The organism is Pseudomonas sp. TNT2022 ID1044, from assembly GCF_028656895.1.
Lineage (GTDB): Bacteria > Pseudomonadota > Gammaproteobacteria > Pseudomonadales > Pseudomonadaceae > Aquipseudomonas > Aquipseudomonas reinekei.
The window spans coordinates 1-112,070 of the sequence record NZ_JAMDHB010000017.1; the positions used below are offsets into that span (position 1 = coordinate 1).

At 59.3% G+C, this 112,070-nt stretch carries 105 protein-coding genes; 50 read left to right on the forward strand and 55 right to left on the reverse strand.

All coding sequences use genetic code 11. From position 1 onward, the window contains the following. Window positions 1-185: 185 nt before the first annotated feature. Window positions 186-1,154, reverse strand: coding sequence for a LysR family transcriptional regulator (locus tag M5G20_RS19395; RefSeq protein WP_273920370.1), 969 nt, complete (start codon window positions 1,152-1,154; stop codon window positions 186-188). A gap of 272 nt (window positions 1,155-1,426) precedes the next feature. Between M5G20_RS19395 and M5G20_RS19400 the strand changes: the two genes are divergently transcribed. The 4 genes from M5G20_RS19400 (at window position 1,427) to M5G20_RS19415 (ending at window position 6,328) form a co-directional block, all read left to right on the forward strand. Beyond that, entirely contained in the window at window positions 1,427-2,938 is a 1,512-nt protein-coding gene (locus tag M5G20_RS19400; RefSeq protein ID WP_273920371.1) for an efflux transporter outer membrane subunit, read from the forward strand. 133 nt (window positions 2,939-3,071) lie between these two features. Next, a complete protein-coding gene (locus M5G20_RS19405; RefSeq protein WP_273920372.1) occupies window positions 3,072-5,264 on the forward strand; it encodes an FUSC family protein in 2,193 nt (730 codons plus the stop codon). Next, on the forward strand, window positions 5,254-5,454 hold the full coding sequence (locus tag M5G20_RS19410; RefSeq protein WP_075945603.1) for a DUF1656 domain-containing protein: 201 nt from the start codon (window positions 5,254-5,256) through the stop codon (window positions 5,452-5,454). Before M5G20_RS19405 ends, M5G20_RS19410 begins: the two co-directional genes overlap by 11 nt. Window positions 5,455-5,464: 10 nt before the next feature. Beyond that, a complete protein-coding gene (locus tag M5G20_RS19415) occupies window positions 5,465-6,328 on the forward strand; it encodes an efflux RND transporter periplasmic adaptor subunit (RefSeq protein WP_273920373.1) in 864 nt (287 codons plus the stop codon). 65 nt (window positions 6,329-6,393) lie between these two features. On the opposite strand, the gene M5G20_RS19420 is transcribed toward M5G20_RS19415, so the two are convergent. The 16 genes from M5G20_RS19420 to yaaA all read right to left on the reverse strand — a co-directional run bounded on the left by M5G20_RS19420 (window position 6,394) and on the right by yaaA (window position 26,670). Continuing rightward, entirely contained in the window at window positions 6,394-6,792 is a 399-nt protein-coding gene (locus M5G20_RS19420; RefSeq protein WP_273920374.1) for a DUF4440 domain-containing protein, read from the reverse strand. A 140-nt stretch (window positions 6,793-6,932) separates the two neighbouring features. Further along, a complete protein-coding gene (locus tag M5G20_RS19425; protein ID WP_273920376.1) occupies window positions 6,933-7,757 on the reverse strand; it encodes an SDR family oxidoreductase in 825 nt (274 codons plus the stop codon). Between the two features lie 31 nt (window positions 7,758-7,788). Further along, window positions 7,789-8,253 (reverse strand): multidrug transporter, encoded by a 465-nt coding sequence (locus tag M5G20_RS19430; protein ID WP_273920377.1) that lies wholly within the window; start codon window positions 8,251-8,253, stop codon window positions 7,789-7,791. 288 nt (window positions 8,254-8,541) lie between these two features. Then, entirely contained in the window at window positions 8,542-9,993 is a 1,452-nt protein-coding gene (locus M5G20_RS19435; RefSeq protein WP_273920378.1) for a mannose-1-phosphate guanylyltransferase/mannose-6-phosphate isomerase, read from the reverse strand. A gap of 148 nt (window positions 9,994-10,141) precedes the next feature. Further along, the gene (locus M5G20_RS19440; protein ID WP_273920379.1) at window positions 10,142-10,798 is read right to left on the reverse strand and encodes an alginate O-acetyltransferase AlgF; all 657 of its coding nucleotides are present in this window, start codon (window positions 10,796-10,798) and stop codon (window positions 10,142-10,144) included. A 17-nt stretch (window positions 10,799-10,815) separates the two neighbouring features. Beyond that, a complete protein-coding gene (locus tag M5G20_RS19445; protein WP_273920380.1) occupies window positions 10,816-11,991 on the reverse strand; it encodes an alginate O-acetyltransferase in 1,176 nt (391 codons plus the stop codon). A gap of 11 nt (window positions 11,992-12,002) precedes the next feature. Beyond that, window positions 12,003-13,568, reverse strand: coding sequence for an MBOAT family O-acyltransferase (locus M5G20_RS19450; protein ID WP_273920382.1), 1,566 nt, complete (start codon window positions 13,566-13,568; stop codon window positions 12,003-12,005). 149 nt (window positions 13,569-13,717) lie between these two features. After that, window positions 13,718-14,830 (reverse strand): mannuronate-specific alginate lyase, encoded by a 1,113-nt coding sequence (locus M5G20_RS19455; RefSeq protein WP_273920384.1) that lies wholly within the window; start codon window positions 14,828-14,830, stop codon window positions 13,718-13,720. 8 nt (window positions 14,831-14,838) lie between these two features. After that, the gene (locus M5G20_RS19460; RefSeq protein WP_273920385.1) at window positions 14,839-16,290 is read right to left on the reverse strand and encodes an alginate O-acetyltransferase; all 1,452 of its coding nucleotides are present in this window, start codon (window positions 16,288-16,290) and stop codon (window positions 14,839-14,841) included. 10 nt (window positions 16,291-16,300) lie between these two features. Further along, window positions 16,301-17,878: a mannuronan 5-epimerase AlgG gene (gene algG / locus M5G20_RS19465; RefSeq protein ID WP_273920386.1), complete on the reverse strand. Its 1,578-nt coding sequence runs from the start codon at window positions 17,876-17,878 to the stop codon at window positions 16,301-16,303. 26 nt (window positions 17,879-17,904) lie between these two features. Beyond that, a complete protein-coding gene (locus M5G20_RS19470) occupies window positions 17,905-19,386 on the reverse strand; it encodes an alginate export family protein (RefSeq protein ID WP_075945591.1) in 1,482 nt (493 codons plus the stop codon). Then, the gene (algK, locus tag M5G20_RS19475; protein WP_273920387.1) at window positions 19,383-20,894 is read right to left on the reverse strand and encodes an alginate biosynthesis TPR repeat lipoprotein AlgK; all 1,512 of its coding nucleotides are present in this window, start codon (window positions 20,892-20,894) and stop codon (window positions 19,383-19,385) included. Before algK ends, M5G20_RS19470 begins: the two co-directional genes overlap by 4 nt. A 9-nt stretch (window positions 20,895-20,903) precedes the next feature. Then, the gene (locus M5G20_RS19480) at window positions 20,904-22,073 is read right to left on the reverse strand and encodes an alginate biosynthesis protein Alg44 (RefSeq protein WP_150733831.1); all 1,170 of its coding nucleotides are present in this window, start codon (window positions 22,071-22,073) and stop codon (window positions 20,904-20,906) included. Between the two features lie 36 nt (window positions 22,074-22,109). Continuing rightward, window positions 22,110-23,591, reverse strand: a complete 1,482-nt coding sequence (gene alg8, locus M5G20_RS19485) for a mannuronan synthase (RefSeq protein ID WP_443218313.1) — start codon at window positions 23,589-23,591, stop codon at window positions 22,110-22,112. 172 nt (window positions 23,592-23,763) lie between these two features. Then, window positions 23,764-25,080, reverse strand: a complete 1,317-nt coding sequence (locus tag M5G20_RS19490; protein ID WP_150733829.1) for a nucleotide sugar dehydrogenase — start codon at window positions 25,078-25,080, stop codon at window positions 23,764-23,766. Between the two features lie 810 nt (window positions 25,081-25,890). Beyond that, window positions 25,891-26,670, reverse strand: a complete 780-nt coding sequence (gene yaaA / locus M5G20_RS19495) for a peroxide stress protein YaaA (RefSeq protein WP_150733828.1) — start codon at window positions 26,668-26,670, stop codon at window positions 25,891-25,893. A 170-nt stretch (window positions 26,671-26,840) separates the two neighbouring features. Here yaaA and M5G20_RS19500 point away from each other — a divergent pair, with 170 nt between their 5' ends. From M5G20_RS19500 to M5G20_RS19525, 6 genes are all read left to right on the forward strand, one after another. Further along, window positions 26,841-27,965 carry a polysaccharide deacetylase family protein gene (locus M5G20_RS19500; RefSeq protein ID WP_273920389.1) on the forward strand — a complete coding sequence of 375 codons (1,125 nt, stop codon included), beginning with the start codon at window positions 26,841-26,843 and terminating at the stop codon, window positions 27,963-27,965. 334 nt (window positions 27,966-28,299) lie between these two features. Then, a complete protein-coding gene (locus M5G20_RS19505) occupies window positions 28,300-29,694 on the forward strand; it encodes a PhoH family protein (protein WP_075945585.1) in 1,395 nt (464 codons plus the stop codon). A 143-nt stretch (window positions 29,695-29,837) separates the two neighbouring features. Continuing rightward, complete coding sequence (gene moaC / locus M5G20_RS19510) at window positions 29,838-30,311, forward strand: cyclic pyranopterin monophosphate synthase MoaC (RefSeq protein ID WP_008060536.1); 474 nt, start codon at window positions 29,838-29,840, stop codon at window positions 30,309-30,311. Further along, window positions 30,308-30,550 (forward strand): MoaD/ThiS family protein, encoded by a 243-nt coding sequence (locus M5G20_RS19515; protein WP_273920391.1) that lies wholly within the window; start codon window positions 30,308-30,310, stop codon window positions 30,548-30,550. Before moaC ends, M5G20_RS19515 begins: the two co-directional genes overlap by 4 nt. A gap of 3 nt (window positions 30,551-30,553) precedes the next feature. Then, window positions 30,554-31,006: a molybdopterin synthase catalytic subunit MoaE gene (moaE, locus tag M5G20_RS19520; RefSeq protein WP_056853657.1), complete on the forward strand. Its 453-nt coding sequence runs from the start codon at window positions 30,554-30,556 to the stop codon at window positions 31,004-31,006. Window positions 31,007-31,294: 288 nt separating this feature from the next. Then, window positions 31,295-32,071, forward strand: a complete 777-nt coding sequence (locus tag M5G20_RS19525; RefSeq protein WP_212626627.1) for an ABC transporter substrate-binding protein — start codon at window positions 31,295-31,297, stop codon at window positions 32,069-32,071. A gap of 107 nt (window positions 32,072-32,178) precedes the next feature. Here the strand turns inward: M5G20_RS19525 and M5G20_RS19530 are convergent, their stop codons facing one another. From M5G20_RS19530 to M5G20_RS19550, 5 genes are all read right to left on the reverse strand, one after another. Then, on the reverse strand, window positions 32,179-32,820 hold the full coding sequence (locus M5G20_RS19530) for a helix-turn-helix transcriptional regulator (RefSeq protein WP_273920392.1): 642 nt from the start codon (window positions 32,818-32,820) through the stop codon (window positions 32,179-32,181). A gap of 91 nt (window positions 32,821-32,911) precedes the next feature. Then, window positions 32,912-34,039 carry an NAD(P)/FAD-dependent oxidoreductase gene (locus M5G20_RS19535; protein WP_273920393.1) on the reverse strand — a complete coding sequence of 376 codons (1,128 nt, stop codon included), beginning with the start codon at window positions 34,037-34,039 and terminating at the stop codon, window positions 32,912-32,914. A gap of 74 nt (window positions 34,040-34,113) precedes the next feature. Further along, window positions 34,114-35,058 carry an ornithine cyclodeaminase family protein gene (locus tag M5G20_RS19540; protein WP_273920394.1) on the reverse strand — a complete coding sequence of 315 codons (945 nt, stop codon included), beginning with the start codon at window positions 35,056-35,058 and terminating at the stop codon, window positions 34,114-34,116. Window positions 35,059-35,194: 136 nt separating this feature from the next. Continuing rightward, entirely contained in the window at window positions 35,195-36,682 is a 1,488-nt protein-coding gene (rhlB, locus tag M5G20_RS19545; protein ID WP_273920395.1) for an ATP-dependent RNA helicase RhlB, read from the reverse strand. Between the two features lie 109 nt (window positions 36,683-36,791). Beyond that, complete coding sequence (locus M5G20_RS19550) at window positions 36,792-37,448, reverse strand: alpha/beta hydrolase (protein ID WP_273920396.1); 657 nt, start codon at window positions 37,446-37,448, stop codon at window positions 36,792-36,794. 467 nt (window positions 37,449-37,915) lie between these two features. Between M5G20_RS19550 and M5G20_RS19555 the strand changes: the two genes are divergently transcribed. From M5G20_RS19555 to M5G20_RS19570, 4 genes are all read left to right on the forward strand, one after another. After that, window positions 37,916-38,947 (forward strand): amino acid ABC transporter substrate-binding protein, encoded by a 1,032-nt coding sequence (locus tag M5G20_RS19555; RefSeq protein ID WP_273920398.1) that lies wholly within the window; start codon window positions 37,916-37,918, stop codon window positions 38,945-38,947. Between the two features lie 65 nt (window positions 38,948-39,012). Beyond that, complete coding sequence (locus M5G20_RS19560) at window positions 39,013-40,194, forward strand: amino acid ABC transporter permease (protein WP_273920399.1); 1,182 nt, start codon at window positions 39,013-39,015, stop codon at window positions 40,192-40,194. A 10-nt stretch (window positions 40,195-40,204) separates the two neighbouring features. Continuing rightward, window positions 40,205-41,302 (forward strand): amino acid ABC transporter permease, encoded by a 1,098-nt coding sequence (locus tag M5G20_RS19565; protein WP_273920400.1) that lies wholly within the window; start codon window positions 40,205-40,207, stop codon window positions 41,300-41,302. 28 nt (window positions 41,303-41,330) lie between these two features. Then, on the forward strand, window positions 41,331-42,095 hold the full coding sequence (locus M5G20_RS19570; RefSeq protein WP_003178331.1) for an amino acid ABC transporter ATP-binding protein: 765 nt from the start codon (window positions 41,331-41,333) through the stop codon (window positions 42,093-42,095). A 66-nt stretch (window positions 42,096-42,161) separates the two neighbouring features. Here M5G20_RS19570 and M5G20_RS19575 read toward each other — a convergent pair whose 3' ends face one another. Together M5G20_RS19575 and M5G20_RS19580 are read right to left on the reverse strand one after the other, a co-directional pair. Continuing rightward, window positions 42,162-42,647: a type II toxin-antitoxin system MqsA family antitoxin gene (locus tag M5G20_RS19575; protein ID WP_212626633.1), complete on the reverse strand. Its 486-nt coding sequence runs from the start codon at window positions 42,645-42,647 to the stop codon at window positions 42,162-42,164. After that, complete coding sequence (locus tag M5G20_RS19580; RefSeq protein ID WP_273920404.1) at window positions 42,644-42,955, reverse strand: type II toxin-antitoxin system MqsR family toxin; 312 nt, start codon at window positions 42,953-42,955, stop codon at window positions 42,644-42,646. Before M5G20_RS19580 ends, M5G20_RS19575 begins: the two co-directional genes overlap by 4 nt. A gap of 166 nt (window positions 42,956-43,121) precedes the next feature. On the opposite strand from M5G20_RS19580, the gene M5G20_RS19585 reads away from it, so the two are divergent. The 5 genes from M5G20_RS19585 (at window position 43,122) to M5G20_RS19605 (ending at window position 47,035) form a co-directional block, all read left to right on the forward strand. Next, window positions 43,122-43,781 carry a FadR/GntR family transcriptional regulator gene (locus M5G20_RS19585; protein WP_273920405.1) on the forward strand — a complete coding sequence of 220 codons (660 nt, stop codon included), beginning with the start codon at window positions 43,122-43,124 and terminating at the stop codon, window positions 43,779-43,781. Next, complete coding sequence (locus M5G20_RS19590) at window positions 43,771-45,078, forward strand: CynX/NimT family MFS transporter (protein ID WP_273920406.1); 1,308 nt, start codon at window positions 43,771-43,773, stop codon at window positions 45,076-45,078. Before M5G20_RS19585 ends, M5G20_RS19590 begins: the two co-directional genes overlap by 11 nt. A gap of 128 nt (window positions 45,079-45,206) precedes the next feature. After that, complete coding sequence (locus M5G20_RS19595; protein WP_273920408.1) at window positions 45,207-45,677, forward strand: nuclear transport factor 2 family protein; 471 nt, start codon at window positions 45,207-45,209, stop codon at window positions 45,675-45,677. Window positions 45,678-45,717: 40 nt separating this feature from the next. Beyond that, complete coding sequence (locus M5G20_RS19600; RefSeq protein WP_273920410.1) at window positions 45,718-46,011, forward strand: GIY-YIG nuclease family protein; 294 nt, start codon at window positions 45,718-45,720, stop codon at window positions 46,009-46,011. Between the two features lie 88 nt (window positions 46,012-46,099). Next, window positions 46,100-47,035 (forward strand): glutathione S-transferase family protein, encoded by a 936-nt coding sequence (locus tag M5G20_RS19605; RefSeq protein WP_273920411.1) that lies wholly within the window; start codon window positions 46,100-46,102, stop codon window positions 47,033-47,035. Window positions 47,036-47,100: 65 nt separating this feature from the next. Here the strand turns inward: M5G20_RS19605 and M5G20_RS19610 are convergent, their stop codons facing one another. Continuing rightward, the gene (locus M5G20_RS19610; RefSeq protein WP_212626638.1) at window positions 47,101-47,451 is read right to left on the reverse strand and encodes a glutaredoxin family protein; all 351 of its coding nucleotides are present in this window, start codon (window positions 47,449-47,451) and stop codon (window positions 47,101-47,103) included. Beyond that, on the reverse strand, window positions 47,451-48,455 hold the full coding sequence (gene yejK, locus M5G20_RS19615) for a nucleoid-associated protein YejK (protein ID WP_075945565.1): 1,005 nt from the start codon (window positions 48,453-48,455) through the stop codon (window positions 47,451-47,453). The genes M5G20_RS19610 and yejK overlap by 1 nt, the downstream gene beginning before the upstream one ends. 395 nt (window positions 48,456-48,850) lie before the next feature. Here yejK and M5G20_RS19620 point away from each other — a divergent pair, with 395 nt between their 5' ends. Next, window positions 48,851-49,132 carry an HU family DNA-binding protein gene (locus tag M5G20_RS19620; RefSeq protein WP_007905514.1) on the forward strand — a complete coding sequence of 94 codons (282 nt, stop codon included), beginning with the start codon at window positions 48,851-48,853 and terminating at the stop codon, window positions 49,130-49,132. Window positions 49,133-49,315: 183 nt separating this feature from the next. Here the strand turns inward: M5G20_RS19620 and rlmF are convergent, their stop codons facing one another. The 5 genes from rlmF to M5G20_RS19645 form a co-directional block, all read right to left on the reverse strand. After that, window positions 49,316-50,341 carry a 23S rRNA (adenine(1618)-N(6))-methyltransferase RlmF gene (gene rlmF, locus M5G20_RS19625; RefSeq protein WP_273920414.1) on the reverse strand — a complete coding sequence of 342 codons (1,026 nt, stop codon included), beginning with the start codon at window positions 50,339-50,341 and terminating at the stop codon, window positions 49,316-49,318. Window positions 50,342-50,559: 218 nt separating this feature from the next. After that, complete coding sequence (locus tag M5G20_RS19630; protein ID WP_273920415.1) at window positions 50,560-53,406, reverse strand: valine--tRNA ligase; 2,847 nt, start codon at window positions 53,404-53,406, stop codon at window positions 50,560-50,562. A 167-nt stretch (window positions 53,407-53,573) separates the two neighbouring features. Further along, on the reverse strand, window positions 53,574-54,890 hold the full coding sequence (locus M5G20_RS19635) for an MFS transporter (RefSeq protein WP_273920416.1): 1,317 nt from the start codon (window positions 54,888-54,890) through the stop codon (window positions 53,574-53,576). A 240-nt stretch (window positions 54,891-55,130) separates the two neighbouring features. Beyond that, window positions 55,131-56,375 (reverse strand): transporter associated domain-containing protein, encoded by a 1,245-nt coding sequence (locus M5G20_RS19640; RefSeq protein ID WP_273920417.1) that lies wholly within the window; start codon window positions 56,373-56,375, stop codon window positions 55,131-55,133. A gap of 12 nt (window positions 56,376-56,387) precedes the next feature. Then, window positions 56,388-57,200 carry a cytochrome C assembly family protein gene (locus M5G20_RS19645; RefSeq protein WP_212626640.1) on the reverse strand — a complete coding sequence of 271 codons (813 nt, stop codon included), beginning with the start codon at window positions 57,198-57,200 and terminating at the stop codon, window positions 56,388-56,390. 210 nt (window positions 57,201-57,410) lie between these two features. On the opposite strand from M5G20_RS19645, the gene ffh reads away from it, so the two are divergent. From ffh to rplS, 5 genes are all read left to right on the forward strand, one after another. Then, window positions 57,411-58,787, forward strand: coding sequence for a signal recognition particle protein (ffh, locus tag M5G20_RS19650; protein WP_075945558.1), 1,377 nt, complete (start codon window positions 57,411-57,413; stop codon window positions 58,785-58,787). Between the two features lie 250 nt (window positions 58,788-59,037). Next, window positions 59,038-59,289 carry a 30S ribosomal protein S16 gene (rpsP, locus tag M5G20_RS19655; protein WP_003198088.1) on the forward strand — a complete coding sequence of 84 codons (252 nt, stop codon included), beginning with the start codon at window positions 59,038-59,040 and terminating at the stop codon, window positions 59,287-59,289. A 5-nt stretch (window positions 59,290-59,294) separates the two neighbouring features. Beyond that, window positions 59,295-59,831 carry a ribosome maturation factor RimM gene (rimM, locus tag M5G20_RS19660; RefSeq protein WP_034149001.1) on the forward strand — a complete coding sequence of 179 codons (537 nt, stop codon included), beginning with the start codon at window positions 59,295-59,297 and terminating at the stop codon, window positions 59,829-59,831. Between the two features lie 2 nt (window positions 59,832-59,833). Further along, window positions 59,834-60,586 carry a tRNA (guanosine(37)-N1)-methyltransferase TrmD gene (trmD, locus tag M5G20_RS19665; RefSeq protein WP_150733803.1) on the forward strand — a complete coding sequence of 251 codons (753 nt, stop codon included), beginning with the start codon at window positions 59,834-59,836 and terminating at the stop codon, window positions 60,584-60,586. A gap of 45 nt (window positions 60,587-60,631) precedes the next feature. After that, on the forward strand, window positions 60,632-60,982 hold the full coding sequence (rplS, locus tag M5G20_RS19670) for a 50S ribosomal protein L19 (RefSeq protein WP_003175895.1): 351 nt from the start codon (window positions 60,632-60,634) through the stop codon (window positions 60,980-60,982). Between the two features lie 58 nt (window positions 60,983-61,040). On the opposite strand, the gene M5G20_RS19675 is transcribed toward rplS, so the two are convergent. Continuing rightward, complete coding sequence (locus M5G20_RS19675; RefSeq protein WP_273920419.1) at window positions 61,041-62,852, reverse strand: cation:proton antiporter; 1,812 nt, start codon at window positions 62,850-62,852, stop codon at window positions 61,041-61,043. Between the two features lie 108 nt (window positions 62,853-62,960). Between M5G20_RS19675 and xerD the strand changes: the two genes are divergently transcribed. The 6 genes from xerD (at window position 62,961) to M5G20_RS19705 (ending at window position 69,701) form a co-directional block, all read left to right on the forward strand. After that, complete coding sequence (gene xerD, locus M5G20_RS19680; protein WP_273920421.1) at window positions 62,961-63,857, forward strand: site-specific tyrosine recombinase XerD; 897 nt, start codon at window positions 62,961-62,963, stop codon at window positions 63,855-63,857. A 255-nt stretch (window positions 63,858-64,112) separates the two neighbouring features. Further along, window positions 64,113-64,844: a DsbC family protein gene (locus M5G20_RS19685; RefSeq protein ID WP_273920422.1), complete on the forward strand. Its 732-nt coding sequence runs from the start codon at window positions 64,113-64,115 to the stop codon at window positions 64,842-64,844. Between the two features lie 134 nt (window positions 64,845-64,978). After that, on the forward strand, window positions 64,979-66,283 hold the full coding sequence (locus M5G20_RS19690) for a homoserine dehydrogenase (RefSeq protein ID WP_150733799.1): 1,305 nt from the start codon (window positions 64,979-64,981) through the stop codon (window positions 66,281-66,283). Between the two features lie 66 nt (window positions 66,284-66,349). Continuing rightward, the gene (gene thrC, locus M5G20_RS19695) at window positions 66,350-67,759 is read left to right on the forward strand and encodes a threonine synthase (RefSeq protein WP_273920423.1); all 1,410 of its coding nucleotides are present in this window, start codon (window positions 66,350-66,352) and stop codon (window positions 67,757-67,759) included. Window positions 67,760-67,880: 121 nt separating this feature from the next. Further along, entirely contained in the window at window positions 67,881-69,251 is a 1,371-nt protein-coding gene (locus M5G20_RS19700; protein ID WP_273920424.1) for a transporter substrate-binding domain-containing protein, read from the forward strand. 162 nt (window positions 69,252-69,413) lie between these two features. Continuing rightward, window positions 69,414-69,701 carry a DUF3509 domain-containing protein gene (locus M5G20_RS19705; RefSeq protein WP_150733796.1) on the forward strand — a complete coding sequence of 96 codons (288 nt, stop codon included), beginning with the start codon at window positions 69,414-69,416 and terminating at the stop codon, window positions 69,699-69,701. Window positions 69,702-69,870: 169 nt separating this feature from the next. Here the strand turns inward: M5G20_RS19705 and M5G20_RS19710 are convergent, their stop codons facing one another. After that, window positions 69,871-70,839 carry a TIGR02285 family protein gene (locus M5G20_RS19710; protein ID WP_273920425.1) on the reverse strand — a complete coding sequence of 323 codons (969 nt, stop codon included), beginning with the start codon at window positions 70,837-70,839 and terminating at the stop codon, window positions 69,871-69,873. Continuing rightward, on the reverse strand, window positions 70,793-71,992 hold the full coding sequence (locus M5G20_RS19715) for a CaiB/BaiF CoA transferase family protein (protein WP_273920426.1): 1,200 nt from the start codon (window positions 71,990-71,992) through the stop codon (window positions 70,793-70,795). Before M5G20_RS19715 ends, M5G20_RS19710 begins: the two co-directional genes overlap by 47 nt. A gap of 147 nt (window positions 71,993-72,139) precedes the next feature. On the opposite strand from M5G20_RS19715, the gene M5G20_RS19720 reads away from it, so the two are divergent. The 3 genes from M5G20_RS19720 to M5G20_RS19730 all read left to right on the forward strand — a co-directional run bounded on the left by M5G20_RS19720 (window position 72,140) and on the right by M5G20_RS19730 (window position 75,822). Further along, window positions 72,140-72,682: a YaeQ family protein gene (locus tag M5G20_RS19720; RefSeq protein ID WP_273920427.1), complete on the forward strand. Its 543-nt coding sequence runs from the start codon at window positions 72,140-72,142 to the stop codon at window positions 72,680-72,682. A 55-nt stretch (window positions 72,683-72,737) separates the two neighbouring features. Further along, on the forward strand, window positions 72,738-74,447 hold the full coding sequence (gene recJ / locus M5G20_RS19725; protein WP_273920428.1) for a single-stranded-DNA-specific exonuclease RecJ: 1,710 nt from the start codon (window positions 72,738-72,740) through the stop codon (window positions 74,445-74,447). Between the two features lie 268 nt (window positions 74,448-74,715). Continuing rightward, entirely contained in the window at window positions 74,716-75,822 is a 1,107-nt protein-coding gene (locus M5G20_RS19730; protein ID WP_273920429.1) for an NADH:flavin oxidoreductase/NADH oxidase, read from the forward strand. 65 nt (window positions 75,823-75,887) lie between these two features. On the opposite strand, the gene glpD is transcribed toward M5G20_RS19730, so the two are convergent. The 4 genes from glpD to M5G20_RS19750 form a co-directional block, all read right to left on the reverse strand. Then, on the reverse strand, window positions 75,888-77,426 hold the full coding sequence (glpD, locus tag M5G20_RS19735; protein ID WP_273920430.1) for a glycerol-3-phosphate dehydrogenase: 1,539 nt from the start codon (window positions 77,424-77,426) through the stop codon (window positions 75,888-75,890). 257 nt (window positions 77,427-77,683) lie between these two features. Then, on the reverse strand, window positions 77,684-78,439 hold the full coding sequence (locus tag M5G20_RS19740) for a DeoR/GlpR family transcriptional regulator (RefSeq protein WP_046042004.1): 756 nt from the start codon (window positions 78,437-78,439) through the stop codon (window positions 77,684-77,686). 95 nt (window positions 78,440-78,534) lie between these two features. Further along, complete coding sequence (gene glpK / locus M5G20_RS19745; protein ID WP_273920433.1) at window positions 78,535-80,040, reverse strand: glycerol kinase GlpK; 1,506 nt, start codon at window positions 80,038-80,040, stop codon at window positions 78,535-78,537. A 75-nt stretch (window positions 80,041-80,115) separates the two neighbouring features. Further along, window positions 80,116-80,967, reverse strand: a complete 852-nt coding sequence (locus M5G20_RS19750) for an MIP/aquaporin family protein (protein WP_273920434.1) — start codon at window positions 80,965-80,967, stop codon at window positions 80,116-80,118. A gap of 339 nt (window positions 80,968-81,306) precedes the next feature. Between M5G20_RS19750 and ybaK the strand changes: the two genes are divergently transcribed. Continuing rightward, window positions 81,307-81,777 carry a Cys-tRNA(Pro) deacylase gene (gene ybaK / locus M5G20_RS19755; RefSeq protein ID WP_273920435.1) on the forward strand — a complete coding sequence of 157 codons (471 nt, stop codon included), beginning with the start codon at window positions 81,307-81,309 and terminating at the stop codon, window positions 81,775-81,777. Window positions 81,778-81,796: 19 nt separating this feature from the next. Next, entirely contained in the window at window positions 81,797-82,579 is a 783-nt protein-coding gene (locus M5G20_RS19760; protein WP_273920436.1) for a PhzF family phenazine biosynthesis protein, read from the forward strand. Window positions 82,580-82,632: 53 nt separating this feature from the next. On the opposite strand, the gene M5G20_RS19765 is transcribed toward M5G20_RS19760, so the two are convergent. Both M5G20_RS19765 and argF read right to left on the reverse strand, forming a co-directional pair. Continuing rightward, window positions 82,633-83,742: an ABC transporter ATP-binding protein gene (locus tag M5G20_RS19765; RefSeq protein WP_273920438.1), complete on the reverse strand. Its 1,110-nt coding sequence runs from the start codon at window positions 83,740-83,742 to the stop codon at window positions 82,633-82,635. Then, window positions 83,739-84,659: an ornithine carbamoyltransferase gene (gene argF / locus M5G20_RS19770; RefSeq protein WP_273920439.1), complete on the reverse strand. Its 921-nt coding sequence runs from the start codon at window positions 84,657-84,659 to the stop codon at window positions 83,739-83,741. The genes M5G20_RS19765 and argF overlap by 4 nt, the downstream gene beginning before the upstream one ends. Before the next feature lie 408 nt (window positions 84,660-85,067). On the opposite strand from argF, the gene M5G20_RS19775 reads away from it, so the two are divergent. From M5G20_RS19775 to grxD, 3 genes are all read left to right on the forward strand, one after another. After that, the gene (locus tag M5G20_RS19775) at window positions 85,068-85,358 is read left to right on the forward strand and encodes a hypothetical protein (RefSeq protein ID WP_273920440.1); all 291 of its coding nucleotides are present in this window, start codon (window positions 85,068-85,070) and stop codon (window positions 85,356-85,358) included. Between the two features lie 134 nt (window positions 85,359-85,492). Then, window positions 85,493-87,601: a molybdopterin oxidoreductase family protein gene (locus M5G20_RS19780; protein WP_273920441.1), complete on the forward strand. Its 2,109-nt coding sequence runs from the start codon at window positions 85,493-85,495 to the stop codon at window positions 87,599-87,601. Between the two features lie 97 nt (window positions 87,602-87,698). Then, window positions 87,699-88,040, forward strand: a complete 342-nt coding sequence (gene grxD, locus M5G20_RS19785; protein WP_034149018.1) for a Grx4 family monothiol glutaredoxin — start codon at window positions 87,699-87,701, stop codon at window positions 88,038-88,040. Window positions 88,041-88,145: 105 nt separating this feature from the next. Here grxD and bfr read toward each other — a convergent pair whose 3' ends face one another. Together bfr and M5G20_RS19795 are read right to left on the reverse strand one after the other, a co-directional pair. Continuing rightward, a complete protein-coding gene (gene bfr / locus M5G20_RS19790) occupies window positions 88,146-88,622 on the reverse strand; it encodes a bacterioferritin (protein ID WP_273920442.1) in 477 nt (158 codons plus the stop codon). Window positions 88,623-88,822: 200 nt separating this feature from the next. Next, window positions 88,823-89,041 (reverse strand): bacterioferritin-associated ferredoxin, encoded by a 219-nt coding sequence (locus M5G20_RS19795; protein WP_075945535.1) that lies wholly within the window; start codon window positions 89,039-89,041, stop codon window positions 88,823-88,825. Between the two features lie 303 nt (window positions 89,042-89,344). On the opposite strand from M5G20_RS19795, the gene M5G20_RS19800 reads away from it, so the two are divergent. Then, the gene (locus M5G20_RS19800; RefSeq protein ID WP_007971324.1) at window positions 89,345-89,947 is read left to right on the forward strand and encodes a peroxiredoxin; all 603 of its coding nucleotides are present in this window, start codon (window positions 89,345-89,347) and stop codon (window positions 89,945-89,947) included. 100 nt (window positions 89,948-90,047) lie between these two features. Here the strand turns inward: M5G20_RS19800 and rnt are convergent, their stop codons facing one another. Together rnt and pyrC are read right to left on the reverse strand one after the other, a co-directional pair. Beyond that, a complete protein-coding gene (gene rnt, locus M5G20_RS19805) occupies window positions 90,048-90,725 on the reverse strand; it encodes a ribonuclease T (RefSeq protein WP_150733783.1) in 678 nt (225 codons plus the stop codon). After that, the gene (gene pyrC, locus M5G20_RS19810; RefSeq protein WP_150733782.1) at window positions 90,722-91,768 is read right to left on the reverse strand and encodes a dihydroorotase; all 1,047 of its coding nucleotides are present in this window, start codon (window positions 91,766-91,768) and stop codon (window positions 90,722-90,724) included. The genes rnt and pyrC overlap by 4 nt, the downstream gene beginning before the upstream one ends. Before the next feature lie 159 nt (window positions 91,769-91,927). On the opposite strand from pyrC, the gene M5G20_RS19815 reads away from it, so the two are divergent. Continuing rightward, complete coding sequence (locus M5G20_RS19815; protein WP_273920443.1) at window positions 91,928-92,833, forward strand: flagellar protein MotY; 906 nt, start codon at window positions 91,928-91,930, stop codon at window positions 92,831-92,833. 129 nt (window positions 92,834-92,962) lie between these two features. Beyond that, window positions 92,963-94,180: an argininosuccinate synthase gene (locus M5G20_RS19820; protein WP_020799894.1), complete on the forward strand. Its 1,218-nt coding sequence runs from the start codon at window positions 92,963-92,965 to the stop codon at window positions 94,178-94,180. 151 nt (window positions 94,181-94,331) lie between these two features. Here the strand turns inward: M5G20_RS19820 and M5G20_RS19825 are convergent, their stop codons facing one another. Continuing rightward, the gene (locus M5G20_RS19825) at window positions 94,332-94,976 is read right to left on the reverse strand and encodes a hypothetical protein (RefSeq protein ID WP_273920444.1); all 645 of its coding nucleotides are present in this window, start codon (window positions 94,974-94,976) and stop codon (window positions 94,332-94,334) included. Window positions 94,977-95,532: 556 nt separating this feature from the next. On the opposite strand from M5G20_RS19825, the gene M5G20_RS19830 reads away from it, so the two are divergent. Further along, window positions 95,533-96,159 carry a response regulator transcription factor gene (locus M5G20_RS19830; protein ID WP_075945531.1) on the forward strand — a complete coding sequence of 209 codons (627 nt, stop codon included), beginning with the start codon at window positions 95,533-95,535 and terminating at the stop codon, window positions 96,157-96,159. Between the two features lie 87 nt (window positions 96,160-96,246). On the opposite strand, the gene M5G20_RS19835 is transcribed toward M5G20_RS19830, so the two are convergent. From M5G20_RS19835 to metG, 8 genes are all read right to left on the reverse strand, one after another. Then, window positions 96,247-96,426, reverse strand: a complete 180-nt coding sequence (locus M5G20_RS19835; protein WP_075945530.1) for a PA3496 family putative envelope integrity protein — start codon at window positions 96,424-96,426, stop codon at window positions 96,247-96,249. A 106-nt stretch (window positions 96,427-96,532) separates the two neighbouring features. Continuing rightward, on the reverse strand, window positions 96,533-97,171 hold the full coding sequence (nth, locus tag M5G20_RS19840) for an endonuclease III (protein ID WP_056853596.1): 639 nt from the start codon (window positions 97,169-97,171) through the stop codon (window positions 96,533-96,535). A 25-nt stretch (window positions 97,172-97,196) separates the two neighbouring features. Beyond that, complete coding sequence (locus M5G20_RS19845; protein WP_273920445.1) at window positions 97,197-97,784, reverse strand: Rnf-Nqr domain containing protein; 588 nt, start codon at window positions 97,782-97,784, stop codon at window positions 97,197-97,199. Continuing rightward, the gene (locus M5G20_RS19850; RefSeq protein ID WP_273920446.1) at window positions 97,777-98,388 is read right to left on the reverse strand and encodes an RnfABCDGE type electron transport complex subunit G; all 612 of its coding nucleotides are present in this window, start codon (window positions 98,386-98,388) and stop codon (window positions 97,777-97,779) included. Before M5G20_RS19850 ends, M5G20_RS19845 begins: the two co-directional genes overlap by 8 nt. Further along, window positions 98,385-99,371 (reverse strand): RnfABCDGE type electron transport complex subunit D, encoded by a 987-nt coding sequence (locus M5G20_RS19855; RefSeq protein WP_273920447.1) that lies wholly within the window; start codon window positions 99,369-99,371, stop codon window positions 98,385-98,387. Before M5G20_RS19855 ends, M5G20_RS19850 begins: the two co-directional genes overlap by 4 nt. Continuing rightward, the gene (rsxB, locus tag M5G20_RS19860; RefSeq protein WP_273920448.1) at window positions 99,358-100,380 is read right to left on the reverse strand and encodes an electron transport complex subunit RsxB; all 1,023 of its coding nucleotides are present in this window, start codon (window positions 100,378-100,380) and stop codon (window positions 99,358-99,360) included. The genes M5G20_RS19855 and rsxB overlap by 14 nt, the downstream gene beginning before the upstream one ends. After that, window positions 100,377-100,946: an Rnf-Nqr domain containing protein gene (locus tag M5G20_RS19865; protein WP_273920449.1), complete on the reverse strand. Its 570-nt coding sequence runs from the start codon at window positions 100,944-100,946 to the stop codon at window positions 100,377-100,379. The genes rsxB and M5G20_RS19865 overlap by 4 nt, the downstream gene beginning before the upstream one ends. A gap of 122 nt (window positions 100,947-101,068) precedes the next feature. After that, the gene (gene metG / locus M5G20_RS19870; RefSeq protein WP_273920450.1) at window positions 101,069-103,120 is read right to left on the reverse strand and encodes a methionine--tRNA ligase; all 2,052 of its coding nucleotides are present in this window, start codon (window positions 103,118-103,120) and stop codon (window positions 101,069-101,071) included. Window positions 103,121-103,272: 152 nt separating this feature from the next. Between metG and apbC the strand changes: the two genes are divergently transcribed. After that, window positions 103,273-104,367, forward strand: coding sequence for an iron-sulfur cluster carrier protein ApbC (gene apbC / locus M5G20_RS19875; RefSeq protein ID WP_212626660.1), 1,095 nt, complete (start codon window positions 103,273-103,275; stop codon window positions 104,365-104,367). Window positions 104,368-104,496: 129 nt separating this feature from the next. Here apbC and M5G20_RS19880 read toward each other — a convergent pair whose 3' ends face one another. Then, window positions 104,497-105,255 carry an SDR family oxidoreductase gene (locus M5G20_RS19880; protein WP_273920451.1) on the reverse strand — a complete coding sequence of 253 codons (759 nt, stop codon included), beginning with the start codon at window positions 105,253-105,255 and terminating at the stop codon, window positions 104,497-104,499. A gap of 165 nt (window positions 105,256-105,420) precedes the next feature. Between M5G20_RS19880 and M5G20_RS19885 the strand changes: the two genes are divergently transcribed. From M5G20_RS19885 to groL, 4 genes are all read left to right on the forward strand, one after another. After that, window positions 105,421-106,152 carry a HugZ family pyridoxamine 5'-phosphate oxidase gene (locus M5G20_RS19885; RefSeq protein WP_273920452.1) on the forward strand — a complete coding sequence of 244 codons (732 nt, stop codon included), beginning with the start codon at window positions 105,421-105,423 and terminating at the stop codon, window positions 106,150-106,152. A 66-nt stretch (window positions 106,153-106,218) separates the two neighbouring features. Continuing rightward, entirely contained in the window at window positions 106,219-106,695 is a 477-nt protein-coding gene (locus M5G20_RS19890) for an FxsA family protein (protein WP_075945519.1), read from the forward strand. Between the two features lie 248 nt (window positions 106,696-106,943). Beyond that, the gene (locus tag M5G20_RS19895; RefSeq protein ID WP_075945518.1) at window positions 106,944-107,237 is read left to right on the forward strand and encodes a co-chaperone GroES; all 294 of its coding nucleotides are present in this window, start codon (window positions 106,944-106,946) and stop codon (window positions 107,235-107,237) included. A 49-nt stretch (window positions 107,238-107,286) separates the two neighbouring features. Further along, window positions 107,287-108,933 (forward strand): chaperonin GroEL, encoded by a 1,647-nt coding sequence (groL, locus tag M5G20_RS19900; protein ID WP_273920454.1) that lies wholly within the window; start codon window positions 107,287-107,289, stop codon window positions 108,931-108,933. A 119-nt stretch (window positions 108,934-109,052) separates the two neighbouring features. Here the strand turns inward: groL and M5G20_RS19905 are convergent, their stop codons facing one another. Then, complete coding sequence (locus M5G20_RS19905) at window positions 109,053-109,796, reverse strand: phosphatase PAP2 family protein (protein ID WP_273920455.1); 744 nt, start codon at window positions 109,794-109,796, stop codon at window positions 109,053-109,055. A gap of 219 nt (window positions 109,797-110,015) precedes the next feature. On the opposite strand from M5G20_RS19905, the gene colR reads away from it, so the two are divergent. Together colR and M5G20_RS19915 are read left to right on the forward strand one after the other, a co-directional pair. Beyond that, the gene (gene colR / locus M5G20_RS19910; protein WP_075945515.1) at window positions 110,016-110,699 is read left to right on the forward strand and encodes a two-component system response regulator ColR; all 684 of its coding nucleotides are present in this window, start codon (window positions 110,016-110,018) and stop codon (window positions 110,697-110,699) included. Then, window positions 110,689-111,972, forward strand: coding sequence for a sensor histidine kinase (locus M5G20_RS19915; protein ID WP_273920456.1), 1,284 nt, complete (start codon window positions 110,689-110,691; stop codon window positions 111,970-111,972). Before colR ends, M5G20_RS19915 begins: the two co-directional genes overlap by 11 nt. The last annotated feature ends 98 nt before the right edge of the window (window positions 111,973-112,070 follow it).

The following is a 112,070-nucleotide window of genomic DNA, read 5'->3' on the forward strand; positions in this document are numbered from 1 at the left end:
CCTGAGCGCACCTCAACCCCCTGTGGGAGCTGGCTTGCCAGCGATGGCGGCCTTTCAGCTGACCCGTTTCCTGGCAGATGCCCCCAATCACTGCGGGCGAGCTTGCTCGCGAAAGCTGTCTGTCTGTTGTCGGGATATTGAAGGTGAAAACGCATCGCGAGCAGGCTCGTTCCTAGAGGAGAGCGTCAATTCGCCACCCGAACCCCACCCAGACTCCCGCTCAATTCATACGTCGCCAACTCCGCCTGATGCGCCGCCAACAACTCCGGCAGCGACCCGCGCAAATACTCCACCCAAGTCTTGATCTTCGCATCGAGATATTGCCGCGACGGGTAGATGGCGTACAGGTTCAGTTCCTGGGACCGGTAGGTGGGCATCACACGCACCAGCGTGCCGTCGCGCAAGCCGTCGATGGCGGCGTACAGTGGCAAAACGCCAACGCCCATGCCGCTGGTGATCGCGGTTTTCATGGCGTCGGCGGAGTTCACCAGGAACGGCGAGCTGTTGATGGTGACCATCTCCTGGCCATCCGGGCCGTCGAAGGCCCATTTCTCCAGGGGAATGACCGGGCTTACCAGGCGCAGGCAGGCGTGGTTGAGCAGGTCGCTGGGTTTCTGGGCGCAGCCGTTGGCTTTGACGTAGGCCGGCGAGGCGCAAACGATGCTGTAGGTGATGCCCAGGCGCTGGGAGACGAAGCCTGAGTCCGGCAGTTCGCTGGCGAGCACGATGGAGACGTCGTAGCCCTCGTCGAGCAGGTCCGGCACGCGGTTGGCCATGGTCAGGTCGAAGGTGACGTCCGGGTGAGTCTTGCGATAGCGGGCGATGGCGTCGATCACGAAGTGCTGGCCGATGCCGGTCATCGTGTGGACTTTCAACTGCCCGGCCGGGCGCGCGTGGGCGTCGCTGGCTTCGGCTTCCGCTTCTTCGACGTAGGCCAGGATCTGCTCGCAACGCAGCAAGTAACGCTTGCCGGCTTCAGTCAGGGCGATGCGGCGGGTCGTTCGGTTGAGCAGACGGGTTTGCAGGTGGGCTTCCAGGTTGGAGACCGCGCGCGAGACGTTGGCCGTGGTGGTGTCCAGTTGTACCGCAGCGGCGGTGAAGCTGCCGGCCTCGGCCACGCAACTGAAGGCGCGCATGTTTTGCAATGTGTCCATGGGGTGCACTCGGGTTCGATGGCAAATTGTGACACGAAGTTTCAGGGGCAGAGACCCCGACTTACGGATTATCTCGTTAACGGTAACAAAGATTCACAGGATTCCCAGCTTATCGCCATCAAAGCCCCCCCATAGAATTGCGCGGACTGTAGGAGCCGGCTTGCTGGCGATAGCGTCGCTGCGGTCACCCAGAGTTACCGAGATGCCTGCATCGCCAGCAAGCCGGCTCCTACGAGATCTCGTTTTTCCCCTCTTTTCAGGAAATCGCAGCAGTGCCGCGTCGCATCAGCAGAGCGCTTCAGCCGCTCAGTGTTTTGGCTTTAACCCTGGCAATCAGCGGCTGCATCGGAACCCGAGGTATTGCCCCGCAGGGCAAGGCGCTGGAGGCCAATTCACTGGTCACCGACGAAGCTATCCACAGCGCCGCTCAGGATGCGCATTGGCCCACCGCACAATGGTGGCAGGCTTATGGCGATCCGCAACTGAACCACTGGATCGACCTCGCCGTGCAAGGCAGCCCGACCCTGGCCATGGCCGCTGCGCGGGTGCGTCAGGCCAAATCGATGGCCGGCGTCGCCGAAGCAGCCGAGTCGCTGCAGATCAACGGCGAGTCGACCCTCAAACGCCACAACTGGCCCACCGATCCGTTCTACGGCCCCGGTGATCTGGCCAACAGCACCACGTGGGACAACAACGCGGCGCTGGGCCTGAGCTATGCCCTCGACCTCTGGGGGCGCGAAAGCAACGCCACCGAGCGCGCCGTGGACGTGGCCCACATGACGGTCGCCGAGGCGCGCCAGGCCCAGCTCGAATTGCAGAACAACATCGTGCGCGTCTACATCGAGCTGTCGTTGCACTACGCGAATCGGGACATCGTCGAAGCGACCTTGAAGCAGCAACAGCAAATTCTCGAGCTGGCGCAGAAACGTTTGAGCGGCGGCATCGGCACCCATTTCGAAGTCAGCCAGGCCGAAACCCCATTGCCGGAAACCCACCGGCAGATCGATGCGCTGGACGAAGAGATTGCCCTGAGTCGCAATCAACTGGCGGCGCTCGCCGGCAAAGGTCCGGGCGAGGGTACGTCGTTGCAGCGACCCACACTGTCATTGGGCGCGGCCCTGAAGCTGCCCTCGGCGTTGCCGGCGCAGTTGCTCGGTCAACGTCCGGATGTGGTCGCCAGTCGCTGGCAGGTAGCCGCGCAGGCGCGGGGCATCGATGTCGCTCACGCCGGTTTTTATCCCAATGTCGATCTGGTCGGCAGCCTCGGTTACATGGCCACCGGCGGTGGGGCTTTGGAGTTTTTGACCGGCAAGAAACTCAACTACAACGTCGGCCCGGCGATTTCCTTGCCGATCTTCGATGGCGGGCGTTTGCGCGCGCAGCTGGGTGAAGCTTCGGCGGGGTATGACATTGCGGTGGCGCACTACAACCAGACCCTGATCAATGCGCTGAAAAACATCTCTGATCAGTTGATCCGTCGCGAGTCGATGGACAAGCAGCAGGCTTTCGCCGCCGAGTCGGTCGCCACCGCGCAGAAGACCTACGACATCGCGATGATCGCCTATCAACGCGGGCTCACCGATTACCTCAACGTGCTCAACGCGCAGACCTTGCTGTTCAAACAGCAGCACGTGCAGCAGCAGGTGCAGGCCGCGCGTTTGAGTGCCCATGCCGGGCTGGTGACGGCGTTGGGCGGTGGGCTTGGGGCGGGTAGCGATGTGCCGAAAGACAGCCAGACCGCCGCGCCTGAAACTCCGGCCCTGCTTAAAAATTTCTCGAATTGAACACACAACCTGTAGGAGCGAGCCTGCTCGCGAAAGCGCTGTGTCAGGCGTCATCAACATTGACTGACAGCCCCTCCTCGCGAGCAGGCTCGCTCCCACAGGTTCCCCGCCCGATTGAATTGAGCAGGATTAAATGACTCCCTTGCCCGCACCTTTGCGCTGGCTGTATTCCCTGGAATGGCGTCGGGGTTTCTTTGATTGGGCACGCAGCGATGGCGTGACCTGGGTGTACATCTTCAAGGTGTTGATCGCGGCGTTCCTCACGCTTTGGCTGGCCATGCGCCTGGAATTGCCACAACCGCGTACGGCGATGATCACCGTGTTCATCGTCATGCAGCCGCAAAGCGGCCAGGTGTTCGCCAAGAGTTTTTATCGTTTTCTCGGCACCCTGGCGGGGTCGGCGGTGATGGTGGCGCTGATTGCCTTGTTTGCGCAGAACACCGAACTGTTTCTCGGCTCGCTGGCGATCTGGGTCGGCATTTGCACCGCCGGTGCGGCCCGCTGCCGCAACTTTCGCGCTTATGGTTTTGTGCTGGCCGGGTACACCGCGGCGATGGTCGGATTGCCCGCATTGGCGCACCCGGAGGGGGCATTCATGGCGGCGGTCTGGCGGGTGCTGGAAATTTCCCTGGGGATTGTCTGCTCGACCCTGATCAGTGCGGCGATCCTGCCGCAAACCGCCAGCGCCGCCATGCGCAATGCCTTGTATCAGCGCTTCGGTGTGTTCGCCCTGTTCGTCACCGATGGCTTGCGTGGCCGCAGTCAACGCGAGGCGTTCGAGGCCGGCAACGTGCGATTCATCGCCGAGGCTGTCGGCCTGGAAGGACTGCGCAGCGTCACTGTGTTCGAAGACCCGCACATGCGTCGACGCAATGGCCGACTCAGCCGCCTGAACAGTGAATTCATGGGCATCACCACGCGTTTCAATGCCCTGCATCAGTTGCTCGAGCGCTTGCGCAGCCACGATACGGATCACGCCGTCGCGGCAATCAAACCAGGCTTGCAAGACCTCGCCGAATTACTCGACGGCTTCAGTGGCCGCGCGCTGACCAGCGCCGACGCGGCACGCCTGGTCACGGCGCTGAATACTTACAAGGCGGGATTACCGGCGCGGGTGCGCAGCCTGCGGGCGACTTTTCAGGAGAGCGAACCGAGCGACGACGAACTGCTGGACTTCCATACCGCCTACGAACTGCTCTATCGCTTCGTCGATGACTTGCACAGTTATGCACAGACCCACGCGTCCCTGGCCGATCACAGTCATGAACGCGAGCGCTGGGACGAGCCGTTTACGCCGCAGACCAACTGGCTGGTGTCGGCGGCATCGGGCATTCGCGCGGCGTTTATCCTGGTGGTGTTGGGCAGTTACTGGGTGGCCACGGCGTGGCCGAGCGGGGCGACCATGACCCTGATCGCCGCCGCCACCGTGGGCTTGTCCGCTGCCACGCCGAACCCCAAGCGCATGGCCTTTCAGATGGCCTGCGGCACGCTGTTGGGGGCGCTGATCGGCTTCGTCGAGATGTTCTTCATCTTCCCCTGGATCGACGGCTTTCCATTGTTGTGCGTGATGCTCGCGCCGGTCATCGTGCTCGGTTCGTTCCTTGCATCGCGACCGCAATATGCCGGGGTCGGTCTGGGCTTGCTGATTTTTTTCAGCACCGGCTCGGTGCCGGACAACCTCACCGTCTACAACCCCTACACCTTCATCAACGACTACATCGCCATGGTGCTCGGCATGCTGGTGTGTGCGGCGGCGGGGGCGATCATTCTGCCGCCCAACAGTCGCTGGCTGTGGCGCCGGCTGGAGCAGGATCTGCGTGGCCAGGTGGTGTACGCCATCAGCGGCAGACTCAAAGGGCTGGCGTCGAGTTTCGAAAGCCGCACCCGCGACCTCGTGCACCAGGCCTACGGTTTCGCGGCGGGGCAGCCGCAGGTGCAGCGCAGTCTGCTGCGCTGGATGTTCGTGGTGCTGGAAGTCGGTCACGCGATCATCGAGTTGCGCAAGGAACAGGCGATCCTGCCGGTGCATCCGGCCTACGCCGAATCCCAACCGTGGCGGCAGGCGATCCGCGTGATGGGGCGCGCGCTGGTGCGGCTGTTCCTGCAACCGAACGCGAGCAACCTCGAACGCGCACTGATCGCCGTCGACCACGCGATCAGCCGTGTGCAGTCCACCGACGAACCGTTTGCCCCGCACTTCGACACCTCGGCGTTGCGCCGGGTGAAGAGCTACCTGCACTTCATCCGCACGTCACTGCTCGACCCGCAATCGCCACTGGCTGTCCACTCGATTGCCAAGCCTCAAGGACTTGAACATGCCTCGTGAAATCGCCTTCCACGGCGTGTACATGCCGACCATGACCCTGATGTTTTTGATTGCAGCGGTGGTGGCCTGGGCGCTGGACCGCTTTCTCTCCGGGTTCGACCTGTACCGCTTCTTCTGGCATCCGGCGTTGCTGCGCCTGAGTTTGTTTACCTGTCTGTTCGGCGCCCTGGCGCTGACTGTCTACCTCTGAGATTGCCCTGATGAAAAAGTTTTTCAGCCTGCTCGCGACCTTGCTGGTACTGGCCCTTGCGATATGGATCGGCCGGACCTTGTGGGTGCATTACATGGAAACCCCATGGACCCGCGACGGCCGGGTGCGCGCCGATATCATTAACGTCGCCGCCGACGTCACCGGCGAAGTGGTGAACGTGCCGGTGCGCGACAACCAGTTGGTGAAGAAGGGCGACCTGCTGATGCAAATCGACCCGGAACACTATCGGCTGGCGGTCAAACAGGCGCAGTCCCTGGTGGCGTCCCGCAAAGCCACCTGGGAGATGCGCAAGGTCAACGCCCATCGTCGCGCCGACATGGACAACCTGGTGATCTCCCGTGAGAACCGCGACGATGCCAGCAACCTCGCCGACTCGGCCCTCGCCGATTACCAACAGGCCCAAGCGCAACTGGAGGCCGCCGAACTCAACCTCAAACGCACCGAGGTCCGGGCAGCGGTGGACGGTTACGTGACCAACCTCAACGTTCATCGCGGTGACTACGCACGCATCGGCGAAGCGAAGATGGCCGTGATCGACATGCATTCGTTCTGGGTCTACGGCTTCTTCGAAGAAACCAAACTGCCCCACGTGCGTGTGGGCGATCAGGCCGACATGCAATTGATGAGCGGCGAAGTACTCAAGGGCCACGTGGAAAGTATTTCGCGGGGCATCTACGACCGCGATAACCCGCAAAGCCGTGAACTGATCGCCGATGTAAATCCGACCTTCAACTGGGTGCGCCTGGCGCAGCGGGTGCCGGTGCGGATTCACATCGATGAAGTGCCGGAGGGGGTACTGTTGGCGGCGGGGATTACGTGTACGGTGGTGGTGAGTCCTGCGGCAGGCGAATAACGCCGAGACAGGAACGATCTTGTGGCGAGGGCGCTTGCTCCCTCACCACAAAAAAAGCGATTGCGTCAGCCTTGGCAAAACGTCTCCTGCAAATGCCGCCACAGCACCTTGCCATCCGCCTGTTTTTCGAACACCACGGTCGAGCGGCGATCGGAGTGCAGGCCGGTGGCATCGGTTTGCTGCTCGCGATAACTGACGGTTGCCCCGTCTTCGTGCAAGGCAATGCCTTGCAACTCACTGAGTTCGATGCGGAAGCCGAGTTTCTTGCCGCCCGCCAGTGTGAACAATTCGTTCAGCGCAGCAAAATCCAGCACCCGCCCCAGCGGCGAGACCATGGAAAAGTGCGGGGAGAAACGCGTCAGTAGTAGCTCGAGCTCGGCGGCGTCGCGCGCTTCGGCCAGCCATTGTTCGATGGCGACGTGGGCCTGGATCACTTCGTCGAAGTATTCGGTGTAGTCGGTCATGTCAGTAATTCACCTAAAGAGTTGCAATGTCTGTTCTGACGCCATCGCGGGCAAGCCCGCTCCCACAAGGTCGTGCGCAAACTCTGAAATAGCGCTCATCCTGTGGGAGCTGGCTTGCCAGCGATGCGGGCGACTCGGTCTCAGAGTTGCCCTCGCAACCCGAACCGCTTCATCAGTCCTGATTCGAGCAAGCCCTTGGGCAACAACCCCGCCAGCAATGGCAACGCCCGGCTGCCATTGCCCAGGCGAATCAGGCGCGGCGGCTTGCTTTGCTGCACAGCCTTGAGCAATCCGGCGGAAAACTCGCTGGCCGGGGTCGGGTTGTCCTGAGAGGCTTTGGCCCTGGCGCGAATGCCTTCGCGCAACGGGAACCACGGCGATTGTTCGCTGATCAGTTGCTCGGCTTCGTGGCCGGCATTCTTGGCGAAACTGGAGGCGATGGCCCCCGGCTGGACTTCCATCACCCGCACACCGAACGGCGCCAGCTCCATGCGCAGGGCATCGCTCAAGGCATGCACGGCGGCCTTGGACGCGCAGTAGGCACCGGCGAACGGCGTGACCAGAACACCGGACACACTGCCGATGTTCACCACCAGCCCTTTGGTCCGGCGTAGCACGGGAAACATTGCGCGCGTGACACCAACGATGGCGAACACATTGGTTTCGAACTGGCGCTGCATGGCCGGTACGCCACCATCGAGCAGGGGGCCCATGGCACCATAACCCGCGTTGTTGATCAGCACGTCGAGGCCGCCGCGTTCCTGGTTGATCCGCGCGCTCAACTGCTCAAGCGCAACGCCGTCGTTGACGTCCAGTTGCACGGCGACAAAACCCGCAGCGCTGAGCTGGGCGACATCTTCGGCCTTGCGCGCACTGGCCCAGACCTCATAGCCGGCCGCCTTGAACGCATCGGCGAGGGCGCGGCCGATGCCGCTGGAACAACCGGTAATCAACGCAACGGGCATGGCGCGGTCCTTGTGCAAAAAAGGGGGGAGATCAGTCGGAGAAACTACCCTGCAACCGCTCGGCGCGAAACTCCAGGGTTTCCGGGCGGTAGCCGGGGCGAAGGGGGGGCAGCGGCAAACAGTCTTCCCAGTTGCCGCCGGCCTGCAATTCGCCGGGGCCGCGATAACGCGGGGCGGTGTATTGATTGTCGGCCAGGTTGACCGTGTCGCCCGGTGCATAAGCGGCGACCCGCCAGCGCAGTTCGATCAAGGGGACGTCGTTGCCGTTGTTCATGGTCAGTTGCAGCGGCCGATCGGCAGGGCAATGCTGCGGCGCATAGCTGATGCGCAGCTCCAGACGTTGCAGCTGCTTGAGTTCGCGGTGGTCCATCCAGATGACCCAGGTGGCAACGATGCCCAGCCCCACGGCGGCGGCCATGGACACGGGCAAGGCTTTGGCTGGATAGCGCAGGAGCAGGATCAGCCAGGTAATGACCAGCAGGATGCCGATGAACATGACGTGAAAACCTCGGAAGCTGAGAAGAGCATCCTACCTAAGCGTAGGGGAGGTTGCGATGGGCGAGATTTGGCGGTGACTGTACTGACCTCATCGCGGGCAAGCCCGCTCCCACAGTGATTGGCGTCGAATACGTAACCTGTGAACAACCGATAACCTTGTGCGAGCGGGCTTGCCCGCGATGAGGCCGGCCGAGGCAACACAAAAACCGGACAAAAAAAGCCCCCGGTCAACCCGCTGCGGATAGGGAACGCAGCGGGCTGATCGGGGGCTTAAGGTAACGGATGCTTATTGCGCGATGGTTTTCACCGACACGCCGCGCTCAACCGGGGTCGAACGACCGTAGATATCTTCAAAACGCTCGATGTCGTCTTCACCCAGATAGCTGCCCGATTGCACTTCGATGATCTCCAGTGGAATCTTGCCCGGGTTGCGCAGGCGGTGGACCGAGGCAATCGGAATGTAGGTCGACTGGTTTTCGGTCAGCAGGAACACGTTTTCATCGCAAGTCACTTCGGCGGTGCCGCTGACCACGATCCAGTGCTCGGCACGGTGGTGGTGCATCTGCAGCGACAGGCAGGCGCCCGGTTTGACCGAGATGTGCTTAACCTGGAAACGGCCGCCCATGTCCACCGAATCGTAGGAGCCCCACGGACGATAGACTTCGCAATGGTTCTGGGTTTCCGTGCGGCCCAGTTCGTTGAGGGTGTTGACCATCTGCTTCACGCCTTGGACCTTGTCCTTGTGGGCGATCATCATGGCGTCCTTGGTCTCGACGACGACGATGTTTTCCAGGCCGATCACCGACACCAGTTTGCCGTTGCCGTGGATCATGCAGTTCTTGCTGTCCTGAATGACCACATCGCCTTTAGTGACGTTGCCGTTGGCGTCTTTTTCATTCACTTCCCACAGCGACGACCAGCAACCGACATCGCTCCAGCCAGCGGTCAGCGGAACGACGCAGGCGCGCTGGGTTTTTTCCATCACCGAGTAGTCGATGGAATTGTCCGGGCAGCAGGCGAAGGTCGCTTCGTCGAAGGTCACGCTGTCGGCGTCCTGGGCACTGCGCTCGAGGGTCAGCAGGCAGGTGTCGTAGATGTCCGGATCGTGCTTTTTCAGCTCTTCGAGGAAGCGGCTGGCGCGGAACAGGAACATGCCGCTGTTCCAGAAATAACCGCCGGACTGGACGAACTCGGTGGCGCGTTTCACGTCGGGTTTTTCGACGAAGTGCGAAACACGGCTGACGCCTTCAGGCAGCAGCGAGTCGTTGGTCGACTTGATGTAGCCGTAGCCGGTTTCCGGTTTGGTGGCCGGTACGCCGAACAGCACCATTTCGCCGTTTTCCGCTGCCACGGTGGCCAGGGCCAGGGCGCGTTGCAGGGCTTTCTGGTCGTCCAGTACGTGGTCGGCCGGCAGCACCAGCATCAGTTCGTCACGACCTTCATTGACCAGCATCATCGCGGTCAGGGCCACGGCCGGCGCGGTGTTGCGGCCGAAGGGTTCCATCAGGATGCGCTGGGTCTCCAGATTGCGGACGGTCAGTTGCTCGTTGACGATGAAACGGTGGTCTTTGTTGCAGACCACGATCGGCGCGTCCATGCCTTCGAACACCAGGCGCTCCAGGGTTTGCTGGAACAGCGTGTGTTCGCCGGTCAGGGCCAGGAATTGTTTAGGGAACTGCTTACGCGAAAGCGGCCAAAGACGTGAGCCACTACCACCTGACAAGATCACCGGAATCATATTGTTACTCCTTGCAAATCGTTTGGTTAGGCCTTTGTGGGAGCTAGCCTGCTAGCGATGGCATCACCTCGGTACAGCGTAAAACCGAGTGGCCTGCATCGCCGGCAGGCCGGCTCCCACAGAGAGCCGGGGCAGTTCGGGAAATTAATTAGCGCGTCGATACCGGGCGTTTTACCCAGACTGGCGACAGGTTGCTGCCGTTGCCGGTGACGTACAGCACCGCGGCTTCACCGCGTTCCAGGGCGACCGGTTTCACGTCGCCGACTTTCGTTGTGCCATCGTATAGCGCCAGGCTGACTTTGACCGGGTTGATTTCACGTTCGCCACGACCTTTGGGCGCAACGTTCGGCACGACGTCGGTCTTGCCATCGGCGGTTTTCAGGGTCAGCGGCTTGTCGCTGAGGTTCTGCACGCGCACCAGGGATTTCTGCTTGTTCTTGAACGGTGGCTCTTCGATCAGTTGCGGCGCGCCGCTGGCGTTGTTGACCAGGGTGTAATAGTGGTCGCCGGCCAGTTTCACCGGCAGGGTCTGGCTGCCGACCTTGGCGCTGTAGTCGCCGCCCGGCATGAAGCTGAAGTCACTGCTGGACAGTGGCGCGACGTCGCTCAGGCTGGTGCTGCCGACGGTGGCGCTGACTTCGGCGTTGCTGGCGTTGTAGATGCGCACGAAGGACGAGCCTTTCGGTGCGGTCGGGCCGTACAGCGCGGCGTCGCTCCCGGCGAAGGCCTGCATGGAAAGCGCGGTCATGCCGGCAACCAGAGCAAAAGTCTTGGCGAGACGACGAGGAGTTGTCTTGAAAGTCATGGTAGTACCTCTCTCTTTCAGTTTTGCGCCCGGTCGGGCGTCTCGGATTTAGTGTTTACGGCTACGTTTTGTTGGCGGGCGCCGGCTTGTTTAAGCTCTGCGACCCACTGCGGGTCGGCGTCACCGATTTCGTTATTCACAGGCAGATATCGTTCAGGAAACTCCCAGATCAGCACTTGTGGCGGGCTGTTCTTGAAAGCGTCGCTCTTGAGGTAGCTGAGCATCGGCAGAATCGGGCCGTGGCCGTCTTCGGCGTAATTGACCACGTCGCTGTTCAGCGCTTGCTTGAGTGCACCGACGAAGTTCCAGTTGGGGTTGGCGCTGTAGCTGGTGCCGATCAGGGCCACCGGCACTTCGGTGTTGGCGAACAGGGCGTCGTCATCGGCCGGCTGATCTTCAGCCGCGACCGTGTTGCGCTTCTGCAAAGGTTCTTGCTTGGGCATCAGGTTTTCGAACAGCGGGTCCAGTGGCAGGAACAGTCGCAGGTCGCCCTTATGCGTAACCGTTTGCCCAGGCTCGGTGACGAAGCGCTGGGGTTCGCCGCTCAGCGGGTACTTGTCGGCAATGGTCTTGGCCAGACGGCTGGCTGCGATCTCGGCACCTTGCGGCGTCCAGTGGGTGTCGGTACGCAGGAACACCTGCTGACCGTTCTGCTTGGCCTGTTCCAACGGGCCGAGCAGGTCAGGGGCGAGGATGCGATCGGCAGCCAGACGCTTGTGGAAATCCTGGTAGAGATTGGCGTGGATGCTGGCCGGTTTGACTTCTCCCAGATGCTCCGGATACAGACGCACCTTGGCGGGTACCACGGCCATGACCAGTTTCACGCCTTTCTCTTTGAGGGTCTGGCGCACGCCTTCGACCAGCGCGTAGTTGCCTTGCAGGTTCAGCTCTGCGTTGACGGTCGGGTGGAATTCTTCATCGCTGTACAACCACTGGTCGCGGCCGAGCACAACGCCCGGACGACCTTCGTTGAACAGTTTGAAATCCAGCGCCGCCCAGAGGTTGGTACCCAGGCGCTTGATCGGAAACTCTTCGTCGTAGTGAGTTTCCACAGCCTTGGTCCAGCGGCCGTTGAGCACCGTCGCATCGGCGTTGGTGCTGAAGCCCATGAAGCTGCGAACCGACCACAGGCCGAGGCCGAGCAGCGTCACCAGGAACAGTGCGATGTAGAAAATGCGTAATGAGCGGGTCATGGTCAGATCCCTCAGAACTGGAAGTAAAGGAACGGCGAGAAGCTTTGCGCCGAGAGTTTGAGAATCGAGGCGATGAACAGCAGCAGCACCAGCGCACGCATGGCGTAACGGGACCAGTCAGCGGTCCAGTAGGCCGGTTGCACCTGGGCGTCGACGCCGACGGTGTAGCCAGGCTGATGGATGCTCGTCGGGTTATCCCCAGGCGCGGCTTTGATCAGGCCCGGTTCACTGGCAGCAGGGCCATCGCTGTCGACGTTCACCGCAGGTTGGGTCTTGGCTGGCGGCTGGTTGCTGTAGAAGTCGCGCAGACCGAAGAACGCCAGGGTCACGTAGGCCACCACCAACGTTGCGATCTGCAGGCCGGTGAGGCTGGCCTGGTTGAGTTCCGACAGCGACCATTCGCCGAAGCTGAACATCGCGCCATACATGCGTCCGGCGACGTGCAGGTTTTCTGCGCGGAAGATCACCCAGCCCATCACCACCAGCAGGAAGGTGAAGGCCCAACGCAGCACGTTGAAACTGCGTGGCGCGGTATTCAGGCCGATGGCTTTTTCAATCGCCAGCCACATGCCGTGCCAGGCGCCCCAGACGATGTAGGTGATGTTCGCACCGTGCCACAGCCCCCCGAGCAGCATGGTCAGGAACAGGTTGCGATAGGTGGTCAGCGTGCCTTTACGGTTACCGCCGAGGGTGATGTACAGATAGTCACGCAACCAGGTCGACAGGCTGATGTGCCAGCGGCGCCAGAACTCGGTGATCGACTGGCTGATGTACGGCTGCTTGAAGTTTTCCATGAAGCGGAAACCCATCATCAAGCCCAGGCCGATGGCCATGTCGCTGTAACCGGAGAAGTCGAAGTACAACTGCGCGGTGTAGGCCAGCGCACCCAGCCAGGCATCGCCCGTGGTCGGGTTTTGCAGGGCGAAGCAATGGTCGGCAACCACCGCGAGAGTGTCAGCGATGAAAACTTTCTTGATGAAACCCTGCATGAACCGCGTGCAGCCCTCGGAGAATTTGTCGAGGGTGTGGGTGCGGTTGTTGAACTGGTCGGCCAGGTCGCGGAAACGCAATACGGGACCGGCAATCAGGTGTGGGAAGATCGCCACGAACGCCGCGAAGTCGATCAGGTTGCGGGTCGCCGGGGTATCGCCACGGTAGACGTCGATGATGTAGCTGATGGACTCGAAAATGTAGAACGAGATACCGATCGGCAACAGCACGTGGGTCAGGATGAAGGGCTCCAGGCCCACCGACGTCATCATCGCGTTGATGCTGTCGACGCCGAAATTGGCGTACTTGAAGTAGCCGAGGATGCACAGGTCCACCGCCACGCCGAGCAGCAGCCAGCGCTGCGCCGGTTTGGTCCGGACACCGGCGGCACCGACTTTCAGGCCGATCCAGTAGTTCCACAGGGTGACCGCTGCGAACAGCGCCAAAAAGTCCACACGCCACCAGGCGTAGAACACGTAGCTGGCAATCAGCAGCAGTAAATTGCGATAGCGTTGCCCGCTCAGGTAGTACAAGCCGAGAAAGATCGGCAAGAACAAAAACAGGAACACGTTGGACGAAAATACCATCCCGATCTCTCCTTGTTTGAACCAACAGTCAAGGGCCAACGGCCCCCCCAAACCCCCCACGAAAATCGGGGGGCTAACTCACAAATCTCACCTTCGACACCGACCCTGTAGGAGCTGGCTTGCCAGCTCCTACAGGGGGATGCGTTGTTCTAGGAACCCTTGCCCTTTTCATTGGCCGGATCATAGACCTTGGTCAAGTCGCCGCCGAGGCGGAAAGTCTTGAACGGTTGCATGTCATGCTTCTTCTCCAGCACATCCGGGGTGCAGGTGTAGAGCGAGCAGAACGGTTCGAGCCAGGCGAATTTCGAGTCGACCTTGAGGTCGGTCATGTCCTGTTTCTTGCCGTTTTTTTCCTCGAATTCGTCCGGGTCTTTCACCCCGGCGAGTACGCGATCACCCAGGCGTTTCAGCGCGCCGTTGTTTTCCTGGCGCAGATCCACACCGTTGACCTGGGCGAAACTGGCGATCATCGCCAGCGGCGGCAGGGCGTAGTTGTGATAGGCGAGGGCGCGTTGCTGGCGCTTGAGTTCGTTCGGCAGGTAGCCATCGGCGTCGACCTGATTGGCGCCGACCTTGAATTCCTTCACCGCCCAGTCGAACAGGTCGCGGCGGTTGGTGGCGACGGAAGTCGCCATCACCGACCAGGCGGCCCAGTACGAGTGGTTGTTGGTTTTTTCCAGCGGCAGGTTGTCCCAGTCGCTGACCACCTGGTCGGCCATCTTGCTGAACCAGGCTTCGATCAGCTGCGACTCTTGCTGATGGTTGGCCAGCGGATGAGAGTCGGAAAACTTCAGGCGAATGTACGAGGACGCCATGCTGCCCAACGCCCATTTGCGCATGGACTTGCCGGTATGGTTGAAGTCCTTGGACATCAACGCATCGGCCTTGGCCCACGCCGTCAGCCAATCGAGCGTGCACTCCAGTTGTTCCGGGCGACCGTCACGCATGAACTGCATGACGCGCTTGCTGGTGCCGCGCTCGATCCTGGTGATGTCGGCGGTGCTGTCGCGGAAGGCTTTTTCCGATTCCACGTTCAGGGTCGAACGGGCCTTGTCCGAGCCTTCGTACTTGCTGCGAAATTGCAGCGAGCCGGTGTACGGCGTCGGCATCGCATCGCAGCCTTCACTCTTGTCGCCGGTTTTGACTTTCTCGATCGGCGCAAAGTAACCCTGTGGCGGGCGCAGTGGCGCCGCAGCCTGGGTCGCCCCGGCGAACATCGCCAGGCTCAAAAGCGTCAGTGTTGCAAGTTTCGGATTTCGCATAGCAGACCTCATTGCCCGGCTGAAGCGGTACGTTGCTCAGCGTTCGGGAATACGTTGCGTTTGCAGATTTTCGCTTCGACTTTCTGTGGCGCGGCATCCGTTTTCTCAGGACCCTGGATTTCGACGGCCAGCAGATTCTGCGAGGCCCAGTCTTCGTCCGTGCGCAACTCGAAGGCGAAACGTCCGTCAGTGTCGGAGGTTTCCGGTTTGTCGATCTTGATGTCCTCGTGGCGACCGTTCATGTACCAGAGGGTGGCTTGCAGGGTTTTCACCGACGTGTCGGCGAAGCGGATGTCGACCTGGTGACTGCCGTTACGCAGGTCGAGGTTTTTGCTGTTGACCATCAATTCGTTTTTGCCCGGCTTCAGGGTGGTGCTCCCGGACATCTGTGCAGCTTTGCCTTCGCAACCGTTGTCCAGCAGCGCCATCATCTGGCGGTAGATGGTTTCCTGGTCGAGGCGATAGAGCGGCGAGAATTCCCAGATGAGAATCTTCGGCGGGTTCTTCTGGAACTCGTCGCTGCCCAGGTACTGCAGCATCGAACCTTCCAGGCCACCGCCGGGGAACGCCACGTTGAGAATGTCGGCGCCGATGGCCTCCTGGAGGAAACCGGCGAAGTTGTAGTTCTTGCCACTGTGGCTGGTGCCGACCAGGGTGATCTGCGGATTGCCGGAATCGCCGAACAGATCGCCATCGCCTGCTTCGCCTTTGGGCTCGGTGGTGAATTGATCCATGTACTGGATCGCGTAGCTGGTGCCACAAAGTTGACCGGCCATGTTGTGCAATGTTCCGGTCTTGCCCATGCGACCTGACTTATGGGTCTCGAATTCACGCTTGGGAATGTCGGCGAAGGCCGGAATCTGCTTGACCTTTTCGGCGACGATTTTCGCTGTGCGCTGGGCGCCGTACGGGGTCCAGTGCTGGTCGCCACGGAAGTAGAAATCGTGGGCGGGCAGGGTATCGGGCAGTTGTTCGTTGGTCAGCGGCGACAGGTCCGGCACTACGTAGCCCATCTGCGCGAAACGGCCGAGCATGGTCTTGTAGTTTCTCAGGGCCTTGTCGAAATCGAAGCTGGCTTTCTCGGCAGGGTTGAGCTTGTTGCGGTTCACCAGGCCACGGGTCGGCTGATACACCACAACCAGTTCCACGCCTTTGCTCTTGAACGCATCGTGCAGTTGCTTCATGCGTTTGTAGCCGGCGGGGGTGGTGTCGAATTCGGTGCGCAAGTCTTCCTGCGTACGGAACAGCCAGTCGCCCTGGGCCTGCACCAGCGTGGTGAAGTTCTGCTGATAACGCGTGGTGTAGTTCTTCGCGTCGTGAGCCGCCGGACACAGGCTGCAGCAGGGTTCGGCGCTGAATTTTGGCGCTTGCACTTCATCGGCGCGAACACCACCGCTGGCTGCGAGAATGCCAGCGGTCAGGGCCGACAGGCTGAGTAATTTGATCAAGTGTGGGTGCATAAAATTATCCTCAGTCCTGCATTTCGGTCTGACGTTCGACAGGGTCGATCAGCACGGCTTTCTGCTGGCGTACCAGCAGGTCGAGAATTTCATCCTGGCGCTCGCCGAGAATCCCCGAGAAGCTGATGCCACTGGATTTGGTGGGTGCGAGCAGGGACACGCGATACAACTCGACGCTCAACGGCGAGTCGATGGACAGCGGGCCGCTGCCGTTGGCCGCCAGTTCACCGCCCACCACGATCAGCGACACCTGGGCGTCGAACGGGTCGAGCTTGATGTCACGGTCGGTGTTGGTCAGGTCTTTGATGTGGCCGTAGACGCCGGTCAAGCCGTTGGCCATGGCGATGTTTTCGTAGAGGCGAATGTTCACGCTGTTACGAATGCGGATGCCGTGGCGACGGTTGTTGACCACTTTGTTGCCCCACAGCAAGTTGTCGGCACTCTCGTAGAGGGTGATGCCGTCGGTGTGGTTCTGGTAGATCTCGTTGTGGGCAATGATGTTGTTGACGCTGTTACGGTCAATCACCAGGCCCGACAACTTGTTGTCGTAGCTGCGGTTGTTGAAGATGAAGCTGTCGTTGACCTCACGGGAAATAATGATCCCGTGCTTCTTTTTGGTTCCGTACACCGTGTTGTCGGCGATGATCAGACCGTGGGAACGGTCGTGGGGGTCGATGCCGTAGACGATGTTGTCTTTGTAGGTGTTGCCCTTGACCACGAAGTTGCTGGTTTCGTAGCAGTAGAAGCCGTACCACATGTCCGAGAACTCGGAGCCGACGATCCAGCCGGTCGGCTCGGAGCGCTTGAGCACCTTGGCCATGTTTGGCGTGTACTGGGAAATACTCACGCCGTAGGACTTACTGTTGGCGTAACCGAAACTGGCCATTTTGCTGTTGGCGATGTAGGTCTCTGTGCCACCCCATGCCAGCAGGAACGGGCGGAATTCCTTGGGCGATCTGAACGTCGCCGGGCCGTTGTCCTTCTCCCGCCAACCAGTGATCCTGGTATCGCGCACAAACAGCTGACCGTCGTTGACCATGAACGAACCGGCTTCCTCTGAAAGACGTAACTCCTGGGTCTGCTTGTCGATTTCGAGGATGCCATGACGGCCGACCACAATCGGCAATCTGGCCAGGAACACCCCCGGCGAAGTTTCGCTGAAGTACTGCTTGGGCAGTTTCTTCGCCAGGTCCTTGAGGTTCATGTAGCCATCATCGATGAAGATCGCCTGGGGGATGCCGTGCTGACGCACCACCCATTCGGCCATCTTGTTGTCGCCGCCGATGAAGTCCTTCAGGGCGTCTTCCTGCATCATCCGGCGCACGCTGATTTTGCCGGCCTTGCTGCGCACGACTTTTGCGGCGATGGCTTCGGCGGTGTAGCCGGACACGTCCGGCAGTTTCGGCGTGGCCAGTTCCAGCGGCGCAGTCGGTGCGCTGCTGACGGTGTAGGTCTTGGCCTGTTGCAGTTCCTTGGCAACGGTCGCCGGCTTTGCAACCGGCTCCACATTGGCGAAGGCCGTCGCACTGGCCAGCAGCATCGCGCCGGCCAACAGGCTGATCGAGCCTTTTCGGGCTGGATGATTCATCTGGGAGACTCCCTTCGCAATGTGCATCAGAAGCGCCAGATCACGTCGATGAACGCGCGGTGCATGTACGAGTCGACTTCCTTGCCGTACGCATCACCCGGCTTGAACACGCCGCCACGCAAGCGCACCAGCGCCGAAGGCTCGTCGATCGCCTGGCTCATCGATGCCGGCAGCAGGCCTTGCTTGAAGTACTTGGTGACCACCAGGTCCATCTCCTGGCCGAGGTCTTTTTCACCATCGTTCAGTGGCAGGGAGGTGCTGGAAAGGATCGCGCCGGTAACGTCGTCGGTGTTGTTCTGCACCGCGTCGATACCGTTGCTGCCGACCGGTTTGTTGCCGTCGACGCGCCAGAATTTGTGGTAGATCAGGCTGGCGTCGTATTCGTCGTTGAGCATCCACGAACCGAACAGCGTGGCCGATTGCATGTTGTTCATTTCGCCACGGAACGCTTCGCCGAAACGGTGCACGCGCGAGCGGGTGCCGGTGTAGTTCGAGCGGTTGCTTTCCAGGCCGTTCTGTTCGTAATCCTCGCTGGCGCGGGCGTAGGCTGCGCCCACTTGCCATTGCGGATCGAGGCGCAGGCGCACACCGAGGTCAGTGGCCCAACCGTCGACATCGCCGCTGCGCTTGGCTTGTGCGGGTGCGGTGCCATCGGCGTTCAGCGGGTTGACCGTGTCGCGGTCGCCGCTCATGCCGGTGATGCTGCCCCAGTAGTTGACGGTGTTGGTGTTGCGCCAGTTGTACGCATCGCTGTCGGCGGTAAGGCCGAGCCAGCTGATGTCGCCGTTCTGTTTTTTGTCCAGCGAATCACGCGCCACGCCGGGTTCTGCGTAGTCGAGTTTGCCGTCGTCGTGAGTGTGATGGCCGCGAATGCCGACCCAGTTGCCCGGGGTCCACTGGTACGCTGCATCGGCGTAGGCGTGCAGGCGATCCTTGTCCTCGGGCGCCAGCTCTTTGAGGTCAGTGCGGTACTCGCTGAAGCGTTCGGCGATACCGACGTTGGCGCGCAGCAGGGTGGTGTCGAAGGTCCAGTTCAGGGCTTCGATGTTGGTGTCGCGCCACTGGCCGTCGTCGTTGCGCAGGCGTTGGCGACCGAACTTGAGGATCTCGCCCGGGTAAGGCGTGAAGCCGCTGTAGCCGACCCAGAACTCGCGCATGGCCAGGTAGTTTTTCTTGGTTTCGCGGTCGCCGTTGTCGGTGTTCTCGGCACCATCGGATTGTTGCAGGGTGTCGGTCTCGATGATGTCAGTGGACGTCACTGCCTGACCCATGGCGTAGGCGCTCCACGCGCCGCTTTCGCCATAGACCCACGGACGCAGGTCGAGGCCGAGGCCATTGACGTCGCCGCCGCCCTGGGTGCCGAGGTCACGGTCGTCTTCGGACTGGCCGGTGATTTTCACGTCCAGGCCGTAGTTCTTGGTTTCAGTCATCGCCGCGAGTGTCGGGCAAGACCAGATCAGCGCGAAGGTGAGGCCGATACCGGCCTTCATGAATGGATTCAATTTCATAGGGATTCCTCGCCATCTTCTTCTTGCAGGGCATGCAGTGGCAGCGTGTTCTGGCTCAAGTTGCCGCGAGCGGCCTGTTCCTGTTTCAACAGGCGTTGGGCCTCGGCCAGCTGCGCAGGTGGCAGTTGGGCTTCGAGTGTTTGTGCAAGCTCGGTGGCCTGCGGGGTGTTCTGGGTCTTGGCCAGTTGGCTGAAGACGTATGCATTGAGCGGGCCAGGCTTGGTGCCTTTGCCTTGGGAGAACAATTGGGCGATGGCAAAGTCGGCGCTGTTCTGGCCGTTGCGCGCAGCGGTCAGCAAGTGGTCGAGCGCTTTTTGCGGATAGACCTTGCCCAGGTAGCCACGGCGGTAGATCTGGCCGAGGTAGTAGTCGGCGGCCACTTCACGGCCGACGGCTTTCTGGAAATGTTCTTCGGCGACCTTCGCATCTGCCGGAACCATCTTCCCTTCGTAGTACAGCTTGCCCAGCAACAGCTCGGCACGTGACTGGTCGGCGGCGCGGCCGTTGTCCAGGTACTTCATCATCTGATCGACATCGCCCAGTTCGGGGAAGTCGTAGAGCAGTTGCGCCAGGGTGACCCACGACGCCGGGTAACCCGGGGCGATAGGTTCGAGCAGCGACTGCGCGGTTTTCTCATCGGGTGTGCCGAGGGCCGAATCGGCCAGGACACGGGCGACGCTGTCCACACGCTGAGCGGACACAGTGCCGCGTGCATGGCCAGCCTGCATCTGCTTGATCAGCTCGGCCTGTTGTTCAGGCTGGGCTTTCTTCTGGTAGACCGTGGCCAGTTCGACGTAGCAAATATCGGTGGTGTTGATCGCGGCTTTGCAGATCTTTTCCACGTCATCCAAATGCTGATCGTAGGTACCCTGGGTGCGATACAACAGCACCTGTGCCAGGCCCGCTTCCGGCTTGCCTTCGGCGCGCCATTGGCTGATCTGCTGCTGGGCATTCACGTCAGGGAAGCTGTGCGGGTATTGCAGGTACAGCATCGCCAACGGGATCAAGGTATTGCTTTCGCCAGCGGCGGCGGCTTTCTTGAGCAGGGTTTCGGCTTCGTGTTGCTCGGCTTCGGTGGAGCCAGGCTTGGCCACCAGCAAGCGGCCGAGTCGCGCCTGGGCACGCGGTGAAACGCTGGCGGCGGCGCGGTAAGTCGCCTCGGCCTGTTTCATCTGCGCCGGGTCACGACTGTCCACTTGAATGTCGGCCAGACCGACCTGGGCTTCGCTGTAACCCAGGTCCGCCAATTGCTGATAGTTCGCCGCAGCGGTGGCGGTGTCGCCACGCTTGAGCGCTTCGTTGGCCAGGCGTTGGTCGGGCAGGCCGGCGCAACCGGCCAGGCTGACTGCCAAAGCCAGCGAGCACACCATATGACCCCGGTAGGAGCTGGCTTGCCGGCGATCCGCTTGACGCGGTTTTTCAGTAACACCGCAGTGATCCAATCGCTGGCAAGCCAGCTCCCACAGGGATCGCGGCGTTCTGAGAAGACTGATGATGGTCACAGGCATGTCCTCCGCTTAAAGACCAGCGGCCATGGCTTTGTCGATCAGCCAGTTCAGGTTCGGACCGCGGTCGCTGTTCACTTCAACCGGGCGGCCGGCGAGGGTGCTGTCCAGGGCTTCGTCAGGCTGGATCAGGACGCGGATGTCGGAAGACAGGTCGGCGCTTTTCAGGCTGGTGCTGCTGACGATCTTGCCGGTGCGGGTCTTGTCTTCACCGGCGATCTGGAAGCGCACGGCAGTGCCTGGCAGCACGTCACCGAACTGGCGATAGGAGAAGCGGGCTTCAACGTTGGCTTCGGTGTTACGCGGGACCAGTTGGAAGATCACGTCGCCCTTGCTGGCGTACTGACCGTTGGCGACCATTTGCTGGGCCACGGTGCAATCGCATGGCGAAGTCAGGGTGCCGGTCATTTGCTTGCCGAACAGTTCTTCAACCTTGGCCGGCGACAACTGGTCGTCTTCCAGATGGCCCTTGAGTACGTCGAGCATGCTGGTGCTAAAGGTCGCCAGCGGTGCACCTTTGGCGGCCACGCCGTCGGATTTCACCAGGCTCTGCACAGTACCGTCGCGAGGCATGGTGATGTTCACGCCCGGCACGCTGACCAGGCCAGCCTGGGCGTGGCTGACGAAATACATGCCGTACACCGACTTGAAGATGAAACCGAAGGCGGCCAGGCCAACGATGAAAATACCGATGCTGAAGGTCACGGCTTTCATGCGGCCGAACGCGCTCATGCCGTGGCCGCCGTCCTTGTTCTTGCGCGCCTTGGTGAAGTTATCGCGCTGCAGCGTGGCCAACATTTCGCCAATGCTGACGATGTCGCCGGCCAGGTGCGAAGTGATCAGGTGGCGCAGGGTCGAGATGTCCTGGGGTTCCAGGTTCTGGAACTGGCAACCGGCGCGGCCGGTCTGGCGATCGAAGGAGCGCACCTGCAATTCGACGTCCATGGCCAGGCCAAGGTTGTCGATCACGAATTGCAGACGGGCCTTGTACACATCGCCCACTTTGAGCGGCAACTGCCCGGCGTTGAACGCCAGGCCACCGGCGGACAGGTCGATCACCCGCGCTTCGACTGGCGTGCGGTCGGGGCCGAAGAAACGCAGCTTGGCCGGGATTTTCACTCGGGCGTGTTGGCGCTGTGCTTCGGATTCATGGACTACGTTGGCGTTGACGGCGGTATTCATAGGGGCGATTTCCTTGTTAATTCAATAAGGGGGCGGTCAGACCATCATCAGCAGCACGGCGACAAAAATGCTGCCGGCGGAGAAGGTCATGGTCCGAGACGACCAGGTGTTGAACCAACGTTGAAAGCTGGCGAGATCACGGGTCAGGGAAGTGGGCTGGCGAGTCCAGGACTGTTGGTCGAGGCGGAAGAACACGTAGATCTTCACCAGCGCACCGACGATCTGGTTGTAATAGAGAATCGCCGGGTAGGCCGGGCCGATCCGGTGACCGGAGCAGGACAGCAGCAGGGTCAGGATCAGGCGGGTGATGCCGATCCACAGCAGGTACACCAGGATGAACGCGGTGCCGTACTTGAAGCTGGCAATGATTGCTACGGTCAGGCCCAGCAGCGACGTCCACATCGATACGCGCTGATCGAACAGCACCACCGAGGTGAAGGCGCCGAGGCGCTTGATCCCCAGGCCCAGGGCGCGGGAGTTCTGCCGCAGGTTGTTGCCGTACCAGCGGAACATCAGTTTGCGGCTGGCCTTGATGAAGCTCTTCTCGGGCGGGTGCTCCACGGTGTGGATCGCCGCGTCCGGCACGTAGAACGTGTCGTAGCCCAGGCGCATCAGGCTGAACCAGCTCGACTTGTCGTCACCGGTCAGGAACTTGAAGCGGCCCAGTCGCCAGTGTTGCAGCGAGTCGCTTTCCACGTCGGCGATGAACTCCGGGTTGGTCACCACGGAGGCGCGGAATACCGACATGCGTCCGGTCATGGTCAGCACGCGCTTGGACAGGGCCATCGAGCACATGTTGATGTGACGCTGGGCGAAACGCAGCTTGTGCCATTCGCTCATGATGTAGCCGCCGCGTACTTCGCAGAACTCGTTGGTGGTCAGGCCGCCGACGTTGCCGAACAGCTGGAACCACGGCACGGTCTTGCGCACGACACCTTCGGCGAGCACGGTATCGCCATCGATCACCGCAACGACTGCACGGTCATCCGGCAGGTGACGGGAGATGGCGCGGAAACCGTAGGCCAGGCCATCGCGCTTGCCGGTGCCGGGAATGCGCACGAAGTCGAGTTTCACGTGCGCTGGCGGGTTCATCCGCTTCCACAGGCTTTTCACCAGCAACTCATCGGACATTTCCACGATGGAGCAGACCACGGTGGTTGGCAGGCCGCATTCCATCGCTTCGCGAATGACCGAGCTGTAGACCTGTGCGGTGGTCAGGGCGTCGATACGGAAACTGGTGACCATCAGGAACACGTGGGACGGGTCCGCCGCTTTGCCCAGCTTGCGCACTTTGCGCCGCAGGTGCGGGTAGACCACGTACAGAAACAGCATGCCGCGCAGGAAGTGCGTGGCACCCATCGAGTAGCGCCAGATACCGACGATACCGATCAGGAAAATGAAGTCCTTCGACTCGGAGTCGAACGTGGACGCAGGCAACGCCATGGCGATGCCCATCAGTAAACTTAGATAAAACAGCCAACCGGCGGCCTGGAGTAGGCCGTGCTTTAGCCTGTGCATAATCGGAATCCTAAAGTCAGTTGAAAGCCTCGCGCCCCTCTGTAGGAGCCGGCTTGCCGGCGATGGCGATCTCAGGAGCGCCATCGCTGGCAAGCCAGCTCCTACAGGTTTGCGGTGATCCTGTGGGAGCCGGCTTGCCGGCGATCAGCGCGAAGCGCTTACAACCTGCCGGTTACCAGCAAATGCCTTCAGTCCGGCCCGATACGCTGGTGGCCTTGGACATGAAGCCGACCAGGTCGATCACTTGCTTGCCGTGAGGAACGTTCTGCACCAGGGCGCGGAATTTCTCGTCACGGTTGCCGAGGATGATCACGTCGGAGTTGTTGATCACGTCGTCGAAGTCAGCGTTGAGCAACGATGAAACGTGAGGGATCTTCGACTCGATGTAGTCCTTGTTCGCGCCGTGGACACGGGCGTACTCGACGTTGCTGTCGTAGATGCGCAGGTCGAAACCTTTACCGATCAGCATTTCCGCCAGATCAACCAGCGGGCTCTCGCGCAGGTCGTCGGTACCGGCCTTGAAGCTCAGGCCCAGCAGGGCGACTTTGCGTTTGTCGTGGCTTTCGACGATGTCGAAGGCGTTCTGCACCTGGGACTCGTTACTGCGCATCAGCGAGTTGAGCAGCGGCGCTTCCACGTCCAGGGAACCTGCGCGGTAGGTCAGGGCACGCACGTCTTTGGGCAGGCAGGAGCCACCGAATGCGAAACCTGGGCGCATGTAGTACTGGGACAGGTTCAGGGTCTTGTCCTGGCAGACCACGTCCATCACTTCACGGCCGTCGACGCCGACAGCCTTGGCGATGTTGCCGATCTCGTTGGCGAAGGTCACCTTGGTGGCGTGCCATACGTTGCAGGTGTACTTGATCATTTCGGCAACGGCGATGTCCTTGCGGATGATCGGCGCGTCGAGTTCTTCGTACAGCGATTGCAGAACGTCACCCGAAGCCTTGTCGAACTCACCGATCACGGTCATTGGCGGCAGGTCGTAGTCGGCGATGGCGGTGCTTTCGCGCAGGAACTCAGGGTTTACGGCAACGCCGAAATCGACGCCGGCCTTCTTGCCGGAGCAATCTTCGAGAATCGGGATGACAACGTTTGCGACCGTCCCCGGCAGCACGGTGCTGCGAACCACGATGGTGTGGCGAGTGGATTTGTCACGCAGGACAAAACCGATTTCGCGGCACACGGCTTCGATGTAGTTCAGTTCCAGGTCGCCGTTCTTCTTGCTCGGCGTACCGACGCAGATCATCGACAGGTCAGTGTCGCGAATCGCCTCGGCGAAGTTGGTGGTGCCACGCAGGCGACCGGTCTGGATACCTTGCGCCAGAAGTTCACCCAGGCCTGGTTCAACGATGGGCGATTTGCCGGCGTTGATCATATCGATCTTGTCTTTGGCAACATCGACGCCAACGACGTCATGGCCCCGTGCAGACAGGCAACCGGCACATACTGCGCCAACGTAACCCAAACCAAATATGCTGATGCGCATCGCAATTACCTCTGTGTTTTATCAAGCCATTACATGGCCGGAGTTAATGGTGTTCAGCGGTCATAGTGCACTCGGAAGTGCGGCTTACAGGCGCGACATTGCCGTGTGCTGGCATATAAGTTCCGAGTGTCTAAATAAGTGCACTCAAGGTGTGCGCAACTAGGCCTTGTTGTTATGACTTGCCCTGTTATGCAGCCAATCCTCTTTTTCAGAGAATGTTCGTGCACTGGTTCTGCGCGCTTGATCTCAGGCGTAAGGCCCGTGGATCAAGCGGTTGGGTGCTCGGGTGAGCACGTTTATAGGGGCGCGGCCATGGCCTTGTAGGGGATAGTATTAATGCGTTATCTCCTGTCCGTTCGATGTTGTCCAAATCAGGGATTAGTTAGCTAAAGTTTGTATTGCAACTTTGCTACATGAATCACTTCTCTGCGTAAGTTATCTCGTACAAGCTCGGCGAGAATCGTTACCGGTGGTATGAGCGGTGCATTTGGACATAGTTCCAGTCCGCCCATCGCCAAATCAGAAATTTTTTGAAATATTGAGGAAGATGGCACTGCTTTCATTTTGATAGCACTTGCCGTTTCGCCCTTTATATATAGGCGGATTGTCGGAAGGGATATTTTTGTGCCACCACTGTTAAAAAAAGTCAGTGCCACTACGTAAAAAAATGATTGAAGTCGAGTGAAACTAAAGTTAGATAAATGATCGATGGTTTTTTGACGCCAATAGAATGGCGATCTGGAGGGGAATTGTCAGACGATCAGCGGGCCGCGCACGAGGGGTTTCTTCCTCATGCGCAGCGCACTTGCATCACTCTGGTGCGTGATCGCGCAGGAACACCAGGCTGTCCGGTTTGGACTGCTCGGCACTGTAGCGATAGCCCTGCACATCAAACGCTTTGAGCGCAGCCGGGTCGTTGATGCGTTCTTCTATAACGAAGCGGCTCATCATGCCCCGAGCCTTTTTCGCGTAGAAGCTGATGATCTTGTACTGACCGTTCTTGAGGTCCTTGAACTCGGTATTGATGATGCGCGCGTTCAGGGCGTTGCGTTTGACCGCCGAGAAATACTCGTTGGACGCGAGGTTGAGCAGCACGTCATCACCCTGATCGGCCAGGGCTTCGTTCAGCCATTCACTGATCCGCGTGCCCCAGAAGGCATAAAGGTCCTTGCCGCGGGCATTGGCCAGTTTGGTGCCCATTTCCAGACGATACGGTTGCATCAGGTCCAGCGGACGCAGCAGGCCGTACAGACCGGACAGCATGCGCAGGTGTTGCTGTGCGTAATCGAAATCGGCTTCGCTGAAGGTTTGCGCATTCAGCCCGGTGTATACGTCGCCCTTGAATGCCAGTAATGCCTGCTTGGCGTTTTCCGGGGTGAAGGCGGGCGTCCAGCTGCCGAAGCGGGCTGCGTTGAGGCCGCCGATTTTGTCAGAGACGTGCATCAACTCGCTGATCTGCGCCGGCGTGAGGTCGCGCAACTGCATGATCAGTTCCTGGGAGTGGTCCAGATACTGCGGCTGGGTGAAGCGCTGCGTCGCCGGCGGTGTTTCGTAGTCGAGGGTCTTGGCGGGGGAAATCACCATCAGCATGAAGTCGTCTCCTTTAATCGTGGCGGCGATTCTAGGGGGTTGTTCCCGATGACTCCAGCTATCAAGGTGATAGGTGATCGGTGGTTTGCCACAATGAGTTCGGCGTGGCTGCGGGAGTTGCGGTCGGATCAGCTATAGTGCCGCGCGGGTTTTGTTATGGAGACATCCCATTGCGCATCGTTTTTCTATTATCGGCCTGGCTTTTGAGCTTCGGTGCCATGGCGGCACCGGGGGACGTGGCCACGCTCGATCGCAGCACCTGGCCGGAACAACTCAGTAACCCGACGCTGTTCGATGTCGCCTCGCGCGCGGAAATCCTCATGTTCGCCCGCGTGCTGCTGGCCAGTGAATCCCTGGACGAACCGGCGCTGGCCCAGCGCTTGGGGCTGCGCACGATCAACATGGAGTCGATCAACCGGGTTCGCCAACGCCTGTGGCAACGCTTGCTGGCCAACTACAACTTCGCCCAGCAGAGCTGCGATCAGGATGCGTCCTTCTGTTTTCTGGTCGAGGACATGCCGACCCTGCGTGAACAGGCCGGCAAATTCCAGATCAGCGAAGACAGCTATTACATCCGCTGGGCCGAACCGAGCCGCCTGTTCCATAGCCAGTATCTGGACGAACAACTGCGCAAGGCTGCGCTGTTCCCGCAGACCAGCAGTGAAGTCGATCGTTTTGGCGACTATGAGCGCAACGGCGAGGCGATGCATGACCGGCTTTTTCTGCTGACCTTCGACAGTGCCGCGAATGCGCTACCGGATAACACGGCCTGGGTCAGCGAGTTCTTGCGCAAGGCAAACATGAGCGGCACGTTCTTCGTGCTCGGCAAGGACATCCAGGCGCGCCTGACGGAGCGCTCGGTGGCCAGCCTGCAGTCGACTTACTCAGCCCAGTGCGTCGGTGTGCAAGGCTGGGAGTTTCGTTCCCACAGCCACTGGCAGGACTGGCAGGATTCAGTGCGGCGCAGCGTCGAGCTGATCAAAGGCAAGCTGCCGGAAAACTATGTGCCGCTGTTTCGCCCCCCCGATGGCCAGCGTCGCTCCGATGCCGAAGGTTTCTTCGAGGCCCAGGGCTTGCAGGTGGCACTATGGGATATCGACGCACAAGACGGTGCCGGCAAACTCAAGGCCAGTCAGAGCGCGCAACGGGTACTGACCCTGATGCTGCTGTGGCGTCATGGTGTGATCGATTTCAATGTGAAGCAGGATGGCGTGAAAACGGCGCTGCCTTGGCTGATGACGCAAACGTCGCAAAGCGGGATCGGTTGGGAGGACTGTCAGAGCGGGTTTCGCTGAAACGACAAAAGCCCGTAAACATTGGGTAAAGGGCGATTTTGGGAGCGAATTCGTTGCAGGTTGATCTCCGACTGTAAACGGGTGATGGCAGTCCGCCAAGTGCTATTGGTCAATCTGCAAAATAAACTTCAAAAAAGCGTCAAAGTGCTTTTTTCTGTCATGTGTTTTGGAGTATTACGAAGACAGACCGCCGAAACCTGCAACACAGGTGGCGTCTCCCAAGACTCCGTTTGTATGCAGTCACTTGAGTCTCCGCAGGTGAGATTCGGCGGCCCTTCGAGGCGCAGCACCGCCAAGGTATTGCGTCGACTGGCTCCCACAAAGGTGACCGAGTATGGATGATCACGGACGTAGCTCTTCTTCCAACCAGCCAATCCTTTATGTACTCGATACCAACGTATTGATTCACGATCCAAACGCACTGCTCAACTTCGAAGAACACCACGTCGCCATCCCGATGACCGTGCTCGAAGAGCTGGACAAGCTCAAGAGCGGCCATCACAGCGTTGCCGCCGAATGCCGTCAGGCCATCCGGCTGATCGACAAGACCCTGGGCGATGCCTCACCCGAGGACGTTGAGCAGGGAGTACCGATCCAGCGGGGCAAGGGCGGGCCGAAAGGTTTGCTGTCAATTCTGATGAGCAAGCGTGCCGAGCCGAACATCATTCTGCCCGAGCACCTGAACGACAACATCATCATCAACCAGTTGATCGACCTGCACGCGCGCGATCCAAAATTGCCCGTCGTGCTGGTGACCAAAGACATCAACATGCGCCTCAAGGCCCGGGCGTGCGGGATCGCGGCCGAGGACTACAGCACCGACCAACTGGTTGACGACGTCTCGTTGCTGCCAAACGGTTACCACAACATGACCGGCTCCTTCTGGGACCGTGTGAGCAAGGTCGAAACCCGTCAGGACCACGGTCGGACCTGGCATCAGGTGCAACTGATCGATAACCTGCCGGCCGTGCACATCAACGAGTTCATTATCGATGAGCAAGGTTTTGTCGGCTGGATCAAGGAGATCGAGGAAGACAAGCTGCTGATTCTGGATCTGCATCAGGAGCCTTTGCTGCACCAGGAGGCCTGGGGCCTTAAGCCGCGGGACATCTATCAGAGCCTGGCGCTGTACGCCTTGCTTGATCCGGATATCCACCTGGTCAACCTGTCCGGTGCCGCCGGTTCCGGTAAAACCATCCTGGCCCTGGCCGCGGCGATTGAGCAGACCATGGTCAGCAAGCGCTATCGCCGGATCATCGCCACCCGCAGCGTGCAGGGCCTGGACCAGGAGATCGGTTTCCTGCCCGGCACCGAAGCGGAAAAAATGGAGCCTTGGCTGGGCGCCATCACCGACAACCTCGAAGCCCTGCACATGGATGACGAAAGCACCCATGGCAGCGTCGACTACATCCTCAGCAAAGTGCCGTTGCAGTTCAAATCCCTCAACTACATTCGAGGCCGCAGCTTCCAGCAAAGTCTGATCCTGATCGATGAATGCCAGAACCTCACGCCGCACCAGATGAAAACCATCATCACCCGTGCGGGCGCCGGTTCCAAAGTGGTGTGCCTGGGCAACCTGGCGCAGATCGACACCCCTTACCTGTCCGCGACCAGCTCCGGGCTGACCTACCTCACTGAACGCTTCAAGGACTTCCCGAACGGGGTGCACATCACCCTGCAAGGGGTGCCACGTTCGATCCTGGCCGAATACGCCGAATCGCATTTGTAATTGCTTCAGACAAAACCGGGCGGCCCAAAAGGCCGCCCGGTTTTTTTATGCCCAACACATAACCCTGAGGTGACCCGATAATCAAACGTGCGGAAAATTGACCCACAGGTTTACAATCGACGCTCCTGATCAGGAGTAACCCCGTGCTGACTCATCTCGATTCCCAAGGTCGCGCCAACATGGTCGACGTCACCGAAAAAGCCGTGACGTTCCGCGAAGCGACGGCCCAAGCGCTGGTGCGCATGCTCCCCGAAACCCTGCAGATGATCGTCAGTGGCGGTCACCCCAAGGGCGATGTGTTTGCCGTGGCGCGTATTGCCGGCATTCAGGCAGCGAAGAAAACCAGTGATTTGATTCCACTGTGCCACCCGTTGATGCTCACGGGTGTGAAGGTCGAACTCAGTGCCGAAGGCGACGACAGCGTGCGCATTGTGGCGCGCTGCAAACTGTCCGGGCAGACCGGCGTCGAGATGGAAGCCCTGACTGCCGCCAGCGTTGCGGCGCTGACCATCTACGACATGTGCAAGGCCGTCGACCGCGGCATGACCATTGAAAGCGTGCGCTTGCTGGAGAAAGTCGGCGGCAAGAGCGGGCATTTCCAGGCGGACCCGTCATGAACATCACTGTGAAATTTTTTGCCCGTTATCGCGAAGCATTGGGCGTGGATTCGGTGAAGGTCGAAGGCAACTTCGCCACGGTGGACGATGTGCGGGTGTTGTTGGCCCAGCGCGATGGCGCCGAGGTGTTGGGCGAGCAGAATCTGATGTGCGCGCGCAATGAAGACCTGTGCCAACTCGACGAACCGGTCAGCGACGGCGACGAAGTGGCGTTTTTTCCGACCGTGACCGGGGGCTGAACCATGGCCATTCGCGTGCAGTCCACGGCGTTCGACCCGGGTGCCGAAGTCAATGCCATGCACGACGCCAACGTCGGCGTCGGCGCGGTGGTGAGTTTTGTTGGCTACGTGCGCGACTTCAATGACGGACTCGATGTCGCCGGGATGTTTCTCGAGCACTATCCGGGCATGACCGAAAAAGCCCTCGGCAAGATCGCCCTCGAAGCTGAGCAACGCTGGCCGTTGCTCAAGCTGCAAGTGTTGCACCGCATTGGCGCCCTGGAGCCGGGTGAGCCGATCGTCTTCGTTGGCGCCGCCAGTGCCCATCGCCAGGCAGCATTCGATGCCTGCGCCTTTGTCATGGACTACCTGAAAACCCGCGCCCCGTTCTGGAAGAAAGAAAACACCAGCGACGGCCCGCGTTGGGTGGAAGGGCGTGACAGCGATCATGCAGCGGCGGATCGCTGGAAGCAGTAATTGCTGCGGCGTTCTTTAGTCAGCCATCGCCAGCAGGCTAGCTCCCACAGGTGTTGTGTACATCGCAACGCCTTGTGGGAGCCAGCCTGCTGGCGATGGCGTCATCTGCACCACTAAAAATCTTGGTGATTCCCCACCCGACCATCGGCCGGCACGGGAACGATTTGCCCGATTGACGATTAATACATAAAAGTCCAGTATGGAATTATAAGTACAAAAAAGGCTTTCCCCCGTTCCAGCTCTTTCTTCTGTCTTGCCAAACCAACAACAACCCGCGAGAGAACGAACATGAAGAAGTTTCCCCTCATCACCGGTCTGGCCCTGAGCCTGTTGGCGTGCAGCTCTGTTTTTGCCGCCGAGAAAACCCTGCGCATCGGTATCGAAGCGGCGTATCCACCATTTGCCTCGAAAACCGATAAAGGTGAAATCGTTGGTTTCGACTACGACATCGGCAACGCCCTGTGCGCGCAGATGCAGGTCAAGTGTGTGTGGGTCGAAGGTGAGTTCGACGGTCTGATTCCTTCCTTGAAGGTGAAGAAAATCGACATGGCGCTGTCGTCCATGACCATCAACGAAGACCGCAAGAAGTCGGTGGATTTCACCCACAAGTACTACTTCACTTCCTCGCGACTGGTGATGAAGGAAGGCGCGGTCGTGGATGACCAGTACGCCAGCCTCAAGGGCAAGACGATTGGCGTGCAGCGCGCCACCACCACTGACCGTTATGCCACCGAGGTGTTCGAGCCCAAGGGCATCAACGTCAAGCGTTACGGCAACAACGAAGAAATCTACATGGACTTGGCGGCCGGTCGGCTCGATGCGATTTTTGCCGACACCATTCCGCTCAATGACTTCCTGTCGATGCCGCGGGGCAAGGGCTATGCGTTTGTCGGGCCGGAGCTGAAGGACCCGAAATACGTGGGCGAGGGTGCCGGGATTGCGGTGCGCAAGGGGAATGCGGAATTGGTCAGCCAGTTGAACACGGCCATCGATAGCATTCGGGCGAATGGCGAGTATCAGAAGATTTCCGAGAAGTACTTTAAGTCGGATATCTACGGCGATTGATCGACCGCCATCGCTAGCAGGCTAGCTCCCACAGGTTTTGTTTACACCACAAATCCATGTGGGAGCCAGCCTGCTGGCGATGGGGCCAGATCAGGCCCTGCAAGTCTTCAGCCCTTCAACTCCTTCAAATGCTTGTACACCGTCGCCCGGCCCATGTTCAGCACGTTGGCCACGTAGTTCGAGGCGCTTTTTCCCTTGAACGCGCCTTCGGCGTGCAACGCCAGTACCAGTTCACGCTTGTGATCGCGGGTCAGCAGATTCAGGCTCAGTTGGCGCTCGCGCAGCCAGGCATGCAGGAAAGTGTTGATCCGTTCCTGCCAGTCATCGCGAAACAGTGAGTCCGGTTGCGGAATCAGTTTGCTCGGCGACAGGAACAGGTCCAGCGCGGCCTTGGCATTTTCGAACAGCGAAATGTTCAGGTTGATGCACAGCACGGCCAGCGGAAGACCTTCGCTGTCGCGTAACACCGTGCTCAGGCTGCGAATCTTCTGACCATCCCAATTCAACTTTTCGTACGGCCCGATGTTTCGTTCGCTGACGTCGTCGCTGAGCATGTCTTCCAGCGCCGAGTCGTCGCCGATTTCCCGTTTCGACAGGTTGTTGGCGATGTAGTCGACCTTCTGCGTGCGCAAGTCATGCAGCACGACCTCGGCGTGAGGAAAGAACAACGTGGCGATGGCATCGGCGATCGCCCGGAAGTTATCCAGGGGTGTGTCGATCAGGGGTGGATCTATTTCGGGGGCGTTCATGCGTTGGGGCTCCGGGCAGCATCAGCGCCCCGAAAAACGGGGCTCTGAAAGTGTGCCGCAATCGTGGCGGCGCGTCACCTGAGGACGAAGATCAGCCCAGGCGGGCAGGGGAGAGCATCTTGGCGCTCAAACCGAAGCGGGTGAGTTGCTCGGGCAGCGCTTCACCGCGTACCAGCGCCGCGCTGGCCTGACCCATGGCCGGCGAGGTCTGGATGCCGTAGCCACCCTGTGCCGCGACCCAGAACAGCCCTGGCACCTGTGGATCGAAACCGGACAGCAAGTCGCCGTCGCTGACGAAGCTGCGCAGGCCGGCCCAGGTGCGGGTCGGGCGGCGGATGGTCAGGGTCGTGGCCTCTTCGATCTGGTAAATGCCCATGGCGATGTCCAGCTCTTCGGGCTGCACGTCGTGGGGTTCCACCGGGTCGGCGTTGGCCGGCGAGCCGAGGAACATCCCGGCATCGGGTTTCATGTAGAAGGATTCGTCGAGGCTGACCAGCATTGGCCAATGATGAATGTCCACGCCTTCGGGACCGGCGAAGATGAACGCCGCGCGACGCTTGGGTTGCAGTCCCAGCGGCCGGGCTCCGGCCATTTCGCCGATCTTGTCGGCCCAGGCGCCAGCCGCGTTGATGATGATCGGCGCACTGAAGGTTCCGGTGCTGCTCTGTACCTGCCAGACACCTTCGCCGTCACGGCTGAGGCTCTGTACTTCGCAGTCGGTGTGCACTTCGCTTTTGTTGCGACGGATACCGCGCAGGTAGCCTTGATGCAGGGCGTCGGTGTCGATGTCGCTGGCGGTCGGGTCGTAAATTGCGCCGTGGACTTTTTCCCGGCGCAGGATTGGCAGGCGCGCACAGGCTTCTTCGGCGCTGAGCAATTGCATCTCCGGGACCGTCGCTTGGGCGCTCAGGTATTGATTGTTCAATTCGGCCGCATCACCGGTGAAGTCCACGGTCATTTCGCCGCGTGGCGTCAGCAGCGGGTGCTCGCAGAAGCCGCTGGGCGGGGCGTCGAAAAAGTCACGGCTGGCCTGGGTCAAGGCACGAACCTGCGGGGTGCCGTAGGCGGCGGTAAACAGTGCGGCGGAACGTCCGGTGGAGTGGTAGGCCGGATGGGATTCACGTTCGAGTACCACCACGCGTCCGTGCTGCGACAGCCAGAAACCGGTGGAAGCGCCGGCGATCCCGCCGCCGATGATGATGAAGTCTGCCTGGCTCATGAGAATCTCCTGTTATCGGTTATCCCTGTAGGAGCCGGCTCGCTGGCAAGCCAGCTCCTACAGGTTTCGTATTGTTAGGGCAGCAGGCGATAGATGGCATTGGCCAGCGCGATGTCTTCCAGGCCCAGGCCGATCGAGCGGAAGAACACATGGCGGTCGTACGCGGGGCGCTGGACTTTGTCGCTGAGCAGATCCGCCAGGTCACCCACGATCGTGCTCTTGTCCCAGCCATGCTGCTCGCCGGCGATCAGCATTTCACCGGCCGAACCCGGGGTGGTCAGGCGATAGTCGCAGAACACCTGCATGTCATTGAGGCTCTGCGGCGGCACTTCGTGGGCGCGAGGGGCGTTGGTGCTGATCGAGGTGATCAGCGCCGGTTTGTTCAGGCTTGACGGGTCGATGACCGGACCGGCCGAGGAGGTGCAGAGCATGATCACATCTGCATCCTGGATGGCGGCTTCGCGGCTGTCGACGATGTTCAGGCGTGGCTCGATGCTTTTCAGCAGGTTCACGGTTTGTGCATCGTCACTCAGGCTTGGGGAATACAGGCTGATACGTTCCCAATTGCGCAGGGATTTCACGTAATGCAGGTGCGCTTGAGCAACCTTGCCGCTGCCGATGATCGCCAGGTGCGTTGCGTTCATGGGCGCAAGTGCATCGACCGCCACAACGGTCGTCGCGGCGGTGCGCGCGGTGGTCAGTTCGCCGGCATCACACAGCAGCAATGGCTGGCCGGTCTGCATCGACATCAGCAGCGTCCACGCAGTCACCAGCGGCCCCTGTTCGCGCACGATGTACGGCGACGTCTTGACCCCGTAGACACCGTCCTGCGCCAGCACGCCCAAATAGTTGATGAAGTCGCCCGCGCCCTGCGGGAATTCCACCAACTGCTGCGCCGGTTGCACGGCATGTCCGGCAGCCAGGTCGCGAAACAGTTTGCGCAGGATCTGCGGCACATCAACCTGCGCCAGCAGTTCGCGGGCCTGGGCTTGGTTAATCACATGAGGCGTACTGGGCATGGTCGGCTCCGGATGCGGAAATAAACTAATTTGTCTATTATGGACTTTTAGTTATCGCCGGCAAGCTCCTGTTGAAAAAGCCGGACGAAAAAAAAGCGCAGTCCGTTTCCGGCTGCGCCTTTTTGCAAAGGGTCCGTTACGGACGTTTGCGTTCAACCGCCCGCAACAGATGCGTCGGTGGCGTTTCACAGCTGATTTTCTTGCCCAGCAGCGCCTCGATGGACGGCAGCTGGTAGGAGTCGTCTTCACCGGCAAAGCTGATGGACACACCATCGGCACCGGCGCGCCCGGTACGACCGATGCGGTGCACGTAATCGTCCGGGACTTCAGGCAGGGTGAAGTTGATCACATGGCTGATGCCGTCGATGTGAATACCGCGACCGGCCACGTCGGTGGCGACCAGTACACGGATCTTGCCTTCGCGGAAACCTTCCAGGGTCTTGATGCGCTTGTGTTGCGGCACGTCGCCGGACAGCTGCGCGGCGTTGATGCCGTCGCGCACCAGGCGTTCTTCGATGCGTCGCACTTCATCTTTGCGGTTGGCAAACACGATCACTCGCTCCCAACCGTTGTCGTTGACCAGGTTGTAGAGCAGTTTGTATTTGTCGGCACCGGCCACCGCGTAAATGTGCTGCTCGACGTTTTCGCTGGCCACGTTGGTGACTTCGATTTCGACGATCGCAGGATCGGTGGTCCATTGCTTGGCCAGGTTCATCACGTCTTCGGTGAAGGTCGCGGAGAACAGCAGCGTCTGGCGCTCGGCCTTCGGCGGCGTCTGACGAATGATCTGGCGCACTTGTGGGATGAAGCCCATGTCGAGCATACGGTCGGCTTCGTCGAGCACCATCACTTCGACCATGTCCAGGTGCACATCGCCGCGCTGGTTGAAGTCCAGCAGGCGGCCCGGGGTGGCGACGAGAATGTCGCAGTGGCGGGCTTCGAGGTGCTTGAGTTGCTTGTCGAAGTCCATGCCGCCCACGAACGTCATGACGTTGAGGCCGGTATATTTGGTCAGGTCGGCGGCGTCTTTGGCGATCTGTACCACCAGTTCGCGGGTCGGGGCGATGATCAAAGCCCGCGGCTCACCCATGTAACGCTCTTTCGGCGGCGGGGTTTGCAGCAGCTGAGTGATGATCGAGATCAGGAACGCGGCGGTTTTGCCGGTGCCGGTCTGGGCGCGGCCGATGGCGTCTTTGCCGGCGAGGGTGAAGCCCAGCACCTGCGCCTGGATCGGCGTGCAGTACGGGAAGCCCAGGTCCTGGATGGCGTGCATCAGTTCCGGGGCGAGTTTGAAATCGTGGAAGCGGGTTTTGCCTTCCTGGGGTTCGACGACAAAATCTTCGAGTTTCCAGGGGATGACCGGCGCCTTGGGCTTGGGTTCACGACGCGGTTTGGCAGGTTTCGGTGTTTCGCTATGCGGTTGCTCGGCGGCGGCTGGCGCAACAGGCTGGGCAGCCGCTGGGTTCCGAGGCTCGTGTCTCGGTGCCGCTACAGGGGCGGTCCGGCCAGGCTGATTACCGTCGGTGCGGTGGCTGGGGGTGTGAGACGGAGCGCTGGGGACTGGCGCGAGTTGCTCAGTCTCGCTTTTACCGAACATTTTCTTGAGTGCTTTGAGCACGGTCATCTCATCAATTGGTTAAGGAATGTACGCCGGCCAGTGTAATGCAAGAATCGGGCGCGGCGTAGTGGGATGGATCAAAGGGCTCTTTTAATCAAAAAAAGCAAAAAAGTGCTCAGCGCAAGCGCTCGACAAGCCAGGCACCGATGTCGCGAATCTCTTCGGGTAACACTTCGTGGCCCATTGGGTATTCCTGCCATGTCACGGTGACACCATGGTGCTTCAAATACTCGTAGGCGCTGCGGCCCATCGAGTTCTGCACCACGTCGTCGTACTGGCCATGCAGGCACAGCACCGGAATGCGCTGCTGACTGGCGGATAATTCCAGTTCATCGCTGAAAGTCGGGGCATAGGTGGAGAGGGCAAGTACGCCACCCAATGGCCCCTGCCATTTCAGGAAGGCGGTGTGAAACACCACGGCGCCGCCCTGGGAAAAACCGGCCAGAAAAATGCGCGAGGCGTCTATTCCGGTGGCTCGCTGGTCCTCGATCAACTTGATGATTCTTTGTGCCGACGCTTCCAGCTGTTCACGGTTGATCGCGCGGGCCGGGCTCATGGCCAATATGTCGTACCAGCTCGGCATCTCGTAGCCACCATTAATAGTGACTGCGCAGGTCGGTGCCTGAGGCAGAACGAAGCGCGTGCTCAGCAACGTTTCCTGCAGGGCTTCGGCCACTGGCAGGAAGTCATAGCGATCGGCGCCCAGGCCGTGCAGCCAGATCACGCAGGCGTCTGCGGACTTGACGGGTTCAAGGATCAAGGGCTCGGTCATGGCTGCTCCAATATTGTGCGTGCGCTCCTATTCAGTGCGAGGTCTGGGTGCGCGTCTGGTTGATCAGTTACGAAGATGTCGCAAGGGTACAAGTTTTGCTATTGACCTGTCGCTTAACCGCTTTAGCGACCGGAGTGGTACGGGCTTTGCTATGGGGAAGCGGTGCAACTTATCTCGCGCCCGGCGGTAACACTATCAGTGTACTGCTGACCGCGGGATAGCAAAAATCCGGTGATGGATGTTCGCCAGTGGCCGCTACGGGCTTCGCGAACGTGAAAGGGCTACAGCCCGTTCGGCCGATTGGTGAGAAGTGAGTAGTCCGTTATGTGGATTTTCTCCTACTAGACTCATGGCTACGGTCCTTACGTCGGTTGACCCTCAAAAAAGCCAACACGGGTCGACAACGCCTCAAAAGGGTGCGACTGGACTCACGCTCCGACACAACAAGAGCAAAACTGGAGGTTTGAATGAAGATGTTGAAATCCACCCTGGCCGTCGTAACTGCAGCCGCAGTACTCGGCGTCAGTGGGTTCGCTCAGGCGGGCGCGACCCTGGATGCAGTGCAGAAAAAAGGTTTCGTACAGTGCGGCGTCAGCGATGGCCTGCCTGGTTTCTCGGTTCCAGATGCCACCGGCAAGATCGTCGGTATCGATGCTGACTACTGCCGCGCTGTCGCCGCTGCAGTTTTTGGCGACGCGACCAAGGTCAAGTTCAGCCAGTTGAACGCCAAGGAGCGCTTCACCGCGCTGCAGTCCGGCGAAATCGACATTCTGTCGCGCAACACCACCATGACCAGCTCGCGTGACGCGGGCATGGGTCTGAAATTCCCGGGTTTCATCACCTACTACGACGGCATCGGCTTCCTGGTTAACAGCAAGCTGGGCGTGAAGAGTGCCAAGGAACTGGACGGTGCAACCATCTGCATCCAGGCCGGTACCACCACCGAGCTGAACGTTTCCGACTACTTCCGCGGCAACGGTCTGAAATACACCCCGATCACTTTCGACACCTCCGACGAAAGCGCCAAGTCGCTGGAATCCGGTCGTTGCGACGTGCTGACCTCCGACAAGTCCCAGCTGTTCGCCCAGCGCAGCAAGCTGGCCTCGCCGAAGGACTACATTGTTCTGCCGGAAACCATTTCCAAAGAACCTCTGGGCCCGGTCGTACGTAACGGCGACGACGAGTGGCTGGCGATCGTGCGCTGGACTGGCTACGCCATGCTCAACGCTGAAGAAGCCGGTATCACTTCGAAAAACGTCGAAGCTGAAGCCAAGGCCACCAAGAACCCGGACGTTGCACGTCTGCTGGGTACCGACGGTGAATACGGCAAAGACCTGAAAGTGAAGAAAGACTGGGTCGTACAGATCGTCAAGCAAGTCGGCAACTACGGCGAAGTGTTCGAGAAAAACCTCGGCAAGAACACTCCGCTGGAAATCGACCGCGGGCTGAATGCCTTGTGGAACGCTGGCGGCATTCAATACGCACCACCAGTGCGCTGATGGTTCTATCACCCGGTGGGCCAACCACCGGGTGATGTTCTGTTCCATTATTTCCGGGGCACTTCATGCAAAATTCAATCGGCGCACCAAAGCAGAGGCTCAGCCTCAGCGATCCACGAGTGCGTGCTTGGGTATTCCAGATCATCACGATTATCGGGGTGGTCTCGTTAGGCTGGTTTCTGTTCGACAACACGCAAACCAACCTTCAGCACCGGGGCATTACCTCCGGTTTCGACTTTCTGGAGCGCAGTGCCGGTTTCGGCATCGCTCAACATCTGATCGACTACACCGAAGCGGACAGCTATGCCCGCGTGTTCGTCATCGGTCTGCTCAATACGCTGCTGGTGACCTTCATCGGCGTGATCCTGGCGACGATCCTTGGCTTCATCGTCGGTGTGGCGCGGCTGTCGAAGAACTGGATCATCGCCAAAGTGGCGACGGTGTATGTGGAAGTCTTCCGTAACATTCCGCCGCTGCTGCAGATCCTGTTCTGGTACTTCGCGGTATTCCTGACCATGCCAGGGCCGCGCAACAGCCATAACTTCGGCGACAACTTCTTCGTCAGCAGCCGTGGCTTGAACATGCCGGCCGCGCTGATGGCCGACGGTTTCTGGGCGTTTGCCATCAGCGTCGTGGTGGCCATCATTGCCATCGTGCTGATGTGCCGCTGGGCCAACAAGCGCTTCGAAGCCACCGGCGTGCCGTTCCACAAGTTCTGGGTCGGCCTGGCGATGTTCCTGGTGATCCCGACGCTGTGCGCGCTGATTTTCGGTGCACCGGTGCACTGGGAAAAGCCGGAGCTCAAGGGCTTCAACTTTGTCGGTGGGTGGGTGCTGATCCCGGAACTGCTGGCCTTGACCCTGGCCCTGACCGTGTACACCGCGGCGTTCATCGCCGAAATCGTGCGCTCGGGCATCAAGTCGGTCAGCCACGGCCAGACCGAAGCGGCGCATTCCCTCGGCCTGCGTAACGGTCCGACCCTGCGCAAGGTGATCATCCCGCAAGCCCTGCGCGTGATCATTCCACCGCTGACCAGTCAATACCTGAACCTGGCGAAGAACTCCTCGCTGGCGGCCGGTATCGGTTATCCGGAAATGGTGTCGCTGTTTGCCGGCACGGTGCTGAACCAGACCGGTCAGGCGATCGAGGTGATTGCCATCACCATGAGCGTGTACCTGGCGATCAGTATCAGCATTTCCCTGCTGATGAACTGGTACAACAAGCGCATTGCGCTGATCGAGCGGTAAGGAAAAGCGCATGAGTACTCATACTTTCAAACCTGACATGCCTCCACCGAGCAGCAGCATCGGTATGGTGGCGTGGATGCGCGCGAACATGTTCTCCAGCTGGCTCAACACCCTGCTGACCCTGTTCGCGTTCTACCTGATCTACCTGGTGGTTCCGCCGATCCTGCAGTGGGCGATCATCGACGCCAACTGGGTCGGCACCAGCCAGGCCGACTGCACCAAGGAGGGCGCCTGCTGGGTGTTCATCCAGCAGCGTTTCGGCCAGTTCATGTACGGCTACTATCCGCCGGAAATGCGCTGGCGCGTGGACCTGACCGTGTGGCTGGCGGTCATCGGCGTGGCACCGTTGTTCATCTCGCGCTTCCCGCGTAAAGCGGTGTACGGCCTGAGCTTCCTGGTGCTGTATCCGATCATTGCCTGGTGCCTGCTGCACGGTGGCGTTTTCGGCCTGGCCCAAGTGGCGACCAGCCAGTGGGGCGGCCTGATGCTGACCCTGGTGATCGCTACCGTCGGTATCGCCGGTGCGTTACCGCTGGGGATTGTCCTGGCGCTGGGCCGTCGTTCGAACATGCCGGCGATTCGTGTGGTCTGTGTGACCTTCATCGAATTCTGGCGCGGCGTGCCGTTGATCACGGTGCTGTTCATGTCTTCGGTGATGTTGCCGTTGTTCCTGCCTGAAGGCATGAACTTCGACAAACTGCTGCGGGCACTGATCGGCGTGATTCTGTTCCAGTCGGCCTATGTGGCCGAGGTGGTTCGCGGCGGTCTGCAAGCGATCCCTAAAGGTCAGTACGAAGCGGCCGCGGCGATGGGCCTGGGTTATTGGCGCAGCATGGGCCTGGTGATTCTGCCGCAAGCCTTGAAGCTGGTGATCCCCGGTATCGTCAACACGTTCATTGCACTGTTCAAGGACACCAGTCTGGTGATCATCATCGGCTTGTTCGACCTGCTCAACAGCGTCAAACAAGCGGCTGCCGATCCGAAGTGGCTGGGCATGGCCACCGAAGGCTACGTGTTCGCGGCCCTGGTGTTCTGGATTTTCTGTTTTGGTATGTCGCGCTATTCCATGCATCTGGAACGCAAGCTCGACACTGGCCACAAGCGCTAAGGCGCTACCCAATTTAGGAAGTTTTGTGATGAGCGAAGCAATCAAACAGCCTGTAAGCCCTGAAGGCATTATTCAGATGCAGGGCGTGAACAAGTGGTACGGCCAGTTTCACGTACTCAAGGACATCAACCTCAACGTCAAGCAGGGCGAGCGTATCGTTCTGTGCGGGCCGTCGGGTTCCGGCAAGTCCACCACCATCCGCTGCCTCAATCGTCTGGAAGAGCACCAGCAGGGTCGTATCGTGGTCGACGGCGTGGAACTGACCAACGACCTCAAGCAGATCGAAGCGATCCGTCGCGAAGTCGGCATGGTGTTCCAGCACTTCAACCTGTTCCCGCACCTGACCATCCTGCAGAACTGCACCCTGGCGCCGATGTGGGTACGCAAGATGCCCAAGCGCAAGGCCGAGGAAATCGCCATGCACTACCTGGAACGCGTACGCATTCCGGAACAGGCGCACAAGTACCCGGGGCAGTTGTCCGGCGGTCAGCAACAGCGTGTGGCGATCGCTCGCGCGCTGTGCATGAAACCGAAAATCATGCTGTTCGACGAACCGACGTCCGCCCTCGATCCGGAAATGGTGAAAGAGGTACTGGACACCATGATCGGCCTGGCCGAAGACGGCATGACCATGCTCTGCGTGACCCACGAAATGGGCTTCGCCCGTACCGTGGCCAACCGCGTGATCTTCATGGACAAGGGCGAAATCGTCGAACAGGCTGCGCCGAACGACTTCTTCGACAACCCGCAAAATGATCGGACCAAGCTGTTCTTGAGCCAGATTTTGCATTGATCGACGCTTGGCAGTGAAATAAACCCGGACTGAGTTCCGGGTTTATTTTTACCTGGGTTTTTGTCATCACACCTGTGCTGTTTCCTGTTCCGGGAAGTGCGCGGCCAGCAACCGCCGCAAGTCAGTGCCATCGTTGATCGCGTGTATTTCGGCGAGCAGGTGAGGGTGACGATCCAGCAGGCGCATAAGATTGAACAAGGGTTGAGGCGGTGGAAGCTCGCCGCGTTCGTAGCGGGAAAAAGCGTTGTGACCTCCACCGGATAGCAATTTCACTGCTTCTTTTTGCGTGAGGTGCAATTTGCGGCGGATGCGTTTCATCTCGGCGCCCATCACCTGGAAGCACTCTTCGAGCAATTTATCGCCGGCGTCGGAATATCGTTCGGCGCTGTCAGTATCGTTATCGAAAATGATCTCGCCACAGGCTTTGCATTCCCAACCTGCAATGTCGTGCACCCAACGTGAAACGTTCTTGTAGTCGACAGTCAAACTGCGACGTTCGAAATGTTGCATCGCCTCTTGAGTACCACAGCTCATGCATTGCCGTGTATTCATAGATTCTTCTCCTTGAAAGAGATCACGGGAGGACCGCCGTTGGGGCAGTAGGTGATTTTTATGTACAACTCCAAATCGTGAAATCCAATGTGGTAAACGTCCTGCCAGTTTCGGTGGCTGGTGTAGCAAGTCATGGACTTGTAGAACATCCGGCGATCCAGCGAGCAGATGGCTTGCTGCATATGTTTGAGGTGTAACCCCATGCCCTTGCCCGAGCTCATCGCGCTTCCGGTAAAGGCTTTGGCACCCAGCCTGATGACCTCTTGCTTCACTACCGCCAGCTCGTAATGCGGTGTGTTCTTTTCCATAAGAAACCAAAACCCTGTCCCTGAAATTACCCTTAAAGGGTAATTTTGACTAATCGAAAATCCCGCTCCATTTCCTGCCTTATGACGGTAGGTGGTTGCCGTCCTACATGAAGCTGACTACCATGTCAGAAAATTCATCCTATGATTGGATGAAAGGGCGAATCCTATGTCAGAAATTTCTCCATTAGTTAAACGGTCCCTGGTCGATCAGGCCCTGGACCAGTTGCGCCAGCGCATTACCCAAGGTGTGTGGATGGTCGGCCAGCGCTTGCCCACCGAGCCTGAGCTCTCGGCCGAATTGGGCATTAGTCGCAACACCGTGCGTGAAGCCATGCGCGTGTTGGCGTTTTCCGGATTGATTGAAATCCGCCAGGGTGACGGCAGTTATTTGCGTGCGGTGGTCGATCCGCTGGATACCTTGAAGGCGTTGTCCAGTTGTTCGCGGGAGCAGGCGCGCGAGACCCGGCACATCCTTGAAGTCGAGGCCATCGGCTTGGCGGCCTTGCGCCGTACCGACGAGGATTTGGTGGCGCTACGCGAAGCACTGGGTGTCAGCGGCAGCCACTATCACGGCGACCTCGACACTTATATCGCCTGTGACCTGGTGTTCCACCGTCGCCTGGTGGACGCCGCGCACAACCCGAGGCTCAGCGAGTTGTATCGCTACTTCTCCAGCGTCGTCGGCGCGCAGTTGCGCCACTGCCTGAACATCACTCCCCGACGCCAGGAAGTGTTCGACCTGCACATCGCACTGCTCGATGCCGCCGAACAACGCGACCCGGAGCGGGCCAAAGCCCTGTCGAGGCAGTTGATCAATGAACCTTGAAACCGAGAACACCCTGTCCAGCCAGTACAGCAACATCGCTGAAACCAAGCGAACCGCGGAGCTCGATGCACTGCTGATCGATGCCGAGACCGATGACGAGCAGGTCCAGCAAACTCATCCGGTACTGCGTCGGCCATGGTTGTTGCTGTTGGGCTTGATTCTGGTGGCGCTGAACCTGCGACCGGCGTTGTCGAGCATGGCGCCGATGCTCAGCGACGTGTCGAAGTCCCTCGGTCTGTCGGCCTCCCAGGCCGGTTTGCTGACAACGCTGCCGGTACTTTGCCTCGGCCTGTTCGCGCCGTTGGCGCCGCTGCTGGCGCGTCGCTTCGGTGCCGAGCGGGTAGTACTGGGCATTTTGCTGACCCTTGCTGGCGGAATCATCCTGCGCAGCGCTTTTGGTGAAACCGGTTTGTTTGCCGGCAGCGTGTTGGCCGGTGCCAGCATCGGCGTGATCGGCGTCTTGCTGCCGGGCATCGTCAAGCGTGACTTCCCGAAACAGGCTGGCACCATGACCGGTGTCTACACCATGGCCCTGTGTCTGGGGGCGGCGATGGCGGCGGGGGCGACCGTGCCGTTGAGCGAGCATTTCGACAAGAGCTGGGCCATGGGTCTTGGCTTCTGGGTGATTCCAGCGCTGGTCGCTGCGCTGTTCTGGATGCCGCAAGTGGGGCAAAAGCACGGCGCGCACCATGCCGCCTACCGCGTTCGAGGTTTGCTGCGCGACCCGCTAGCCTGGCAGGTGACCTTGTACATGGGCCTGCAATCGTCGCTGGCCTACATCGTGTTCGGCTGGTTGCCGTCGATCCTCATCGGTCGCGGCCTGACGCCGACCCAGGCCGGTCTGGTGCTGTCCGGTTCAGTGATCGTGCAACTGGTCAGCTCCCTGGCAGCACCGTGGCTGGCCACGCGGGGCAGGGATCAACGCCTGGCCATCGTGATCGTCATGACGCTGACGCTTGGCGGTTTGTTCGGCTGCCTGTATGCACCGATCGAAGGCTTGTGGGGCTGGGCGATTGTGCTGGGGCTGGGCCAGGGCGCAACGTTCAGCCTGGCGTTGACCTTGATCGTATTACGCTCGCGGGACGCCCATGTGGCGGCGAACCTGTCGAGCATGGCCCAAGGTTTCGGTTACACGCTGGCATCCATGGGGCCGTTCGCGGTGGGTATCGTGCATGACTGGACCGGCGGCTGGACGGCCGTGGGCTGGATCTTCGGTGTGATTGGCCTCGGCGCGATCATCGCCGGCCTGGGTGCAGGGCGTTCGCTGTATGTGCAGGTGGTCAGCGAAAAAATCTGAAAGCGTTGAACCACAGCGTATAAGTGGCCCCGGTATTCTTGCGGCAAATGCTGATAGTGTTTGGCACTTTTGCGGACTATCGTGCAAGCAATCCTTCGAAGCCAATTGCAATAACAGGGAGCCTGTCCATGAGTGATGCCCACAGCGCACTGATCACCCAGTTCTACCAAGCCTTCCAGCGGCTGGATGCCGAGGCCATGAGCGCCTGCTACACCGATGATGTGGTGTTCAGTGATCCTGCGTTCGGCGAGCTCCGTGGCCGTGATGCTGGCGACATGTGGCGCATGCTCACCACCCGGGCCAAGGATTTTTCCCTGACCTTCGATAACGTCCGCGCTGACGAGCGTACCGGTGGCGCTCATTGGGTAGCGACCTATCTGTTCAGCCAGACCGGCAACACGGTGATCAACGACGTCCAGGCGCGTTTCGTTTTCCGTGACGGCAAGATTTGCGAGCACCACGACAGTTTTGATTTGTGGAAGTGGTCGCGCCAGGCCCTGGGTTTCAAAGGCTTGCTGCTGGGCTGGACACCCGTGGTGCGCAACGCCGTCCGCGCACAAGCGCTGAAGGGGCTGAAGGCATTCCAGGCCAGTCGCTGATAAGATCGCAGCTTGTTTCCTTTCAAGCCCTGATCGTGACGTGAACAGCCCAAGCGAATCCCCCATCAGCAAACCCTGGTTCGTTTACCTCGTGCGCGCGGCCAATGGTTCGCTCTATTGCGGGATCAGCGACGATCCGGTGCGCCGTTTCGCCAAGCATCAAAGCGGCAAGGGCGCACGGTTTTTTCTGTCCAGCCCGGCCATGGCGCTGGTCTACACCGAAGCCTGCCGTGACAAAAGCGAAGCGTTGCGTCAGGAACGGCTGATCAAAAAACTTCGCAAAAGCGCCAAGGAATGCCTGGTGGCGAGTGCCGCTGCGGCCTTATCAATCTGACTGATGGGTTCCCATCAGGCAGATCTGTAGGCTGCTAAGCGTTTGCACGCTAAGCTGCGGGCTCCTGATCTTTGCGGCGGAGCCGAGCATGTCCGAGTTGATTCTGCATCATTACCCCACGTCGCCCTTTGCGGAAAAGGCGCGGTTGCTGCTGGGTTTCAAAGGGTTGTCCTGGCGTTCGGTAAAGATCTCGCCGGTGATGCCAAAACCCGATCTCACCGCCCTGACCGGTGGCTACCGCAAGACGCCGGTGTTGCAGATCGGCGCGGACATCTATTGCGATACGGCACTGATTGCCCGTCGGCTGGAACAGGAAAAAGCCCTGCCGGCGTTCTTCCCGGAAGGCCAGGAAATGATCGCCGCTTCGTTCGCCACGTGGGCCGACTCGGTGGTGTTCCAGCACGCGGTCAGCCTGGTGTTTCAACCGGAATCGGTCGCCGTTCGCTTCGGCAATTTGCCGCCGGAAGCGATCAAGGCGTTTCTCGCTGACCGCGCCGGATTGTTCAGCGGTGGCAGTGCGACCAAACTGTCCGCCGAGCAGGCCAAGCATCAATGGCCGACAATCATGTCGCGCCTGGAGCAACAGTTGCAGCGTGAGCAGGGCGATTATCTGTTCGGCGAGCCCTCGATTGCCGACTTCGCACTCGCACACCCGATGTGGTTCCTCAAGGCAACGCCCGTGACCTCGCCGCTTGTGGATAACTATCCGGCGGTCTCGGCATGGTTGTCGCGTGTACTGGGTTTCGGCCACGGTGCGCCGAGCGAGATGACTTCTGAAGAAGCGCTGGAGGTTGCACGCAACGCTACGCCGGCGGCATTGCCGGATGAAGTGTTTGAAGATCCGAATGGGTTCAAGGCTGGCCAGAAGGTGATCATTGCCGCGACCGACTATGGCGTCGATCCGGTGGCGGGTGAGTTGTTGTTTGCGGGGAGCGAGGAATTGATCGTGCGCCGCGAAGACGAACGTGGCGGTGTGGTGCATGTGCACTTCCCGCGCTTTGGTTTCCGCATCGAAGCCTGCTGACTCAGGCATTCACCTATGGCGAGGGAGCAAGCTCCCTCGCCATAGCATCGTGTGTATCTGATGGATTACTTCAATGCAGCCAGAATCGCATCCGGGTCATACCCGCGAATCAGTGTTCCGTTCACATCGATGATCGGAATCCCGCCACCACCCAGCGCCTCGTAATCCTTGCGCGCCACGGCATCTTTTTCGATATCGAATTCCTTGTACGGAATGCCTTTCTGATCGAGAAAGCGCCGGGTCAGTTTGCAGTAGCCACACCATTCGGTGGCGTAGAGCACGACGTTGGCCTTGGCCTGGGTCTGCTCGGACACCACTTGCGAGGGGTTGAACACCCGCTCGATCTTGCCCCAGTTCTGATAGACCACCACCACCAGCAGGATCAGCAGGCATTTCTTCAGGACGTTACCGAGCATCAGTTACGTCGCTTGAGCTGGTCAGTCAGCGAGGTCGGCAAGCCTTTGATGATCAGCGTACCGGCTTCTTCGTCATACTCGATCTTCGAGCCCAGCAGGTGTGCCTCGAAACTGATCGACAGGCCTTCGGCACGACCAGTGAAACGACGGAACTGGTTGAGGGTGCGTTTATCGGCCGGAATCTCCGGCGACAGCCCGTAGTCCTTGTTGCGGATGTGGTCATAGAAAGCCTTGGGGCGATCTTCATCGATCAGCCCAGAGAGCTCTTCAAGGCCCATCGGCTCACCCATTTTGGCCTGGCTGCTGGCGTAGTCGACCAGGGTCTTGGTCTTCTCGCGAGCGTCGTCTTCCGGCAAGTCTTCGCTTTCGACGAAGTCGCTGAACGCCTTGAGCAAGGTACGGGTCTCGCCCGGGCCGTCGACGCCTTCCTGGCAACCGATGAAGTCGCGGAAGTATTCCGAGACTTTCTTGCCATTCTTGCCTTTGATAAACGAAATGTACTGCTTGGATTGTTTGTTGTTCTGCCACTCGGACACGTTGATCCGCGCCGCCAGATGCAACTGGCCCAGGTCGAGGTGGCGTGACGGGGTTACATCCAGTTCGTCGGTCACGGCCACGCCTTCGCTGTGGTGCAGCAGGGCGATCGCGAGATAGTCGGTCATGCCTTGTTGATAGTGCGCGAACAGCACGTGCCCACCGACCGAGAGGTTGGATTCTTCCATCAGCTTTTGCAGGTGTTCCACTGCTACGCGGCTGAAGGCGGTGAAGTCCTGAGCGCCGTCGAGATACTCCTTCAACCAGCCGCTGAATGGAAAGGCACCGGACTCCGGATGAAACAGACCCCAGGCCTTGCCTTGCTTGGCGTTGTAGCTTTCATTGAGGTCGGCAAGCATGTTCTCGATGGCTGCGGACTCGGCCAGTTCAGAGTCGCGAGCGTGGAGAACTGCAGGCGTACCGTCGGGTTTTTTGTCGATCAGGTGGACGATGCAATGACGGATCGGCATGGGCTTCTCGGCTGATTGAAGAGAGGAGGGCAGGCTCCCCCGAAAAAGCGCTCAGTGTACCGCAACCGCTGGTTTTGGCGCGGTGCGAAGAGCGATTCCGGGGTGGCCGGTGACGCTTATGCGGTTTTTTCCCGGTTTAAAGCAATAAAGCTGACCAAATGGGTAGCTAGAGGCGGATATTTCCCCGTCTCTGTGCTAGTTTTGCCCGGTCTTGCGCGAAGTCACTGCGTTAAGCCTGCAGTCAGCTTTTGTCAGGTCGAACCAAACCCTGATTTCGGTATCTATAACCCCGATCCCGAGGTTATTCGCCGAGGGTGCCAGATCCAGAAGATCGGGCTCGATGGCTGACATTGCACTCTGCAATCCATATGAATTTGATAGGGAAGGAACACTACATGGCTCTTACTAAAGACCAACTGATCGCCGACATCGCTGAAGCTATCGACGCGCCAAAAACCACCGCGCGTAACGCTCTGGACCAACTGGGCCAAATCGTTGCTGATCAGCTGGAAAACGGCGGCGAAATTACTTTGCCAGGTATCGGCAAGCTGAAAGTGACTGAGCGTCCTGCCCGTACCGGCCGCAACCCTTCGACTGGCGCTGCCATCGAAATCGCTGCCAAGAAAGTGATCAAGCTGGTTGTGGCCAAAGGCCTGACCGACGCTGTTAACAAGTAAGACTTGTTAAAAAAAGCCGTGCGCTGGAGCAATCCGGGCACGGTTTTTTTGTGCCTGCGATTTGCCACGAACACGCTATAACCATTGTGCGAGCCTGCTCGCGATTGCGCTGGATCAGTGTCATTGAATTCGACTGAGACACCGTATTCGCGAGCAGGCTCGCTTCCGCAAGGCTGACTGACTTCAGCTTTTCTGCACCCAACGCTCGCGACGCCAGATCTGCTGCTCGGATTGGGTCTTGAAGGTCCAGGCCACGAAGCGGCTCTGCTTCTGCCCCTGGGACATTTCCACCACTTGGCTTTGCAGCACACCTGCTTTTTTCAGCGCAGTCTGGATGGCCGGCAGGTTCGAGGCTTTCGACACCAGGGTGCTGAACCACAACGCCTGCTGGCTGACCTGCGCACTCTCGGCGATCAGTTGTGTGACGAATCGCGCCTCGCCACCCTCGCACCACAATTCCGCCGCCTGGCCACCAAAGTTCAGCACCGGCAGTTTGCGCTTCGGATCGGCCTTGCCCAGTGCCCGCCATTTGCGCGTGCTGCCCTTGGTCGCTTCCTCCAGCGAGGCGTGGAATGGCGGGTTACACATGGTCAGGTCAAAACGTTCACCGGGTTCGAGCAACCCCAGCAGGATGTGCTTGGGATTGCTCTGCTGGCGCAACTGGATGGCCTTGTTCAGCCCATTGGATTGCACGATGGCTTTGGCGGAGGCCAGGGCTGTGGCGTCGATTTCCGAGCCGAGGAACTGCCAGCGATAGTCGCTATGTCCGATCAGCGGATACACGCAATTCGCGCCCATGCCCACGTCCAGCACCTTAACCGCCGCGCCACGCGGGATCACACCGTCGTTGCCTGCGGCCAGCAGATCGGCCAGGAAGTGCACGTAGTCGGCACGGCCCGGTACCGGTGGGCATAGATAATCGGCCGGAATGTCCCAATGGGCGATGCCATAGAACGACTTCAGTAGCGCGCGGTTGAACACGCGTACCGCGTCCGGGCTGGCGAAGTCGATGCTTTCCTTGCCATACGGGTTGATGATCACGAATTTCGCCAGTTCCGGCGTGGTTTTGATCAGCGCCGGGAAGTCGTAGCGACCTTGATGGCGATTGCGCGGATGCAGGCTGGCCTTCTCGCGCGGTTCCACGGCTTTGGCCGGGGTCGCGGACTCAGGCTTTTTGCGCGCAGGTTTCGGTGTACGGGGGGCGGTCATGGCGGTGGTCGATTCGGGTATGGCTAAAAGTGGCGGGTATTGTCCCACATCCTGTGGGAGCGAGCCTGCTCGCAAATGCGGTTTGTCATTGAGCATTGATGTTGGCTGACACTGCGTCTTCGCGAGCAGGCTCGCTTCCACAGGAGGTCAGGGGGGTGGACAATGTGGCATAAAAAAGGGAGGCCACATGGGCCTCCCTTTTTCATTGCGATTCGCCGTTACAGGCTGGCAATCCGCGCATGCTGCTCGGCCAGCTTGCCCAGCGCCTGTTCGGCTTCGGCCAGTTTGGCGCGTTCTTTCTCGATGACTTCGGCGGGTGCCTTGTCAACGAAACCGGCGTTGGACAGCTTGCCGCCGACGCGTTGTACTTCGCCTTGCAGGCGCTGGATTTCCTTGTCCAGACGCGCCAGCTCGGCACCTTTGTCGATCAGGCCAGCCATGGGCACCAGCACTTCCATCTCGCCAACCAGGGCAGTGGCGGACAGCGGTGCTTCTTCGCCCGCAGCCAGTACGGTGATCGATTCCAGACGCGCCAGCTTCTTCAGCAAGGCTTCGTTCTCGGTCAGGCGACGCTGATCTTCAGTGCTGACATTTTTCAGGAACAACGGCAGCGGTTTGCCCGGCCCGATGTTCATCTCGCCACGGATGTTCCGCGTGCCGAGCATCAGGCCCTTGAGCCATTCGATGTCGTCTTCGGCCGCCTGATCGATGCGTGTTTCGTTGGCCACTGGCCAAGGTTGCAGCATGATCGTCTTGCCCTCGATACCGGCCAGCGGCGCGATGCGCTGCCAGATTTCTTCGGTGATGAACGGCATGAACGGGTGCGCCAGGCGCAGGGCCACTTCCATTACGCGAACCAGCGTGCGACGAGTGCCGCGCTGACGCTCGACCGGCGCGTTTTCATCCCACAGCACAGGTTTGGACAGTTCCAGGTACCAGTCGCAATACTGGTTCCAGATGAACTCGTACAGGGCTTGTGCCGCCAGGTCGAAACGGAACTGATCCAGCTGACGAGTCACTTCGGCTTCGGTGCGTTGCAGCTGCGAAATGATCCAGCGGTCAGCCAGTGACAGCTCAAAGGCCTCGCCGTTCTGGCCGCAGTCTTCGCCCTTGTCCAGCACGTAGCGCGCGGCGTTCCAGATCTTGTTGCAGAAGTTGCGATAGCCTTCAACGCGACCCATGTCGAACTTGATGTCGCGGCCGGTCGACGCCAGCGAGCAGAACGTGAAGCGCAGGGCGTCGGTGCCGTAGCTGGCGATGCCTTCGGCAAACTCTTCGCGGGTCTGCTTCTCGATTTTCTTTGCCAGTTTCGGCTGCATCATGCCGGAGGTGCGTTTCTGCACCAATTCTTCCAGCTCGATGCCGTCGATGATGTCCAGTGGGTCCAGGACGTTGCCCTTGGACTTGGACATCTTCTGGCCCTGGCCATCTCGCACCAGACCGTGAACATACACAGTCTTGAACGGAACCTGCGGCGTGCCGTCTTCGTTTTTCACCAGATGCATGGTGAGCATGATCATCCGGGCAACCCAGAAGAAAATGATATCGAAGCCAGTGACCAGCACGTCGGTGGAGTGGAATTTCTTCAGGAACTCGGTCTGTTCCGGCCAGCCGAGAGTGGAGAATGTCCACAGGCCCGAACTGAACCAGGTGTCGAGAACGTCGTTGTCCTGTTGCAGCGCCACGTCCGGGCCGAGGTTGTGCTTGGCACGCACTTCGGCTTCGTCGCGACCGACATAGACCTTGCCTGACTCGTCGTACCAGGCCGGGATCCGGTGGCCCCACCACAGCTGACGGCTGATGCACCAGTCCTGGATGTCGCGCATCCACGAGAAGTACATGTTTTCGTATTGCTTGGGCACAAACTGGATGCGGCCGTCTTCAACGGCGGCAATCGCAGGCTCGGCCAGCGGTTTGGTGGACACGTACCACTGGTCGGTCAGCCAAGGCTCGATGATGGTGCCTGAGCGATCGCCCTTCGGCACTTTCAGGCCGTGATCGTCGACGCTGACCAACAGGCCCGCAGCTTCGAACGCAGCGACGATCTGCTTGCGCGCTTCGAAGCGGTCAAGGCCGGCGTATTCGGCCGGGATCTTGCCGTCGATGGTTTCGTTCAGCGTACCGTCGAGGTTGAACACCTGGCAGGCCGGCAGGACTGCTGCGTTCTTGTCGAAGATGTTCAGCAGCGGCAGGTTGTGACGCTTGCCGACTTCGTAGTCGTTGAAATCGTGGGCCGGGGTGATTTTCACGCAGCCGGTGCCGAATTCAGGGTCGCAGTAATCGTCGGCGATGATCGGGATGCGGCGGCCAACCAGTGGCAGCTCGACAAATTTGCCGATCAGGGCTTTGTAGCGTTCGTCGTTCGGATTAACCGCGACGGCGGCGTCGCCGAGCATGGTTTCCGGGCGAGTGGTCGCGACGATCAGGAAGTCATTGCCTTCAGCGGTCTTGGCGCCGTCAGCCAGGGGATACTTGAGGTTCCACAGGAAACCTTTCTCATCGTGGTTTTCCACTTCGAGGTCGGAAATCGCCGTGTGCAACTTGGTATCCCAGTTGACCAGGCGCTTGCCTCGGTAGATCAGACCGTCTTCGTGCAGGCGTACAAACGCTTCTTTCACGGCTTCCGAGAGGCCGTCGTCCATGGTGAAGCGCTCACGGCTCCAGTCCACGGACGAGCCGAGGCGACGGATCTGACGGCTGATATTGCCGCCCGACTGGTCTTTCCACTCCCAGACTTTCTCGAGGAATTTTTCTCGGCCCAGATCGTGACGATTCTGGCCCTGGGCTTCCAGTTGACGCTCAACCAGCATTTGCGTCGCGATACCGGCGTGGTCAGTGCCTGGCTGCCACAAGGTGTTGCGACCCTGCATGCGGCGGAAACGGATCAGGGCGTCCATGATCGCGTTGTTGAAGCCATGACCCATGTGCAGGCTGCCGGTGACGTTCGGCGGCGGGATCATGATGGTGTAGGACTCGCCCGCGCCTTGCGGGGCGAAGTAATTCTCTGACTCCCAGGTGTTGTACCAGGAAGTTTCAATGGCGTGCGGCTGGTAGGTCTTATCCATGCGCGGCGGGACCCTATTGGCATTTATTCAGGAAAAGCCGGGAAGTATAGCGGGGATAAGCGGAGGCGCGTAGAGCGAGGTGACAATGGGCGGGGGAAAATTGTGGCAAATTGACCCACAGGGATAGATATCCCTGTGGGAGCGAGCCTGCTCGCCATGGCGATCTATCAGGCGATGCGATTCAAATCGTTATGCCGTGTTTCCTTCAGGCACAGCACCGCAATCAAACTCAGCACCGCCGCACCGGACACGTACCCGCCGACATAACTCAAGCCACCCAGTGCCACCAGTTTCTGCGCGAAGAAGGGCGCCGCGGAGGCCCCGACAATCCCACCCAGGTTGTAGGCGGCGGAGGCGCCGGTATATCGCACATGGGTCGGAAACAGTTCCGGCAGCAGTGCACCCATCGGCGCAAACGTCACGCCCATCAAAAAAAGCTCGATGCACAGGAACAGCGCCACACCCCAGGTCGAGCCCTGGGTCAGCAATGGCTCCATCAGGAAGCCCGACAGAATCGCCAGCACGCCACCGATGATCAGCACCGGTTTGCGTCCGTAGCGGTCACTGGCCCAGGCAGACAGCGGGGTGGCGGCAGCCATGAACAACACGGCAAAGCACAGCAGGCCGAGAAAGGTTTCGCGGCTGTAGCCAAGTGTCGCGACGCCATAACTCAGCGAGAACACGGTCGAGATGTAGAACAGCGCGTAGCACACCACCATGGAGCCAGCCCCCAGCAGCACTGGCATCCAGTATTGGCTGAACAGCTCGACCAGCGGGATCTTCACCCGTTCCTGGCGAGCGACGGCGTTGGCGAAAACCGGTGTTTCGTGAAGCTTGAGGCGCACGTACAGGCCGACCATCACCAGCGCAGCACTGAGCAAGAACGGAATCCGCCAGCCCCACGAACGGAACTGTTCGTCGTCCAGTGCCACGGCCAGCGTGAGAAACAGGCCGTTCGCCGCGAGAAAGCCAATGGACGGGCCGAGTTGCGGGAACATGCCGAACCAGGCGCGCTTGCCCTTCGGCGCGTTCTCCGTGGCCAGCAGCGCCGCGCCGCCCCATTCGCCGCCCAGCCCCAGGCCTTGGCCGAAACGCAGCACGCAGAGCAGGATCGGAGCCCAGGCGCCGATGCTGTCGTAACCGGGCAGCACGCCGATCAGCGTGGTGCATACGCCCATCAGCAGTAGCGAGGCCACGAGGGTGGATTTGCGGCCGATACGGTCGCCAAAGTGGCCAAACAGCGCCGAGCCCAGCGGTCGCGCCAGGAACGCGATGCCGAACGTAAGAAAAGCCGAAAGCATCTGCGCCGTGCCGGACGTCTGTGGAAAGAACACCGGGCCGATCACCAGTGCGGCGGCGGTGGCATAAACGTAGAAGTCGTAGAACTCGATGGCAGTGCCGATGAAGCTTGCGGTAGCCACGCGGGTGGCCGAGTTCGTCGGTTGCGCAGGTGTGGCGTCGTCGTAAGTCGTGCTGGTCGTCATGCGGTTATCCCTGACAGCCATGTGCCCCAGTGGAGCGAATTATTATGGTGGAGAACCCAGGGATGTGGGTGGAGGAACGGTCGCTGTTCGAGGTAGGAACAGTCGTCGGTCTGTTACGGATACGGCTGATGGTCAGGCCGGGACCAGAGAGGTGCGGGTATGCACCGGGTCGGCGAGGCTTGGGTAAGCGCCTGAATTATAGGAAGGTGGCTAACGATTCAACAAGAGGCGAAAACGCGCTTAATTGACGGCGGCCGCGACGGGGGCTGGGCCGGTGTGCCAGATCAGTACCCGGGTGACGCGATTGTCTTCGGTCTCAAGAATTTCCAGGCGATAACGACCAATCTTCAGGCATACCGCGCTGTCTGGAATGGTTTCCAGCGCCTCGGTCACCAGGCCGTTGAGGGTTTTCGGGCCATCGCTGGGCAGGTGCCAGCCGAGGCTCTTGTTGAGGTCGCGAATCGACGCCGCACCATCAATCACCAGGCGGCCATCGGCCTGGGGGTGGATGTGCGGGTTGTTCAGGCTTTGTTGGCTTTCGAACTCGCCGACGATTTCTTCGAGAATGTCTTCCAGGGTCACGATACCGAGCACTTCACCGTACTCGTCGACGACCATGCCCAGGCGGCGCTGCTGTTTGTGGAAGTTCAGCAGTTGCAGTTGCAGCGGGGTGCTTTCAGGTACGAAGTACGGTTCGCGACTGCCCTCCATCAGCGCTTCCAGTGTCAGGCTGCCGTCATCCAGCAGGTGGCCGATTTGCCGGGTGTTGAGGACGGCTTCAACCTGATTGATATCACTGTGAAACACCGGCAGGCGCGTGCGGGTGTTTTTGCGCAGTTGTTCGATGATGTCCTCGATCGGGTCATCGAGGTTGATCCCGTCGACTTCGCTGCGCGGTACCAGAATGTCGTTGACCGTGATGTTGTCCAGCGCATGGATGCCGGGCAGGGGATGTGTACGCTGGACGGCAGGTTCGCGATCGTCGTGCTGGGCTTGTTGTGCTTCGTCTTCGCTCTGTTGTACGACATTGGCTTTGCGGGCGAACGGGCGGATCAGCAGTTGGCTGATGGCATTGAGCAGCCAGGCCGCCGGATAAACGATAGTCAGCGGTACGCGCAGCAAGCTGTTGCCAAAGGCGAGGATTGCATCCGGATGGCGGACGGCGAGGGTGCGCGGCAAATAGTCGGTGAGCACCAGCAGGATGGCGCCCGCGCCCAGGCAGGCGGCCCACGGACCGTTTTCCGCCCAGGTGAAAATTGCCAGCAAGGTGCAAATCACCACCACCAGTGCGCGACACAGGGTGTTGCAAAAGATCAGGCTGTCGAGCGGGAAGTTCAGTCTGGCCAGCGGCTTGTCGCTTGAGCGCGAAGCGATGCGCTTGGCCAGTAAATGTTGATGAGCGGCTTCAATGGCGGAAAACAGTCCCGACCATAAAATCAGCAGGGCCACTACAGCGAGCATCGGCCCTAAGGGCAAGTCGTCCATTAATGCCGCTCGTCAGATGTGCAGGATGTATTCACGGACCAGCTTGCTGCCGAAATACGCCAGCATCAGCAGGCAGAATCCGGCGAGGGTCCAGCGAATGGCCTTGTGTCCGCGCCAGCCGAGGCGGTTGCGGCCCCAGAGCAGTACGCTGAAGACGATCCAGGCCAGACAGGCCAGCAGGGTCTTGTGCACCAGATGCTGTGCGAACAGATTCTCGACGAACAGCCACCCGGAAATCAGTGACATCGACAGCAGGGTCCAACCGGCCCAGAGGAAACCGAAGAGCAGGCTTTCCATGGTTTGCAGCGGCGGGAAGTTCTTGATCAGCCCCGACGGATGCTTGTGCTTGAGCTGATGGTCCTGGACCAGCAGCAGCAGTGACTGGAACACCGCAATGGTGAACATCCCGTAGGCGAGGATCGACAGCAGGATATGGGCAAGAATGCCCGGCTCTTCGTCGATGATTTGCACCGTGCCGGCGGGGGCGAACTGCGCCAGTAGCACTGTCAATGCGCCGAGGGGAAACAACAGAACCAGCAGGTTCTCCACCGGGATGCGCGAGCAGGCCAGCAGGGTCAGGGCGATGACCGCGGCGGCAATCAGGCTGGCGGCACTGAAAAAGTCCAGGCCCAGGCCGATCGGAGTCAGCAGGTGGGTTACCAGACTGGCGCTATGGGCCAGCACCGCAAGCACGCCGAGCGTGACCAGCAGGCGCTTGTTGGCCTTGGCGCAGTTGGCCAGGCGAGTGCCTTGATAGATAGTCGCAGCGGCATATAAACAAGCGGCGGCGAGGGTGGTAAGCAAACTGGGTGACAAGGGGAGCATAAATCCTGTTAGGCAAGCCCGAAAGGCGCTGAGTTTGGCATAGAACCCACACGGCACGAAAGACCAGGCAAGCTGACGGCGAGGTGTCCGCCAGACGCAGTCTTCGCTATAATCCGCGACCTGCCCACGCCGCAGGCTCGCCGAGCACAGTTATAGTCCGGTCCGGGCCGCCATTATCCCGGTCTACACAGGGCCTGAAAGGATCGCGCAATGTTTGAAAACTTAACCGACCGTCTCTCGCAGACGCTGCGCCATGTCACCGGCAAAGCCAAGCTGACCGAAGACAACATCAAAGATACCCTGCGCGAAGTGCGCATGGCGCTGCTCGAAGCCGACGTCGCCCTGCCGGTGGTCAAGGACTTCGTCAATTCGGTCAAGGAGCGCGCTGTCGGCACCGAGGTGTCGCGCAGCCTGACGCCGGGCCAGGCCTTTGTGAAAATCGTCCAGGCCGAACTCGAAAGCCTGATGGGCGCAGCCAACGAAGATTTGAACCTGAGCGCCGTGCCGCCAGCGGTCATCCTGATGGCCGGTTTGCAGGGCGCGGGTAAAACCACCACTGCCGGCAAACTTGCGCGCTTCCTTAAAGAACGCAAGAAGAAGTCGGTGATGGTCGTGTCCGCGGACGTTTACCGTCCAGCGGCGATCAAACAGCTGGAAATGCTCGCCGGTGAAGTGGGTGTGACCTTCTTCCCCTCCGACCTGAGCCAGAAGCCGGTCGAGATCGCGCAAGCGGCTATTAAGGAAGCAAAACTCAAATTCATCGACGTGGTCATCGTCGATACCGCGGGTCGCCTGCACATCGATGAAGAGATGATGGGCGAGATCAAGGCGCTGCATGCCGCGATCAATCCGGTAGAAACCTTGTTCGTGGTCGACGCCATGACCGGCCAGGACGCCGCCAACACGGCCAAGGCCTTTGGTGATGCGCTGCCGCTGACGGGTGTGATCCTGACCAAGGTCGACGGCGACGCCCGTGGCGGTGCCGCGCTGTCGGTTCGTGCCATCACCGGCAAGCCGATCAAGTTCATCGGTATGGGCGAGAAGAGCGAAGCGCTCGATCCGTTCCACCCTGAGCGTATTGCTTCGCGCATCCTCGGCATGGGTGACGTGCTCAGCCTGATCGAGCAGGCGGAAGCGACCCTCGACAAGGACAAGGCCGACAAACTGGCCAAGAAGCTGAAGAAGGGCAAGGGCTTCGACCTCGAAGACTTCCGCGATCAGCTGCAACAAATGAAGAACATGGGCGGCCTCGGCGGGCTCATGGACAAGCTGCCTAACATGGGCGGTGTGAACCTGGCGCAGATGGGCAACGCCCAGAATGCGGCAGAGAAGCAGTTCAAGCAGATGGAAGCCATCATCAATTCCATGACCCCGGCCGAGCGCCGTGACCCTGAGCTGATCAGTGGTTCGCGCAAGCGCCGTATCGCCATGGGTTCCGGCACTCAGGTGCAGGACATTGGTCGCTTGATCAAGCAGCACAAGCAGATGCAGAAAATGATGAAGAAATTCTCCGCGAAAGGCGGAATGGCCAAGATGATGCGCGGCATGGGCGGTATGTTGCCCGGCGGCGGCATGCCAAAAATGTAAAGAATCCGCGCCGACCATCAGGTCGGCGCAAACCCGCACGGACGTGGGATTCACAGCAAACCCGCACTTGGCGGGAGCTGACCGGCCGTTTTCAACGACGGCTCTATAGCAAATCTGGATGGCGTCCGATAGGCCGCCGGAAAAAGTCATTTGCAAAAGTCCGGATATTCCTTAGAATATGCGGCCTTTCGGGCACCCATGCCCGCTGTGCCTTTAGATTTGCAGCACCGACTACAGGAACGATGTTCACATGCTAACAATCCGTCTTGCCCTTGGCGGCTCCAAAAAGCGCCCGTTTTACCACTTGACCGTAACCGACAGCCGCAACCCGCGCGACGGTTCGCACAAGGAACAGGTTGGTTTCTTCAACCCGGTTGCTCGTGGTCAAGAAGTTCGTCTGTCCGTGAACCAAGAGCGCGTAGCCTACTGGCTGAGCGTTGGTGCACAACCTTCTGAGCGCGTTGCTCAGTTGTTGAAGGAATCTGCTAAGGCTGCGGCCTGAGCAATATGAACGCGACGCCAGCTGTTGCTGATGATTTGATCGTTATCGGCAAGATTTATTCTGTTCACGGCGTTCGCGGCGAAGTGAAGGTCTATTCCTTTACTGATCCGATTAAGAACCTGCTGGATTACAAAACCTGGACGCTCAAGCGTGACGGCAATGTAAAGCAGGTAGAGCTGGTCAGCGGACGCGGGAACGACAAGTTCCTGGTCGCAAAGCTCAAGGGTCTCGATGATCGTGAAGAAGCTCGTCTTCTGGCCGGTTATGAGATCTGCGTGCCGCGCAACCTGTTCCCTGAACTGACCGACGGCGAGTACTACTGGTACCAGCTGGAAGGTCTCAAGGTCATCGACACCCTCGGGCAACTGTTCGGGAAGATCGATCACCTGCTGGAGACCGGCTCGAATGATGTAATGGTGGTCAAGCCTTGCGCTGGCAGCCTGGATGATCGCGAACGCCTGTTGCCCTATACCGAGCAATGCGTGTTGGCCATCGACCTGGCAGCAGGCGAGATGAAGGTGGATTGGGACGCGGACTTCTAAGCGTGGCGAACTTGCGCGTAGAAGTGATCAGTTTGTTTCCCGAGATGTTCTCCGCCATCAGCGAGTACGGCATCACCAGTCGGGCGGTGAAACAGGGGCTGTTGCAGCTCACCTGTTGGAACCCGCGAGACTACACGACGGATCGACATCACACTGTGGATGATCGCCCATTTGGCGGTGGTCCGGGCATGGTGATGAAGATCAAGCCCCTGGAAGATGCTCTGGTTCAGGCCAAGGCAGCCGCCGGGGAGGGCGCGAAGGTGATTTACCTGTCGCCCCAAGGCCGTCAACTGACTCAGTCGGCGGTGCGCGAGTTGGCGAATCTGGATGCATTGATCCTGATTGCCGGCCGCTATGAAGGCATTGACGAGCGTTTTATTGATGCTCATGTCGATGAAGAGTGGTCGATTGGCGACTATGTACTGTCTGGCGGCGAGCTGCCGGCGATGGTCCTGATCGATGCGGTTACACGACTGCTGCCTGGAGCTTTAGGGCATGCGGACTCCGCCGAGGAAGATTCCTTTACGGATGGTTTGCTGGATTGCCCGCACTACACCCGACCGGAGGTGTATGCGGATCAGCGTGTTCCCGACGTATTGCTAAGTGGCAATCACGCGCACATCCGGCGTTGGCGTTTACAGCAGTCCCTTGGTCGGACCTTTGAACGACGCGCCGATCTTCTGGAAAGCCGCTCGCTTTCTGGAGAAGAGAAGAAGCTGCTCGAGGAATACATCCGCGAGCGGGACGATAGTTAACAACGTATCGATGGTAGATCCGACGATTTACCTTAGGAGCACAGCATGACTAACAAAATCATCCTTGCACTCGAAGCAGAGCAGATGACCAAAGAGATCCCTACCTTTGCCCCGGGCGACACCATTGTCGTTCAGGTGAAAGTGAAGGAAGGCGACCGTTCGCGTCTGCAAGCGTTCGAAGGTGTTGTTATCGCCAAGCGTAACCGCGGCGTAAACAGTGCATTCACCGTTCGTAAAATCTCCAACGGTGTTGGCGTAGAACGTACTTTCCAGACCTACAGCCCGCAAATCGACAGCATGGCCGTTAAACGTCGCGGTGACGTACGTAAAGCCAAGCTGTACTACCTGCGTGACCTGTCTGGTAAAGCAGCTCGCATCAAGGAAAAACTGGCTTAAGTCCAGCTTCCGATGCAGAAAAAAGCAGCCTGCGGGCTGCTTTTTTGTTGCCTGCGATTTATGCAGCGGCGCTTGCCTGCGGCTGAATCAACGCCAACAACGTCCACCCCGCCGAAGGTTTTACCGCGCTATCGGATGTCGCGACATGCACCCAGCCACTGTCATCGCGAGCAAACAGCAGTGTCGCACGCTCGCCATGCAACGCCTGATAATCCTCCCAGCCGAAGCCCTCGGTCAGGTGCGTGCTGTACAACTCGGCCCCCTGATGCAGCTGATTGGCCAGTTTGACGTAGGTTAACTCCTCATTGCCCAGCAAACGCCCGCGGTGTTCATGGCTGGCGCGGTGCTTGTCGGTGCGGCGGTTCTCTTGACCACTGGCCAGCCCGAACAAGCGTTGATGACCAAAGTCATGACGAAAGCGCATCGACGCCAGTGTGTTCAGTTCGCCGGATGGCGACAATGCGAGCAAATGCCCAAGCCCCACCAGGTCCAGGTGCGCATCGGCATGTTGAGAGGCCGGGTTGCCGAAATAGGTGGGCAAACCTTCCATGCGCGCCGCCCGGATGTTTTCCCAGCTCGAATCAGTCAACAGCACGCGGCTGCCCAGTTGTTGCAGCGCTTTGCCCAGCGTGCGCGCCGGGCCGTTGGCGCCGATGATGAGAAAGCCGCTAGGCGCCGGTTCAGCCACCTTTAACAGGCGCGCCAATGGACGCGCTGTGGCACTTTGCAGTACGACAGTGCCGATGATCACAGCGAAGGTCAGTGGCACCAGCAACAGTGCACTTTCGTGACCCGCTTCATGCAGGCGAATGGCAAAAATGGCCGATACCGCTGCCGCCACTATCCCGCGAGGTGCAATCCAGGCCAGCAATGCCCGTTCGCGCCAGTTCAGGCTTGAGCCCAGGGTGCTGAGCATCACGTTCAACGGTCGCGCGATGAATTGAATGATCAGCAGCAGAATCAGTACCAATGGCCCGAGACCGAGCATGGCATTCAGGTCAAGGCGCGCTGCCAGTAGTATGAACAGCCCGGAAATCAGCAGGACGCTGAGATTTTCCTTGAAGTGCAGGATGTGGCGCACATCCACGCCTTTCATATTGGCCAGCCACATGCCCATCAGGGTCACGGCCAGCAACCCGGATTCATGCGTCACCTCGTTCGAGGCTATGAAAATCCCCAGCACGGCGGCGAGCGCAGCCAGGTTATGCAGGTATTCCGGTAGCCACTGGCGACGAATCAGGGTGCCCAGCAGCCAACCACCAAAAATGCCGAACAGGCTGCCGCACAGGATCACGCCACCGAAAGTCAGCAGGCTTTGTTTGACACCGTGGCCTTCGGCACTGGCAATGATGAAGCTGTAGACGACCACTGCCAGCAGGGCGCCGATCGGGTCGATGACAATTCCTTCCCAGCGCAGGATGTTGGCAATCGAGGCTTTCGGGCGCACGACGCGCAGCATCGGTACGATCACGGTCGGACCGGTCACCAGGGTCAGGCTGCCGAACAGGATGGCCAGCATCCAGTCGAAATCCAGCAGCCAGTGAGTGGCCAGCGCAATGACCACCCATGTGGAAAGGGCGCCGAGGGTCACCAGGCGGTGGACGACGCTGCCAATTTCACGCCATTCGGATAGATGCAGGGTCAGGCTGCCTTCGAACAGGATCAGCGCGACCGCCAGGGACACCAATGGCATCAGCAACGGCCCGAACATCTCTTGCGGGTCGAGCAGATGCAGCACCGGGCCGACCAGGATGCCAGTCAGCAGCAGAAAAAGGATCGCCGGCAGTTTCAGGCGCCAGGCCAGCCATTGACAGAGCAGCGCCGCCGCACCGATTCCGCCAAACGCCAATAAGATCTGCTGTTCGCTCATTGCTGCTCCCTGTTCCTTGTCATGGCGGCCTATGAAAGACTAGCGGCCGTTTTCCTGTCCATTTTTTATTTTTTTGCGCTGCCCCAGGGCTGCGTGACTTGAGTGCCCATGCCTGCCATCGATCACCCATTGATAGACCAGTTCCTTGATGCCCTGTGGCTGGAGAAAGGCCTTTCCGATAATACCCGTGGGGCCTATCGCAGTGACCTCGCGCTGTTCAATGGCTGGTTGCAGGAGAAAGGACTGGAGCTGGTCAACGCCGGCCGCGAGTTGATCCTCGACCACCTCGCCTGGCGCCTGGAGCAAAACTACAAGCCTCGATCCACCGCACGATTTCTCTCCGGTGTGCGTGGCTTCTATCGTTATTTGCTGCGCGAAAAATTGATCGCGGTCGACCCGACATTGCGAATCGATATGCCTCAGCTCGGGCGGCCGTTGCCCAAATCCTTGTCGGAAGCCGATGTGGAAGCGCTGCTGAAGGCCCCCGATTTGAGCGAAGCCATCGGTCAGCGCGATCGCGCCATGCTCGAAGTGCTCTATGCCTGCGGCTTGCGTGTGACGGAGCTGATCAGCCTGACGCTGGAGCAGGTCAACCTGCGTCAGGGCGTGTTGCGAGTGATGGGCAAGGGCAGCAAGGAGCGGCTGGTGCCGATGGGCGAGGAGGCGATTGTCTGGGTCGAGCGCTACATGCGCGATGGCCGTGGCGAACTGCTCGGCGGGCGTCCCAGTGATGTGTTGTTTCCCAGCCTGCGCGGCGAGCAGATGACCCGTCAGACCTTCTGGCACCGGATCAAGCATCAGGCCAAAGTCGCGGGGATCGGCAAGTCGCTGTCGCCGCATACCTTGCGCCACGCGTTTGCCACGCACCTGCTCAACCACGGCGCGGATCTGCGGGTGGTGCAAATGCTGCTCGGTCATAGCGACTTGTCGACGACCCAGATCTATACCCACGTCGCCCGCGCACGCTTGCAGGATCTGCACGCCAAACACCACCCTCGCGGCTAAACAAAAACACCTGTGGGAGCGAGCCTGCTCGCGAGGAGGGAGTGTCAGCCAGCTTTCATTTAGCTGACACTGCGCATTCGCGAGCAGGCTCGCTCCCACAGGGAATGATCTTGTCCTGAAAGTCTTGCGACAGGCGCATTCGGCCACGCGAACCTTATGTGGTAGGCTTTGCCGGTTTGCACGATGGGCGGTTATGACCCGGTGTTTCGGCACGGGCGTTCTGATCGTCCCATTTGTCCGCCTTCAGGAGTTCTCATGCGTCTGACCCAGATTTTCGCCGCCGCAGCCATTGCGTTGGTCAGCACCTTTGCCGTCGCCGATGACGCGGCCGATAAAGCCATTCGTAAAAGTCTGGAAAACCTCCAGCTCGAAGTGCCGGTAGAAACCATTACCGCCAGCCCGCTGCCAGGCCTGTATGAAGTCAAACTCAAGGGCAGCCGCGTGCTGTATGCCAGCGCCGACGGCCAGTATGTCGTTCAGGGCTATATGTTCCAGCTCAAGGACGGCAAACCGGTCAACCTGACCGAGAAGACCGAACGCCTGGGCATCTCCAAACTGGTCAATGACATTCCAGTCGCTGAAACCGTGGTTTACCCGGCCATCGGTGAAACCAAATCGCACATCACCGTGTTCACCGACACCACGTGCCCGTACTGCCACAAGCTGCACGCCGAAATTCCGGAGCTGAACAAGCGCGGTATCGAAGTGCGTTACGTGGCGTTCCCGCGCCAGGGCCTGGGCTCGCCGGGTGACGAGCAATTGCAGGCGGTGTGGTGCTCCAAAGACAAGAAAGCGGCCATGGACAAAATGGTCGATGGCAAGGAAATCAAGGCTGCCAAGTGCGATAACCCGGTTTCCAGGCAGTTCGCCCTCGGCCAGTCGATTGGCGTGAACGGTACACCGGCCATCGTTTTGGCTGACGGTCAGCTCATTCCGGGCTACCAGCCTGCGCCACAAGTCGCCAAACTGGCGCTGAGTGCGAAGTAAATTTCACATCGTCACGGCCAGCCTTTGACGAGCATGTTCCGGCAGCAGCATCGCCGGGCCATTAATAGAGAGCCGCGAGCATGCGGCTGTTTTCACGGCCGGCCTTGAGTCGGCCGTTTTATGGGGAGTTCACAGTGAAACCGGTCAAAGTAGGCATCTGTGGGTTAGGGACCGTCGGTGGCGGTACCTTCAACGTACTTCAGCGCAACGCCGAGGAAATTGCTCGTCGTGCCGGGCGTGGGATCGAAGTGGCACAAATTGCCATGCGCACGCCAAAGCCTCAGTTCCAAACGACCGGTATTGCGATTACCAACGATGTCTTCGAAGTGGCCACGAACCCTGAGATCGACATCGTAATAGAGCTGGTAGGCGGCTACACCGTTGCCCGCGAGCTGGTACTCAAGGCCATCGAGAATGGCAAGCATGTGGTCACCGCGAACAAGGCGCTCATCGCCGTTCACGGTAATGAAATTTTCGCCAAGGCTCGCGAGAAGGGCGTGATTGTTGCGTTCGAAGCGGCTGTGGCGGGTGGCATTCCAGTCATCAAGGCAATTCGTGAAGGTTTGTCCGCCAACCGCATCAACTGGGTGGCCGGCATCATCAACGGCACCGGTAACTTCATCCTCACTGAAATGCGTGAGAAAGGCCGGACCTTTGAAGACGTGTTGGCTGAAGCGCAAGCCCTGGGCTATGCCGAAGCCGACCCGACTTTCGACGTTGAAGGCATCGACGCGGCACACAAGCTGACGATCCTGGCGTCGATTGCATTCGGTATCCCGCTGCAATTCGACAAGGCTTACACCGAAGGCATCACCAAACTGACCACCGCCGACGTCAACTACGCCGAAGCGCTGGGCTACCGTATCAAGCACCTGGGCGTGGCGCGCAGCACTGCTTCCGGTATCGAGTTGCGCGTGCACCCGACGCTGATCCCGGCCGATCGCCTGATCGCCAACGTCAACGGCGTGATGAACGCGGTCATGGTCAACGGCGACGCTGCCGGTTCGACCCTGTTCTACGGCGCCGGTGCCGGCATGGAGCCGACCGCTTCGTCGGTGATCGCTGACCTGGTGGACGTGGTTCGCGCCATGACCTCCGACCCGGAAAACCGCGTACCGCACCTGGCCTTCCAGCCGGATTCGTTGTCCGCGCACCCGATCCTGCCGATCGAAGCCTGCGAAAGCTCTTACTACTTGCGCATCCAGGCCAAGGACCATCCGGGCGTATTGGCCCAGGTGGCGAGCATCCTGTCGGAGCGCGGCATCAACATCGAATCGATCATGCAAAAGGAAGTCGAAGAACACGACGGCCTGGTGCCGATGATCCTGCTGACCCACCGCGTGGTGGAGCAGCGCATCAACGACGCCATCGCAGCTTTGGAAGCCTTGGCAGGTGTGGTCGGTCCGGTTGTACGGATCCGTGTCGAGCACCTGAACTAAGCCGTTATCGTTGACCGGGTTCGCTTGCGGGCCCGGCACTACGAACACTGTCCATTGGAGTCAGTCATGCGTTACATCAGTACCCGCGGCCAGGCACCGGCCCTGAATTTCGAAGACGTCCTGCTGGCAGGTCTTGCCACCGACGGCGGTCTGTACGTCCCGGAAAACCTGCCACGTTTCACCCAGGAAGAAATCGCTTCCTGGGCCGGCCTGCCGTATCACGAGCTGGCTTTCCGGGTCATGCGCCCGTTCGTGACCGGCAGCATTCCCGATGCCGATTTCAAAAAGATCCTTGAAAAAACCTACGGCGTGTTCGCCCACAGCGCCGTCGCGCCGTTGCGTCAGTTGAACGGCAACGAATGGGTGCTGGAGCTGTTCCACGGCCCGACCCTGGCGTTCAAGGACTTCGCCCTGCAACTGCTCGGTCGCCTGCTCGATTACGTGCTGGAGAAGCGCGGCGAGCGCGTGGTAATCGTCGGTGCGACCTCCGGTGATACCGGTTCGGCCGCCATCGAAGGTTGCAAGCACTGCGAAAACGTCGACATCTTCATCCTGCACCCGCACAACCGTGTGTCCGAAGTGCAGCGTCGGCAGATGACCACGATCTTCGGTGAGAACATCCACAACATCGCCATCGAAGGCAACTTCGATGACTGCCAGGAAATGGTCAAGGCGAGCTTCGCTGACCAGGGCTTCCTCAAGGGCACGCGCCTGGTGGCGGTGAACTCGATCAACTGGGCGCGGATCATGGCCCAGATCGTTTACTACTTCCACGCAGCCCTGCAGTTGGGCGGCCCGGCGCGTTCGGTGTCATTCTCGGTGCCGACCGGCAACTTCGGCGACATCTTCGCCGGTTACCTGGCGCGCAACATGGGCCTGCCGATCAATCAGTTGATCGTCGCCACCAACCGCAACGACATCCTGCACCGCTTCATGAGCGGCAACCAGTACGTCAAGGAAACCCTGCACGCGACGCTGTCGCCGTCGATGGACATCATGGTCTCGTCGAACTTCGAACGCCTGCTGTTCGACCTGCACGGTCGCAATGGCGCGGCGATTGCCGGGCTGATGGACAGCTTCAAGCAAGGTGGTGGTTTCAGCGTCGAGCAAGAGCGCTGGACCGAAGCCCGTAAACTGTTCGACTCTCTGGCCGTGGATGACGCACAAACCTGCGAAACCATTGCCGAAGTCTACGAGCAGACCGGCGAGGTGCTGGACCCGCATACCGCGATCGGTGTCAAGGCCGCGCGCGAATGCCGACGCAGCCTGGATATCCCGATGGTGATCCTCGGCACAGCGCACCCGGTCAAATTCCCGGACGCGGTGGAGAAAGCCGGTGTAGGAAAAGCGCTGGAACTCCCTGTACATCTTTCTGATTTGTTTGAGAGAGACGAGCGTTGCACCGTGTTGCCGAACGACCTGAAAGCCGTGCAGGCCTTTGTCAGCCAGCATGGCAATCGCGGTAAGCCTTTGTAACTGGCAAAACCTGTCACACAAGAAAGCCCGTCTCCTGACGGGCTTTCTTGTTTTTGCATGCCACACTGGCCGGTAAATCGCCTTTATTGAGGACTAGCGAGCCGAGCACAAGGATGTGGCAATGCAGTATTTAGCAGTGATGAAGCCAGCGGTTGGCTGGATATTCTGGCTTGCCCTTCTGGGGCTGGCCCAAGGCGCTTTGGCGGCGCAATTGGTCGCTTATGCGGCTGAGGTGGCAGCGGTGCCGGGGCCGGGGCCGGGGCCGCTGATCGAGCTTGATGCACAGGAGCGCGAATGGCTGGTCGGGCATTCACAAGTGGTTGTCGCGTCGACACAGTACCCTTTGTATCTGTTCAAGGACGAGCACGGTCGCTGGAGCGGTTTCCATAACGATGTGCTGCAACGCATCAGCGCCATGACCGGGTTGCGGTTCGTCTACGACGAGACATTTTCCACCGAGCAGTTGCTCGATCGTCTGGAGAGTGGCGCCGCCGACATGAGCACGATGCTCTCCATGAACGACGAGCGCAGGGCCTTTCTGGATTTCAGTCATGCCTTTGGTGGCGCTGGCTGGGTGTTTGTCGGGCACGCAGAGGCTCCTGAGGTGCAATCGCTGGAGCAACTGGCGAAAAAGGTGCTGGTGTTGCCGACGCGACATGCGCTGGAAGCCGTGATTCGTCGTGATTACCCTTCTATCGAAGTGCGTTCGGTCAAAACCCATGCTGAAGCCCGGGCACTGGTTGAGAGCGGCGAAGCGTATGCGACCATCGACAATGAAATCGGAGCGCGGCTCTATCCGTCGGGCCGACTCAAGGTCGGTGAGGCGCTAGAAGGCAAATGGGACGCGGATTACCTGGCTGTGCGCAAAGGGCAGCCTCAGCTATTGAGCATCCTCAGCAAAGCGCTGGAGGCGTTTGCGCCCGTTGAACTGCGCGCGCTGCGACACAAATGGTTCTATGCCGTTGCGCCGGCAAGCACATCCTCAATCTGGGAGGGGATCACCAGGCAGGTTTGCGTGGGATTGTTGATCGTCAGCGTGTTTGCACTGCTATCGCTGGTCTGGAATCGTCGATTGGCCATTGTGATTGAGCAGCGTTTGAGCGCCGAGAAGGGTCTTCGCGATCAGTTGGCATTCCAGCACGCATTGATGGACGCCATACCCGACCCGGTGTTTGTTTGCGATCGGCAAGGGCGTTTGATCGTGTGCAACAAAAGCTATGAGGAAAGCCTGTCGGCCCGTTTTGATCAGATGCGCGGACAGCGGTTGAACGAGCTGGAAGTCTTGCCTCGAGAGACCGCCGAGCTTTTGCATGCCGAGTTCATGGCTCAACTGCAGACGCGCAAGCCACGCTTCAGCGAGCGGCAATTGATGTTCAAACATGGCCTCAGCGTTATCTACCAGTGGACCGTGCCGTTTTACAATGCGGATGGGCAGTTGCGGGGTTTGCAGGGAGGGTGGACTGAAATCGAACGCCGACCCCGACAGACGTGACAGGACAGTTTTTTCTCTGTCATCTTTGCCATGCATGCTCTATCGACCAGAGACGAATATTTGTGTGCACTCGGTATTCAGAACTTTCTTCTCGGGCCGGCGGTCATTTACTGTAGACATGCCCCAGGCACTTTGTTTTCGGACTATTGAGTGGTGATCGAGATGGAAAGTATCAGTCTCTTGCTCGGTGAGGCTCTGAGCCCGTATCAGGTGACATTGACTCCGGCAGGCATTCATGGCGAATGCCGTGTGACATTGAAGAACGCGACCGGCGAAGTGGTGGTCGATCGCAAATTCAATCAGGCGCAGTTGAGTGACAAGCGATTGTTGACCGATGTGGTCGACGGTTTGCACCGCGATGTACTGATTGCGGAAGGGCGCCTGGAGCCTTGTGTGATCGCGGCGTTACGCAATGCCGCTCAGGACAAGCTGTTGGCCAGCCGAAATTGAATTGTCTTTTGTGGGAACCTTCCTGCACCAAGTTCAGTCAGACCCTCTAACAGCAGGATCAAGCATTGTGCTCCGGTGCTTGTAGCTTGCTGCTACCGGTCTTTATGTAGACTGCGTTTAACCCCGAGTCGTCTCCCCACTTCTCGGGGTTTCTTTTGTCCGGAATTTGTCAGTACCCTGCCTGTTGCTCGAAAAATTGTCGCGAGGCTTGCAGATATTCGCTGCGACTTTCCGGGTCGAGCCAGGCCGCGTAGGCCTCGCTCAGGTAGTCACGAGGCAGGGTGCGCAACAGTTGGTTGATCTCGGTGATGACCTGTCGACCCTTAGGCGTGTCGGTGCAACCGATGTACCCGGACAAGTACTTGCCTGTGCCGCGAATCGGATAGAACTGCAGTTCATCCTCAGTGATCCCTTGCTGCTGCGCCTGATAGCGGATTTCCGGGCGATAACCCAGCAGCAACCGCAGGCGTCCGAGGCGTTGCATTTGCAGGAGACTGCCCAGTGCGTCATTGCCGTAATGCAGCGTCAGAGCCTCGGGCGGGGCCTGTTTGAGCATGGCGTCCAGGTACTCGCCGTAGTTGCGTTCGGCGACAATCCCCAGCGTTACAGTGCCGGTAGCCAGCAGGGCGGCCAGATCCACTTCGCCCTCCTTGAGGAACGGCGCCAGCACTTCGCGATCCACCCGGCGCACGACCAGGCCATTGCTCATGGCGCGGAAAACCGGGATGGAGAACGCAACCCAGCTTTCGCGTTCCTTGCTCCAGTTCAAAGCTGCATCACAGGTCAGAGAGGGCTCACGAAGCATCTGCGAGCCGCGCGCGCGATTGACCTGCATCACGCTGTGTTGGTACTGCGGCATGCCGGCGATCAGTTTGGTCAGCAGTTGATCGATGATCCCCAGACCCTTTTTCGGTCCGTCGAAAATGAACAGCGGTGGCAGATCGCGCTTGAGCCAGACCAGCGACTCTTTGGGTTGCGCCCACGCCGAGGGCGCCGTGGCGGTTATCAGAAGCACGCCCGCCATAGCGCGCAATGCTCGTCCGTTCCGCCACAGGCAGTGCTCGATGAGTTGCGCAACCAGACGCTTCAGCTCAGATGGCTCCGTCTTTGCGCAGTTGTGTGATCTGCGACGCGTCATAGCCAAGTTCCTGGAGTACCTGCGCGTTGTGTTCGCCCAGTTGCGGCCCGACCCATTCACAATCACCGGGTGTCTCAGAGAGTTTCGGCACGATTCCCGGCATCTTGAAATCTTTGCCATCCGGCAGTTTGGCCTGCAGGAACATTTCCCGGGCGAGGTACTGTGGATCGCTGAACATATCTTCGGCGCTGAAGATCCGGCTGGCCGGCACGTCGGCCTGATTCAGCAGTTCAATGACCTTGTCCAGCGGCAACGAATTGACCCAGCGATCGATGACGCCGTAAAGCTCGTCACGGCGGCTGTCACGCCCATCGTTGCTGGCCAGCACGGGATCGTTGGCCAGGTCTTCGCGCCCCAAGACCCGCATGAAGCGCTTGAAGATCGCATCGCCGTTGGCGCCGATCTGTACATGCTTGCCGTCGGCGCTGGTATGGATCGAAGAGGGCGTGATGCCGGGCATGATGTTGCCGGTTCGTTCGCGAATGAAACCGAACACGTCGAACTCCGGGACCATGCTTTCCATCATGGCGAAGATCGCTTCGTACAGCGCGACATCCACCACCTGGCCCTGGCCGCCGTTGACCTCGCGGTGCCGCAAAGCCATCAGCGCGCCGATCACGCCCCACAGTGCGGCAATCGAGTCGCCGATGGAGATGCCGGGGCGCACCGGTGGGCGATCTTCGAAACCGGTGATGTAGCGTAAGCCGCCCATGGACTCACCGACCGCGCCAAACCCCGGCTGATCTTTCATCGGGCCGGTCTGGCCGAAGCCCGAGAGGCGCACCATCACCAGCTTCGGATTCAACGCGTGCAAGACCTCCCAGCCCAGGCCGAGTTTTTCCAGGACGCCGGGTCGGAAGTTCTCGATCAGGATGTCTGCTTCGCTCAGCAGCTTTTTCAGAATCGCCAGGCCGTCGGGATGCTTGAGGTTCAGGGTCAGGGACTTTTTATTGCGCGCCTGCACAAACCACCACAGCGACGTGCCCTCATACAACTTGCGCCATTTGCGCAGCGGATCGCCGCCGTCCGGGGATTCGACCTTGACCACATCGGCGCCGAATTCGGCGCAAATGCGCGAAGCGAAGGGACCGGCAATCAATGTGCCCAATTCAATGACTTTCAGGCCTGAAAGCGGTTTGGCGGTCAACGACATACGGGATCCTGTAGGGCAAGGGTTGAGCGAATACAGCGTTTTAACATAGCCGACCGTCAGGCGCCCGAGGTAGATCGCCTTCTATTCGTTGATTGGTGGCTGCATCGGTTAGACTTGCCGCCTTTCCCCGTATCAAGAAGCCCGTTCATGGCCCAGCCGTCCACGACCTACAAGTTTGAACTGAACCTCACCGACCTCGACCGCAGCGTCTACGAGAGCGTCAAGCAGACCATCGCCCGTCACCCTTCGGAAACCGAAGAGCGCATGACCGTGCGCCTGCTGGCCTACGCCCTCTGGTACAACGAGCAACTGTCTTTTGGCCGTGGTCTGTCAGACGTGGATGAACCGGCCCTGTGGGAAAAAAGCCTGGATGACCGCGTCCTGCACTGGATCGAAGTCGGCCAGCCGGATGTTGATCGCCTGACCTGGTGCTCGCGTCGCACCGAGCGCACCAGCCTGCTGGCTTACGGCAGCCTGCGCGTCTGGGAAGGTAAGGTGGTGCCGGCGGTGAAAAACCTGAAGAACGTGAACATCGCCGCCGTGCCTCAGGAAGTGCTGGAAACCTTGGCCAAAGACATGCCCCGCGTCATCAAGTGGGACGTGATGATCAGCGAAGGGACGATTTTCGTGACCGACGATCGCGGTCAACACGAAGTCCAGCTGACCTGGCTGCTGGGCGAGCGCGGCTGAGGCTGCGTCATCCCCCGATTTATCCTACGTAACCTAGAGAAGCTGCCGTCACCCCATGCGCATTGAACCTCGCCTGCTGCCCGACACCTTGCCCTTCCTCGGTGATATTCCACCTTTGCTGACCCGCCTGTATGCGGCGCGGGGCGTGCAGTCCGAAGCCGAACTGGACAAGAGCCTGGCGCGGTTGATTCCGTTCCAGAAGCTCAAAGGCATCGAGGCGGCGGTGGACTTGCTGGTGATCGCGCTTGAGCAGCGTCAGCGGATCCTGATCGTCGGCGACTTTGACGCTGACGGCGCAACGGCCAGTACCGTGGGCACTTTGGGTTTGCGCCTGCTGGGCGCAGCGCATGTCGATTACCTGGTGCCCAATCGATTCGACTACGGCTACGGCCTGACGCCGGAAATCGTCGCGGTGGCGCTGGAGCGCCAGCCACACTTGCTGATCACCGTGGACAACGGCATCTCCAGCGTCGAAGGCGTGGCGGCGGCGAAGAAGGCTGGGCTGAACGTGCTGGTCACTGATCACCACTTGCCCGGCGATGAGCTGCCATTGGCCGACGCCATCGTCAATCCGAACCAGCCCGGCTGCGAATTTCCGAGCAAGGCCCTGGCCGGCGTCGGGGTGATTTTCTATGTCCTGATGGCTTTGCGCGCGCGGTTGCGCGAGCTCGGCTGGTATGCGGACAAGCCGCAACCGAACATCGGTGAGTTGCTCGATCTGGTGGCGCTGGGCAGCGTGGCCGACGTGGTACCGCTGGATGCCAACAACCGGATTCTGGTGCATCAGGGCCTCGAGCGTATTCGTGCCGGCCGTGCCCGACCGGGGGTCAAGGCGATCCTGGAAGTGGCCAAGCGTGACCCTGCGCGCATTACCTCCACCGACCTTGGCTTTATTGTCGGCCCGCGCCTGAACGCGGCGGGACGTCTGGACGACATGAGCCTGGGCATCGAATGCCTGCTGACCGAAGACGCCGGCCTCGCCCGTGAAATGGCTGCGCAACTGGACGGCATGAACCAGGACCGCAAATCCATCGAGCAGGGCATGCAGCGTGAAGCGCTGGCTCAGCTCAAGGACCTGCCGGTGGAGTCGATGCCGTTCGGTTTGTGCCTGTTCGATCCTGAATGGCACCAAGGCGTCATCGGCATTCTCGCGTCGCGTATGAAAGAGCGTTACTTCCGTCCGACCATCGCCTTTGCCGATGCCGGCGATGGTCTGCTCAAGGGCTCGGGACGTTCGGTCCAGGGCTTTCATATCCGCGACGCGCTGAGCGTGGTGGCGGCGCAGCATCCGAACCTGATCACCAAGTACGGCGGTCACGCGATGGCGGCTGGCCTGACGTTGCCCGAAGCGAATTTCCCGCTGTTTGCCGAAGCGTTTGATGCCGAGGTTCGTCGGCAACTGCGCGAAGAGGATCTGACCGGGCGCCTGCTGTCGGACGGCACCCTGGCGGTCGAGGAGTTTCACCTGGAACTGGCCCGCGCGTTGCGCCATGCCGGTCCTTGGGGACAGCACTTTCCGGAGCCGCTGTTTCACGGGGTGTTTCAGTTGGTCGAGCAGCGTGTCGTCGGTGAACGGCACCTTAAGGTCGTGCTGCGCAGCGAATGTGGCTCGGTGAAACTGGATGGCATCGCCTTCGGTATCGACCGGGACGTCTGGCCGAATCCGACCATCAAGTGGGTGGAGCTGGCTTACAAGCTCGATGTGAACGAGTTCCGGGGCAATGAGACCGTTCAGCTGATGATTGCCCACATCGAACCGCGATAGCTTTTGTGGTGAGGGGGCTTGCGCTCTGCAGCGGGAGTAAGCTCCCCCGCCACAGAAGGGCGGTATCGTTTGCCGGTTGTCTGCGTTTTCAATTCTTGAACCCTCCCTCATCCCCCGATGTCGACTAGGCTCTAAGCACTGCTTGATTATCCTTGTGACGTCTTGTCGATTTTTTTGCCCGCGGGGGCGGGTGCTGTACCTTTTTCCTGTCACTCGTCGACTTTCAAACAGAACCCTGGAGCCTGACCACTGATTCGAGAGGTGCCCCATGAGTCTGCTGCTTGAACCCTATACCCTGCGCCAATTGACCCTGCTCAACCGCATTGCGGTGTCGCCAATGTGCCAGTACTCGAGCGTCGATGGTCTGGCCAATGATTGGCATCTGGTCCACCTCGGCAGCCGTGCCATCGGCGGGGCGGGGCTGGTGTTTACCGAAGCCACGGCGGTCACGGCCGACGGACGGATCACCGCGCAAGACCTTGGTCTTTGGAACGATGAACAGATCGAACCCCTGCAACGCATCACCCGCTTCATTGCCGCGCAAGGCGGCATCGCGGGTATCCAGTTGGCCCATGCCGGTCGCAAGGCCAGTACCTGGCGGCCATGGCTCGGCAAGCATGGCAGCGTAAAGCCTGACGACGGTGGCTGGTTGCCGGTCGGCCCGTCACCGATTGCCTTCGATCCGCAGCACACTCAACCCAAACAGCTCGACGATGGTGAAATCGCCGATGTGATTCAGGCCTTCGTCGATGCAGCCAAGCGAGCGCTGACCGCCGGTTTCAAAGTGGTGGAGGTGCATGCGGCCCATGGTTACTTGCTGCATCAATTTCTCTCGCCGCTGAGTAATCAGCGGCGCGACCAATGGGGCGGTTCATTTGAAAACCGCATTCGCCTGGTGTTGCAGGTTACTGAAGCCGTGCGTGCGGTGTGGCCTGAAGAATTGCCGCTGTTTGTCCGGGTCTCGGCCACGGACTGGGTAGAAGATGGCTGGAACCCGGATGAGACCGTCGAGCTGGCGCGACGTCTCAAAGCCCTTGGCGTAGACCTGATCGATGTTTCGTCGGGTGGTACGGCGGTCAACGCGGAAATTCCGACCGGGCCCGGCTACCAGACGCGCTTCGCTGAACGTGTCCGCAAAGAAGCCGACATTGCCACCGGTACCGTAGGCATGATTACCGAGCCGGCGCAGGCCGAGCATATTCTGCGCACCTGTCAGGCGGACATCATTTTCCTGGCTCGCGAGCTGTTGCGCGATCCGTACTGGCCGCTGCACGCTGACGACGATCTCGGGGGCCGCAAGGCCATCTGGCCGGCGCAGTACCAACGCGCCACCCATCGTGATCAACCCATCCACGAATCGGACCTGCGTGACTAAATCGGGCACCCATAAAAAACCCCGCTCTCCTTCAAGAGGCGGGGCTTTTCAGTTTGGCTGGTCGATCAGGCCGCCTGGATCTTGCTGCGGTTCTGCTCGACCTGGTTCAGGTAATCCTTGAGCTTGTCCTGTTCCGCCGGAGTGGTGAACAAGCCGAGCTTGCTACGGCGCCACAGGATGTCATGGGCGCTGGTGGCCCATTCATCGCTGCACAGGTAATCGACTTCGCGGGTATAGAGACCGCCGCCGATGTGTTCGCCCAGATCGCTCAGGTTCTGCACGCCTTCGAGCATGCGCCAGGTGCGGCTGCCGTAGGTGGTGGCCCAGCGGCGCGAGATTTCAGTCGGGACCCAGTCAAACCTGTCGCGGATTTTCGAGCTCAGCGCCTGCGGGGTCGTCATGTCTTCGCCGCCCGGCAGGGGCGCATTGGCGGTCCAGCTCGGTTTAATGTGCGAGAAATAAGGGGCCAGTTGCGCCATCGCCGACTCGGCCAGTTTGCGATACGTGGTCAGCTTGCCGCCGAACACGGACAGCAACGGGGCATCTTCGCCAGCGCCCGACAAGGCGAGGGTGTAATCGCGGGTCACGGCCGACGGGTTGTCCGATTCGTCGTTGCACAGCGGACGCACACCGGAATAGCTGTGCAGGATGTCGTCACGACTGATCTGTTTTTTGAAGTGGGTGTTGACCACTTTCAACAAGTAATCGGTTTCGCCCTCGGTAATCGCCACCGCAGCCGGATCGCCGGTGTATTCGCGGTCGGTGGTGCCGATCAGGGTGAAGTGGTTCAAATATGGAATGGTGAAGACGATGCGCTGATCTTCGTTTTGCAGAATGTGCGCATGTTCACCTTCGTACAGCTTCGGCACGATCAGGTGGCTGCCCTGGATCAGGCGGATACCGTACGGCGATTCCATCTTCAGGTCATCACGGATGAACTTGGCGACCCAAGGCCCGGCCGCGTTCACCAATGCTTTGGCACGAATCGAAAACAGGCTGCCGTCGGCGCGTTCCAGGTGCAGGTGCCACAAACCTTTGGTGCGGCGAGCACTGACACAACGGGTCTGAGTATGGACGTGGGCGCCTTTTTCCCGGGCGGCCATGGCGTTCAGCACAACGAGGCGCGCATCGTCGACCCAGCAATCGGAATATTCAAAGCCTTTGGTTATTTCGCTTTTCAGCGCGCTGTCCGCACCGAACTTCAGGCTTTTCGAGCCTTGGAGTTGTTCGCGCTTGCCGAGGTTGTCATACAGAAATAGCCCCGCGCGGATCATCCAGGCCGGACGCAGATGCGGACGGTGCGGCAACACGAAGCGCATTTGCTTGACGATGTGTGGCGCCTTGGCCAGCAATACTTCGCGCTCGGCCAGGGCCTCGCGCACCAGGCGGAATTCGTAATGTTCGAGATAGCGCAGGCCACCGTGGATCAGCTTGCTGCTGGCTGACGATGTGTGGCTGGCCAAGTCATCCTTTTCGCAAAGGAAAACCGATAGGCCGCGGCCGGCGGCATCCGCTGCGATCCCCACGCCATTGATCCCGCCACCGATGACGGCGATATCGTAGACCTCGGCGAGAGGGGGCGTAGGCAAGGTAGAAGTGGGCATCGGCTAAGGCCTCGGGTTTTTTTGATTTTCTGTATTTGAATTCGAACATAAATGTTCATTTGCGAAAATACTAGCCCATTAAGACGCGCACAGCCAGTCAGCTTCGATTGAAAATACTCATCGAAGGGCCGTTAAAGGAAAATTTACGAACATTTTTGAGGGGGATGCACTGTAGGAGCCGGCTTGCTGGCGATGCGATCTCAAGGGCGCCATCGCCGGCAAGCCGGCTCTTGCGGGTCGTTCAACCTTCGTTGTGGTTAAACAACCTCCAGCCGAACCTTGTGCTGGTTCAACAACTGCGCCAGCGCCGGGGAGGGCTGCTGATCGGTTACAAGGCAATCAACAAGGCTGATCGGACCCAGGCGAATCATGGCGTTGCGCCCGAATTTGCTCGAGTCGGCGGCGAGAATCACCTGACGGGCATTGGCGATGATCGCCTGGGACACCCGCACTTCCTGATAATCGAAATCCAGCAAACTGCCGTCTTCATCGATCCCGCTGATCCCGACCAAGGCGAAGTCGACCTTGAACTGGTTGATGAAATCGACACTCGCCTGGCCCACCACACCACCGTCACGCCGCACATTGCCGCCGGTCAGCAGCACGTCAAAGTCGTCCTTGGCGCTGAGCATCGAGGCCACATGCAGGTTGTTGGTGATGATCTTCAGGTGATTGTGATTGAGCAGCGCGCGGGCGATGGATTCGGTGGTGGTGCCGATGTTGATGAACAGCGAGGCGTGATCCGGGATCTGCGCGGCAATGGCTTCGCCAATACGCTGTTTCTCATCGCGCATCTGGTCGGCGCGCATGGCGTAGGCGGTGTTTTCGACACTGGAATCGTAAGCCGCGCCGCCGTGATAGCGGCGCAGCAAATTGGCTTCCGCGAGCTGGTTGATATCGCGGCGGATGGTTTGCGGAGTAACAACGAACAGCGTGGCCATTTCCTCGATACTCACATAGCCGCGTTCGCGAACCAGTTCGAGGATTTGCTGCTGACGGGGAGGCAGATTCATGGGGCGTCCTTTGGGCTGCCGTGCAAAATTTGCCCATGATGCCGCAGGAATCCGCTCCCTGCCAGTTACAACCAGATACGCGTCTGGGTATTGGCTTATTCAGCCCCTTCCTGTGGCTCCCAATCGCGGGTGCGGCTGACGGCTTTTTTCCAGCCGGCGTAGAGCTTTTCCTTCGCCGCTTCGTCCAGGGTCGGTTCGAATTTGCGCTCGATCACGGCTTTGCCGCGCAACTCGTCCAGGCTGCTCCAGAAACCACACGCCAGGCCCGCCAGGTAGGCCGCACCCAGTGCCGTGGTTTCGCGCATTTGCGGACGCTCGACTTGCGTGCCGAGAATGTCGGCCTGGAACTGCATGAGGAAGTTGTTCGCCACCGCACCGCCATCCACGCGCAAGGCTTTGAGGCGTTCGCCGGCATCCTGCTGCATGGCATCGAGAACGTCGCGGGTCTGGTAGGCAATCGACTCGAGTGCCGCGCGGATGATGTGATCCACGCGGACACCGCGGGTCAGGCCGAACAATGCGCCTCGGGCATACGGGTCCCAGTACGGAGCACCCAGGCCGGTGAAGGCCGGGACCAGGTACACGCCGTTGCTGTCCTTGACCTTGTTGGCGAAGTATTCGGTGTCGTGAGCGTCATTGATGATCTTCAACTCGTCCCGCAGCCATTGCACGGTGGAACCGCCGTTGAACACCGCGCCTTCCAGCGCATAGGCCACTTCGCCGCGCGGGCCGCAGGCAATGGTGGTGAGCATGCCGTGGTTGGATTTGACGGCTTTGTCGCCGGTGTTCATCAACAGGAAGCAACCGGTGCCGTAGGTGTTTTTGGCCTGACCGGCTTCGACACACATTTGGCCGAACAACGCGGCTTGCTGGTCGCCGGCGATACCGCCGATGGCGATGCCGCTTTTGGTGCGGCCGTAGATTTCCGACGACGATTTCACTTCCGGCAACATTTCGCGCGGGATATCCAGCACCTCCAGCATCTTCGCATCCCACTCCAGGGTGTGGATGTTGAAAAGCATGGTGCGCGAGGCGTTGGTGTAGTCAGTGACGTGCACTTTGCCGCCGGTAAATTTCCAGATCAGCCAGCTGTCGACGGTGCCGAACAACAGCTCGCCGTTGCGTGCACGCTCACGGCTGCCTTCGACATTGTCGAGAATCCACTTGAGCTTGGTGCCGGAGAAGTACGGGTCGGTGACCAGGCCTGTGGTATCGCTGATGTACTGCTCGTGGCCGTCGCGTTTGAGCTGCTGGCAGATCTCGGTGCTGCGTCGGCACTGCCAGACGATGGCGTTGTAGATCGGGCGTCCGGTGTTCTTGTCCCAGACCACGGTGGTTTCACGCTGGTTGGTGATACCGATGGCCGCGACCTGATCGTGATGCAGGCCGGCTTGCGCCAGTGCCTCGACCATCACCGCGCTCTGGGTGGCGAAGATTTCCATCGGGTCATGCTCGACCCAGCCAGCTTGCGGGTAGTGCTGCGCGAACTCCCGTTGAGCGGTGCAGACCACGTTGGCGTCGCGGTCGAAAATGATCGCGCGGGAGCTGGTCGTACCCTGATCGAGGGCAATGATGTAGTTCTTATTCTGAGAGTCGGTCATGTCGATTGCCTTGGACGAAATAAGGGGGTGAGGTCTGGCGCGCGATCTTTTCGGCAGGATCATGCGCCAACGGTATCAAGAAATTCCTGGTTTGCCGTCAATGGCCGTTGTTGCGTCCTTTGTAGCAGGTGCGGCGCCGGGCAGATGGCGGGCGATGATTCCGCGATAGGCCGCGGCACCGAGGCAGGCGCCGACGATCGGGGCGAATATCGGAATCAGGAAGTAAGGGATGTCGCGCGCGCCGGTAAGGGAAATCTCACCCCAGCCGGTGAAAAATGTCATCAGTTTCGGGCCGAAGTCCCGTGCAGGGTTCATCGCGAAACCGGTCAGTGGTCCCATCGAACTGCCGATCACCGCAATCAGCAAGCCGATCAGGATCGGCGCCAGCGGGCCATTGGGCAGGCCATTGTTATCGTCGGTCAGCGACATGATCACGCCCATCAGGATGGCGGTGATGATCACCTCGACCAGAAATGCTTGCGCCGTGGACAGGCTCGGATTGGGGAAGGTGGAAAACACCGATGCCAGCTCAAGGCTGGCTTCGGTACCGCGAACCATATGGTGAGTTTGTTCGAAATCGAAGAACAGGTTGCTGTACAGCGTGTACACCAACAGCGCGCCGCAAAAGGCGCCAGCGACCTGGGCGAAAATATAGAAGGGCAGTTTGCGCTTTTCGAAGTCGGCAAAAATGCTCAGCGCGATGCTGACGGCTGGATTGAGGTGGGCTCCGGAAACCCCGGCAGTCAGGTAGATCGCCATGCTGACGCCGACGCCCCAGATGATGCTGATTTCCCACAAGCCAAAGCTGGCGCCAGCGACCTTGAGCGCGGCGACGCAACCGGTACCAAAAAAGATCAGAAGCGCGGTGCCCAGAAACTCGGCCATGCATTGGCTCGAGAGCGACGGTTGTTGTAAAGCAGTTGTCATTGAAACCTCATTTTTTTTCTTGTCTGGCGCTTTCCTTCCATCATGGTCAGAGCGCGTTTTTCCCCGAGGCAGAATCCCCATCCTGTTCCCGGTTTACAGCTGGGCACTGCGGTAAGACTTTTCGAGCAGTTTCATAAACGAAAAAATATAGACAAGAAACGCCGCTGTCAAAGGTCGAAAGTGAACCATTGGTCACAAATAAACTATTAGTTCGGTGAATGATCGCGACTGATCAAGGCCGGCAACATGTTCAATGGTGCCGGGTTAGAGCCTTTTACGGATCAATGTCCTAGAATCCGGCGCAGGATTTTTTCTACTGCCGCCCAGTCTGGAGCTGTCATGACCCCCGCATTGGATTTGCTGAAAAAGGTTCGGGCCGAACACCGAGTGCACAGTTACGAACATGACCCGAAGGCAGCGTCCTATGGGCTTGAAGCTGCAGAAAAACTCGGCCTGGACCCGGCGCAGGTGTTCAAGACCTTGCTCGCGGCCAGCGAGAAGGGCGAGCTGCTGGTGGCGGTGGTACCGGTTGTCGGCAGTCTGGACTTGAAAGGTCTGGCTCACGCCGCCGGGGTGAAAAAAGTCGAAATGGCCGACCCCGCCGCAGCGCAACGTTCGACCGGTTATCTGTTGGGCGGGATCAGTCCGCTGGGGCAAAAAAAGCGTTTGCGCACCTTTATAGATAATTCGGCCCAACCCTTCGCGAGCATTTTTGTCAGTGCCGGTCGACGCGGTCTGGAAGTCGAATTGGCTCCCGCCGTGCTCGCCGAACATACCCAGGCGAAATTTGCCGATATCGGCCGCCCCTGAGCGTTAAAGGAGAAATCTCATGCAGCTTGAGTTTCATCAGGTCGACGCGTTCAGTGATCGGCCATTCGGTGGCAACCCGGCGATGGTTTATCGGCTGGATGCCTGGCTCGCCGATGAGTTGATGCAGAAAATCGCTGCCGAGCACAATCTGGCCGAAACCGCCTTCGTGGTACGTGAAGGCCAGGATTGGCACATCCGCTGGTTTACTCCGACCACCGAAGTTCCGTTGTGCGGTCATGCGACCCTGGCCAGTGCCTACGTACTGTTTGAAATCTACAAAGAGCCGGTTGAACGTCTGGATTTCACCTGCAAGTCTGGTCCGTTGAGTGTGACCCGTGAGGGTGGGCGCCTGTGGCTGGATTTTCCGGCGATCATCCCGTCGGAAGTGGGCGTGACCCTGGATGTAGAACGCGCGCTCGGTGTGGAAGCCGTCGATGTGTTGGGATCGAATGAACTGTTCGTGGTGTTGGAGTCCGAGCAGGCGGTACTCGACTGTCAGCCGGATATGGTCGCGCTGGCCAGGTTGCCATGGTTGGGCGCCATCGTCACCGCGCGGGGCAGCAAGCACGATTTCGTCTCGCGCTACTTCGCACCGGCCATTGGCATCAACGAGGACCCGGTGACGGGATCGACCCATTGCAGCCTGATTCCGTACTGGGCGGCGCGGTTGAGCAAATCGAGTTTGACGGCGTATCAATGTTCGGCGCGGGGTGGGGAGTTGTTTTGTCGGCTGGAAGGGGAGCGGGTGAAGATTGGCGGGAATGCGACGCTTGTCGCCAATGGAACGCTGATGCTCGGCTAACGACGAGTCCCCTGTGAGAGCGAGCAGTCTCGCTCTCACAGAGAGGGTGTTGATCAGTGAGCGGTGCTGTAGCGCCGAACGCCAGCTTCTACGGCAGGAATCTGCGCCGCCATGCTTCCGCTCGCCTGGAACAGCACCAGGTGTTCCGCCGCGACACGTATGCCGACCTCAGCGCCGATCAGATGATCGACATGGCTCGGGAAGATCGATTCCAGTTGCGTGCCGGTAGGCAATTGCAGGCGATAGAGCGTTGAGGCGCCCTGGAACGACTTGCCCACGATCCGCACCTTCAATGCACTGTCGGGCGCATATACGATGTCGTCCGGACGCAGCAACACGTCCACTGCGCCACCCACCGGCCAGGTGTAGGCCCGGTTACCGCGCAACTCGCCCAGCTCGGTTTGCACCGACTCCGGGCTGCTCAACTGACCACGAATGAAGTAACCCTGGCCGATGAAACTAGCCACGTAGGGCGTCAGAGGTTCGTGATAGAGGTTGTAGGACGTATCCCACTGCTCCAGTCGACCTTCCTTGAATACGCCGACGTGATCGCTGACGGCGAAGGCTTCTTCCTGATCGTGGGTCACCAAAATCGCGCTGGTGCCACGGGCTTTGAGGATGTCGCGCACTTCGTGGCTGAGCTTGCGGCGCAATTCGCCATCGAGGTTGGAGAACGGTTCGTCGAGCAACAGCAATTGCGGCTCCGGCGCCAGGGCACGGGCCAGTGCGACACGTTGCTGCTGACCACCGGAAAGCTCGTGGGGGAAGCGCTTGCCGAGGCCTTTGAGGTTGACCAGTTCCAGCAGCTCTTCGGTGACGCGATCCTTTTGCGGATGCTTGCGAATGCCGAAGGCGATGTTGTCGGCCACGCTCAGGTGTGGAAACAGGGCGTAGTCCTGGAACACCATGCCGATCCGGCGTTTCTCCGGCGCAAGGGTGAAGCCGGCGCTGGAGATCGTCTCGCCCGCCAGCTGGATGTCACCCTCATGTACCGGCTCGAAACCGGCAATGGCGCGCAGTGTGGTGGTCTTGCCGCAACCTGAAGAGCCGAGCAGGCAACCGATGTCACCGGCGTTCAAATGCAGGTTGAGGTTTTGCACCACCCGCTGGTCTTGATAACCGCAGGCGAGGTTGCGCAGGTTTAGCAGTAATGGCTGGCTCATGCGTGGTGGTACGCCGGCTCGACGAGAAACTCGAGCAGGGCCTTTTGTGCATGCAGGCGGTTCTCTGCTTGATCCCAGGCAACCGAGCGCGGGTCATCGAGCAGGTCGATGCTGATTTCTTCGCCACGGTGAGCGGGCAGGCAGTGCATGAAGAGCACGTCCGGCGCGGCCAGGTCGAGCAGCGCGCGGTTGACCTGGTAAGGGGCGAACAGCTGAAGGCGCTTGGCGGTTTCTTCTTCCTGGCCCATGGAGGTCCAGACATCAGTGCTCACCAGATGGGCGCCGCGCACGGCCTCCTGCGGATCGCGAACGATGGTGATCCGGTCCCCGGCCTTGGCCACGAATTCGGAATTAGGCTCGTAGCCTTCCGGGCAGGCAACGCGCAGCTGGAAGTCGAACTGGATCGCCGCTTCTATATAGCTGTTGCACATGTTGTTGCCGTCGCCGATCCAGGCCACGGTCTTGCCCTGGATGGAGCCGCGGTGTTCGAGGAACGTCTGCATGTCGGCCAGCAGTTGGCACGGATGCAGGTCGTCGGACAGACCGTTGATCACCGGCACGCGCGAGTTGGCGGCGAACTCGGTCAGGTTGCTGTGGGCAAAGGTGCGGATCATCACCGCATCGAGCATGCTCGACATGACGATCGCGCAGTCGCCGATAGGCTCGCCACGGCCCAGTTGGGTGTCACGGGGCGACAGGAAAATCGCCTGGCCGCCGAGCTGGATCATGCCGGCTTCGAAGGAAATGCGGGTGCGGGTCGAGGACTTCTCGAAAATCATCCCGAGCACGCGGTTTTTCAGGGGCTCGAACAGTACACCGCGGTTACGCAGGTCTTTGAGCTCAACGCCTCGACGGATCACGCTGACCAGCTCTTCGGGCGTGCAATCCATCAGGGAGAGAAAGTGCCTTGCGCTCATCATTGACTACCTTTTTGCTACAAACCGCAGATGCTCAAAGCCTTGTTTAACGGAACAACGGGCGAGACCTGCGGCGTAAGCCGCACGGGGCGACGAAATAGGGGAAGGCGCGATCTTATAATTAAATGTCGCGTCTTACCAATAGGGCTACGGTTTTTAGGGGATTTCAGAGGGGCTACGGGGTGACCGCGGTAGCGCTTTTGAAGCCTGTTTCCTGACAGCAGCGAGGCATTTGTACACCGCGCCTGCGCAGCTTGGCAATCAAGCGGGGCGCGGATGGCGTATCAGTGGTCGGTTTGCGACCCGATATTCGCGGCGTTTCGGCGTGGTGCGTCTGATCTGAAATATTTGCTAATGCAAAGTGCTGGGTTATAAATAAATCACGAGCGACGCAGGAAGCCAACCGCAATGGAATCGAAAGAACAGCAGCTAATGGAATTGCTCGGCCTCACAGCCCGCTCCCTGACACACCTGACCGCGTCGATGACCTCGATGTCTTTCGAATTGCTGCGTAGCAGCGACCCGGTGACCCGGGACGCCGGTCGGCGGATGATCGACCGGATGGCCACCATCAGCACCGGGCTGGACGATCACTGGCGGCTGATTGGCGAATTGACCGGGGTGCACGTCGCCCACGAACAGATCGAAACCATCCAGGAAATCCAGTCGCAGACGCCTCCGAGGCTACCGTCGAGCTGATCGGCAACAGCCATCGGCTGGCCTGATGGTCAGCGATTCACAAGACGAACGTCGCTGGCGCGGTGGCGGGGCAGGCGCCATAGTTTTGTTCCCGCGGCCGACATTGCCCGCCCAGAACAAGACAGAGACTGGCCATGACCAAGACTCTCCATCACCGTGCGTGCCATCTGTGTGAAGCCATTTGCGGCTTGACCATCGAAACCACCGAGGCGGAAGCCGGCAACCTGCAGATCACGTCGATCAAGGGTGATCCGCTGGATACGTTCAGTCGCGGACACATCTGCCCCAAGGCAGTCGCCCTGCAAGATATCCAGAATGATCCCGATCGCCTGCATCAACCGATGCGGCGGGTGGGCAGTGAATGGCAGCCGATCGAGTGGGAGGACGCCTTCAATCTTGTCGCCGAACGGCTGGCAGCGATCCAGGAACGACATGGGCAAAACGCGGTGGCGGTTTATCAGGGAAACCCCAGTGTGCACAACTACGGGCTGATGACCCACAGCAACTACTTTCTCGGCCTGCTGAAAACCCGCAACCGGTTTTCCGCGACGTCGGTTGACCAACTGCCTCATCACCTGACCAGCCATTTGATGTACGGCCACGGTTTGTTGCTGCCGATTCCGGACATCGATCACACCGACTTCATGTTGATCCTCGGCGGTAATCCGCTGGCCTCCAACGGCAGCATCATGACCGTGCCCGATGTTGAAAAACGCTTGAAAGCCATTCAGGCCAGGGGCGGCAAAGTGGTGGTGGTCGATCCGCGACGCAGCGAAACGGCAGCGATCGCCGATCAGCATCTGTTTGTGCGTCCTGGCGGCGATGCGGCGTTGTTGTTTGGCCTGCTCAATACGTTATTCGCGGAAGGCCTGACCCGCGACAGTCACTTGCCTGTGGACGGTCTGGACGAGGTGCGCGGGGCAATCGCGACATTCAGCGCCGAGTCCATGAGCCCATTGTGCGCGGTGCCGGCCGAACAGATCCGCCAACTGGCACGGGACTTCGCCGCTGCGCCAAGCGCGGTTTGCTACGGTCGCATGGGCGTCTCGACCCAGGCGTTCGGCACGCTTTGTCACTGGCTGGTGCAGTTGATCAACCTGGTCACCGGTAACCTCGATCGCGTGGGTGGTGCGTTGTGCACTGAGCCGGCGGTGGATCTGGTGGCCTCGACCTCGGGCGGGCATTTCAATCTGTGGCAGAGCCGGGTTTCCGGTCGTCCGGAGTACGCCGGTGAGCTGCCGGTGTCGGCGTTGGCCGAAGAAATGCTGACCGAGGGGGAAGGGCAGGTTCGCGCACTCATCACCGTGGCGGGTAATCCCGTGTTGTCGACACCCAATGGTCGACAGCTGGAGCAGGCGCTGGATGGCCTGGAATTCATGGTCAGTGTTGACCTGTACATCAATGAAACCACGCGCTACGCCGACCTGATCCTGCCGTCCACTTCGGCACTGGAAAACGATCACTACGATACGACCTTCAACATGTTTGCCGTGCGCAATGTCAGTCGCTTCAATCGGGCGATTCTGCCCAAACCCGAAGGCGCGCTGCATGACTGGGAGATTTTCGTTGGGCTGGCCAAGGCCTTTGCCGCGAAGACCGGCAAGGAGCTGAAACCGACCATCGCGCCGGCGCAGATGATTGATCGTGGATTGCGCATGGGCCAGTACGGCGACGCATCGGAGCAAAAACTGTCGCTGGCGACGCTGTTCGATCATCCTCACGGCGTTGATCTGGGCGCGTTGAAAGCCAATCTGGCGCCACGTCTTAAAACCGCCAATCAGCGGGTTCAAGCTGCACCTGCCGCGATTCTTGCCGATCTGACGCGCTTTGCCGCACTCCAGGCGCCGGCGGCTGATGAGTTGCTGATGATCGGCCGTCGCCATGTGCGCAGTAACAACTCGTGGATGCACAACTATCATCGTCTGGTGAAGGGCAAACCGCGCCATCAGCTGTTGATGCACCCCGATGACCTGGTCAGCCGGGGCTTGAGTGACGGGCAACGGGTGCGGGTCAGTTCACGGGTCGGGGTGATCGAGGTGGAAGTACTCGGCAGCCTGGATATGATGAAAGGCGTGGTCAGTCTTCCGCACGGTTGGGGTCATGCGCGCCCGGGTGTGCAAATGACCATTGCCAGTGGCCAGCCGGGGTCCAGTGCCAACGACCTGACTGACGAGTGTCAGCTCGATGAGTTGTCCGGCAACGCAGCGCTCAATGGCGTTCCGGTGACTGTGGCGGCTGCCTGATCGTATCTGACGGAGAGACCGAGCAGCGCGCTCGGCTTTCCGTTACAATGCGCCACCGTGCCGACCCATGAGTCGGAAAGTTCAGCCGAGGTGCTCCATGGATATCATCGAAACGATTAAAGAGCAGATTGCCAACAACACCATTCTGCTTTACATGAAAGGCTCGCCGAATGCCCCGCAGTGCGGCTTCTCCGCTAAAGCCGCGCAGGCCGTGATGGCATGTGGCGAAAAGTTTGCGTACGTGGACATCCTGCAGAACCCGGAAATCCGCGCCAACCTGCCAAAATACGCCAACTGGCCAACCTTCCCGCAACTGTGGGTCGGTGGTGAGTTGGTCGGCGGTAGCGACATCATGACCGAGATGGCTGCAGACGGTTCGCTGCAAACCACCATCAAGGCTGCTGTTGAAGCGGCTGCTGCCAACAAAAGCGAAGCCTGATTCGCGAGCTCCCCTGCAGGCGCTACCGAAGGCTGCGATCTTTTGATCTTCAGCAACTAAAAAGCCCCGCCACTCGAAAGAGGGGCGGGGCTTTTTATTGGATTCTTACTCGTCTTCGCCCATCTGCGATTGCAGATAGTTTTCCAGACCAATCTTGTCGATCAGGCCCAGTTGGGTTTCCAGCCAGTCGATATGTTCTTCTTCGGACTCAAGGATGTCTTCGAGCAGTTCACGGCTACCGAAGTCGCCGACTTTCTCGCAGTGCGCGATGGCTACTTTGAGATCGGCATGGCCGGTTTTCTCGATACGCAGGTCGCACTCAAGCATTTCCTTGGTGTGCTCGCCGATGTGCAGCTTGCCCAGGTCCTGCACGTTGGGCAGGCCTTCGAGGAACAGGATGCGCTTGATCAGCTTGTCCGCGTGCTTCATCTCGTCGATGGATTCGTGATACTCGTGTTTGCCGAGCTTGTTCAGACCCCAATCTTCATACATCCGCGCGTGCAGAAAGTATTGATTGATCGCGACCAGCTCATTGGCAAGGATCTTGTTGAGATGCTGGATGACTGTAATGTCGCCTTTCATGATGGGGTCCTGCCCTGTATTAGCTGTCTATAAGGCGGAGTTTGAGCCGCACAACTAAGAGTGTCAAACCTAAGTTATTGAATAATATATTAAAATTAATCGGAATAAGAATGTTTGTGTTCCGCGTCTAGGGTCTAACTAGTTGATTTACTGGCATAAAAAAACCGGACATAAGTCCGGTTTTTTGGATTTGGATTAATTCAGGCCGCTGTAAATTCTGCAGGATAAGGAATCGCGGCTTGGGCCGTCTGCAATTCCATCAGGGTTTCGCGGACCACTTCCTTGGCAAGGCAGGCACATTTGCCGCATTGACTGGCAACGCCGGTGGCCAAACGGACTTCTTTGTAGCTGCAGCATCCTTCATAGATCGCATCGCGGATTTTACCGTCGGTGACGCCAGTGCAGAGGCAAACATACATAAGAGAAGACCGTCGCTTGTTTATGTCTCGAATGCGATGGATCTTAATGTTAACGAGAATGATTGTCAAAGTGCTTTGAGGGGGCATTTCCTCAAGCCTGACGAACGGTTTTCCTCTGCCGCGCAGGGGCTGATTTTGCTGCAGCGATTTTACCTCTGCGGGAAAAACCGTTGAGGACAGGCCAAACACGCAGTGTATGATGGCCGGTCTTTGCGCAACGGGTTTGTGTCACAGGGCTGTCGCTTGAGGGTGGCAGGCTGGCGCAAACCTTGTTTTTCACGTTTCTACACCAGGAGATATCCAATGAGCGTACTCGTAGGCAAACAAGCCCCTGACTTCACCGTACCGGCTGTACTCGGCAATGGCGAAATCGTAGACAGCTTCACCCTGTCGTCGGCCATCAAAGGCAAATACGGCCTGGTGTTCTTCTACCCACTGGACTTCACCTTCGTTTGCCCGTCGGAGCTGATCGCTCTGGACAACCGCATGTCTGAGTTCAAGGCACGCAACGTTGAAGTGGTCGCGGTTTCGATCGACTCGCACTTCACCCACAACGCCTGGCGCAACACCCCGGTCAACAATGGCGGTATCGGCGAAGTCCGTTACACCATGGCTGCCGACATCAAGCAGGAAATCATGAAGGCTTACGACGTTCAGTCCGCTGACGGCGTTGCGTTCCGTGGCGCGTTCCTGATCGACGACAAAGGCGTGGTCCGTTCGCAGATCATCAACGACCTGCCGCTGGGCCGTAACATGGAAGAGCTGCTGCGTCTGGTCGACGCTCTGCAATTCCACGAAGAGCACGGCGAAGTTTGCCCTGCCAACTGGAAAAAAGGCGACAAAGGCATGAACGCTTCGCCAGAAGGCGTTGCTGCTTACCTGACCGAGCACGCTGCCGCACTGTAAGGCACGCTCCAGGTACAAAAAAACCGGCCCCAGGGCCGGTTTTTTCATGCGCGGAATATCTCCTGCAGGGGCGTGTTACCTCTAGGCGCCGGCACCCACTTCAGTCGTCGAAATCTTCCCAGCCGCCCATTTGCTTCCAGCGATTGACGATGCCGCAGAACAGCTCGGCCGTCTTCTCGGTGTCATAGCGAGCCGAGTGAGCCTCGCGACCGTCGAAGTCGATATCCGCTGCCTGGCAAGCCTTGGCCAGTACGGTTTGACCATAGGCCAGACCGGCGAGGGTCGCCGTGTCGAAGCTGGAGAAAGGGTGAAACGGATTGCGCTTCATGTCCATGCGCGCGACGGCGGCGTTGAGGAAGCCCAGGTCGAAGCTGCTGTTGTGCCCGACCAGAATCGCCCGCTTGCAGCCGTTGGCCTTGAGCGCCTTGCGCACGCCGCGGAAGATGTCGTTCAGGGCTGTTTCTTCACTCACCGCCATGCGCAGTGGGTGATCGAGCTTGATTCCGGTGAACTCCAGCGCCGCCGCCTCGACGTTCGCGCCTTCAAAAGGCTCAACCCGGAAGAAGTAGGTGTGATCCGGGTAAACAAAACCCTTTTCATCCATGGCGATGGTGGTCGCGGCGATTTCCAGCAGGGCGTCGGTGGCCGAGTTGAAGCCACCGGTTTCTACGTCGACGACAACGGGCAGGTAGCCACGAAACCGTGCGGCCATCGGGTGACGGGAACCGCCGCCACCGCCTTGACCTTCCTGTTCATCGTCGAAATGGTCTTCACTCACGCGTGTTCCTCCAGCAGGCGCCAGCGCAGTTTTTCACCGGCGCGCAGCGGGATAACGGTCAGCTCGCCAAACGGCAGGCTGGTCGGGGCAGTCCATTCTTCGCGGACCAGGGTGATGCGATCTGTGTTTGCCGGCAGGCCGTAGAAACGCGGGCCGTTGAGGCTGGCGAAGGCTTCGAGTTTGTCCAGCGCATTGCGCTGTTCGAACGCTTCGGCGTACATCTCGATCGCGGCATAGGCGGTGTAGCAGCCTGCGCAACCGCAGGCGGCTTCCTTGGCATGCTGGGCGTGGGGGGCCGAATCGGTACCGAGGAAGAACTTCTCGCTGCCGCTGGTGGCGGCGTCGAGCAGGGCTTCCTGGTGCGTGTTGCGCTTGAGGATCGGCAGGCAATAGAAGTGCGGCCGAATCCCGCCCACCAGCATGTGGTTGCGGTTGTACAGCAGATGATGTGCGGTGATGGTCGCGCCAACGTTGGCCGGGGCCGAGTTGACGAACTGCACGGCGTCAGCGGTGGTGATGTGCTCGAACACCACTTTGAGCGTCGGGAAACGCTCGACCACGCGACGCATGTGCTCATCGATGAAGATTTTTTCGCGGTCGAAGACGTCGACATCGCCGCGGGTGACCTCACCGTGGATCAACAAAGGCATCCCGACTTCGGCCATGGCCTCGATTGCCGGGAAAATCTTGTCGATGCTGGTGACGCCAGAGTCCGAGTTGGTAGTCGCGCCGGCCGGGTACAGCTTGGCGGCGTGAACGAAACCGCTGGCCTTGGCCTCGCGAATTTCCTCAGGCAGGGTGCGGTCGGTGAGGTACAGGACCATCAGCGGTTCGAACGGGCTGCCAGCCGGGCGGGCAGCGAGAATCCGCTGGCGATAGCCGTCGGCTTCAGCCGCATTGCGGACCGGAGGGACCAGGTTAGGCATGATGATGGCGCGACCAAAGGTGCGCGCGACATCCGCAACGGTATTGGTCAACACGGCACCATCGCGAAGATGAATGTGCCAGTCGTCGGGACGCAGCAGGGTCAGGCGGTCGGACATGAGGGGATTCCAGGCGGGTCAAACTGAGGGGAATGCTACCGGAAAAGACTCTTGCAGGCACTCGCTATCAAGTTTTGCAGGAAGCTTCCGATATCCAACAGGTATGCCGTAAACATCTGTGTGTCGGTCTTTTAGTTGTCGAAGCCAGTGGAGCCTCCCGTGCGCCAGCGTTATTTAGCCTTGCTCAGTGTGTTTGCCAGCCTTCCTGCGATGGCCATCACTTTCCAGACACGTCTGGAGAGCATTGAGTGGACGGTCGAAGGTGACAAGTTCGAGTGCCGCTTGACCCAGCCGATCACCGATTTCGGCTCGGGACAATTCGTGCGCCGCGCGGGCGAGCAGGCGACGTTTCGTCTGAATGCCTATAACGCGATGCCGGGCGGTGGCTCGGCCACGCTGTTGGCGGCGGCTGCGCCGTGGCAACCGGGGCGTGGTGACATCAATCTGGGCTCGGTGCGGGTCGGCAGTGGCAACGTACTGTTCAACAGTTCGCAAGTGCAGGCCGGACGGCTGATCAGCGGTCTGATTGACGGTCGCAGCCCGGTGGTGCGGCAGTCTTCGGGGGATGGCCGGGTCTCGGAAGTGCGCTTGTTGCCGGTCAGGTTCAACAAGGCGTTCGCCGATTATCAGGGCTGTGTGGCCAAGTTGTTGCCGCAGAATTTCGATCAGGTGAAACAATCGGAAGTCGGCTTCCCTGGCGGCGGTATAGATCTGGATGCGGCGGCAAAAGCCAAGCTGCAGGTGATGCTGGAGTACATGAAGGCTGATCCGACGGTTAACCACATTGAGCTCGACGGCCATTCCGACAACAGCGGCAACCGCCTGAGCAATCGCGACCTGTCGCGGCGTCGTGCCCTGGCCGTAATGGAATTCTTCAAGGCCAACGGGATTCTGGAATCGCAGATCACCATGCGCTTCCATGGCGAGCGATATCCGCTGGCGCCCAATATCAACAACGCCAACCGAGCGAAAAACCGTCGTGTGGCCATACGCCTGGAGCGCGGTGCGCCCCCCGAGCAGGTGGCGCCTCAAGCCGTAAAACCGGCCACTTCGGCAACATCCTGACTTAGCGGTCATCGTCGCGCTCTCGACATAATCTGTCGCTTCGTCGTCATAAGCTGTCGCGCCACTGTAAATTATCCTGCATGAGCGGTAGACTTCCCGGCTTTCCGTAGAACCCCGTGGAGTGATGGCATGGCGGACGTAAACAAGGTCGTTCTGGCGTATTCCGGCGGCCTGGACACTTCGGTGATCCTCAAGTGGCTGCAGGATACTTATAACTGTGAAGTGGTGACCTTCACCGCTGACCTGGGTCAGGGCGAAGAGGTCGAACCTGCACGCGCCAAGGCTCAGGCCATGGGCGTCAAAGAAATCTACATTGACGACCTGCGCGAAGAGTTCGTACGCGATTTCGTATTCCCGATGTTCCGCGCCAACACCGTTTACGAAGGCGAGTACCTGCTGGGTACTTCCATCGCACGTCCGCTGATCGCCAAGCGTCTGATTGAAATTGCCAACGAAACCGGCGCTGACGCCATTTCCCACGGCGCTACCGGCAAAGGCAACGACCAGGTTCGTTTCGAACTGGGCGCGTACGCCTTGAAGCCAGGCGTGAAAGTGATTGCTCCATGGCGCGAGTGGGACCTGCTGTCCCGCGAGAAGCTGATGGATTATGCCGAGAAGCATGCAATCCCTATCGAGCGCCACGGCAAGAAAAAATCCCCGTACTCGATGGATGCCAACCTGCTGCACATCTCCTATGAAGGCGGCGTGCTGGAAGACACCTGGACCGAGCACGAAGAAGACATGTGGCGCTGGACTGTCTCCCCGGAGAAGGCTCCTGACAAGCCGCAGTACCTGGAACTGACCTACCGCAACGGCGACATCGTGGCACTGGACGGCGTCGAAATGACCCCGGCCACCGTGTTGGCGACGCTGAACCGTATCGGTGGCGAACACGGCATCGGTCGTCTCGACATCGTCGAGAACCGTTACGTGGGCATGAAGTCCCGTGGCTGCTACGAAACCCCTGGCGGCACCATCATGCTGCGCGCCCACCGTGCGATCGAGTCGATCACCCTGGACCGCGAAGTCGCTCACCTCAAAGACGAGCTGATGCCCAAGTACGCCAGCCTGATCTACACCGGTTACTGGTGGAGCCCTGAGCGTCTGATGCTGCAACAGATGATCGATGCGTCCCAGGCTCACGTGAACGGTGTCGTTCGCCTGAAGCTGTACAAGGGCAACGTGATCGTCACCGGTCGCAAGTCCGATGAGTCGCTGTTCGACGCCAACATTGCCACCTTCGAAGAAGATGGTGGCGCCTACAACCAGGCCGACGCGGCGGGCTTCATCAAGCTCAACGCCCTGCGGATGCGCATTGCGGCGAACAAGGGTCGCAAGCTGTTCTGAGACCTTTGAGCCGGTAATGAATTTGTGGCCTCCTCATTGAGGAGGCCACAAATTTGAAAAAAGGCTTGTTCCAACTGATCGTTCAATAACACGATTTTTTCGTTACCTGCTGGTTACCTCCCTCCGTGACATCACCGTCGAGTGGTGTACGTCAGTGGCAAGTTCTGATGACTGTCACTTTCTGTGAACTCAAATTGTAAATAGCAAAAAAAGTAGCGCTGCTGCGTTTGCTGGCCTGTCTGGACAGGTTGAATGCGCTTTCCTTGAGCCATTTTTCCGATTTTGAGTCTGCGATAAATAAGATTACGTGAAGTTGTTTTTCGCGCGATTTTTGTATTTCCGGGCACAAGGCGCCGAGTTCGGACCTTTTGTGAATATGGCGTGCATCAATGATGCGCAGATCGCTTGCTGATTCGGGCAACTGAACACCTTGTTCGCCAAAGAAATCCATCCAGGTGGCGTTCTCGTCCGGTGGAGCCTGTGCGGTAGGGGGGCGGGACGCCTGACGAACGTCTGCTGATTCATTTTCCCGGTGTTCCATATCACCAAGAACCTCTATGAAGTGCTCGCCCTTTTCATAGTCGGAAGGTGCGTACAGCGACCGGTAGTTGAAGTTGAGTGTGGCAAAGAAAAGAAGCAGTAAATAAAAAGGAAAGGAAATTAAAAACCATATGTAGATTTCCCTTTCCTTGTTATCCAGGAAAGGTAATGTAATCGCTGCTGAAGTTTCAGACAGGGTTGCGAATATCGCGATAACGGTGATGGGGTTTACAATTTTTTCTTTGGGTTTTTTCATGTGTTTTACTCATTTTTATTTGTCTTTTCTCTAGTGATTAAGGTTTTTGAGTTTTGTTATTGTTAAGCTTTGGTTGCTTTTGAAGTCGGGTTGCTGTTTTGTCCATTGCTCCTTGTTTTCCGGATTTATCAAAATATACCCTGATTGTATCTATTTGGGTGTCCTGTTTTTAATCATTGCTCAAGTTCTGTTTTTTTCTGTAAGAGTGAGTTGAACTTGTTGTGTGATATTTCTCTTGTCAGCGATGGGCATTGAAAACGGTTGTTACTTTCGGGGGGGAATAGAGTTCAGGAAGTGCGCCGGGTATGAAGACGAGGGAGATGTCGCTGTTGTTTGTTATAAACTGAAACAAAAAAACACCGTGAAAACGGGTGTGCTCGACGCTGATACAGTTTTCCAATCGCAGAGTTCTAGGGTTTTTTGTAAGACTAATCCGCGTTGTTTGTAGGGAATGTCTTTCGCTGTAGGTGTCCGGGGGACGCGGTGTGCCATGGGGGAAACGACTAGGCTATTGTGCTGGCTCTAAAAATTCGAACAGCGAAAATTGGACTTGCCCATGAATAAAGTGCTGATCGTGGATGATCACCCCGTCATTCGTCTTGCGGTACGTATGCTGATGGAACGTCATGGCTACGAAGTCGTTGCTGAAACAGACAATGGTGTGGATGCATTACAACTTGCCCGTGAACAAATGCCGGATATTGTCATTCTGGATATTGGAATACCGAAACTCGATGGCCTGGAAGTTATCGCACGATTGAGTTCGGCAGCACTGCCGATGAAAGTGTTGATATTGACCTCTCAGGCACCTGGGCATTTCTCCATGCGATGCATGCAATCCGGCGCCGCAGGGTATGTTTGCAAACAGCAGGACCTGACGGAGTTGCTCAGTGCAATAAAGGCAGTGCTGTCGGGTTACAGTTACTTTCCCAATCAAGCGTTGCACACCGTGCGGGCCAGTCTTGGGAACGCCAGTGAAGCCGAGATGGTAGATCGCCTGTCGGGGCGGGAGATGATGGTTCTGCAGCAGTTGGCCAGAGGCAAGACCAACAAGGAGATTGCCGATGGAATGTTCCTCAGCAACAAAACCGTGAGTACTTACAAGACACGGCTGTTATTAAAGCTGAACGCACGCTCTTTGGTTGACCTGATCGAACTGGCTCAGCGCAATGGACTTGTCTGATCCCGGTGTTGACGATGCACGATAAGCGGGCACTTATCACGGTTCAGCACAAAGTAAAAAGCCTCCGTTTCGGGAGGCTTTTAGATGTCATAAGTCAAAATCGTAATCGGCCAATTGCTTTTGCAGTCGGCGCTCCTCCAGCAGATTGTCGATGGTACGGCGTTTGCTCAGGTTGGTTTTGGCTACTTCGACCACCGGCTCGGCGTCATCAGCCTCAACGGGGGTGAAGTCGTCTTCTATGTCCAATTGCTCTTTGCCAGTGCTCATTTAGTTACTCCAGGCTAAGAAGGCCTTTGGGGCTCCTTATATCGACAATCCTCTGGCGGGTAAAAAAGATTTTTTCAATCGATGAATCAATAAACCTAATAGAGCCTCAATCGTCGGAGGTCTTGTGCTTGTATTCGCACAAATCTTCGATACGGCAACTGCCGCAACGTGGCTTGCGGGCCAGGCAGACGTAGCGCCCGTGCAGGATCAGCCAGTGATGGGAATCGAGCAGGTATTGTTTGGGCACGAACTTCATCAGCTTGTGTTCGACTTCAACGACATTCTTGCCAGGCGCAATGCCGGTGCGGTTGCTGACCCGGAAAATATGGGTGTCCACCGCCATGGTCAGCTGCCGGAATGCAGTATTGAGCACAACGTTGGCAGTCTTGCGGCCTACGCCGGGCAAGGCTTCCAGTTCCTCTCGGGTTTGCGGCACTTCACCTGCGTGGCGTTCGACCAGCAAGCGGCAGGTCTCGATGACGTTTTTCGCCTTGCTGTTGAACAGGCCTATGGTCTTGATGTACTCCGACAACCCTTCAACGCCCAGCGCGTGGATCGCGGCAGGGGTGTTGGCGACCGGAAACAGTTTTGCCGTGGCTTTGTTAACCCCGACATCGGTCGATTGCGCCGAAAGAATGACCGCGATCAGCAATTCGAACGGCGAGGAGTAAGCCAGTTCGGTTTTTGGTTCCGGGTTGTCTTCATGCAGCCTGCGAAATATTTCCAGACGTTTTGCAGCATTCATGGGCAGTGCGTTTCCTCGAAGGCGGTCAGTGTGAAGGTGTCGGGCGATGCCAGGCTTGCCATGCGGCGATCAGCAGTCCCAGGAGAATAAAGCCGCCGGGGGTCAGTGTAGCCAGACGCAAACCGCCGTCGGCGGTCAGCACCCAGCCCTGCCATTGTGCTTTTGTCGTAGCCAGCAACCACGACAGGTGATTGCCAAGTGTCCCGTAACCAATGAGTTCACGCAGCAGGCCGAGGCCCACCATCAAGCCACCGAACAGCCCATACAAACGCAGGCGGGCTCGCCAGCTGTTCTGAAAGAACTCGTTTTGCTCCAGCACGACACATTGCAAAGCGAGCAACGCGGCATAGATGCCTGTCTGCTGATGCCACTGCAGGGACCACATTTGCGCGCCGAGTTCTGCACAACTGGTCAGCGTCGCTGCGAGCAATACGCTTGCCCACAAACGTGTCGCCGCAAGCAAGCGTGGTCGCAAGGCATTCATGGCCAGGCCGAACGCGGTAATCACCCCAACGAACATCAGCCACAGGCCCAGTGCATTCACCAGTGAGCCGGTAGCGCCAATGAGTGGCGTCAGCATCAATGAGCACGGCAGTAATGATGATTTACTCATGGGGGGCGCTCCCGAGCAGTTTTTGCCGATGATCATCAAAGTAGCGCAGTGCGTCGTGGGTGGCGTTGATCACCGCTCTGGAGGTGATGGTTGCTCCCGCCATCTGATCGAATTGTCCGCGATCCTTTTTCAAGGCCCAGCCTTTATCGTCAGGATTGGAACGAGACTTGCCGGTAAAGGTTTCAAGCCAGGTGTTGGGCCAGTCGGCGATTCGCGCACCGAGCCCAGGGGTTTCCGTTTGCTTGAGGGTTTTGACACCGATCAACCTGGCGTTTTCGTCGATGGCAATCAGCAGAACGATGGCTCCTGCGTAACCCGGAGTCTGGCTGCGCAGCAATACGGCATAGGGTTTTCCGGCCTTTGTCGCTCGAAAGCCGGCCAGCAGGGTGCTGTTGCCCAGCGCGGTGTTTTCGAGCGTTAACGGCTGTTCCAGAGGCTGATTGTCGTAGCTGTCGGGGGGGAGCAGGTCAAGCAGGTTGCGACTGTCGATCAAGCGCTGCTCGGCGGCGATACGCGGCGCGCTGCTGTGTTGCGCGAGATAGGTCATGCCTGCGCCAAACGCGCCCAGCAAAATCAGGATCGCAATGCTCGACGCACGATTCATGATGCGCTGCGCTCCTGTCTGGCGACAGCAAACCTCTCCAGCGCGGGGACGCAGAGGTTCATCAACAACACGGCAAACGCCACGCCGTCCGGATAGCCACCCCATGTGCGAATCAGGTATGTCAGCAGCCCGACGCCGATGCCGAATAACAGGCGCGCTACGGGGCTTTTCCCGCCTGATACCGGTTCCGTCACAATGAAAAATGCTCCCAGCATGGTTGCACCGGTGAGCAGGTGAAACAACGGTGAGCCGTGGGAGTCGGAGCCCGTTCCGTTCCAGAACAGCAGGCTGATAATGAACAGGCTCGCCAGCATGCCGACCGGTGCATGCCAGCTGAACACTTTTCGTTGCAGCAGAAATGCACCACCGGCAAGGAATGCCAGGTTTACCCATTCCACACCGCGACCGCCGAAGTGACCAAACGCCGGGTTCGCCGAAAACAGTTCGTCCATCGTCAGGCTTTTATTGATCCGCAGGCTGTCCAGCGCCGTGGCGCGGACCCACGCGTCGGGTGTCTGTCCGAAGCCAAAGATCTGTTGCAAACCACTCATTAGATCCATCCCGTGGGATGACGGCCAATGGGTCATGTGTTGAGGAAAGGTCACCAGCACCAGCGCAAAGCCAAGCATCGCCGGATTGAACGGATTTGATCCGACACCGCCATACAAGTGCTTGCCGAACACCATCGCGCACGCGGCGGCACTGAGGGTCAGCCACCACGGACAATAGGGCGGCAGGGCGAGGGCCAGCAGCATCGCGCTGACTAAAGCGCTGCCGTCGCTCAAGCTTGCCCTGAGGGGGCGCTGGCGCAACCGCAACATCGCCGCTTCGACTGCCAGTGCCGCGACGCCGGCCAGAATCAGATTGATCAATACGCCCCAACCATACAGCCAGAACATCATCAGTGTTCCCGGCAGGGCGGCCAGCAGCACCAGTTTCATCGCCTGCTGCAGGCGATCGTCAACTGATTCAAGGGATGGCATAGGCTTGCACCTGACGTTCGGCCTCGCTGAGTGCACGCTGCAGGGTTTCGATCTGTTCGGCGGATGCTTCGCTGTTTTGAGCTTTTTTCAGTTCGGCGCGGCGCATGGCCAGCTGGATTTTTGCCCGTTTCAACTCGGCGTCCCGGGTCGGATCTGCCGGAGTTGCCGGGACCTGAACAGGGGCCGGCGGTGCAACGTTCTCCAGTTGCGCCAGGTTCCGTTCTGCCGCTTCGAACTGCTGTTGCAGGACGATGAGTTGCGATTGCTGTTCAAAGGTTGGCGGATGGCCGAAGGCTTTCAGCGATTTGTGCAACTGAGCCCGGCTCATCGCGACATCGATCCTGGCTTTTTTCAGCGCCGCATCGGCATTCGCCGCTTTCTGGGCGCGGACGCGTTCAAGGGCCGCTTGCACCGGGTCGAGTGCCGGTTCAATGGGGTGCGGCGCTCGCTGCAAGCGCGCCTGGCGATCGGCTGCTTTCTGTTCTTCTTCACGTTGCAAACGGGCGTTGCGTTGTTCGAACCGGCGACGTGCATGATCGCGTTTGGTGGCCCGGGCTCTTAGTTCATCAAGGCTGAACGCCAGCCCCCCCACAATCGGCAGGACCGAGCCCATGGGCAACGGGCGCATCTCGATGCAATCGACCGGGCACGGCGCCACGCAGAGATCGCAACCGGTGCATTCGTCGACGATCACCGTATGCATCAGTTTCGCCGCGCCGACGATGGCATCGACGGGACACGCCTGGATGCACTTGGTGCAGCCAATGCATTCGGCTTCGCGAATATAGGCAATCTGCGCCGGAGCCGAACCACGGCTCACGTCCAGTTCCAGCACCGGCACGTTCAGCAGTTGGGCCAGGGCGTTGATGGTTTCGCTGCCGCCCGGTGGGCACTTGTTGATCGGCTCGCCGCTGGCAATGCCTTCGGCGTACGGTTTGCATCCGGGATGGCCGCACTTGCCGCATTGCGTCTGAGGCAGGAGGGCGTCGATGCTGTGAATCAGACTCATGTTTTGATCAGTCCGCTGAATCCGAGAAAAGCCACTGCGATCAGTCCGGCGCCGATCAGATCGATCGGCAAGCCGCGAAAGGGCAGGGGAACATCGTTATCGAGTGTGCGCTGGCGCAGATCGTTGAAAAGACTCAGCACCAGCCAGAAACCCAGGCCCGCACTCAGGCTCAGGGCCATGGCATGGAAGAAGCCGTTGTCGTCCTGAGCGTTGATCAGCGTCACGCCCAGGACGCCGGCATTGCCCGCCATCAGCAGCCACAGGCCGTCGAAGGAAAGCTTGGGCAGCAACCGCGCAAGCAGTTTGAGCAGGGGGCTGATCAACAGCACGCTCAGCGGCAGGAACACGAACAGACGCAGGGCCGTCAGGTCCAGCGGCACCAGCAGCCAGTGGAACAGCGCATAGCCGGACACGCCTGCGATCAGCATCAGGCAGGTCGTCGCGATGCCCAGTGCGTGAACCTGTCGGCGCACGCTGCCCACCAGCGGATCGACGCCCAGCGGCCAGTGCAACACGAGGTTGTTGATCAGGGCAGCACTGATAAGCGTCAAAAGCGTTTCGGTCATGATCGTCCATATCCGATGCCGGATAACCCTGTAGGAGCCACACCTGAGGGATAGTATGGGCCAGACATGAAAATCCCACAGCCGCGCCAGGCACGACTGTGGGATCGGTTCAGCACGAGAATTTACTTGATGCGCTGACCTGGCTTGGCGCCGCTGTCAGGGCTGAGCAGGTAGATTTCTTCACCGCCAGGACCGGCCGCCATCACCATGCCTTCGGAGATGCCGAACTTCATTTTCCGTGGCTTGAGGTTGGCGATCATCATGGTCAGGCGACCATCGAGCCTGGACGGGTCCGGGTAAGCGCTCTTGATCCCGGAGAACACGTTGCGCTGCTCGTCACCGATGTCGAGGGTCAGGCGCAACAGCTTGTCGGCGCCTTCAACGTGTTCGGCCTTGACGATCAGTGCGACACGCAGATCCACGGCGGCGAAGGTGTCGAAGTCGATTTCCGGCGACAGCGGATCCTTGGCCAGTTCGCCATTGCCAGCCGGTGCGGCTGCGCCGGTGTCGGTCTGGCTAGCGGTCAGGTCTTCTTTCGAAGCGTCGGTCATGGCTTGCACTTTCACCGGATCGATACGGGTCATCAACGGCTTGAACTCGTTCAACTGATGGTTGGCGAGCAAGGTCGCGTGGTCGTTCCAGGTCAGCGGCGCAACGTTGAGGAACGCCTCGGCATCGGCAGCCAGAAGCGGCAGCACCGGCTTGAGGAAGATCACCAGTTGACGGAACAGGTTGACGCCCGTGGCGCAGATCGCCTGGACTTCATCCTGCTTGCCTTCCTGTTTGTTCAGCGACCACGGTGCCTTGTCGGCGATCCACGCGTTGGCGCGGTCGGCCAGGCCCATGATCTCGCGCATGGCGCGGGCGAAGTCGCGGGCTTCATAGGCGTCGGCGATGCTTGGCGCGGCGGCCAGGAAGGCTTCGGTCAGCTCCGGTGCGGCGTTGGTGTCGACCATCACGCCAGCATTGCCTTTATTGATGAAACCGGCGCAACGACTGGCGATGTTGACGACTTTGCCGACCAGGTCAGAGTTGACCTTCTGCACGAAGTCTTCGAGGTTCAGGTCGAGGTCGTCGACGCCACGGCCCAGTTTGGCCGCGTAGTAGTAGCGCAGATATTCCGGCGACAGGTGATCCAGGTAGGTCCGGGCCTTGATGAAGGTGCCACGGGACTTGGACATTTTCTGGCCGTTGACGGTCAGGTAGCCGTGCACGTTGATGCCGGTCGGCTTGCGGTAGCCCGCGCCTTCGAGCATCGCTGGCCAGAACAGGGCGTGGAAGTTGACGATGTCCTTGCCGATGAAGTGGTACAGCTCGGCGGTGGAATCCTTGCCCCAGAACGCGTCGAAGTCCAGCTCCGGCGTGCGGTTGCACAGGTTCTTGAAGCTCGCCATGTAGCCGATTGGCGCGTCCAGCCATACATAGAAGTACTTGCCAGGCTCGCCCGGAATTTCAAAGCCGAAGTACGGCGCATCGCGGGAGATGTCCCACTGTTGCAGGCCGGCGTCCAGCCATTCGGCGATCTTGTTAGCCACGGCGTCTTGCAGGGTGCCGCTGCGGGTCCAGGTTTGCAGCATTTCCTGGAAGTCCGGCAATTTGAAGAAGAAGTGCTGGGAATCCTTGAGCACCGGGGTGGCGCCGGAAATCGCCGACTTCGGATCTTTCAGGTCGGTCGGTGCGTAGGTCGCACCGCATTTTTCGCAGTTGTCGCCGTACTGGTCTTCGGTGCCGCATTTCGGGCAGGTGCCCTTGATGAAGCGGTCGGCCAGGAACATTTTCTTTTCCGGGTCGAAATACTGAGTGATCGAGCGTTGGGCGATGTGCCCGGCATCACGCAGTTTCAGGTAGATCTGGCTCGACAGCTCACGGTTTTCTTCGGCGTGAGTGGAGTGGAAATTGTCGAAGTCCACGAGGAAGTCGGCAAAGTCGGCGCTGTGTTCAGCCTGGACGTTGGCGATCAGTTGTTCCGGGGTGATGCCTTCTTTTTCCGCGCGCAGCATGATCGCCGAACCGTGGGCGTCGTCAGCGCAGACATAAATGCATTGGTTGCCGCGGTGCTTCTGGAAGCGCACCCACATATCGGTCTGGATGTATTCCAGCATATGGCCAAGGTGGATCGAACCATTGGCATAGGGCAGGGCGCTGGTGACGAGGATCTTGCGTGGCTCGGACATGGGGCTCGGCTACTTGATGAAACGGAGGTCGGCCACTATAAAGCGCCGGGAAAGATATTTCACCCCTGCAAATCGTTGCCGGACATGCCGTCCGGAAGACAGAAGAGGTAGGATACCCGCCATATTTCCCAGTCCCGTTTTCGGAGTTGCCCATGAGCGCCGTCAATCGCGCAGCGGTGGAAGCCGTCCTTCGCCAATACACCGACCCTTATTTGAACCAGGACCCGGTCAGCGCCGGATGCGTGCGCACCATCGAGATCCAGGGCGACCGCGTCAGCGTCCAGCTCGAATTGGGTTACGCCGCCGGTCTGTTCAAGAGTGGCTGGGCACAGATGCTGGAAATGGCTATCCAAGGTCTGGATGGCGTGTCGAGCGCCAAAGTCGATATCACCAGCGTGATTGCCGCACACAAGGCTCAGGGGCAGATCCCGGGGCTGGCCAACGTGAAAAACGTCGTGGCCGTGGCGTCCGGCAAGGGCGGTGTGGGCAAATCCACCACTGCCGCGAACCTTGCATTGGCCCTGGCCCGCGAAGGGGCCAAGGTGGGGATTCTCGACGCGGACATCTACGGTCCGAGCCAGGGCATCATGTTCGGCATTCCCGAGCGCACCCGTCCCGAGATCAAGGACCAGAAGTGGTTCGTTCCGCTCAAGTCCCATGGTGTCGAAGTGATGTCCATGGCCTTCCTGACCGACGACAACACCCCGATGGTCTGGCGCGGGCCGATGGTTTCCGGCGCCTTGCTGCAACTGGTGACGCAAACCGCTTGGGGCGACCTGGATTATCTGGTCATCGACATGCCGCCAGGCACCGGCGACATCCAGCTGACCCTGGCACAGAAAGTCCCGGTGGCCGGCGCGGTCATCGTCACCACCCCGCAGGACCTGGCGTTGCTGGACGCACGCAAAGGCGTGGAAATGTTCCGCAAGGTCAACATTCCCGTACTGGGCGTGGTGGAAAACATGGCCGTGCACATCTGCTCGAACTGCGGACATGCCGAGCATCTGTTCGGTGAGGGCGGCGGCGTGAAACTGGCTAATCAGTACGGCGTTGAACTGCTGGCCTCGTTGCCGCTGGCGATGGCCATCCGTGAACAGGCCGATGGCGGCAAGCCAACAGTGATCGCCGAGCCGGACAGCCCGATCGCCCTGGTTTACCAGGAACTGGCCCGCCATGTCGGTGCGCGGATCGTATTGCAGGAAGCGTTGACGCCGGCGATGCCGAACATCAGCATCAGCGACGACTAATGATCTGAAACACAATCAACTGTGGGCGCTAGCCTGCTAGCGATAGCGGATTCACATTCAACAAATATGTTGGGTGAACCACCGCAATCGCTAGCAGGCTAGCTCCCACATTGGTTTTTGGGGTTGGATTTAGATCCGCAACCCGCCGTCCATCTCCAGAATCCGACCGGTGTAATAGTCATTCTCAAAGATGTAGGCCGCCGAATGGGCAATCTCCTCTGGCTTGCCCATGCGCTTGAGCGGAATCCCGGCAGTCATCTTCTCCAGCGCTTCCGGCTTCATGCCCAAGGTCATTTCGGTTTCGATGAAGCCCGGTGCAATGCCGGCCACGCGAATGCCGTAGCGCGCCAGTTCCTTGGCCCAGGTCACGGTCGCTGCAGCGACACCGGCCTTGGCGGCGGAGTAGTTGGTCTGGCCGACGTTGCCAGCTCGGGAAATCGACGAGATATTGATGATCGCGCCGCTGTTGTTCAGCTCGACCATTTTTGCCGCGACTTCACGGGTGCACAGGAACACCCCGGTCAGGTTGACGTCGATCACAGCCTGCCATTGGGCCAGGCTCATCTTGGTCATTTCGCCGTCCTTGACCTTGAGCAGCAGGCCATCGCGCAGGATGCCGGCGTTGTTGATCAGGCCATGGATCGCACCGAAGTCTTCAGCGACCTGGGCGACCATGTGCGAGACCTGTTCTTCGTTGGCGACGTTGCACAGATAGGCGCGAGCCTCGACACCTTTGGCTTTGCAGGCGGCGACCGCGTCATCGAGTTTTTCCTGGTTCAGGTCCACCAGCGCCAGCTTCGCGCCCTTGCCAGCGAAATACTCGGCCATGGAGCGGCCTAAACCCTGGCAGCCGCCAGTGATAATGATTACTTTGTCAGTGAGTTGCATTCGCATGCCCCGGTAGCAGGTCTGATTGGTTTACCTTCTAGAAGGCCTCTCGATCTGCGCCTGACCTGGCTTGGCTGCATATGAGAATTGCCCCGATGGCGTGCTGGGACTATCCAACAGCAGCCTGTCCGTTTTTCTGACGGATTCTATATAAGGAGTCATAAATTGAGCGTTGAAGCGGCTAAGCATGCACGAGAATTGCTTCTCAAGGAATACCGTGGAGTGCTCTCGACGCACTCCAAAGCGATGCCCGGTTTCCCGTTCGGTTCAGTGGTTCCATACTGCCTGGACCAGCAGGGCCGGCCGCTGATCCTGATTAGCCGCATCGCTCAGCACACGCACAATCTGCAAAAAGATCCGAAATGCTCGCTCTTTGTCGGCGAACGTGGTGCCGAGGATGTTCAGGCTGTTGGTCGACTGACTTATCTGGCCGAGGCGCAGCAGCTCGAAGACGAAGCGGCTATCGAAGCCGCCTCCGAGCGTTACTACCGCTACTTTCCGGAGTCCCAGGGTTATCACAAGGCTCACGATTTCGATTTCTGGGTGCTTACACCGGTTCGCCATCGCTACATCGGCGGTTTTGGCGCGATTCACTGGGTCAATGAGCTGACGCTGGCCAACCCGTTCGCCGGCAAGGCTGAAATCAGCATGGTCGAGCACATGAACGCCGACCACGCAAAAGCCATTGCCCATTACGTGGACCTGGCCGGTTTGCCGAAAACGTCGCCAGCGCAATTGGTCGGCATCGATACCGAAGGCATGCACCTGCGCATCGGTCAGAGCCTCTATTGGCTGGCGTTTCAAGCACCATGTAATACGCCGACACAAGTTCGCGAAGCCTTGGTTTTCCTGGCTCACGCTGAACATTGGCCGAAAAATGAAGTGGCCGACGCTTGAATTCACGAAACGGCGACGTCATCTAAGGTGAACTGGCAAGGCATTCTTGCGTTGAGGAACCATTTGATGCGCCCTTTTTTGTTGCTCTTTCTGCTGTTCCCGGTGTTGGAGCTGTTCGTATTCGTCAAGGTGGCAGGGGCGATCGGGTTTTTCCCGGCCCTGCTGCTGATCATTCTCGGCTCGATGTTCGGCGTGTTCGTGCTGCGTATCGCCGGCCTGGCCACGGCACTGCGTGCCCGTGAAAGCCTGAACCGCGGCGAACTGCCGGCCCAGACCATGCTTGAAGGCCTGATGCTGGCGTTGGCCGGTGGCCTGTTGATCCTGCCCGGCTTCATCAGCGATGTGATTGGCCTGATCATGTTGCTGCCGATCAGTCGTCGCCTGCTGGCCAATAAGATGCGCCAGCGTGCCGAGGAGCAGGCGATTCGCCAACGTGCGTTCGCCGATGACCTGCAGGCCCGAGGCGGCCCGGCACCGCGCGAGCCGCTGGGCCGCGAGCCCAACGTGATCGAAGGCGAGTTCGAACACCGCGATACCAAATAATACGCACAGCGACACGGCACCTTCGGGTGCCGTGTTCGTTTGCGCGGCATCAACATGAAAAATTTTCGATCCCCACCCTTGTAATAAGCTTGTGCGCCCTTATGTAACGGTCACCGCAAGGTTTCTGGCGAACACGCCAGACAGACTTCCGCGGTTCGCTCGACGAACCGCACCCGGCACCGCCGGACTTTGTTAAACCCGCCGGGACTACACCGGCCGATGAAAACCACAATTAGGAGAGATCGACAATGAAGCTTCGTCCTCTGCATGACCGCGTCGTCATCCGTCGCAGCGAAGAAGAAAAGAAAACCGCTGGCGGTATCGTCCTGCCAGGTTCGGCTGCTGAAAAAGCCAACAGCGGCGAGATCCTCGCTGTCGGCACCGGCCGCGTACTGGACAACGGTGAAGTGCGTGCACTGTCCGTGAAAGTGGGCGACAAGGTTGTGTTCGGTCCTTACTCCGGCAGCAACACTGTGAAAGTCGACGGCGAAGACCTGCTGGTAATGAGCGAGAACGAAATCCTCGCTGTTATCGAAGGCTGATTACCCGCTCATTTTCCCGTTACTACAAAGTATTTAAGGAATATCGATCATGGCTGCTAAAGAAGTACTGTTTGGCGATTCCGCCCGCAAGAAAATGCTCACCGGTGTTAACGTCCTGGCTGACGCAGTAAAAGCGACCCTGGGCCCGAAAGGCCGTAACGTGATCATCGAGAAGAGCTTCGGCGCTCCGACCATCACCAAGGACGGCGTTTCGGTAGCAAAAGAAATCGAACTGGAAGACCGTTTCGAAAACATGGGCGCGCAGCTGGTCAAAGACGTTGCCTCCCGTGCCAACGATGACGCAGGCGACGGCACCACCACCGCTACCGTTCTGGCTCAATCGATCGTCAACGAAGGCCTGAAAGCCGTCGCTGCCGGCATGAACCCGATGGACCTGAAACGCGGTATCGACAAAGCGACCATCGCTATCGTCAAAGAGCTCAAAGCCCTGTCCAAGCCATGCGCTGACACCAAGGCTATCGCTCAGGTCGGCACCATCTCCGCCAACTCCGACAACTCCATCGGCGACATCATTGCCGAAGCCATGGAAAAAGTCGGTAAAGAAGGCGTGATCACCGTTGAAGAAGGCTCGGGCCTGGAAAACGAACTGTCGGTTGTTGAAGGCATGCAGTTCGACCGTGGTTACCTGTCCCCGTACTTCGTCAACAAGCCAGAGACCATGGTCGCTGAGCTGGATGGCCCGCTGATCCTGCTGGTCGACAAAAAGATCTCGAACATCCGCGAAATGCTGCCAGTGCTGGAAGCCGTTGCCAAAGCCGGCCGTCCGCTGCTGATCGTGGCCGAAGACGTTGAAGGCGAAGCCCTGGCGACTCTGGTTGTGAACAACATGCGTGGCATCGTTAAAGTCGCAGCCGTCAAGGCGCCAGGCTTCGGCGACCGTCGCAAGGCCATGCTGCAGGACATCGCTGTTCTGACCGGCGGTACCGTTATCTCCGAAGAGATCGGCCTGAGCCTGGAAAGCACCACCCTGGAGCACCTGGGTAACGCCAAGCGCGTGACCCTGTCCAAGGAAAACACCATCATCGTTGACGGTGCTGGCGTACAAGGCGACATCGAAGCACGCATCAACCAGATCCGTGCCCAGGTTGCCGAGACTTCCTCGGACTACGACCGTGAAAAACTGCAAGAGCGTCTGGCCAAACTGTCCGGCGGCGTAGCAGTGATCAAGGTTGGCGCGGGTTCCGAAGTAGAAATGAAAGAGAAGAAAGCCCGCGTTGAAGACGCCCTGCACGCTACCCGTGCAGCCGTTGAAGAAGGCGTGGTACCTGGCGGTGGCGTAGCGCTGATCCGTGCTCTTGAAGCCATCCTGAACCTCAAAGGCGACAACGCTGACCAGGACGTAGGTGTTTCTGTTCTGCGTCGTGCCGTTGAAGCACCGCTGCGTCAGATCGCTGCCAACAGCGGTGACGAGCCAAGCGTTGTGGTAAACGAAGTCAAGAACGGCAAAGGTAACTTCGGTTACAACGCTGCGACTGGCGAATACGGCGACATGATCGAAATGGGTATCCTGGACCCAACCAAGGTCACCCGTTCCGCTCTGCAAGCTGCATCGTCGATCGCCGGTCTGATCCTGACCACCCAGGCGGCTGTTGCTGATGCACCGAAGAAAGACGGCGCTGCTGGCGGCGGTATGCCAGACATGGGCGGTATGGGCGGCATGGGCGGCATGATGTAAGCCAGCCTTACCCCTGTACTAAAAACCCCGCCTGCGAAAGCAGGCGGGGTTTTTTATTGACCGGACTTTGAGCGCAGATCAATCCACTGGAGGAGCGAGGTTGGCCGCGATAGAGCGGTTCAGGTGCCGGCGGGCACTGCTTGGCTTATATGACCAGCCTTCGCCGCAGGCTGATAAAGCACCCAGTAATAAGCCCCCAGGCAAATCAGCCAGCAGAACACCGCCGTCCACACGTTGTGGGAGAAGAAGTGGGCGCCCTGCATCATCCGCCCGATGGAAAACACGCTGCCCAGCGCAAAGGCAAACACAAACGCTGTACGCGCCAGGCGTGGTCGACGGTCACGCAACACGAAAAACAGCGCAAACAGCGTAAACCCGGTGGCCGCATGTCCGCCCGGCCAGCAACGTCCCGGTTTCTCGGTAGGCGGACGCGGGCTGAATAATTTGCTGTAAGTTTCGTGGCCACCAAACTGCTCCAGGCTCCACGGGCATTGCACCGCCGTCACTGCTTTCATCGGCGTGACAAACGAAGTCGCCAAACCCAGAGACAACACCAGGCAGGCCAGTTCCCGTTTATAAGGTTTGAGCCTGTCGATGAAAAACGAGCCACTGAAACCGAGTATGGCCAGCACCGAAAACGCGATGACCACTTGCTTGGCGCGGTCATGCAGTACGGTTTCGAGGAAGTAACTGTGCCGGCCGATGAAATTCCCGGCGACCGGATCGTAAAACAGTTTGGCCAGGTCCATGTCCAGGTCGGTCAGTTCGAGTAAAACCAACGTGATTGCCGCCACAGCGGGAATGCCCAGGCACATCCAGAGGTTGAGCGGGCGAGAAGCGGGGCGTGCAGAGATCGAAACCATGAAAATTCCCGGGTCAGTGAGATGTTCTTGAATGCGCAGCCGCGCGGAGTTTGAACCCGATTCTGTCGTCAGTCCGTGAACCGATAGTGAAAAAAACGTTCAGCCCGCAAGCATTGATTTTGCCGGGTGGAGAACTGCACACAGTCCTAGCCGTGAGCCACACTTGGCCTTAAGCTGCGCGGGCCACGACGGCCGTTACTGTGTACGGAGAAGGTGCCCATGCGAATTTTATTGGTTGAAGACAACCGCGATATCCTGGCCAATCTGGCCGATTATCTGGGGCTCAAAGGCTATACCGTGGATTGTGCACAGGACGGCTTGTCGGGCCTGCACCTGGCGGCCACCGAGCATTACGACCTGATCGTGCTCGACATCATGCTGCCTGGCATCGACGGCTACACCCTGTGCAAACGCCTGCGCGAAGATGCCCGGCGCGACACCCCGGTGATCATGTTGACTGCGCGCGACCAACTCGACGACCGGCTGCAAGGCTTCAAGTCCGGTGCCGACGATTACCTGATCAAACCCTTTGCCCTGTCCGAGCTGGCAGCGCGGATCGAAGCGGTGATGCGGCGTACCCAGGGCGGAGGGCGTCGTACCTTGCAAGTCGGCGACTTGAACTACGACCTGGACACGCTGGAAGTTACCCGCGAAGGGCGTCTGCTCAAGCTCAATCCGGTCGGCCTCAAGCTGCTCGCGGTATTGATGCAGAAAAGCCCGCACGTATTGCGCCGGGAAATTCTCGAAGAAGCGTTGTGGGGGGATGACTGCCCGGACAGTGACAGCCTGCGCAGCCACGTCCATCAATTGCGTCAGGTGATCGACAAGCCGTTCGCCAAACCGTTGCTGCATACCGTGCACGGTGTGGGTTATCGCCTGGCCGAGGGCCGTGATGGAGTTTAAGCAGAGCCTTGCCCAGCGGATCATCATTGCCTTTGCACTGATGAGTGCGTTGGTCGCGGGCGCCTTCGCCATGGGCATCGTCGCCACCGTGCATCTGGTGGAAGAGAAGTTGATTTCTGCCGGTTTGGGCGGCGATTTACAGCGCCTGTTACTCATGGACAGTGTCTCGGACTGGAGCCATCGGCCCGAACCGGACCAATTGTTCTATTTCAGTGGCGGGCCGGGTGATTTCGAGTTGCCCAAGGATCTGCGGCATCTGGATTCCGGTTTTCATGAGGTATTTCGCCAGCAGTTGTCCTATCACGCGATGGTCGAAATCGTCGACGGACGGCGTTACGTGCTGCTGCAGGATCAAAGTGATTTCGAAGAGCGCGAGCGGGTGCTGTTTGCCGTCGTACTGGTTGGCTTCGTGCTCAGCCTGGCGCTGGCGGTTTTCCTCGGCTGGGTCCTGGCGCGTAAAGTGATGGCTCCGGTTGTCCGGCTGGCCCGGCAAGTCCGGCACCGCGACCAACTGCTCGGTCTGGCGCCGCCGCTGGCACCGGACTACGCGGCCGATGAAGTCGGTGAGCTGGCCGTGGCGTTCGATGCGACCCTCGGCCGCCTGCGCCAGGCACTGACACGGGAGCGGCTGTTCACCAGTGACGTCAGCCATGAGTTGCGTACACCGTTGATGGTTCTGGCCAGTTCCTGCGAGTTGTTACTGGAAAACCCTGGCATTGATCAGCGCGGTCGCGCTCAGGTCGAGCGCATCTCCCGCGCCTGTGAAGAAATGCGTGAGCTGGTGCAGACCTTTCTGATGCTGGCCCGCGCCCAGCGCGAAGACGCGAGCATGTCACCGCAGCAGACCCTGACTGGCGTGGCCGAAGACTTGATTGGTCAGTGGCGCGCGCCCATCGAGGCCAAAGGCCTGACGCTGATTTTTGAACCGGGTGAGCCACAGAGCACTCTCTACAACGCCACATTGCTGAATGCGGTGATGGGAAACCTCTTGCGTAATGCGTTGCACTACACCGAACAAGGGTTTATCCGTTTGACCCTGACGACCAGCGGTTTTGTCGTCGAGGACAGTGGCGTGGGCATTCCCGAAGAAAAACGTGAAGCGATGTTCGAACCGTTCGTGCGCGGCAGCGAAAAACGCGGGGAAGGCCTGGGCCTTGGGTTGTCTTTGGTTCAGCGGATTTGTGAAAACCAGGGCTGGAGCGTCAGCCTGACAACCATGGAACCCAATGGCTGTCGTTTTCAGGTGGAACTGCAGACCTCGGCTGCAAGCTGATCGCATCGGCGACGAGCAATGGATGCGCCCTGATTGTCTTGTATAACCTGGAAACAATTATGGGTTTTACATGACAATTTTTTCACAAAGGCATGACC

Excerpts from the sequence above, each read along its gene's own strand:
- M5G20_RS19715 (WP_273920426.1), bottom strand. The coding sequence starts at position 71,992 with ATGTCGTTGACCGCCAAACCGCTTTCAGGCCTGAAAGTCATTGAATTG.
- M5G20_RS19750 (WP_273920434.1), bottom strand. The coding sequence starts at position 80,967 with ATGACAACTGCTTTACAACAACCGTCGCTCTCGAGCCAATGCATGGCC.
- glpK (WP_273920433.1), bottom strand. The coding sequence starts at position 80,040 with ATGACCGACTCTCAGAATAAGAACTACATCATTGCCCTCGATCAGGGT.
- M5G20_RS19575 (WP_212626633.1), bottom strand. The coding sequence starts at position 42,647 with ATGAATACACGGCAATGCATGAGCTGTGGTACTCAAGAGGCGATGCAA.
- M5G20_RS19825 (WP_273920444.1), bottom strand. The coding sequence starts at position 94,976 with ATGAAAAAACCCAAAGAAAAAATTGTAAACCCCATCACCGTTATCGCG.
- rlmF (WP_273920414.1), bottom strand. The coding sequence starts at position 50,341 with ATGACCGCCCCCCGTACACCGAAACCTGCGCGCAAAAAGCCTGAGTCC.
- M5G20_RS19535 (WP_273920393.1), bottom strand. The coding sequence starts at position 34,039 with ATGAGCCAGGCAGACTTCATCATCATCGGCGGCGGGATCGCCGGCGCT.
- groL (WP_273920454.1), top strand. The coding sequence starts at position 107,287 with ATGGCTGCTAAAGAAGTACTGTTTGGCGATTCCGCCCGCAAGAAAATG.
- apbC (WP_212626660.1), top strand. The coding sequence starts at position 103,273 with ATGAGCGCCGTCAATCGCGCAGCGGTGGAAGCCGTCCTTCGCCAATAC.
- M5G20_RS19915 (WP_273920456.1), top strand. The coding sequence starts at position 110,689 with ATGGAGTTTAAGCAGAGCCTTGCCCAGCGGATCATCATTGCCTTTGCA.
- bfr (WP_273920442.1), bottom strand. The coding sequence starts at position 88,622 with ATGAAAGGCGACATTACAGTCATCCAGCATCTCAACAAGATCCTTGCC.
- thrC (WP_273920423.1), top strand. The coding sequence starts at position 66,350 with ATGCGTTACATCAGTACCCGCGGCCAGGCACCGGCCCTGAATTTCGAA.
- M5G20_RS19685 (WP_273920422.1), top strand. The coding sequence starts at position 64,113 with ATGCGTCTGACCCAGATTTTCGCCGCCGCAGCCATTGCGTTGGTCAGC.
- rpsP (WP_003198088.1), top strand. The coding sequence starts at position 59,038 with ATGCTAACAATCCGTCTTGCCCTTGGCGGCTCCAAAAAGCGCCCGTTT.
- M5G20_RS19700 (WP_273920424.1), top strand. The coding sequence starts at position 67,881 with ATGCAGTATTTAGCAGTGATGAAGCCAGCGGTTGGCTGGATATTCTGG.
- M5G20_RS19865 (WP_273920449.1), bottom strand. The coding sequence starts at position 100,946 with ATGACCGAAACGCTTTTGACGCTTATCAGTGCTGCCCTGATCAACAAC.
- M5G20_RS19635 (WP_273920416.1), bottom strand. The coding sequence starts at position 54,890 with ATGACGACCAGCACGACTTACGACGACGCCACACCTGCGCAACCGACG.
- M5G20_RS19645 (WP_212626640.1), bottom strand. The coding sequence starts at position 57,200 with ATGCTCCCCTTGTCACCCAGTTTGCTTACCACCCTCGCCGCCGCTTGT.
- M5G20_RS19630 (WP_273920415.1), bottom strand. The coding sequence starts at position 53,406 with ATGGATAAGACCTACCAGCCGCACGCCATTGAAACTTCCTGGTACAAC.
- M5G20_RS19905 (WP_273920455.1), bottom strand. The coding sequence starts at position 109,796 with ATGGTTTCGATCTCTGCACGCCCCGCTTCTCGCCCGCTCAACCTCTGG.
- pyrC (WP_150733782.1), bottom strand. The coding sequence starts at position 91,768 with ATGTCCGACCGCCTGACCCTGCTGCGTCCCGACGACTGGCACATTCAT.
- M5G20_RS19855 (WP_273920447.1), bottom strand. The coding sequence starts at position 99,371 with ATGCCATCCCTTGAATCAGTTGACGATCGCCTGCAGCAGGCGATGAAA.
- M5G20_RS19880 (WP_273920451.1), bottom strand. The coding sequence starts at position 105,255 with ATGCAACTCACTGACAAAGTAATCATTATCACTGGCGGCTGCCAGGGT.
- nth (WP_056853596.1), bottom strand. The coding sequence starts at position 97,171 with ATGAATGCTGCAAAACGTCTGGAAATATTTCGCAGGCTGCATGAAGAC.
- xerD (WP_273920421.1), top strand. The coding sequence starts at position 62,961 with ATGCCTGCCATCGATCACCCATTGATAGACCAGTTCCTTGATGCCCTG.
- M5G20_RS19585 (WP_273920405.1), top strand. The coding sequence starts at position 43,122 with ATGTCAGAAATTTCTCCATTAGTTAAACGGTCCCTGGTCGATCAGGCC.
- algG (WP_273920386.1), bottom strand. The coding sequence starts at position 17,878 with ATGAATCATCCAGCCCGAAAAGGCTCGATCAGCCTGTTGGCCGGCGCG.
- M5G20_RS19845 (WP_273920445.1), bottom strand. The coding sequence starts at position 97,784 with ATGAGTAAATCATCATTACTGCCGTGCTCATTGATGCTGACGCCACTC.
- M5G20_RS19560 (WP_273920399.1), top strand. The coding sequence starts at position 39,013 with ATGCAAAATTCAATCGGCGCACCAAAGCAGAGGCTCAGCCTCAGCGAT.
- M5G20_RS19525 (WP_212626627.1), top strand. The coding sequence starts at position 31,295 with ATGAAGAAGTTTCCCCTCATCACCGGTCTGGCCCTGAGCCTGTTGGCG.
- M5G20_RS19850 (WP_273920446.1), bottom strand. The coding sequence starts at position 98,388 with ATGAATCGTGCGTCGAGCATTGCGATCCTGATTTTGCTGGGCGCGTTT.
- M5G20_RS19435 (WP_273920378.1), bottom strand. The coding sequence starts at position 9,993 with ATGATTCCGGTGATCTTGTCAGGTGGTAGTGGCTCACGTCTTTGGCCG.
- M5G20_RS19555 (WP_273920398.1), top strand. The coding sequence starts at position 37,916 with ATGAAGATGTTGAAATCCACCCTGGCCGTCGTAACTGCAGCCGCAGTA.
- M5G20_RS19605 (WP_273920411.1), top strand. The coding sequence starts at position 46,100 with ATGTCCGAGTTGATTCTGCATCATTACCCCACGTCGCCCTTTGCGGAA.
- rplS (WP_003175895.1), top strand. The coding sequence starts at position 60,632 with ATGACTAACAAAATCATCCTTGCACTCGAAGCAGAGCAGATGACCAAA.
- M5G20_RS19795 (WP_075945535.1), bottom strand. The coding sequence starts at position 89,041 with ATGTATGTTTGCCTCTGCACTGGCGTCACCGACGGTAAAATCCGCGAT.
- M5G20_RS19640 (WP_273920417.1), bottom strand. The coding sequence starts at position 56,375 with ATGGACGACTTGCCCTTAGGGCCGATGCTCGCTGTAGTGGCCCTGCTG.
- M5G20_RS19675 (WP_273920419.1), bottom strand. The coding sequence starts at position 62,852 with ATGAGCGAACAGCAGATCTTATTGGCGTTTGGCGGAATCGGTGCGGCG.
- M5G20_RS19540 (WP_273920394.1), bottom strand. The coding sequence starts at position 35,058 with ATGCCCAGTACGCCTCATGTGATTAACCAAGCCCAGGCCCGCGAACTG.
- recJ (WP_273920428.1), top strand. The coding sequence starts at position 72,738 with ATGCGCATTGAACCTCGCCTGCTGCCCGACACCTTGCCCTTCCTCGGT.
- M5G20_RS19830 (WP_075945531.1), top strand. The coding sequence starts at position 95,533 with ATGAATAAAGTGCTGATCGTGGATGATCACCCCGTCATTCGTCTTGCG.
- M5G20_RS19895 (WP_075945518.1), top strand. The coding sequence starts at position 106,944 with ATGAAGCTTCGTCCTCTGCATGACCGCGTCGTCATCCGTCGCAGCGAA.
- M5G20_RS19760 (WP_273920436.1), top strand. The coding sequence starts at position 81,797 with ATGCAGCTTGAGTTTCATCAGGTCGACGCGTTCAGTGATCGGCCATTC.
- grxD (WP_034149018.1), top strand. The coding sequence starts at position 87,699 with ATGGATATCATCGAAACGATTAAAGAGCAGATTGCCAACAACACCATT.
- M5G20_RS19460 (WP_273920385.1), bottom strand. The coding sequence starts at position 16,290 with ATGCACCCACACTTGATCAAATTACTCAGCCTGTCGGCCCTGACCGCT.
- M5G20_RS19410 (WP_075945603.1), top strand. The coding sequence starts at position 5,254 with ATGCCTCGTGAAATCGCCTTCCACGGCGTGTACATGCCGACCATGACC.
- M5G20_RS19595 (WP_273920408.1), top strand. The coding sequence starts at position 45,207 with ATGAGTGATGCCCACAGCGCACTGATCACCCAGTTCTACCAAGCCTTC.
- M5G20_RS19780 (WP_273920441.1), top strand. The coding sequence starts at position 85,493 with ATGACCAAGACTCTCCATCACCGTGCGTGCCATCTGTGTGAAGCCATT.
- M5G20_RS19395 (WP_273920370.1), bottom strand. The coding sequence starts at position 1,154 with ATGGACACATTGCAAAACATGCGCGCCTTCAGTTGCGTGGCCGAGGCC.
- M5G20_RS19490 (WP_150733829.1), bottom strand. The coding sequence starts at position 25,080 with ATGCGCATCAGCATATTTGGTTTGGGTTACGTTGGCGCAGTATGTGCC.
- rimM (WP_034149001.1), top strand. The coding sequence starts at position 59,295 with ATGAACGCGACGCCAGCTGTTGCTGATGATTTGATCGTTATCGGCAAG.
- yaaA (WP_150733828.1), bottom strand. The coding sequence starts at position 26,670 with ATGCTGATGGTGATTTCCCCCGCCAAGACCCTCGACTACGAAACACCG.
- M5G20_RS19425 (WP_273920376.1), bottom strand. The coding sequence starts at position 7,757 with ATGCCCGTTGCGTTGATTACCGGTTGTTCCAGCGGCATCGGCCGCGCC.
- M5G20_RS19590 (WP_273920406.1), top strand. The coding sequence starts at position 43,771 with ATGAACCTTGAAACCGAGAACACCCTGTCCAGCCAGTACAGCAACATC.
- M5G20_RS19705 (WP_150733796.1), top strand. The coding sequence starts at position 69,414 with ATGGAAAGTATCAGTCTCTTGCTCGGTGAGGCTCTGAGCCCGTATCAG.
- M5G20_RS19820 (WP_020799894.1), top strand. The coding sequence starts at position 92,963 with ATGGCGGACGTAAACAAGGTCGTTCTGGCGTATTCCGGCGGCCTGGAC.
- M5G20_RS19890 (WP_075945519.1), top strand. The coding sequence starts at position 106,219 with ATGCGCCCTTTTTTGTTGCTCTTTCTGCTGTTCCCGGTGTTGGAGCTG.
- M5G20_RS19480 (WP_150733831.1), bottom strand. The coding sequence starts at position 22,073 with ATGAATACCGCCGTCAACGCCAACGTAGTCCATGAATCCGAAGCACAG.
- M5G20_RS19720 (WP_273920427.1), top strand. The coding sequence starts at position 72,140 with ATGGCCCAGCCGTCCACGACCTACAAGTTTGAACTGAACCTCACCGAC.
- M5G20_RS19470 (WP_075945591.1), bottom strand. The coding sequence starts at position 19,386 with ATGAAATTGAATCCATTCATGAAGGCCGGTATCGGCCTCACCTTCGCG.
- rsxB (WP_273920448.1), bottom strand. The coding sequence starts at position 100,380 with ATGAGTCTGATTCACAGCATCGACGCCCTCCTGCCTCAGACGCAATGC.
- M5G20_RS19740 (WP_046042004.1), bottom strand. The coding sequence starts at position 78,439 with ATGAATCTGCCTCCCCGTCAGCAGCAAATCCTCGAACTGGTTCGCGAA.
- M5G20_RS19420 (WP_273920374.1), bottom strand. The coding sequence starts at position 6,792 with ATGACCGACTACACCGAATACTTCGACGAAGTGATCCAGGCCCACGTC.
- M5G20_RS19450 (WP_273920382.1), bottom strand. The coding sequence starts at position 13,568 with ATGGTATTTTCGTCCAACGTGTTCCTGTTTTTGTTCTTGCCGATCTTT.
- argF (WP_273920439.1), bottom strand. The coding sequence starts at position 84,659 with ATGAGCGCAAGGCACTTTCTCTCCCTGATGGATTGCACGCCCGAAGAG.
- alg8 (WP_443218313.1), bottom strand. The coding sequence starts at position 23,591 with ATGCACAGGCTAAAGCACGGCCTACTCCAGGCCGCCGGTTGGCTGTTT.
- M5G20_RS19620 (WP_007905514.1), top strand. The coding sequence starts at position 48,851 with ATGGCTCTTACTAAAGACCAACTGATCGCCGACATCGCTGAAGCTATC.
- M5G20_RS19580 (WP_273920404.1), bottom strand. The coding sequence starts at position 42,955 with ATGGAAAAGAACACACCGCATTACGAGCTGGCGGTAGTGAAGCAAGAG.
- M5G20_RS19445 (WP_273920380.1), bottom strand. The coding sequence starts at position 11,991 with ATGACCCGCTCATTACGCATTTTCTACATCGCACTGTTCCTGGTGACG.
- M5G20_RS19505 (WP_075945585.1), top strand. The coding sequence starts at position 28,300 with ATGGATGATCACGGACGTAGCTCTTCTTCCAACCAGCCAATCCTTTAT.
- M5G20_RS19515 (WP_273920391.1), top strand. The coding sequence starts at position 30,308 with ATGAACATCACTGTGAAATTTTTTGCCCGTTATCGCGAAGCATTGGGC.
- M5G20_RS19405 (WP_273920372.1), top strand. The coding sequence starts at position 3,072 with ATGACTCCCTTGCCCGCACCTTTGCGCTGGCTGTATTCCCTGGAATGG.
- M5G20_RS19430 (WP_273920377.1), bottom strand. The coding sequence starts at position 8,253 with ATGTTCATCGGCATCCTGCTGGTCATTACCTGGCTGATCCTGCTCCTG.
- M5G20_RS19415 (WP_273920373.1), top strand. The coding sequence starts at position 5,465 with ATGAAAAAGTTTTTCAGCCTGCTCGCGACCTTGCTGGTACTGGCCCTT.
- glpD (WP_273920430.1), bottom strand. The coding sequence starts at position 77,426 with ATGCCCACTTCTACCTTGCCTACGCCCCCTCTCGCCGAGGTCTACGAT.
- M5G20_RS19800 (WP_007971324.1), top strand. The coding sequence starts at position 89,345 with ATGAGCGTACTCGTAGGCAAACAAGCCCCTGACTTCACCGTACCGGCT.
- ffh (WP_075945558.1), top strand. The coding sequence starts at position 57,411 with ATGTTTGAAAACTTAACCGACCGTCTCTCGCAGACGCTGCGCCATGTC.
- M5G20_RS19455 (WP_273920384.1), bottom strand. The coding sequence starts at position 14,830 with ATGCGAAATCCGAAACTTGCAACACTGACGCTTTTGAGCCTGGCGATG.
- moaE (WP_056853657.1), top strand. The coding sequence starts at position 30,554 with ATGGCCATTCGCGTGCAGTCCACGGCGTTCGACCCGGGTGCCGAAGTC.
- M5G20_RS19550 (WP_273920396.1), bottom strand. The coding sequence starts at position 37,448 with ATGACCGAGCCCTTGATCCTTGAACCCGTCAAGTCCGCAGACGCCTGC.
- M5G20_RS19835 (WP_075945530.1), bottom strand. The coding sequence starts at position 96,426 with ATGAGCACTGGCAAAGAGCAATTGGACATAGAAGACGACTTCACCCCC.
- metG (WP_273920450.1), bottom strand. The coding sequence starts at position 103,120 with ATGTCCGAGCCACGCAAGATCCTCGTCACCAGCGCCCTGCCCTATGCC.
- rhlB (WP_273920395.1), bottom strand. The coding sequence starts at position 36,682 with ATGACCGTGCTCAAAGCACTCAAGAAAATGTTCGGTAAAAGCGAGACT.
- M5G20_RS19765 (WP_273920438.1), bottom strand. The coding sequence starts at position 83,742 with ATGAGCCAGCCATTACTGCTAAACCTGCGCAACCTCGCCTGCGGTTAT.
- algK (WP_273920387.1), bottom strand. The coding sequence starts at position 20,894 with ATGCCTGTGACCATCATCAGTCTTCTCAGAACGCCGCGATCCCTGTGG.
- M5G20_RS19570 (WP_003178331.1), top strand. The coding sequence starts at position 41,331 with ATGAGCGAAGCAATCAAACAGCCTGTAAGCCCTGAAGGCATTATTCAG.
- M5G20_RS19730 (WP_273920429.1), top strand. The coding sequence starts at position 74,716 with ATGAGTCTGCTGCTTGAACCCTATACCCTGCGCCAATTGACCCTGCTC.
- colR (WP_075945515.1), top strand. The coding sequence starts at position 110,016 with ATGCGAATTTTATTGGTTGAAGACAACCGCGATATCCTGGCCAATCTG.
- M5G20_RS19565 (WP_273920400.1), top strand. The coding sequence starts at position 40,205 with ATGAGTACTCATACTTTCAAACCTGACATGCCTCCACCGAGCAGCAGC.
- ybaK (WP_273920435.1), top strand. The coding sequence starts at position 81,307 with ATGACCCCCGCATTGGATTTGCTGAAAAAGGTTCGGGCCGAACACCGA.
- M5G20_RS19530 (WP_273920392.1), bottom strand. The coding sequence starts at position 32,820 with ATGAACGCCCCCGAAATAGATCCACCCCTGATCGACACACCCCTGGAT.
- yejK (WP_075945565.1), bottom strand. The coding sequence starts at position 48,455 with ATGCCGATCCGTCATTGCATCGTCCACCTGATCGACAAAAAACCCGAC.
- M5G20_RS19610 (WP_212626638.1), bottom strand. The coding sequence starts at position 47,451 with ATGCTCGGTAACGTCCTGAAGAAATGCCTGCTGATCCTGCTGGTGGTG.
- M5G20_RS19440 (WP_273920379.1), bottom strand. The coding sequence starts at position 10,798 with ATGACTTTCAAGACAACTCCTCGTCGTCTCGCCAAGACTTTTGCTCTG.
- M5G20_RS19775 (WP_273920440.1), top strand. The coding sequence starts at position 85,068 with ATGGAATCGAAAGAACAGCAGCTAATGGAATTGCTCGGCCTCACAGCC.
- M5G20_RS19710 (WP_273920425.1), bottom strand. The coding sequence starts at position 70,839 with ATGACGCGTCGCAGATCACACAACTGCGCAAAGACGGAGCCATCTGAG.